This window comes from Rhizobium halophilum (genome assembly GCF_021648825.1).
Lineage (GTDB): Bacteria > Pseudomonadota > Alphaproteobacteria > Rhizobiales > Rhizobiaceae > Neorhizobium > Neorhizobium halophilum.
This window is the reverse complement of the sequence record NZ_JAKJHS010000004.1, coordinates 56,888-169,787: the sequence shown is the minus strand read 5'-3', so window position 1 is coordinate 169,787 and position 112,900 is coordinate 56,888. Positions and strand designations below refer to the sequence as shown.

The 112,900-nt window shown below is 61.2% G+C and carries 112 protein-coding genes, 2 tRNA genes, 1 other RNA gene and 1 pseudogene (2 of these 116 cut by a window edge); 62 read left to right on the top strand and 54 right to left on the bottom strand.

Going from position 1 to position 112,900, the window contains the following annotated elements:
* The 9 genes from LXM96_RS10295 to LXM96_RS10255 all read right to left on the bottom strand — a co-directional run.
* Positions 1-444 carry the 5' portion of a type II secretion system F family protein gene (locus LXM96_RS10295; RefSeq protein WP_239998382.1) on the bottom strand. Its footprint begins 534 nt before the window's first position, so 444 of the gene's 978 nt are visible here — the first part of the coding sequence; the start codon lies at positions 442-444; its stop codon lies off the left edge, out of view.
* 10 nt (positions 445-454) lie between these two features.
* Positions 455-1,468, bottom strand: a complete 1,014-nt coding sequence (locus LXM96_RS10290) for a type II secretion system F family protein (protein WP_239998381.1) — start codon at positions 1,466-1,468, stop codon at positions 455-457.
* Between the two features lie 4 nt (positions 1,469-1,472).
* Positions 1,473-2,969 (bottom strand): CpaF family protein, encoded by a 1,497-nt coding sequence (locus tag LXM96_RS10285; RefSeq protein ID WP_239998380.1) that lies wholly within the window; start codon positions 2,967-2,969, stop codon positions 1,473-1,475.
* A gap of 51 nt (positions 2,970-3,020) precedes the next feature.
* Entirely contained in the window at positions 3,021-4,274 is a 1,254-nt protein-coding gene (locus LXM96_RS10280) for a CtpF protein (RefSeq protein ID WP_394801937.1), read from the bottom strand.
* 67 nt (positions 4,275-4,341) lie between these two features.
* Complete coding sequence (locus tag LXM96_RS10275; protein WP_239998378.1) at positions 4,342-5,025, bottom strand: CpaD family pilus assembly protein; 684 nt, start codon at positions 5,023-5,025, stop codon at positions 4,342-4,344.
* A 71-nt stretch (positions 5,026-5,096) separates the two neighbouring features.
* Positions 5,097-6,590, bottom strand: a complete 1,494-nt coding sequence (locus LXM96_RS10270) for a type II and III secretion system protein family protein (protein ID WP_394801930.1) — start codon at positions 6,588-6,590, stop codon at positions 5,097-5,099.
* Between the two features lie 13 nt (positions 6,591-6,603).
* A complete protein-coding gene (gene cpaB, locus LXM96_RS10265; RefSeq protein ID WP_239998376.1) occupies positions 6,604-7,407 on the bottom strand; it encodes a Flp pilus assembly protein CpaB in 804 nt (267 codons plus the stop codon).
* Between the two features lie 110 nt (positions 7,408-7,517).
* Positions 7,518-8,036 (bottom strand): A24 family peptidase, encoded by a 519-nt coding sequence (locus LXM96_RS10260; RefSeq protein WP_239998375.1) that lies wholly within the window; start codon positions 8,034-8,036, stop codon positions 7,518-7,520.
* Positions 8,037-8,127: 91 nt separating this feature from the next.
* Positions 8,128-8,322, bottom strand: a complete 195-nt coding sequence (locus tag LXM96_RS10255; protein WP_239998374.1) for a Flp family type IVb pilin — start codon at positions 8,320-8,322, stop codon at positions 8,128-8,130.
* A 384-nt stretch (positions 8,323-8,706) separates the two neighbouring features.
* Between LXM96_RS10255 and LXM96_RS10250 the strand changes: the two genes are divergently transcribed.
* From LXM96_RS10250 to upp, 6 genes are all read left to right on the top strand, one after another.
* Positions 8,707-9,069, top strand: a complete 363-nt coding sequence (locus LXM96_RS10250; protein ID WP_239998572.1) for a pilus assembly protein N-terminal domain-containing protein — start codon at positions 8,707-8,709, stop codon at positions 9,067-9,069.
* A gap of 98 nt (positions 9,070-9,167) precedes the next feature.
* A complete protein-coding gene (locus LXM96_RS10245; RefSeq protein ID WP_239998373.1) occupies positions 9,168-9,767 on the top strand; it encodes a TadE/TadG family type IV pilus assembly protein in 600 nt (199 codons plus the stop codon).
* Positions 9,764-10,354, top strand: a complete 591-nt coding sequence (locus tag LXM96_RS10240; RefSeq protein WP_239998372.1) for a TadE/TadG family type IV pilus assembly protein — start codon at positions 9,764-9,766, stop codon at positions 10,352-10,354. Before LXM96_RS10245 ends, LXM96_RS10240 begins: the two co-directional genes overlap by 4 nt.
* A 100-nt stretch (positions 10,355-10,454) precedes the next feature.
* A complete protein-coding gene (locus LXM96_RS10235) occupies positions 10,455-11,675 on the top strand; it encodes a phosphopentomutase (RefSeq protein WP_239998371.1) in 1,221 nt (406 codons plus the stop codon).
* Positions 11,672-12,682 carry an adenosine deaminase gene (locus LXM96_RS10230; protein ID WP_239998370.1) on the top strand — a complete coding sequence of 337 codons (1,011 nt, stop codon included), beginning with the start codon at positions 11,672-11,674 and terminating at the stop codon, positions 12,680-12,682. Before LXM96_RS10235 ends, LXM96_RS10230 begins: the two co-directional genes overlap by 4 nt.
* Before the next feature lie 67 nt (positions 12,683-12,749).
* Entirely contained in the window at positions 12,750-13,379 is a 630-nt protein-coding gene (gene upp / locus LXM96_RS10225) for a uracil phosphoribosyltransferase (protein WP_239998369.1), read from the top strand.
* Between the two features lie 18 nt (positions 13,380-13,397).
* On the opposite strand, the gene deoA is transcribed toward upp, so the two are convergent.
* The 10 genes from deoA to LXM96_RS10175 form a co-directional block, all read right to left on the bottom strand.
* Positions 13,398-14,714, bottom strand: a complete 1,317-nt coding sequence (gene deoA / locus LXM96_RS10220) for a thymidine phosphorylase (protein ID WP_239998571.1) — start codon at positions 14,712-14,714, stop codon at positions 13,398-13,400.
* The gene (gene deoC / locus LXM96_RS10215; RefSeq protein ID WP_239998368.1) at positions 14,714-15,484 is read right to left on the bottom strand and encodes a deoxyribose-phosphate aldolase; all 771 of its coding nucleotides are present in this window, start codon (positions 15,482-15,484) and stop codon (positions 14,714-14,716) included. Before deoC ends, deoA begins: the two co-directional genes overlap by 1 nt.
* A gap of 117 nt (positions 15,485-15,601) precedes the next feature.
* Positions 15,602-16,399, bottom strand: coding sequence for a purine-nucleoside phosphorylase (locus LXM96_RS10210; RefSeq protein ID WP_239998367.1), 798 nt, complete (start codon positions 16,397-16,399; stop codon positions 15,602-15,604).
* Entirely contained in the window at positions 16,396-16,788 is a 393-nt protein-coding gene (locus LXM96_RS10205) for a cytidine deaminase (RefSeq protein WP_239998366.1), read from the bottom strand. Before LXM96_RS10205 ends, LXM96_RS10210 begins: the two co-directional genes overlap by 4 nt.
* A 3-nt stretch (positions 16,789-16,791) precedes the next feature.
* Positions 16,792-17,763: an ABC transporter permease gene (locus tag LXM96_RS10200; protein ID WP_239998365.1), complete on the bottom strand. Its 972-nt coding sequence runs from the start codon at positions 17,761-17,763 to the stop codon at positions 16,792-16,794.
* 10 nt (positions 17,764-17,773) lie between these two features.
* Entirely contained in the window at positions 17,774-18,877 is a 1,104-nt protein-coding gene (locus tag LXM96_RS10195; RefSeq protein WP_239998364.1) for an ABC transporter permease, read from the bottom strand.
* A 7-nt stretch (positions 18,878-18,884) separates the two neighbouring features.
* The gene (locus tag LXM96_RS10190; RefSeq protein ID WP_239998363.1) at positions 18,885-20,408 is read right to left on the bottom strand and encodes an ABC transporter ATP-binding protein; all 1,524 of its coding nucleotides are present in this window, start codon (positions 20,406-20,408) and stop codon (positions 18,885-18,887) included.
* A gap of 71 nt (positions 20,409-20,479) precedes the next feature.
* The gene (locus tag LXM96_RS10185; RefSeq protein WP_239998570.1) at positions 20,480-21,472 is read right to left on the bottom strand and encodes a BMP family lipoprotein; all 993 of its coding nucleotides are present in this window, start codon (positions 21,470-21,472) and stop codon (positions 20,480-20,482) included.
* Positions 21,473-21,713: 241 nt separating this feature from the next.
* Positions 21,714-22,364, bottom strand: coding sequence for a peptide-methionine (S)-S-oxide reductase MsrA (gene msrA, locus LXM96_RS10180; RefSeq protein WP_239998362.1), 651 nt, complete (start codon positions 22,362-22,364; stop codon positions 21,714-21,716).
* A gap of 60 nt (positions 22,365-22,424) precedes the next feature.
* Positions 22,425-22,745 (bottom strand): hypothetical protein, encoded by a 321-nt coding sequence (locus LXM96_RS10175; protein WP_239998361.1) that lies wholly within the window; start codon positions 22,743-22,745, stop codon positions 22,425-22,427.
* Positions 22,746-22,956: 211 nt separating this feature from the next.
* Between LXM96_RS10175 and LXM96_RS10170 the strand changes: the two genes are divergently transcribed.
* From LXM96_RS10170 to LXM96_RS10160, 3 genes are all read left to right on the top strand, one after another.
* Positions 22,957-23,046 (top strand) — tRNA-Ser (locus LXM96_RS10170).
* 100 nt (positions 23,047-23,146) lie between these two features.
* A complete protein-coding gene (locus LXM96_RS10165) occupies positions 23,147-23,314 on the top strand; it encodes a hypothetical protein (RefSeq protein ID WP_239998360.1) in 168 nt (55 codons plus the stop codon).
* A 148-nt stretch (positions 23,315-23,462) separates the two neighbouring features.
* Positions 23,463-23,849 carry a DUF1236 domain-containing protein gene (locus LXM96_RS10160; RefSeq protein ID WP_239998569.1) on the top strand — a complete coding sequence of 129 codons (387 nt, stop codon included), beginning with the start codon at positions 23,463-23,465 and terminating at the stop codon, positions 23,847-23,849.
* Between the two features lie 60 nt (positions 23,850-23,909).
* Here LXM96_RS10160 and pncB read toward each other — a convergent pair whose 3' ends face one another.
* The 7 genes from pncB to LXM96_RS10125 form a co-directional block, all read right to left on the bottom strand.
* Entirely contained in the window at positions 23,910-25,214 is a 1,305-nt protein-coding gene (pncB, locus tag LXM96_RS10155) for a nicotinate phosphoribosyltransferase (protein WP_239998359.1), read from the bottom strand.
* Positions 25,215-25,347: 133 nt separating this feature from the next.
* Entirely contained in the window at positions 25,348-25,674 is a 327-nt protein-coding gene (locus LXM96_RS10150) for a hypothetical protein (RefSeq protein ID WP_239998358.1), read from the bottom strand.
* A gap of 74 nt (positions 25,675-25,748) precedes the next feature.
* Positions 25,749-26,702 carry a 2-hydroxyacid dehydrogenase gene (locus LXM96_RS10145; protein ID WP_239998357.1) on the bottom strand — a complete coding sequence of 318 codons (954 nt, stop codon included), beginning with the start codon at positions 26,700-26,702 and terminating at the stop codon, positions 25,749-25,751.
* A gap of 14 nt (positions 26,703-26,716) precedes the next feature.
* Positions 26,717-28,345, bottom strand: coding sequence for an ABC transporter ATP-binding protein (locus LXM96_RS10140; RefSeq protein ID WP_239998356.1), 1,629 nt, complete (start codon positions 28,343-28,345; stop codon positions 26,717-26,719).
* Between the two features lie 4 nt (positions 28,346-28,349).
* The gene (locus LXM96_RS10135) at positions 28,350-29,495 is read right to left on the bottom strand and encodes an ABC transporter permease (protein ID WP_239998355.1); all 1,146 of its coding nucleotides are present in this window, start codon (positions 29,493-29,495) and stop codon (positions 28,350-28,352) included.
* Entirely contained in the window at positions 29,495-30,574 is a 1,080-nt protein-coding gene (locus tag LXM96_RS10130; protein WP_239998354.1) for a microcin C ABC transporter permease YejB, read from the bottom strand. Before LXM96_RS10130 ends, LXM96_RS10135 begins: the two co-directional genes overlap by 1 nt.
* Positions 30,575-30,698: 124 nt before the next feature.
* Positions 30,699-32,537: an extracellular solute-binding protein gene (locus LXM96_RS10125; protein ID WP_239998353.1), complete on the bottom strand. Its 1,839-nt coding sequence runs from the start codon at positions 32,535-32,537 to the stop codon at positions 30,699-30,701.
* Between the two features lie 194 nt (positions 32,538-32,731).
* Here LXM96_RS10125 and mepA point away from each other — a divergent pair, with 194 nt between their 5' ends.
* From mepA to LXM96_RS10095, 6 genes are all read left to right on the top strand, one after another.
* Positions 32,732-33,754 carry a penicillin-insensitive murein endopeptidase gene (gene mepA / locus LXM96_RS10120; RefSeq protein WP_394801929.1) on the top strand — a complete coding sequence of 341 codons (1,023 nt, stop codon included), beginning with the start codon at positions 32,732-32,734 and terminating at the stop codon, positions 33,752-33,754.
* 81 nt (positions 33,755-33,835) lie between these two features.
* Complete coding sequence (locus LXM96_RS10115) at positions 33,836-34,207, top strand: methylglyoxal synthase (RefSeq protein WP_262913596.1); 372 nt, start codon at positions 33,836-33,838, stop codon at positions 34,205-34,207.
* 24 nt (positions 34,208-34,231) lie between these two features.
* Positions 34,232-35,254 (top strand): glucokinase, encoded by a 1,023-nt coding sequence (locus LXM96_RS10110; RefSeq protein ID WP_239998352.1) that lies wholly within the window; start codon positions 34,232-34,234, stop codon positions 35,252-35,254.
* Between the two features lie 113 nt (positions 35,255-35,367).
* Entirely contained in the window at positions 35,368-37,152 is a 1,785-nt protein-coding gene (locus tag LXM96_RS10105) for an ABC transporter ATP-binding protein (RefSeq protein ID WP_239998351.1), read from the top strand.
* A 15-nt stretch (positions 37,153-37,167) separates the two neighbouring features.
* The gene (gene dapB, locus LXM96_RS10100; protein ID WP_239998350.1) at positions 37,168-37,989 is read left to right on the top strand and encodes a 4-hydroxy-tetrahydrodipicolinate reductase; all 822 of its coding nucleotides are present in this window, start codon (positions 37,168-37,170) and stop codon (positions 37,987-37,989) included.
* 19 nt (positions 37,990-38,008) lie between these two features.
* Positions 38,009-38,644, top strand: coding sequence for a 2,3-bisphosphoglycerate-dependent phosphoglycerate mutase (locus LXM96_RS10095; RefSeq protein WP_239998349.1), 636 nt, complete (start codon positions 38,009-38,011; stop codon positions 38,642-38,644).
* A 25-nt stretch (positions 38,645-38,669) separates the two neighbouring features.
* Here the strand turns inward: LXM96_RS10095 and phnF are convergent, their stop codons facing one another.
* On the bottom strand, positions 38,670-39,407 hold the full coding sequence (gene phnF / locus LXM96_RS10090; RefSeq protein ID WP_239998348.1) for a phosphonate metabolism transcriptional regulator PhnF: 738 nt from the start codon (positions 39,405-39,407) through the stop codon (positions 38,670-38,672).
* An 82-nt stretch (positions 39,408-39,489) separates the two neighbouring features.
* On the opposite strand from phnF, the gene phnG reads away from it, so the two are divergent.
* From phnG to phnN, 10 genes are all read left to right on the top strand, one after another.
* Positions 39,490-39,960: a phosphonate C-P lyase system protein PhnG gene (gene phnG, locus LXM96_RS10085; protein ID WP_239998347.1), complete on the top strand. Its 471-nt coding sequence runs from the start codon at positions 39,490-39,492 to the stop codon at positions 39,958-39,960.
* Positions 39,960-40,556 carry a phosphonate C-P lyase system protein PhnH gene (phnH, locus tag LXM96_RS10080; RefSeq protein WP_239998346.1) on the top strand — a complete coding sequence of 199 codons (597 nt, stop codon included), beginning with the start codon at positions 39,960-39,962 and terminating at the stop codon, positions 40,554-40,556. Before phnG ends, phnH begins: the two co-directional genes overlap by 1 nt.
* An 11-nt stretch (positions 40,557-40,567) precedes the next feature.
* Entirely contained in the window at positions 40,568-41,680 is a 1,113-nt protein-coding gene (locus LXM96_RS10075) for a carbon-phosphorus lyase complex subunit PhnI (RefSeq protein WP_239998345.1), read from the top strand.
* Between the two features lie 134 nt (positions 41,681-41,814).
* On the top strand, positions 41,815-42,714 hold the full coding sequence (locus tag LXM96_RS10070; RefSeq protein ID WP_239998344.1) for an alpha-D-ribose 1-methylphosphonate 5-phosphate C-P-lyase PhnJ: 900 nt from the start codon (positions 41,815-41,817) through the stop codon (positions 42,712-42,714).
* The gene (gene phnK, locus LXM96_RS10065; protein ID WP_239998343.1) at positions 42,711-43,487 is read left to right on the top strand and encodes a phosphonate C-P lyase system protein PhnK; all 777 of its coding nucleotides are present in this window, start codon (positions 42,711-42,713) and stop codon (positions 43,485-43,487) included. The genes LXM96_RS10070 and phnK overlap by 4 nt, the downstream gene beginning before the upstream one ends.
* Before the next feature lie 10 nt (positions 43,488-43,497).
* Positions 43,498-44,205: a phosphonate C-P lyase system protein PhnL gene (gene phnL, locus LXM96_RS10060; protein WP_239998342.1), complete on the top strand. Its 708-nt coding sequence runs from the start codon at positions 43,498-43,500 to the stop codon at positions 44,203-44,205.
* Positions 44,202-44,819, top strand: a complete 618-nt coding sequence (locus tag LXM96_RS10055) for a DapH/DapD/GlmU-related protein (protein WP_239998341.1) — start codon at positions 44,202-44,204, stop codon at positions 44,817-44,819. Before phnL ends, LXM96_RS10055 begins: the two co-directional genes overlap by 4 nt.
* Before the next feature lie 140 nt (positions 44,820-44,959).
* On the top strand, positions 44,960-45,673 hold the full coding sequence (locus LXM96_RS10050; protein WP_239998340.1) for a DUF1045 domain-containing protein: 714 nt from the start codon (positions 44,960-44,962) through the stop codon (positions 45,671-45,673).
* Positions 45,670-46,809: an alpha-D-ribose 1-methylphosphonate 5-triphosphate diphosphatase gene (locus LXM96_RS10045; RefSeq protein WP_239998339.1), complete on the top strand. Its 1,140-nt coding sequence runs from the start codon at positions 45,670-45,672 to the stop codon at positions 46,807-46,809. The genes LXM96_RS10050 and LXM96_RS10045 overlap by 4 nt, the downstream gene beginning before the upstream one ends.
* Positions 46,809-47,414, top strand: coding sequence for a phosphonate metabolism protein/1,5-bisphosphokinase (PRPP-forming) PhnN (gene phnN / locus LXM96_RS10040; protein WP_262913595.1), 606 nt, complete (start codon positions 46,809-46,811; stop codon positions 47,412-47,414). The genes LXM96_RS10045 and phnN overlap by 1 nt, the downstream gene beginning before the upstream one ends.
* Here the strand turns inward: phnN and polA are convergent.
* A complete protein-coding gene (gene polA, locus LXM96_RS10035) occupies positions 47,411-50,377 on the bottom strand; it encodes a DNA polymerase I (RefSeq protein ID WP_239998337.1) in 2,967 nt (988 codons plus the stop codon). The genes phnN and polA overlap by 4 nt on opposite strands.
* A 381-nt stretch (positions 50,378-50,758) precedes the next feature.
* On the opposite strand from polA, the gene LXM96_RS10030 reads away from it, so the two are divergent.
* Both LXM96_RS10030 and LXM96_RS10025 read left to right on the top strand, forming a co-directional pair.
* Positions 50,759-51,190: a MarR family winged helix-turn-helix transcriptional regulator gene (locus LXM96_RS10030; RefSeq protein WP_239998336.1), complete on the top strand. Its 432-nt coding sequence runs from the start codon at positions 50,759-50,761 to the stop codon at positions 51,188-51,190.
* Positions 51,191-51,294: 104 nt separating this feature from the next.
* Positions 51,295-52,683, top strand: coding sequence for a dipeptidase (locus LXM96_RS10025; protein ID WP_239998335.1), 1,389 nt, complete (start codon positions 51,295-51,297; stop codon positions 52,681-52,683).
* Between the two features lie 373 nt (positions 52,684-53,056).
* On the opposite strand, the gene LXM96_RS10020 is transcribed toward LXM96_RS10025, so the two are convergent.
* The 4 genes from LXM96_RS10020 to LXM96_RS10005 all read right to left on the bottom strand — a co-directional run bounded on the left by LXM96_RS10020 (position 53,057) and on the right by LXM96_RS10005 (position 54,703).
* On the bottom strand, positions 53,057-53,266 hold the full coding sequence (locus LXM96_RS10020; protein ID WP_239998334.1) for a cold-shock protein: 210 nt from the start codon (positions 53,264-53,266) through the stop codon (positions 53,057-53,059).
* A 428-nt stretch (positions 53,267-53,694) separates the two neighbouring features.
* Positions 53,695-54,006 carry a hypothetical protein gene (locus tag LXM96_RS10015; protein ID WP_239998333.1) on the bottom strand — a complete coding sequence of 104 codons (312 nt, stop codon included), beginning with the start codon at positions 54,004-54,006 and terminating at the stop codon, positions 53,695-53,697.
* 76 nt (positions 54,007-54,082) lie between these two features.
* Positions 54,083-54,301 carry a hypothetical protein gene (locus LXM96_RS10010; protein ID WP_239998332.1) on the bottom strand — a complete coding sequence of 73 codons (219 nt, stop codon included), beginning with the start codon at positions 54,299-54,301 and terminating at the stop codon, positions 54,083-54,085.
* Between the two features lie 204 nt (positions 54,302-54,505).
* Positions 54,506-54,703 carry a hypothetical protein gene (locus LXM96_RS10005; RefSeq protein ID WP_239998331.1) on the bottom strand — a complete coding sequence of 66 codons (198 nt, stop codon included), beginning with the start codon at positions 54,701-54,703 and terminating at the stop codon, positions 54,506-54,508.
* A gap of 179 nt (positions 54,704-54,882) precedes the next feature.
* Here LXM96_RS10005 and LXM96_RS10000 point away from each other — a divergent pair, with 179 nt between their 5' ends.
* The 4 genes from LXM96_RS10000 to dnaJ all read left to right on the top strand — a co-directional run bounded on the left by LXM96_RS10000 (position 54,883) and on the right by dnaJ (position 60,926).
* Positions 54,883-55,137, top strand: a complete 255-nt coding sequence (locus LXM96_RS10000; protein ID WP_239998330.1) for a glycine zipper domain-containing protein — start codon at positions 54,883-54,885, stop codon at positions 55,135-55,137.
* 140 nt (positions 55,138-55,277) lie between these two features.
* Positions 55,278-57,587, top strand: coding sequence for a transglycosylase domain-containing protein (locus tag LXM96_RS09995; protein WP_239998329.1), 2,310 nt, complete (start codon positions 55,278-55,280; stop codon positions 57,585-57,587).
* A 204-nt stretch (positions 57,588-57,791) separates the two neighbouring features.
* Positions 57,792-59,702, top strand: a complete 1,911-nt coding sequence (gene dnaK, locus LXM96_RS09990) for a molecular chaperone DnaK (RefSeq protein WP_239998328.1) — start codon at positions 57,792-57,794, stop codon at positions 59,700-59,702.
* A 93-nt stretch (positions 59,703-59,795) separates the two neighbouring features.
* Positions 59,796-60,926: a molecular chaperone DnaJ gene (gene dnaJ / locus LXM96_RS09985; RefSeq protein WP_239998327.1), complete on the top strand. Its 1,131-nt coding sequence runs from the start codon at positions 59,796-59,798 to the stop codon at positions 60,924-60,926.
* Between the two features lie 96 nt (positions 60,927-61,022).
* On the opposite strand, the gene LXM96_RS09980 is transcribed toward dnaJ, so the two are convergent.
* The 3 genes from LXM96_RS09980 to LXM96_RS09970 form a co-directional block, all read right to left on the bottom strand.
* Positions 61,023-61,607 (bottom strand): LysE family translocator, encoded by a 585-nt coding sequence (locus tag LXM96_RS09980; RefSeq protein WP_239998326.1) that lies wholly within the window; start codon positions 61,605-61,607, stop codon positions 61,023-61,025.
* Positions 61,608-61,699: 92 nt separating this feature from the next.
* Complete coding sequence (locus LXM96_RS09975) at positions 61,700-61,909, bottom strand: SlyX family protein (RefSeq protein WP_239998325.1); 210 nt, start codon at positions 61,907-61,909, stop codon at positions 61,700-61,702.
* Between the two features lie 30 nt (positions 61,910-61,939).
* Positions 61,940-62,224 carry a hypothetical protein gene (locus LXM96_RS09970; RefSeq protein WP_239998324.1) on the bottom strand — a complete coding sequence of 95 codons (285 nt, stop codon included), beginning with the start codon at positions 62,222-62,224 and terminating at the stop codon, positions 61,940-61,942.
* Positions 62,225-62,406: 182 nt separating this feature from the next.
* Between LXM96_RS09970 and recF the strand changes: the two genes are divergently transcribed.
* The 3 genes from recF to LXM96_RS09955 are packed head-to-tail and all read left to right on the top strand — an operon-like array spanning position 62,407 to position 64,849.
* A complete protein-coding gene (gene recF / locus LXM96_RS09965) occupies positions 62,407-63,528 on the top strand; it encodes a DNA replication/repair protein RecF (protein WP_239998323.1) in 1,122 nt (373 codons plus the stop codon).
* A gap of 41 nt (positions 63,529-63,569) precedes the next feature.
* The gene (gene moeB, locus LXM96_RS09960) at positions 63,570-64,337 is read left to right on the top strand and encodes a molybdopterin-synthase adenylyltransferase MoeB (protein ID WP_239998322.1); all 768 of its coding nucleotides are present in this window, start codon (positions 63,570-63,572) and stop codon (positions 64,335-64,337) included.
* Positions 64,337-64,849 (top strand): GNAT family N-acetyltransferase, encoded by a 513-nt coding sequence (locus LXM96_RS09955; protein WP_239998321.1) that lies wholly within the window; start codon positions 64,337-64,339, stop codon positions 64,847-64,849. Before moeB ends, LXM96_RS09955 begins: the two co-directional genes overlap by 1 nt.
* Here the strand turns inward: LXM96_RS09955 and LXM96_RS09950 are convergent.
* Complete coding sequence (locus tag LXM96_RS09950; protein ID WP_239998320.1) at positions 64,846-65,850, bottom strand: 2-hydroxyacid dehydrogenase; 1,005 nt, start codon at positions 65,848-65,850, stop codon at positions 64,846-64,848. The two genes, LXM96_RS09955 and LXM96_RS09950, sit on opposite strands and share 4 nt — an antisense overlap.
* Before the next feature lie 177 nt (positions 65,851-66,027).
* On the opposite strand from LXM96_RS09950, the gene LXM96_RS09945 reads away from it, so the two are divergent.
* Positions 66,028-66,570 (top strand): SH3 domain-containing protein, encoded by a 543-nt coding sequence (locus LXM96_RS09945; RefSeq protein WP_239998319.1) that lies wholly within the window; start codon positions 66,028-66,030, stop codon positions 66,568-66,570.
* Between the two features lie 6 nt (positions 66,571-66,576).
* Here LXM96_RS09945 and LXM96_RS09940 read toward each other — a convergent pair whose 3' ends face one another.
* Positions 66,577-67,569, bottom strand: a complete 993-nt coding sequence (locus LXM96_RS09940) for an adenosine kinase (RefSeq protein WP_239998318.1) — start codon at positions 67,567-67,569, stop codon at positions 66,577-66,579.
* A 174-nt stretch (positions 67,570-67,743) separates the two neighbouring features.
* Between LXM96_RS09940 and LXM96_RS09935 the strand changes: the two genes are divergently transcribed.
* Positions 67,744-68,688: an AEC family transporter gene (locus tag LXM96_RS09935; protein WP_239998317.1), complete on the top strand. Its 945-nt coding sequence runs from the start codon at positions 67,744-67,746 to the stop codon at positions 68,686-68,688.
* 82 nt (positions 68,689-68,770) lie between these two features.
* Here the strand turns inward: LXM96_RS09935 and LXM96_RS09930 are convergent, their stop codons facing one another.
* Positions 68,771-69,634 carry a c-type cytochrome gene (locus tag LXM96_RS09930; protein ID WP_239998316.1) on the bottom strand — a complete coding sequence of 288 codons (864 nt, stop codon included), beginning with the start codon at positions 69,632-69,634 and terminating at the stop codon, positions 68,771-68,773.
* Between the two features lie 149 nt (positions 69,635-69,783).
* Between LXM96_RS09930 and LXM96_RS09925 the strand changes: the two genes are divergently transcribed.
* Positions 69,784-70,539, top strand: coding sequence for a 3-deoxy-manno-octulosonate cytidylyltransferase (locus LXM96_RS09925; protein WP_239998315.1), 756 nt, complete (start codon positions 69,784-69,786; stop codon positions 70,537-70,539).
* Positions 70,540-70,550: 11 nt separating this feature from the next.
* Positions 70,551-71,405, top strand: coding sequence for a prephenate dehydratase (locus LXM96_RS09920; protein ID WP_239998314.1), 855 nt, complete (start codon positions 70,551-70,553; stop codon positions 71,403-71,405).
* 29 nt (positions 71,406-71,434) lie between these two features.
* On the opposite strand, the gene nudC is transcribed toward LXM96_RS09920, so the two are convergent.
* Together nudC and LXM96_RS09910 are read right to left on the bottom strand one after the other, a co-directional pair.
* A complete protein-coding gene (gene nudC, locus LXM96_RS09915; RefSeq protein ID WP_239998313.1) occupies positions 71,435-72,394 on the bottom strand; it encodes an NAD(+) diphosphatase in 960 nt (319 codons plus the stop codon).
* A 1-nt stretch (position 72,395) separates the two neighbouring features.
* On the bottom strand, positions 72,396-72,818 hold the full coding sequence (locus tag LXM96_RS09910) for an HIT family protein (RefSeq protein WP_239998312.1): 423 nt from the start codon (positions 72,816-72,818) through the stop codon (positions 72,396-72,398).
* Between the two features lie 70 nt (positions 72,819-72,888).
* Between LXM96_RS09910 and ffs the strand changes: the two genes are divergently transcribed.
* The 3 genes from ffs (at position 72,889) to LXM96_RS09895 (ending at position 75,263) form a co-directional block, all read left to right on the top strand.
* Positions 72,889-72,985: signal recognition particle sRNA small type (gene ffs, locus LXM96_RS09905), an RNA gene on the top strand.
* 70 nt (positions 72,986-73,055) lie between these two features.
* The gene (locus tag LXM96_RS09900) at positions 73,056-74,924 is read left to right on the top strand and encodes a DNA polymerase III subunit gamma/tau (RefSeq protein ID WP_239998311.1); all 1,869 of its coding nucleotides are present in this window, start codon (positions 73,056-73,058) and stop codon (positions 74,922-74,924) included.
* 15 nt (positions 74,925-74,939) lie between these two features.
* A complete protein-coding gene (locus tag LXM96_RS09895; protein WP_239998566.1) occupies positions 74,940-75,263 on the top strand; it encodes a YbaB/EbfC family nucleoid-associated protein in 324 nt (107 codons plus the stop codon).
* 2 nt (positions 75,264-75,265) lie between these two features.
* Here LXM96_RS09895 and LXM96_RS09890 read toward each other — a convergent pair whose 3' ends face one another.
* Positions 75,266-75,880 carry an MOSC domain-containing protein gene (locus tag LXM96_RS09890; protein WP_239998310.1) on the bottom strand — a complete coding sequence of 205 codons (615 nt, stop codon included), beginning with the start codon at positions 75,878-75,880 and terminating at the stop codon, positions 75,266-75,268.
* A gap of 56 nt (positions 75,881-75,936) precedes the next feature.
* Here LXM96_RS09890 and recR point away from each other — a divergent pair, with 56 nt between their 5' ends.
* Positions 75,937-76,542 carry a recombination mediator RecR gene (gene recR, locus LXM96_RS09885; RefSeq protein WP_239998309.1) on the top strand — a complete coding sequence of 202 codons (606 nt, stop codon included), beginning with the start codon at positions 75,937-75,939 and terminating at the stop codon, positions 76,540-76,542.
* A gap of 66 nt (positions 76,543-76,608) precedes the next feature.
* Positions 76,609-77,790: a lytic murein transglycosylase gene (locus tag LXM96_RS09880; protein ID WP_394801936.1), complete on the top strand. Its 1,182-nt coding sequence runs from the start codon at positions 76,609-76,611 to the stop codon at positions 77,788-77,790.
* A 4-nt stretch (positions 77,791-77,794) separates the two neighbouring features.
* Here LXM96_RS09880 and LXM96_RS09875 read toward each other — a convergent pair whose 3' ends face one another.
* Positions 77,795-79,423, bottom strand: a complete 1,629-nt coding sequence (locus LXM96_RS09875) for an MFS transporter (protein ID WP_317208210.1) — start codon at positions 79,421-79,423, stop codon at positions 77,795-77,797.
* 227 nt (positions 79,424-79,650) lie between these two features.
* Between LXM96_RS09875 and rimP the strand changes: the two genes are divergently transcribed.
* The 12 genes and pseudogenes from rimP (at position 79,651) to LXM96_RS09815 (ending at position 93,930) form a co-directional block, all read left to right on the top strand.
* Complete coding sequence (gene rimP / locus LXM96_RS09870; RefSeq protein WP_239998307.1) at positions 79,651-80,244, top strand: ribosome maturation factor RimP; 594 nt, start codon at positions 79,651-79,653, stop codon at positions 80,242-80,244.
* 55 nt (positions 80,245-80,299) lie between these two features.
* Positions 80,300-81,910 (top strand): transcription termination factor NusA, encoded by a 1,611-nt coding sequence (nusA, locus tag LXM96_RS09865; RefSeq protein WP_239998306.1) that lies wholly within the window; start codon positions 80,300-80,302, stop codon positions 81,908-81,910.
* On the top strand, positions 81,907-82,590 hold the full coding sequence (locus LXM96_RS09860) for an RNA-binding protein (RefSeq protein ID WP_239998305.1): 684 nt from the start codon (positions 81,907-81,909) through the stop codon (positions 82,588-82,590). The genes nusA and LXM96_RS09860 overlap by 4 nt, the downstream gene beginning before the upstream one ends.
* Positions 82,591-82,690: 100 nt before the next feature.
* Positions 82,691-85,357, top strand: coding sequence for a translation initiation factor IF-2 (infB, locus tag LXM96_RS09855; protein WP_239998304.1), 2,667 nt, complete (start codon positions 82,691-82,693; stop codon positions 85,355-85,357).
* Between the two features lie 77 nt (positions 85,358-85,434).
* Positions 85,435-86,196 carry a 2-dehydro-3-deoxy-D-gluconate 5-dehydrogenase KduD gene (kduD, locus tag LXM96_RS09850; protein WP_239998303.1) on the top strand — a complete coding sequence of 254 codons (762 nt, stop codon included), beginning with the start codon at positions 85,435-85,437 and terminating at the stop codon, positions 86,194-86,196.
* A 174-nt stretch (positions 86,197-86,370) separates the two neighbouring features.
* Positions 86,371-87,519 (top strand): tonB-system energizer ExbB, encoded by a 1,149-nt coding sequence (gene exbB, locus LXM96_RS09845; protein WP_394801928.1) that lies wholly within the window; start codon positions 86,371-86,373, stop codon positions 87,517-87,519.
* Between the two features lie 3 nt (positions 87,520-87,522).
* The gene (gene exbD / locus LXM96_RS09840; protein ID WP_239998302.1) at positions 87,523-88,011 is read left to right on the top strand and encodes a TonB system transport protein ExbD; all 489 of its coding nucleotides are present in this window, start codon (positions 87,523-87,525) and stop codon (positions 88,009-88,011) included.
* Entirely contained in the window at positions 88,008-88,934 is a 927-nt protein-coding gene (locus tag LXM96_RS09835; protein WP_239998301.1) for an energy transducer TonB family protein, read from the top strand. The genes exbD and LXM96_RS09835 overlap by 4 nt, the downstream gene beginning before the upstream one ends.
* Before the next feature lie 65 nt (positions 88,935-88,999).
* Positions 89,000-89,987 (top strand): annotated as a pseudogene (locus LXM96_RS09830) (Ldh family oxidoreductase).
* A gap of 329 nt (positions 89,988-90,316) precedes the next feature.
* Complete coding sequence (locus LXM96_RS09825; RefSeq protein ID WP_239998563.1) at positions 90,317-90,943, top strand: ribonuclease D; 627 nt, start codon at positions 90,317-90,319, stop codon at positions 90,941-90,943.
* Between the two features lie 87 nt (positions 90,944-91,030).
* Positions 91,031-92,053 (top strand): hypothetical protein, encoded by a 1,023-nt coding sequence (locus LXM96_RS09820; RefSeq protein WP_239998300.1) that lies wholly within the window; start codon positions 91,031-91,033, stop codon positions 92,051-92,053.
* A gap of 236 nt (positions 92,054-92,289) precedes the next feature.
* Complete coding sequence (locus LXM96_RS09815) at positions 92,290-93,930, top strand: hypothetical protein (protein WP_239998299.1); 1,641 nt, start codon at positions 92,290-92,292, stop codon at positions 93,928-93,930.
* Between the two features lie 71 nt (positions 93,931-94,001).
* On the opposite strand, the gene rpsA is transcribed toward LXM96_RS09815, so the two are convergent.
* The 3 genes from rpsA to aroA all read right to left on the bottom strand — a co-directional run bounded on the left by rpsA (position 94,002) and on the right by aroA (position 97,859).
* The gene (gene rpsA / locus LXM96_RS09810) at positions 94,002-95,708 is read right to left on the bottom strand and encodes a 30S ribosomal protein S1 (RefSeq protein WP_239998298.1); all 1,707 of its coding nucleotides are present in this window, start codon (positions 95,706-95,708) and stop codon (positions 94,002-94,004) included.
* Between the two features lie 148 nt (positions 95,709-95,856).
* Positions 95,857-96,492 carry a (d)CMP kinase gene (cmk, locus tag LXM96_RS09805; RefSeq protein ID WP_239998297.1) on the bottom strand — a complete coding sequence of 212 codons (636 nt, stop codon included), beginning with the start codon at positions 96,490-96,492 and terminating at the stop codon, positions 95,857-95,859.
* Positions 96,492-97,859 (bottom strand): 3-phosphoshikimate 1-carboxyvinyltransferase, encoded by a 1,368-nt coding sequence (gene aroA, locus LXM96_RS09800; RefSeq protein WP_239998296.1) that lies wholly within the window; start codon positions 97,857-97,859, stop codon positions 96,492-96,494. Before aroA ends, cmk begins: the two co-directional genes overlap by 1 nt.
* Before the next feature lie 220 nt (positions 97,860-98,079).
* Here aroA and LXM96_RS09795 point away from each other — a divergent pair, with 220 nt between their 5' ends.
* The 3 genes from LXM96_RS09795 (at position 98,080) to LXM96_RS09785 (ending at position 100,067) form a co-directional block, all read left to right on the top strand.
* Positions 98,080-98,463, top strand: coding sequence for a TIGR02300 family protein (locus LXM96_RS09795; protein ID WP_239998562.1), 384 nt, complete (start codon positions 98,080-98,082; stop codon positions 98,461-98,463).
* A gap of 150 nt (positions 98,464-98,613) precedes the next feature.
* Positions 98,614-98,689, top strand: a tRNA-Ala gene (locus LXM96_RS09790).
* 118 nt (positions 98,690-98,807) lie between these two features.
* The gene (locus LXM96_RS09785) at positions 98,808-100,067 is read left to right on the top strand and encodes an alpha/beta hydrolase (RefSeq protein ID WP_239998295.1); all 1,260 of its coding nucleotides are present in this window, start codon (positions 98,808-98,810) and stop codon (positions 100,065-100,067) included.
* Positions 100,068-100,071: 4 nt separating this feature from the next.
* Here LXM96_RS09785 and LXM96_RS09780 read toward each other — a convergent pair whose 3' ends face one another.
* The 6 genes from LXM96_RS09780 to LXM96_RS09755 form a co-directional block, all read right to left on the bottom strand.
* On the bottom strand, positions 100,072-101,076 hold the full coding sequence (locus LXM96_RS09780; protein WP_239998294.1) for an ABC transporter ATP-binding protein: 1,005 nt from the start codon (positions 101,074-101,076) through the stop codon (positions 100,072-100,074).
* Positions 101,077-101,087: 11 nt separating this feature from the next.
* Positions 101,088-102,152 (bottom strand): Gfo/Idh/MocA family protein, encoded by a 1,065-nt coding sequence (locus LXM96_RS09775; protein ID WP_317208209.1) that lies wholly within the window; start codon positions 102,150-102,152, stop codon positions 101,088-101,090.
* The gene (locus LXM96_RS09770) at positions 102,149-102,988 is read right to left on the bottom strand and encodes a carbohydrate ABC transporter permease (protein ID WP_239998293.1); all 840 of its coding nucleotides are present in this window, start codon (positions 102,986-102,988) and stop codon (positions 102,149-102,151) included. The genes LXM96_RS09775 and LXM96_RS09770 overlap by 4 nt, the downstream gene beginning before the upstream one ends.
* A gap of 12 nt (positions 102,989-103,000) precedes the next feature.
* Positions 103,001-103,951, bottom strand: coding sequence for a carbohydrate ABC transporter permease (locus LXM96_RS09765; protein ID WP_239998292.1), 951 nt, complete (start codon positions 103,949-103,951; stop codon positions 103,001-103,003).
* Between the two features lie 197 nt (positions 103,952-104,148).
* On the bottom strand, positions 104,149-105,405 hold the full coding sequence (locus tag LXM96_RS09760; RefSeq protein WP_239998291.1) for an ABC transporter substrate-binding protein: 1,257 nt from the start codon (positions 105,403-105,405) through the stop codon (positions 104,149-104,151).
* Between the two features lie 25 nt (positions 105,406-105,430).
* Positions 105,431-106,351 carry an N-acetylmuramic acid 6-phosphate etherase gene (locus LXM96_RS09755; RefSeq protein ID WP_239998290.1) on the bottom strand — a complete coding sequence of 307 codons (921 nt, stop codon included), beginning with the start codon at positions 106,349-106,351 and terminating at the stop codon, positions 105,431-105,433.
* Positions 106,352-106,559: 208 nt separating this feature from the next.
* Here LXM96_RS09755 and LXM96_RS09750 point away from each other — a divergent pair, with 208 nt between their 5' ends.
* The 4 genes from LXM96_RS09750 to nagA are packed head-to-tail and all read left to right on the top strand — an operon-like array spanning position 106,560 to position 110,386.
* Positions 106,560-107,447, top strand: a complete 888-nt coding sequence (locus tag LXM96_RS09750; RefSeq protein ID WP_239998289.1) for an N-acetylglucosamine kinase — start codon at positions 106,560-106,562, stop codon at positions 107,445-107,447.
* The gene (locus LXM96_RS09745; RefSeq protein ID WP_239998288.1) at positions 107,444-108,205 is read left to right on the top strand and encodes a GntR family transcriptional regulator; all 762 of its coding nucleotides are present in this window, start codon (positions 107,444-107,446) and stop codon (positions 108,203-108,205) included. The genes LXM96_RS09750 and LXM96_RS09745 overlap by 4 nt, the downstream gene beginning before the upstream one ends.
* Positions 108,206-108,209: 4 nt before the next feature.
* On the top strand, positions 108,210-109,232 hold the full coding sequence (locus LXM96_RS09740) for an SIS domain-containing protein (protein WP_239998287.1): 1,023 nt from the start codon (positions 108,210-108,212) through the stop codon (positions 109,230-109,232).
* The gene (gene nagA, locus LXM96_RS09735) at positions 109,229-110,386 is read left to right on the top strand and encodes an N-acetylglucosamine-6-phosphate deacetylase (RefSeq protein ID WP_394801927.1); all 1,158 of its coding nucleotides are present in this window, start codon (positions 109,229-109,231) and stop codon (positions 110,384-110,386) included. Before LXM96_RS09740 ends, nagA begins: the two co-directional genes overlap by 4 nt.
* Here the strand turns inward: nagA and LXM96_RS09730 are convergent.
* The 3 genes from LXM96_RS09730 to LXM96_RS09720 all read right to left on the bottom strand — a co-directional run.
* Complete coding sequence (locus LXM96_RS09730) at positions 110,383-111,768, bottom strand: sensor histidine kinase (protein WP_239998286.1); 1,386 nt, start codon at positions 111,766-111,768, stop codon at positions 110,383-110,385. The genes nagA and LXM96_RS09730 overlap by 4 nt on opposite strands.
* Positions 111,765-112,442, bottom strand: a complete 678-nt coding sequence (locus tag LXM96_RS09725; protein ID WP_239998285.1) for a response regulator transcription factor — start codon at positions 112,440-112,442, stop codon at positions 111,765-111,767. Before LXM96_RS09725 ends, LXM96_RS09730 begins: the two co-directional genes overlap by 4 nt.
* Positions 112,443-112,504: 62 nt before the next feature.
* Positions 112,505-112,900, bottom strand: partial view of a DUF1993 domain-containing protein gene (locus tag LXM96_RS09720; RefSeq protein WP_317208208.1) — the 3' portion only. It continues 195 nt past the right edge of the window; only the last 396 of its 591 coding nucleotides appear in the window; the start codon falls outside the window, past its right edge; its stop codon occupies positions 112,505-112,507.

Genomic DNA, 112,900 nt, shown 5'->3' with positions numbered 1-112,900 from the left:
GCGGATCGCAAAAGGGCGTTCAGCAAGGTTGCCAAGAACAAAAATCCAGATGATGGCGAGCGTGAGAAAAAGGAAGGGAAGCAGGAAACGCGCAACAAGGAACATGTTGAGCGCATTCTGGGACCTCAGGCCGGCAGCACGCAAGCGGTTGACCGTGTTGTCGTCCACCAGCGCCTGACGAAGATTAAAGCGCTCAACAATGTTGCGAACCGACTGGTTGTTCTGCGTGCGGAGCATAGTCTTGGAGGCTTCAGCATTCATCCGCGCGCGTTCGCGGGCGCGGATCTGATCGCGCTCGGTTGAAACCGCTTTCATACGCTTGTCCAAGTCCCCCCGCTCAAGGAAAGGCGTCGCAAGAGAATAGCAGGTCGCGAACACGGCTATGGCGACGGCGATTGCGAAGAGCAGCGCCGGATCCGTCAGGGAAGTTGCAACATCGCTCATCGCCGCCTCACTAGATGTCGAAGTTGATCATGTTACGCATGACGAAGATGCCGATCGACATCCACACGCCTGAGAAGAGCATGATCATGTGGCCGCGCGGGTCAGTGAACAGTATCGTCATGTACTCAGGCGACGTGAGATAGACGAGCAGTGCGACAATGAACGGTAGAGCGCCGATGATGACTGCGGAGGCCTTCGCCTCCATCGAGAGCGCCTGTACCTTGGCCTTCATCTTTTTACGTTCGCGCAGCACTTTCGCCAGATTTCCAAGTGCTTCCGAGAGATTACCGCCGGCCTGGCCCTGGATGGTGATGACGATCGAAAAGAAGTTCACCTCTGGCAAAGGCATCGTTTGCATCATTCGGACACAGGCTTCTGGGACGCTGAGACCAACCTGCTGGGACTCGATGACGCGTTTGAATTCCGTCTTCACAGGCTCCTGACCATCTGATGCGATCAGCCGCATGGCATCATTGAGCGGAAGACCGGAGCGGATTGAGCGCACCATGACATCGAGTGCGTTGGGGAACTCGTTCAGGAACTGCTTCTGCCGGCGCTTGACCAGAAAACGGATGATCCAACGAGGCAGACCGAAGGCTGATGCAAACCCCGCCCCAACCGCGGCAAGCAGGGGCACGTCTGCAAGCAGAGCAATAAGAAGAGAGAAAAGGCCAAAGGCACCACTCAGCATGTAGAAGCGACCCAGTGTCAGGGGCAGGCCGGTCTGCGCGAGGCGCGACTTCAAGCTGCCGTCGCCCATTTTGCGGGAGCGTTCCTGCTGCTTCTTTTCCAGATCCTTAAGCGAATCCTGCACTGACTTACGGCGCTTTGAGAGCTCCTGGACCCGGTCCCTTGCAGCCTTCACCTTGCTCAGATCCGATTCCGCCGACTTAACCCGGCTTATGCGCGCGCTGGTCTTCTTGTGAGTTTCGATCTGCGAGAACAGCAGCGCGTAACAGACCGCGGCAGCAGACACCGCAGCCAAGGCGACGATCAGCACCAGGTTGAGATCGAAGCCAAACATCGCGCTAATCCGCTCCCTGATCCATGGCATCCAATGCGGCGGCCAGTCGGCGTTCTTCATTATAGTAGCGGGCACGATCCCAGAAATTCGGCTTCGCGATGCCGGTCGACATGTGGCGGCCGATCAACCTGCCGTTGGCGTCCTCCCCTTCGATGTCGTAGCGCATCAGATCCTGCGTAACGATCACGTCACCTTCCATGCCGATCACCTCGGTAACGTGCGTGATCCGACGGGAGCCATCGCGCAAACGCGCTGCCTGGATGATTACATCCACCGAGCCGGAGATGATTTCACGAACGGTCTTGGCCGGTAGGCCGAAGCCACCCATGGCGATCATCGATTCCATTCGGCTGAGGCATTCGCGGGGGGTGTTGGCGTGGATCGTGCCCATCGAGCCGTCGTGACCGGTATTCATCGCCTGGAGAAGGTCGAAAACTTCCGGGCCGCGCACTTCGCCGACGATGATCCGCTCGGGTCGCATACGCAAGCAGTTCTTGACGAGGTCGCGCATGGTGATCTCGCCCTCGCCTTCGATGTTCGGTGGGCGTGTCTCAAGGCGAACAACGTGCGGCTGTTGCAGCTGCAGTTCAGCCGTATCCTCACACGTAATGACACGCTCGTCTTCATCGATATAGCGCGTCAAGCAGTTCAAGAGCGTGGTCTTACCCGATCCCGTGCCACCGGAAATGACGACGTTGCAGCGAACGCGTCCGATAATCTGCAGAAGCGTTGCACCTTCGGCGCTGATCGAGCCGAACTTGACCAGTTGTTCGAGGGTGAGCTTGTCCTTCTTGAACTTTCGAATGGTAAGTGCCGGGCCATCGATGGCCAGCGGAGGCGCGATGACGTTCACACGCGAGCCATCGGGCAGGCGGGCATCGCAGATCGGAGAGGATTCGTCGACACGTCGGCCAACTTGGCTGACGATGCGCTGGCAAATGGACAGCAGCTGTGCGTTGTCGCGAAAGCGGATTTCGGACTCGATGGTCTTACCGGCCACTTCGATGAAGGTTTGACCGGAGCCATTGACCATGATGTCGGCGATATCATCACGCGCCAGCAACGGTTCCAAGGGGCCATAGCCAAGGACGTCGTTGCAAATGTCCTCGAGCAGTTCCTCCTGCTCAGAGATGGACATCGCGAAGTTCTTGATGGTGATGATATCGTTGACGATATCACGTATTTCTTCCCGCGCACTTTCACCGTCCAGCTTCGCCAGTTGTGAAAGGTCAATGGTATCGATAAGCGCGGAGAAAACCTGACTTTTCGTATCGTAGTAGTGCTCGGTACGGACTGGCTTCTTGCGTGCGGCAGCCGTGGGGGCGATGGGAGGAGGAGCTACCTGCTGACGCGTCCCACTGCGGTCCTGGTTTGGCTCTGCGAAGACTTCTGGACCACCGGGCTTTGCTGGTGACAACGACGGCGCAGCCGGCGGGGCCGCGACTGCGCTGATGCCACCCGTGCTCTTCCCGAAACCATCGCTGCCGCGCTTTCCAAACATGCACTTTATCCCGTCTTCATACTGCCGCAGGACCTCAAGACCGTTCGGCCACTACTTCCGGCCGAGTAGGCCCAGCATTTTGCCGAGGCCGCCTTTCTTTGCCTTCTTTGCTGCAGAACGACCCGTCACGATGTGGCAGATCTGCGAGAAGGTCTCCGCCGCCGGAGACTTCGCATCGATCTCCGTGATCATCCGGCCGCTATTGGCCGCATTGCCGAACAGCGCTGCGTCGAACGGCAGGATGGCGATCGGCTCCACCTCCAGCGGCTCAAAAAAGTCGTTCGGCGCAATCTCAGGTCGCTTTGGCATCCCAACCTGGTTGAGGATCAGGTGCGGGGCGTGATCGTTCGGACGCAACTTCTTCAGCGCGTCCAGCATGTTCTTCGTGTTGCGCAGGTTGGCGAGGTCGGGAACGGCGCAAATCACCACTTCGTCCGCAGCCGCCAGAACCGAGCGCGTCCATTCCGACCACACATGAGGCAGGTCAAGCACGGCGACCGGCGCACTGCGTTGCAAGATCTCCACGATCGGCTGGAAAGCCATTCCTTCGTAGTCATAGGCCCGATCGAGCAGGGACGGCGCTGCCAGCATGGAAAGGTGCTCGGAGCACTTGGTCAGCAACCGGTCGAGGAACACCTCGTCAAGCCGATCAGGCGCAAAAACAGCTTCCGCGATCCCTTGTGCCGGATCCTGATCGAAATCGATGTTCGCCGTACCAAAGGGGAGGTCCAAGTCGGCCAGGATCGTCTCTGTGGAAAAGAGGGTGGAGATGCCGAAAGCGCAGTTGTGAGCGATGGTGGAGGAACCTACGCCTCCCTTCGCCCCGACAAAGGCGATCGATTTGCCAACAGGTTCCGCCTCGGGATCAACGAAAATTGCGGCGATCGAGGATAGAATTTCGACCATCTGCACCGGGCCTACCAAATATTCGGAGATGCCGTTGCGGATCAGTTCGCGATAGAGCGCGATGTCGTTGTAGCGCCCGACGACGATCACGCGGGTAGATGGATCGCACACGTCGGCAAGCGGTGCCAGTTCAGCAAGGAGGCCGGAAGGCTGTACGTCAGTCTCTAGGATGATCAGGTTCGGGGTCGGGCTTCCGGAGAACATGCTGGCGGCGGCCTCGGTGCCGCCATTGGTGACCCGCATGTTTACCTTCGCCATGCGACGATCCCGCCCCATCTGCTCCATCGTGCGCAGCATCTGCTCGCTCTCGCAGAAGGCATGAATGGAGATCCGAGGCAGGGGGCGCAGACCGGTCAGATCGACCGGATGCGCCTCATCCGGAACCTGTGGGTCCGGCATGTTCGACGTGCTGAGGCTGTAGTTCACGGCACTCATAGCGGCCACCCTCGGGCTCGTTCTAAGGTGATCATCGGAAATCTCGCAGTTCTGTATAGCTTTCGCGGTAGCGCTCCATCGCCTGCCCGCGCTGCTCCGCATCTGCCGGTGTCATTCGGCGCGGCCCGAGAAGATCATTCGGGTCGGCGATCTGTGCCGCCAGGTTGCGTTGGCTGGCGCAACCAAAGTTGTGATAGTTTTTGTTCTCTATGGTATTCAGCGTGAGATCCGCCGGCCATTCTCCGCACGGGCCGACCTGAGCCGTTATGGCGACGTAGGCGAGGCGGATCGGCGCGGCCGAGCCGTAGCCTGCCGCTGCATACCCGGTGTGCAGAATCCGTTTCTTCGGCACACCCATGCGCACCAGGAGGTGACGAACGTCACTTGCTGCGGCTGCTGCTGCACCCGAATTGATGGCGCCCTGCGGCGTCATGACCCTGATGATGCCTTTGGACGATCGCGTGTAGTTGGCGGCAAAGCCAGCAATGACCTCGCTCTGGCCACGCGTCAAACCATCATCGCCCGCCGCGATCGGGATATCGATGGTCTTCTCCTCCTCGCCGACAACGATCGGGTGGCGCGTGCGGTAATCGTCAGGCAAAGCGCCGGTTGTCATGCCGTCGCGATTTGCGCAACTGCCAAGCAGGGTGGAGATCCCGAAGAAGATTGCAGCGGCGCCGGAGATGCGGCGAACACGACCGATCCTTCCGGACATTGGGGTTCCCGCTGTCTGCCGTCCTTCCCGCAACTCCGTTGCGGTATGTGAAGTGTTCCGATCAACGCGCGTCATTTGTAGATGAATCCGACATTGCCTTCGTAAGGAAGGGCAGGAGGGGGTGCGTCCTTGCGTCCATAGATGCGGTTCACGTGGCCGAGAAAGACGCTGGCGACATCGCTTGCGGGGTTGAAGTTATCGTCTGGACGCGACAGGTCATTGCGGGCGACCGGGCGGACGAGATAGGGCGTGGCGATGATCACCAGTTCGGTTTCGGTCCGCTCCAGCGTTTTCGCACGAAAGAGGGCGCCAACGAGCGGCAGCTTGGAAGCGCCAGGCGTGCCGCTGGTTCCCTGCTGCACATCGTCACGAATCAGGCCGGCCAGCGCAATGGATCCGCCGGATGGGAGTTCAACGACCGTCTCTGCGTCACGCCTGCGGAATTCTACTCCGACGCCGTTGGCAACCGGCTCGGAGACTTTCGTCTGGATGCGAAGGCTGATGCGGCCCGACGACAGCACGGTAGGGGTAAAGCCGAGCGAGATGCCGTAGTCATAGGAGGTGATACGCGTGTCACCGTCTGAGTCTGTTGTCGAATAGAGACGCTGTCCACCCGAGTTGAATGTAGCAGATTGACCGGAGATCGCCGTCAATGTCGGCTCGGCCAGTGTGCGTATGGCCTTCGCCTGTTCCAGGGCGCTAAGTGCGGTCTCGATGCCGAGTCGACCTACTGTACCAGCGATGCTGCCAGTAAGCCCATTGGTCCCGCCGGCGCCTATTTCCAGCACATCCAGACCGGAGCTCGTCCCTGAGGGCAAGCGCGTGAAGGTGTTGTCAAAGCCGAGCTGCTTTAGCACCTCGCGGCGAATCTCGGCCACGGTGACTTTCAAGGTGACCTGGTCCTCGCCCTCGATCGTCAGCAGATTGACCACCTGAGATTTCTGGCGACCTTCGGCGTAGAGCGCGACGGCACCGTCGCCGCTGCTGTCGCTGGTGGCGACTTCGGTGCGGGTCGTGGCCTCACCCCCGGTGAGAAAGATATTGGCGAGCTTGGTTGCCTGGGTCGCATCCTGAGGCGTTCTTACAGTGCCGCTCAGGACAATATTGTCGGAGATGATCTCAACCTTGATGTTTGAGTCCGGCAGGAATCGGCGCAGGTTGGCTTCGAGGCCCGAAATGTCACGCTCGATCTCGAGATCGAGGCTGACAATCTCCTCGCCATTGCGGCCAAAGATGAAAATGTTCGTTTGTCCTACGGTCTTGCCGAAGAGGTAGATGCGCCGTGACGTCCGCGTGACGGCGTCGGCCATCGTCGGATCGGCGACGAGAATATCATGCGCGTCGGCAGGCAGATCGACCACAAGAGCCTTGTTAAGCCCCAGCTTAAGCCGCTTGCGGACCCCCTTTCCCGCATCGGCAATACGCACAATCGCATTTTCCTGGGCCTCGGCCTGCCGGACCGGTGAGTGACCTCCGATCACAGCGAAGGGCTCACCGGCAAAGGTGAGGCAGAATGCCAGGCTCACCCTCGCGCCACTCTTCATTAAACGTTTCATCTGACCCACGTCCTGGCTCCGTTCACTGCGTGTTCGTCTGTACCTGGGAGTTCACGATCGAACCCGACTTGATCACTTGGATCTCGCCCTTGCCGCCGCCGCTCAACAGATAGTCGGCGGCAACCGTATCGGCCTCCTGCGCATCGGCGACCGAACGCAAGGCCAGCGTCAGTCGATCTGCCATCTGCTGTGCAACCGCGATGACCTTTGTCTGCTCCGGCGTCAGTTCCAGCGTCGCGGTCGTACCGACGACGGTCTTGGCTCCGTCCGGGCTCTCCTGGATCTGCTGGTCGATCGCGAGCACGCGGACGTTGGAAAGGACGTCTTCCGTCAGGAAGCGACCTTCTTCGTTGCGGCGAACCATGATGACATCCACGCGGTCGTTCGGCAGCACAAAGCCGCCGGCGCCCGTGGCAACCGAAATCGCGGTGGCTACGGCACGTTTGCCGGCAGGCAAGAGGGAGGACATGATGCGATTGGACGAATCGGCGATTTTTTCGCCACGGATCGGTTCCCCCTGGAAGATCGGCAACCGAACGACCATCCCATTCAACTCGGAGATCGCCTGCGGCCGTGCCTGCTCCGTGATGAAGCCTTCCACCAGCCCGTTCTGAGGCCAGGGAAGCCAGCGCAGGGTTTCCTCATTCAACCTGCTGCCCACGGCAAGGTTGCCCGCTGATACCAGCACGTTGACGGACGGCTGGTGCTCGATGATCGTTTCGGTGATCTGCGGCGCACTCGTTCCCGAAAGCCGCATGGCGAGCACACCGGCGAGACCGGCTGCGACGACGGCCACGGCGAGGATGATGATACGAGCGGGTTTCATGACCGGTCCTTGAGGGATTCACGTGGCCCAAGGATGATCGGCAATAGTGTAATTAAGGTTAATGGATCGGGAGCGGATTTGGTGAACGAAAGGTTACCAAGTCACCGGAGCTACTTCAGCAGATTCAACGCAGCGATCGCGATCGGTGCTTCCCAAAATGTCAGGATGCCTGCGATCCCTATGGCGACACCATAAGGCACTTTCCTTGTCGTGAGGATCTGGGCAGGAACAACCGCTTCGATCGTGGCGAAGCGGCTGGACTGGCTGCGAAGCAGCATGACGAGAAGCGTGATCACCCCGCCCCAGAAGGCGGTCGTGACGATAAACGCTGCCAGAGCAGAACTGAAGCCGAACCAGACGGCTGAGGCGGCAAGCAGTTTGACGTCGCCGCCGCCCATGATGTTGAGGGCAAAGAAGCCGAAGCAAACCGCGAGGACGATCGCCCCCGCGGCCACGCTCATGCTGATCTCCGCCCACGGAAGACCCGAGACGGGCGCCAGAACCGCAAAGGATGCCAAGAGGAACACCGAAATGCGGTTCGGGATGGTCATTGTAAAGAGATCGCTCACAGCCGCGATGAAGAGGCAGACGGGAACGATAATCAAAAGTGTAGCGCCTATGGCAGACATCAAGCTAATCCTGTTCTAGACATCAGCTGCTGCCGAGTGACGGTCAGGCGTTTCCTAACGGACGCTCGTCGTCGCCGGTACTACCCTCAGCTCACTTATAACCGTCGGATTGGGTTTTCGCAGTGTTCATCTTGGTGCTGATCGAGTTGAACGTGGTATTCAAAGTGTTCCCCAGGGTCGACGCACCAGCGATAAGGGCAACGGAGATGAGGGCGGCGATCAGGCCGTACTCGATCGCAGTCGCACCGGACTCATCCTTGATAAAGCGGGCAAAAAATTTCGACATGCAATTTCTCCTGCAGCACAGTGGGTTGGTCAGCATTCCCGACAACTTCCTGTTGTTCGGATGGCAAGACCTTACCCGCCTTCGATTGCAATCGGCTTAAGGAAGATCGTTAATCAAGGGTAAGCGACTCCTCGATATGTAACGCCCGGCCGCCGAGGCGTGCATCGATTTTGCAAAAGCGAGTGCTAATACTCACGGGAAAGAAACATGTTGGCAAAGCATGCGGTCGCGCCTGCCTAAATACAAGTGCCGGATTCTACGGCTTTCCGCTTAATCGTTGATTCACCATTACAGGCCATTCTGGCGGCAGCATCGCTCGTAGTCGAAAGCCCTGACATGATCAAAAACTGGTTCATTGGTCTTACGCTGGTCCCCAGCCTTATCATGGGTGGCGGGGCCTGGGCTCAGGAGCAGGAGACGGAGACGGATCTTCTGCGCGTCTTCATGAATCATGCGCGCGTTCTGCGCTTGGATCGGCCGGTCAGCAAGGTCATCGTCGGCAACTCCAATGTCGCCGATGCCACCGTTGCGGATCCCACCACAATCGTCCTTACCGGTCGCTCCTTCGGCACGACCAATCTCGTGCTTCTCGACAGCGATGGAAATGCAATCGCAGACGAGCGTGTCCTCGTATCGATCGACGAAGGTAACACCGTGCGCGTCTTTCGTCAGACCAATCGCCTGATCCTGTCCTGCACGCCGAACTGCGAGCAGCACGTTGACTTCACGGCCAGCGCGGCTCCGTAAGCTGGCCGCTTTGATCGAATCGCGCCCGTTGAGGCAACGGAATGTCAACGAACTCGCTCTAGGATCCCCAGACCTCGTATAGCGTCTGGATTCGGTTGATGACCAAGCTTCACCACATATCCGGCAAACCGCCCGCTTCAAGCTTGCGGCAGACATCGCCGCTGAAGCGACTGTTGCGATCTCGCGACGGAGCTGCTGCAATCGAGTTCGCGCTGCTGGCAATTCCTTACTTCCTTATCGTGTTCGCCATTATCGAGACGTTCATCGCCTTCACTGGCGAGCAACTCGTTGCGAATGCGGTTGACACGATGGCACGCAGGTTGCGCACAGGACAGATCACTGCCGAAAACACGACAGAGGCAAAGTTCCGCAGTGAATTCTGCGACGAAATCTCCATCCTCATCCAGTGTGGCGAGGATAACAAGCTGATCCTCGATCTTCGCAGCTTTTCGAACTTCGCGGACATTCCCAAGACCGTCCCGCGGGAAAGCGGAGAGCAATTTGGCGACCTCACCGCCACCGACGTCTACGAGCCGGGCGGCGCCGGCACGATCAATATGCTGCGCGCTTACTACCGCTGGGAGATCGTGACCGATCTCGTGCGGCCTTATATCTCAACGATCCGGCCCTCCGACGGATCCCGCAGCGAGTTCCTGATCGTCGCAACGGCGGCATACAAGAACGAGAATTACAAATGAGGACGGGCAGTGTGAGCCAGCGCTCCAAAGACCTGATGCTTAGCATCCGGCAACTCTGCTGCGATCGCAGCGGAGCAGGCGCGGTCGAGTTTGCCCTCATCGCGCCGCTTCTTCTGATGATCTATCTGACCGTGTTCGAACTTACGATCGGGCTCAGCATCTCGAAGCGCGTTGCGCGAGCTTCCGGAACAATCGCCGACCTCGTGACGCAACAAGAAGTTCCGGTCACCAAGTCTTTTCTGGCCAACATGCCCAACGTCGCAGCGAGCATTTTCGTGCCCTACGGCGTGCCCACGACCCACATCAAGGTTACGGGGATCGAGATGGAAGGGTCGACGCCTAAGGTAAGATGGTCCTGGGATGAAAAAGGCGCAACGCCTCACGCTGCCGGTACCACGCTAGAGATTCCCGAAAACATGAAGGTCTCGGGCGCTTTCATCGTCCACGCCGAAGTGTCTGTTCCGCACCAACTGCTGATGTTCATGCCGGGATTGATCCCGAGCGAGATGCGCAACATTACGATCAGCCGCGACTACTACTACCGGGCACGCACTGGCAAGGTGATTGCCTGCGAGGATTGCCAATAGCGGGCGCGGCGATCCTTTGCATCCGCTGTCACCGGGCTATATGTAGCTTCCTGAAAGGCTGCCGCAACTGCCGCCTTCTTCCAGTGAATTTGGGTGAGTGATGGCAAGAGCCTTCCTGTTTGTTCTCGACTCCTTCGGTGTCGGCGGTGCTCGCGATGCTGACGCCTATGGCGACCTTGGATCGAATACTCTCGGCCACATCGCGGAGTTTTGTGCCTCGGGCGCTGCGGATCGGACTGGTCTGAGACATGGGCCGCTGACGCTGCCGAACATGTCACGACTTGGCCTGCTGGACATCGCCAGGCTGGCGAGCGGCGAGGATCCAGCGGGCATGCCGCGGCCGGAACGGATCTTCGGGCTGCATGGGGCGGCGAACGAGGTCTCTCGCGGCAAGGACACGCCGTCAGGCCATTGGGAGATCGCCGGCACGCCCGTCACCTTCGACTGGGGCTATTTCCCGTCCGAGGGCGATGCCTTTTCCCCGGAACTGGTGGAGGCGATATGTGCAGAAGGCGACGTTCCCGGGATTCTTGGAAACTGTCACGCCTCTGGAACCGAGATCATCGCGCGGCTGGGCCAAGAACACATCCGGACAGGTAAGCCAATCTGCTATACCTCCAGCGATTCCGTTCTCCAGATCGCTGCGCACGAAGTGCATTTTGGTCTCGAGCGGCTGATGGCACTGAGCCAGACCGTCCGACGTCTGGTCGATCCGCTCAACATAGGACGCGTCATCGCCCGCCCTTTCGTCGGCGAAAGATTCGAAAGCTTCGAGCGTACGGGCAACCGCCGCGATTTCTCCGTGCCGCCTCCCGAGCCCACCCTGCTGGACCGCGCAGTTGATGCTGGACGCACCGTCCATGCGATCGGCAAGATCGGCGATATCTTTGCCCATCAAGGCGTTTCCCGTGTGGTCAAGGCCAACGGAAACGCGGCCCTGATGGCAGCGACGCTGGAGGCGGTGGACACAGGGGCCGATGGCGACCTGGTGTTTACGAACTTCGTCGACTTCGACCAGCTGTACGGCCACCGGCGCGACGTTGCAGGCTATGCCGCCGCGCTGGAAGCGTTCGACCGTCAGCTCCCGGAAGTGCACCGGCGGCTGCGGCCGGGCGATCTCGTCGTCCTGACGGCCGACCATGGCTGCGATCCTACCTGGCGGGGCACCGACCACACGCGTGAAAGAGTGCCTATCATGGCTTTCGGGCCAGGTATCCGCTCGCGCGACATCGGGCTTCGGCCCACCTATGCAGACATCGGTGAATCGGTGGCGGCTCATCTGGGCCTGCCGGCCGGCTCCCATGGATGGAGTTTCCTTTGATCGACCACTTCCTGAAGGCAGAAATCCACTGTCATATCGAAGGCGCTGCACCGCCGGCGCTCGCCGCCAGTCAGGCGGAGAAATACGGGATCGACCCTTCGACCTTTCTGAAGGACGGCAGCTATCTCTGGTCGGACTTTTCCGAGTTTCTGGTCAGCTATGACCGTGTGGCAGCACTGTTCAAGACCGACGAAGATTATGCGCTTCTAACCGAGACCTATCTGGCCGAGCTTGCAAACGTCAACACGATCTACAGCGAGATCATCGTTTCGCCCGATCACGGCAACCGCATCGGGCTTGGTGCGGACTCCTATCTCGCGGGGATTTCTGAAGGGATTCGGCGCGCCAAAGAAAAGAGCGGCATCGACGCCCGCATCATCGTCACCGGCGAACGTCATTTCGGCCCCGATAGCGTCATTGCCGCAGCGGAATACGCCGCACGGAGCGACAACCCACTGATCACAGGTTTCAACATGGCCGGAGAAGAACGAATGGGGCGCGTGGCCGATTATGCGCGTGCTTTTGACATTGCCCGCGAAGCTGGTCTGGGACTGACAATCCATGCCGGTGAAGTCTGCGGCGCCCTCAGCGTCGCCGATGCACTCGATCTCGTGCGCCCGTCGCGGATCGGGCATGGCGTGCGGGCGATCGAGGATGCGGATCTTGTTGCGCGCCTCGTGGACCTCGGTACCGTGCTGGAGGTCTGCCCGGGCTCAAATATCGCGCTGAAGGTCTATCCTGATTTCGATCGGCATCCGCTGGGGCAACTGAAGGAGGCAGGCGTTCGGGTATGCCTCAACTCGGACGATCCGCCCTTCTTCCACACCTCGCTTGAGCGTGAATATGAGATTGCCTCGCAGCGGATGGGGTTTGCCGACGCGGAGATCAACGCAATGACACGGACGGCGCTGGAAGCGGCCTTCGTCGATGAAGATACCCGGACGCGCCTGCTGCAGCGATTCGATGCGGAGACCGCGCAGCCACAGGACGCTGTAAAGCGCGGTTGAGGGGTTGCGGTTTTTCGCCAACCGATCAAGAAGAGAAAACATCAACAAACAGGGGAAGGCAGGCTCGATGGACGGCGTCACAGTCATCGATCATCCGCTCGTGCAGCACAAGCTCACGATCATGCGCAAGAAGGAAACCTCGACGGCAGGCTTCAGGCGTCTCCTACGTGAGATCTCGACCCTGCTCTGCTACGAGGTGACCCGCGACCTCGAGATGACGATGGAAACCATCGAGACGCCGCTGCAGGAGATCCAGTCACCGGTACTCGAAGGCAAGAAGCTGGTCTTCGCTTCGATCCTGCGGGCCGGTAATGGGCTTCTTGAAGGTATGCTCGAATTGGTCCCCTCGGCGCGTGTCTCCCATATCGGCGTCTACCGCGACCACGATACGCTGCAGGCGGTGGAATATTTCTTCAAGGCTCCCGACGATATTGCAGAGCGATTGATCATCGTCGTCGACCCGATGCTTGCCACGGGGAACTCTGCGATTGCAGCGATCGACAAGCTGAAGGAGCGTGGGGCGCACAACATCCGTTTCCTCTGCCTGCTGGCCGCACCGGAGGGCATCAAGAGCTTCCGCAAGCACCATCCGGATGTGCGCGTCTACACCGCCTCCATCGACAGCCACCTGAACGAGAACGGCTATATCGTGCCAGGCCTCGGCGATGCGGGAGACCGCATGTATGGGACCAAATAGCGTCTCGTGCCGCCGGTCTCAGCCGATCCGCTTGAGGACAACCGGCTGGGGCGCCGGCGGCCCATCGTCAATCGTAAAGCAGCGGCTGACGTTCTTGGCCATTGCCTCGCCCTGAGCGTGATTGGCAGCATGCACGAAGGCGATCGGCTCGCCTCTCGATACCTTGGTACCCAGCGGCAGTATGCGGTCGATACCAACCGCGTGATCGATGGCATCCGTCGGGCGTTTGCGACCACCGCCAAGTTCCACCACGGCCAGACCTAGGTCCCGCGTGGCGCAGCCTGACAGCCAGCCGTCGGTCTCGGCCGTCACTGGGACGACAACCGATGCCTTGCGCAGATGACGATCAGGATTTTCTGCGAGATCGGGCGGGCCACCAAGCAACGAGACCATGCGAGAAAAATGCTCCTTTGCCTTGCCGCTGTCCAAGGCAGCCTGAGCACGCGCTGAAGCGTCCTGCCGATCTGCCACCACGCTCGCCTGAACCAGCATCTCTGCCGCGAGAGCCATGACCACATCATGCAGGCGCGTGTCGTTCTTTCCGCCGGACAGAAAATCGAGGCAGTTGCGGATCTCCAGCGCATTGCCGGCAGCATCCGCCAGAGGCTGGTTCATGTCCGTCAGAAGGGCGGTGGTGCGCGTTCCGGCACCATTTGCCACCTCCACCAGCGAATGCGCCAGAGCCTCCGCCTCCTCCATGCTCCCCATAAAGGCACCGTTGCCGACCTTGACGTCCAGGACCAAGGTCTCAAGCCCAGCGGCGAGTTTCTTGGACAGGATGGAGGCCGTGATCAGAGGCACCGATTCCACCGTCGCCGTGACGTCACGGATCGCATAAAGCCGCCGGTCCGCCGGCGCTAGGTCGGCCGTCTGACCGATGATGGCGCAGCCGGCCTCCGCCACCACACGGTGCAGCAGGTCTACGTCCGGCATGACGTTGTAGCCGGGAATCGACTGCAGCTTGTCGAGGGTCCCGCCGGTGTGTCCCAAGCCGCGTCCAGAGATCATCGGGACGGCGAGCCCGCAGGCGGCGACGATCGGGGCCAGCATCAGGGAGACGTTGTCGCCGACGCCACCGGTGGAGTGCTTATCGGCGACCGGCCGCCGGAGGTCGGGCCAATGCATGACCTCACCACTGTCGCGCATGGTAAGCGTCAGGGCAACCGTCTCGTCTCGCGTCATGCCGCGGAAGAAGATCGCCATGGCGAGTGCTGCAGCCTGGCCTTCGGTGATCCCGTTGTCCGTCAGGCCCTGGATGAACCCCGTGATCTCCTCGCGAGACAGCTCAAGGCCATCGCGTTTGCGCCTGATGATCTCCTGCGGGATCATGACGATCAGTATCCTGTTGCCGCCCGCTGCGACGGCTGGCCGCTCAGTACAGCAAGGATATCATCAAGAAGGCTCGATGCGCCGAAGCGGAATGTCGGCGGCATGACCCAATTGGGACCCATGATGGTTTCCGCCAGACGCAGATAAAGATCGGCATCGGCAACCGTTCCGATCCCGCCCGCCGGCTTGAAGCCGACAGCTTTTCTGGAAGCACGGATGACGCGCAGCATGATGTCGGCAGCTTCCAGCGTGGCATTGACGGCCACCTTGCCCGTCGACGTCTTGATGAAGTCGGCACCGGCATCAATTGCGAGTTCGGATGCCCGACGGATGTGCGCGCTATCTCTGAGTTCGCCTGTCTCGATGATGACCTTTAGGCAGGCGTGGGGGCAGGCGTGCCGCACCGCCTCGACCATCTGCGTCACCACAGCCTCGTCACCGTCGAGGAAGGCCCTGTAGGGAATGACAAGATCGATTTCGTCCGCACCATCGGCGATCGCACCGCGCGTTTCCTCAACCACCTCCGCCACCTCCATGTTGCCGGAAGGGAAATTGACGACGGTTGCGATCCGGATCGAGCTGCCGGCCCCAAGGATCTTGCGCGCGTGGGCGACGAAGCGCGGCCAGATGCAGATGGCAGCTGCCGCGCCATAGGGGGTGGTTGACCGTCGGCAGAGAAGCTCAATGGCTTCATTGTCGCAGTCATCTTTCAGGTTCGTGAGGTCGAGCAGCGATAGCGCAAGGCTTGCCGCCTCCCGCGGAGTATTGATCTCCATGGTGGATACCTCCTCGTTTCGGTTTCTCATCATCCGTACTGAAAGGACCTGACGCAAGCTCAAGCCCGGCTAGAACCCTGCTGCCGCAGCCTTTGCCCGTCAACATAACTGATTCTGCTAGGCTTTTTCTGACAGCATTTCCTGAAGAATGACCGCCAGGCGCTTTCCGCCGACAGGCGCCATGTCCTTTGTTTCCTCGTGGCTGAGCTCGCCGCCCGTCATTCCGGCTGCATAATTGGTGATGACGGAGGCTGCCGCGACCCGCAGTCCAAAGTATCTCGCGAGGATCACTTCGGGGACGGTGGACATGCCGACGGCGTCTGCCCCCAAAGTCCGTGCCATGCGAATCTCGGCCGGCGTCTCGAAGCTTGGGCCAGAAAACCACATGTAGACGCCGGAGAAGAGCGGAATAGCACTGCGGATCGCGGCATTGCGCATGTCCAGCGACAGCCCCGCATCATAAGCGTTCGTCATGCCGACGAAGCGGCCGTCGCCTTCCTCGCCGATCAGCGGGTTCATGCCGGAGTAGTTGATATGGTCGGTGATCTGCATCACCGATCCGGGCGGCATGTCTTCACGAACGGAGCCGGCCGCATTGGTGAGGATCAGCGACTGGACGCCTAACCCTTTCAGCACCTCGATCGGGAAGCGCATCGCCCGCGCGTCGCCCTTCTCGTAGTAATGCGCACGGCCGGACAACATGATCACGGGTTCTCGGCCGAGGTGTCCTGCCACCAGTTCACCCGCATGCCCGGTGACGCCGCTTGTGGGGAAACCCGGGAGGTCGCGGTAGGAGATCCGGATGGGATCGCTCACGTTCTCGACCAATGTTCCTAGGCCGGAGCCGAGGATCACCGCGCAGCGCGGCATGAGGCCATTCAGGCGCTCGACGAGGAGATCGGCAACGTCCTTCATCCGATGACATCCGTATCGAAGGCGTAGGGAAGGAGGTCACCCATTGTGAGGGTTTTCTGAACGCCCTGATCGTCGCACAGATAGATGCGCGTGCCGGCGGAGGCGAACTCGGCGATCTTCTGCCGGCATCCGCCGCAGGGGGTGCAGAGCGGCAGCTTCTCGGCGATTACGGCGAGCTCGGCGATCTTGCGGCCGCCGCCCATAATCATGGCGCTGATCGCGCTCGGTTCCGCGCACCAGCCCTGCGGAAACGAGATGTTCTCGATATTGGCACCGACATAGACCTGCCCGTCATCGGCACGAATTGCGGCGCCGACCGGGAACTTGGAATAGGGCGAATAGGATTTGTCCATCGCCGAGCGCGCTGCTTCGAAGAGGTCGTGGGACATCGCTCAACGCTCCTTTACATAGGGGACGCCGCCGGCCTTGGGCGCGCGGGCGACGCCGATGAAACCGGCCAAGAGGACGCAGGTCAGGATATAGGGCAGCGCCTGGAAAATCTGCACCGGCACTTCGCCGATCAGTGGCACCGACTTGCCCTGCATGAAGTTGGCGATCGCATCAAGGAAGCCGAAAAGAAGGCAGGCGAACATTACCGGTACGGGCCGCCACTTTGCAAAGATGAGAGCCGCAAGCGCGATATATCCCTTGCCGGCCGACATGTTGTTGATGAAGGCCGCAGACTGCGCGATCGCGAGATAGGTTCCGGAAAAACCGCAAAGGAAGCCGGCGACGATGACGGCGCGATAGCGCATCCAGGTAACCGAGATGCCTGCCGTATCGACGGCACCCGGGTTTTCCCCGACCGCCCTCAGCCTCAGGCCGAAGCGGGTACGAAACAGCACCCACCACGCAAGCGGCACGGCAAGGAAGGCCATGTAGGTGAGGATATTGTTGCCGGAGATGACATTGGCGTAGAGCGGCCCGATGATCGGCACGTCGCGCATGGCATCGGCGCCCGGAAGGATAATGGGGGAGAACCGCCCCTCCCCCGACACTTGCGGGGTCCGTCCGCCCTGTCCGAACCAAGCCTGGCCGAGGACGACTGTTAGCCCTATGGCAACAAAGTTCAGAGCTACACCGGAGACGATCTGGTTGCCCCGGTTGGTGATGGACGCAAATCCGTGGACCAGCGAGAAGAGGATGGAAATGGCAATGCCAGCAAGGAGGCCAAGCCAGGCCGATCCTGTGAGATAGGCGGCGACGGCGGATGCGAAGGCGGCTGCCAGCATCTTGCCTTCCAGGCCAATGTCGAAAATGCCGGCCCGCTCCGAAAACAAGCCGGCAAGGGCGGTGAACAGCAGCGGGATAGACAGACGGACGGTCGAGCCGAGGATGCTGACGAGGATGTCGAAGTTTTCCATCTGTCTCTCCTCAGCCTTTCGCGAACTGCTGATAGATCCGAACGACAGCAGGCCGCAGCATATATTCCAGTGCGCCTGCAAACAGGATGACGAGCCCTTGGATGACGACGATCATGTCGCGGGTGATCGTCGGCATCTCGAACGAAAGATCGGCGCCGCCCTGGTAGAGGATCCCGAAGAGAAGGGCCGCCAGGATGATGCCGACGGGGTGACTGCGGCCCATCAGCGAGACGGCGATGCCGACGAAGCCTGCCCCGGCAACGAATTCCACCTGCAGGCGAGCCGCCGCACCATTGACCGCATTCAGCGCCATCATTCCAGCCAGGCCACCGGAGATCAGCATTGCGATGATGACAGTACGGGCATAGGGCACGCCGGCATAGATGGCCGCCGACGGGCTGATGCCGAGCGTGCGCATCTCGTAGCCAAACTTGGTGCGCCAGATCAGCAGCCAGACGAGGTAGCACATCACCAGCGCGATCAGGAACGAGACGTTGAAGGGCGCCGGACCGAGCTTCAGTCCGAAGAGTGCCATCAGCCAGTCGAGCTTCGGCAATTGGCCACCCTCGAGGAAGGTGCGCGTTTCCGGCGCCATCTTGCCCGGCACGATGAAGACGTTGACCAGGAGGTAGACCATCAGCGCGGCGCCGATGAAGTTGAACATGATGGTGGTGATGACGATGTGGCTGCCGCGCTTGGCCTGCAGCCAGGCGGGAATGAAAGCCCACGCCGCACCGAAGATAGCAGCGCCAGCGATCGCAAACGGCATGGTTACGTACCAAGGGACGTAGTGATCCAGCGCCAGGGCGGCGAGCGCTGCACCGAGCCCGCCCACATAGGCCTGACCTTCTGAACCGATGTTGAACAATCCGGCGTGGAAGGCGACCGCCACGGACAGGCCCGTGAAGATGAAACTCGTGGTGTAGAAGAGGGTGAAGCCGATTGCGTCGCCGCGGCCAAGCGATCCCTGGATCAGGAACTTCAGCGCCTCGAACGGACTTTCTCCGATCCACCAGACGACGAGGCCAGAGAAGAAGAAGGCGAGAAGCAGATTCAGCAGCGGGATCAGGCCATAGCTGATCCAGTTGGGCAGAGGCACGGATGCAGTTGTCATGAAAGCCTCACGCCGCGATGCCGGCCATCATCAGGCCGAGGGTCTGTTCGCCAGCTTCGCTGGTCTTCTCGCCGACGATCTTGCCGGCAAACATCACCAGGATGCGATCGGAAAGGGAGCGGATCTCGTCGAGCTCCACAGAAACGAGAAGCACCGCCTTGCCCGCGTCACGCGTCTCGATGATGCGGCGGTGGATGAATTCGATCGCGCCCACGTCAACGCCCCGAGTAGGCTGGCCTACGATCAGAAGCTTGGGATCGCGCTCAATTTCGCGCGCGACAACGATTTTCTGCTGGTTTCCGCCGGAAAAGTTTGCCGTCTTCAACCTCGGGTTCGGCGGGCGAATATCGTACTTGGCGATTTTGTCCTCGGCGTCCTTACGGATGGCCTCGAGATCAAGGAAGGCGCCGCTGCCGTACCTCTGATCGCGGTGATAGCCGAGGATGGAATTCTCATACTCCTCGAACTTGAGTACGAGACCCATGTGGTGGCGATCTTCCGGGATGTGAGCAAGCCCGAGTTCGCGACGACGCGCGGCATCGAGCTCCGCCACCGGCTGCCCATCAATGAGGATCTTGCCGGAGGAGGGTTTGCGGATGCCGGCGATCGCCTCAAGCAGCTCGGACTGGCCGTTCCCGGCGACCCCGGCGATGCCGACGATCTCGCCCGCACGAACATCGAAGGAGACATTGTCGACCATTTTGACGCCGCGGCCGTCCTTGACGGTGAGGTTCTTTACCGACAGCAGCACCGGACCTGGCTTCGCCTCGCCCTTCTCCACATGCAGAAGCACGCGCCGGCCGACCATCAGCTCGGCGAGTTCCTCGACCGTGGTCTCAGCCGTTGCTCGCGTTGCGACCATTTCGCCCCGCCGCATCACGGAGACTGCGTCGGTGATCGCCATGATCTCGCGCAGCTTGTGGGTTATCAGGAGGATCGTCTTGCCCTGATCGCGAAGCACGCGCAGGACGTTGAAGAGATGATCGGCCTCCGCCGGTGTCAGCACGCCCGTCGGCTCGTCCAAGATCAGAATGTCTGCACCACGATAAAGCGCCTTCAGGATTTCGACGCGCTGTTGCGCCCCGACCGGCAGATCTTCAACGATCGCGTCTAGGTCAACCTCCAGTCCATAGTCCTTCTGCAGGCGTTCGAGTTCGCCGCGTGCGCGGGCCGCATCACGCCCGAGCAAGGCGCCACCCTCGACGCCCAGCACCACGTTTTCCAGTACGGTGAAGTTTTCCACCAGCATGAAGTGCTGGTGGACCATTCCGATCCCGTTGGAGATGGCGGCCTGGCTGTCACGGATGACGATGGGCTTGCCGTTGATCCGGATCTGACCCTGGTCGGCCTGGTAGAAGCCGTAGATGATCGACATCAGGGTCGATTTTCCAGCGCCGTTCTCGCCGATGATCCCGTGAATGGAGCCCTTGGCGATCGTGAGGTTGATGTTCTTGTTGGCGTGCACCGGCCCGAACTTCTTGTCGATCCCGACAAGCTCGATCGCCGGCGCTGGTGAAGGGTCGAGGCTCAATCGTCCGCCTTTCAGATTCGGGCATGAAGAGGGCGCATGCGGATCTCAAACCGCATGCGCCCTCCGTGTTCTTAGTTCGGGCAGGAATTGTCCGACATGTAGTCGTGGACCTTGACGGTGCCGGCGATGATGTCAGCCTTTGCCTTCTCGGCAGCGGCCTGCATCTCCGGCGTGATCAGTTCCTTGTTGTTCTCGTCGACCGCGTAGGTCACGCCATCCTGCTCGACACCGAGCGACTGGACGCCGGCGGTGAAGGCGTCGCCCTGGGTGTCCTTGAAGGCGTTGTAGACGGCAAGATCGACGCGCTTGACCATCGAGGTCAGCACATCGCCGGGATGGAGGTGGTTCTGGTTGGAATCCACACCGATGCCGAGCTTGTCGTTGTCAGCCGCCGTCTGCAGAACGCCGAGGCCGCTTGCCCCCGCTGCCGCGTAGATGACGTCGGCGCCCTGGTCGATCTGGTTCTTGGTCAATTCGCCGGCACGAACCGGATCGTTCCAGGCCGCACCCGTGGTGCCGACCATGTTCTGGAAGACCTCCGCATCCGGATTTGCGGCCTTGACGCCCTGGACGTAGCCGCAACCGAACTTGCGGATCAATGGAATGTCCATCCCGCCGACGAAGCCGACCTTGCCGGTCTCGGACGCCATGCCCGCGAGCAGGCCAACGAGATAGGAGCCTTCTTCTTCCTTATAGACGACCGAACGGACGTTCGGGAGATCGACCACGGCGTCGACGATGACGAACTTGGTGTCAGGGAACTCGGCCGCAACCTTTTCCATGGCCGAAGTCCAGGCGAAGGAGACGGCAACGACCGGGTTATAGCCTCGGCTTGCGAAGTTGCGGATTGCCTGCTCGCCCTGCGTGTCGCTGGTCGGCTCGAAATCCCGGTACTCGACCCCCGTTTCTTCCTTGAACTTTTCGGCGCCGCCATAGGCTGCCTCGTTAAAGGACTTGTCGAACTTGCCGCCGGTCCCATAGACCAGCGCCGGCTTGATCTCAGCTGCGAGCGCGGTTGCCGACATTGCGGCCATGGCCATGAGGGTCAAAAGGGTTTTCTTCATCATGCAGCCCTGTTTTTTTGTGTTGATAGCTGGGTCTTCCCGCATCTTCGCAACAGCGCGTGCCTGCGGCGACCGATCCTCCCCGTAAGAGACCGGCTTCCGGCACTTTTGCATGTGCAGGCGAAAAATTCACCCGATTTTTTGCTCTTGGTAAATATCCGAAGCTTGCGGTCGAGCCTGCACAAAAAAATGCCGCGGATCGATGAAATCCGCGGCATGAAGACGTGCGCTTGCCTTGAATCTACCCGGCGGGGCAGCTGACGCCGGTGCCCTTCAGGCCACAATAGCCGCCGGGGTTCTTCGCCAGATACTGCTGATGGTAATCCTCGGCATAATAGAAGACGTCGATCGGCGCGATTTCGGTGGTGATCTTGCTCTTGTGACCGGCAGCCTGCAGAGCGTCCTGGAACGCCTCAAGCGCCTCGCGCGCCTCCACCGCCTGCTCCTCCCTGGTGGTGTAGATTGCGGAGCGGTAGGTGGTGCCGATATCATTGCCCTGGCGCATACCCTGAGTCGGGTCATGCTCCTCAAAGAAGATCCTCAGCAGCTCGCGGTACGAAACCACCGCCGGATCGAAGACCACCTTCACGATCTCCGCGTGGCCGGTCAGCCCCGTCGTGGTTTCCTGATAGGTCGGGTTGGGTGTGATCCCGCCAGCATAACCGACTGCGGTCACATAGACCCCCGGGATCTTCCAGAACAGCCGCTCGGCACCCCAGAAGCACCCCATCCCAAGATAAGCGACCTGAAGCCCTTCGGGATAAGGTCCCTTCAACGCCCGGCCGTTGACGAAGTGCATTTCCGATGTCGGGATCGGATCCGGTCTGCCCGGCAGTGCCGTCTCCGACGTCGGCATGGCGGTCTTCTTGTTGAACATGTCGATGACAAACATCGCAAACCTCCTGGCGTGGGTGGAATGTCAGGCTTTGGCGAGTGGCGCCGCGCCTCCGGATCAGGCCGAGAACCGCCCGGCGAAACGGGGGCGGCGATAGCCCATCATCCAGAACAGCAAGGACAGCGCGAGAAACACGGCGAAGGCTGGCTGCGCCAAGAGCGGCGCCACCGCCCAACCCCAAACATCAGGATGGATATAGTGACCCACCGCCTCCTCCGCCAGGGCGAGGCTGACCACGTCAAGGTTCTGCCAGTGATTCCCGAGCGACGTCATGACGACGGAAGAGGATGAGACCGATTCGATCGAATCGAGCGTGCCAGCCATGATCGCCAGCAGCAGGCAAAGCAGACTGAGGAAGTGAAGGAAAGTGCGGATCAAGGGCGCAGGCTCCGGGGTCTTGGCGAACGAAAACAAGGGGCGCCCGCCGTTCTTCAGCGATACCGCGTGGCGCAAACTTGCGCAACGAATGCAGCATCTCACAGGATCAGGCAATTTTGCGAGAGATTCCGGTTGATCCGGAGGAGAACCTCGTTATATATCGCGCCCGACCGCTGCTTTGCAGCTTGTGCAGGCAGCCCTTACTCTTCAAGGACAGGTGGCCGAGTGGTTGAAGGCGCACGCCTGGAACGCGTGTATACGTGAAAGCGTATCGAGGGTTCGAATCCCTCTCTGTCCGCCATTCCCTCCCCCTCTGATTCCGAGATCGAGATGGCGGCGATAGGTCCGCACAAGCCTGAACTGCGATTTCTCCGCTGCCGGATGTACGGTATAGGAGGAAGATGACCTTGTCTCACGAACGCGATAACTCAGAGTTGATCTCCGAACAGACGCTTGCGCTTTTCCTGGAAGACAACAGCATGGATCAGCTGACGGACATCCTTGTCGATTCGCTTGAGGAAACGCTGAGCCTTTTGCGTGACGAATACTGCTTCGAAACCGTCCATTGAAACAGGTCGTCTTCGACGACCGTTCCTGATGCTCCCCCAATCTAACGCGGTATAACCAACCGTTACAGGACCGGCGGAACCAGAGTTCAACGAATGTGTTCTTCTGCGCGGAAGGGCACAGATAAGGAGAACTCTAATGAAAAACGTCATGCTAGCTTCTTGCGTTGTCGCCGTAGCTTCCTTCGCCTCGGGCGCTTTCGCTCAGGAAGGGACTGCAAGCGGCGCAGCCGGCGGTGCAGTAACCGGTGCCATCATTGGTGGACCTGTCGGTGCAGCAGTCGGCGGTATTGCAGGCGCAGCTCTCGGTACGGCGATCGATCCGCCGCCGCAGGAAGTTGTGACCTTTGTTCAGGAACAGCCGGCTCCAGCAACACCCGTCGTCATCGAGCGACAGATCGAGGTTGGGCAGCCACTGCCTGAAACCGTAGTACTGACACCGGTTCCCGAACACACCAGCTATTCCTATGCCGTGGTGAACGAGCAGCGGGTGATCGTGGATCCTGAGACCCGGACGGTCGTCCAGGTCATTCAGTAACCCACCACGTCAGATCATACTCAGGTCAGAGGCTCTGCTCACGCGGAACCTCTGGCCGCTTCACACTAGCACCGCCTGCTCCACGCGATCCTGAGCGCCGAAGAAACGCAGATATCGCTCCACCTCCGCAGGATCCCCCGTTGCCTTGCGCGGATTGTCGGAGAGCTTTACGGCGGGCCGTCCGTTGGCATGGCTGACCTTGCACACCAGCGAGATGGGCTTCAAACTTTCCACGTGCTGTGGCGCGCAACGGGCAAAATCATTGGTGAGATTCGTTCCCCAGCCGAAGCTCATTCGGACGCGACCCTCGAAATGCCGATACGTATCGATGATGGCATCCACGTCCAGGCCGTCGGAAAAGATCAGGAGCTTCCCCCGAGGATCCCGGTTCATCCGCCGCCACCACTCAATGATCCTTTCGCCGCCTTCGACGGGAGGAGCGCTGTCGGGGCGGAAGCCGGTCCAATCCGCGACCCACTCAGGTGCATCTCGAAGAAAAGCGCTGGTGCCAAAAGCGTCGGGGAGAACGATCAAGAGGTTTCCCCCATAGAGCGTGTTCCAGTCCTTGAGCACCTTGTAGGGAGCAGCGCGCAGTTGTTCGTCCGTTTCCGCCAAGGCCGCCACAACCATCGGTAGTTCATGCGCGTTTGTCCCGACGGCCTCCAGATCGGAATCCATGGCTAACAAGACATTGCTGGTGCCGGTGAACGCGGGACCAATCCCCTCCTTCAGGGCCTCCACGCACCAACGCTGCCACAGGAAGCTATGACGCCGGCGAGTTCCGAAGTCTGAGATGCGGAGGCCTGGGAGCGTGCGCAGACGCTCAACCTTCTCCCACATCTTGGCCTTTGCGCGTGCATAGAGAACATCGAGCGTGAACTGGCCCATATGACGCATGGCGGCGCGTGAGCGGAGTTCGTTGATGATCGCGAGCGCCGGAATTTCCCACATGGTGGTTTCCATCCAGCGTCCGTGAAAATGCAGCTCATATTGGCCATCACGCCGCGACAATTCATACTCGGGCAGCTGGTAGGTCGCAAGCCAGTTCAGAAATTCGGGCTCGAAGATCTGCTTACGCCCATAAAATGTGTTACCCGCCAGCCAGATCATCTCCTTCTTGCTCAAGTGGAGGGTCCGAGCGTGATCGAGCTGTTCACGCAGTTCGTGCTCATCGATCTCGTCGGCCAGGAGAACGGTCTTTGTTCTGTTGATCAAAGAGAAGGTCGCGTCCACCTGCGGGTAGAGCTTCCAGATCATCTGAAGCATCAGCAGCTTATAAAAATCCGTATCGATCAGGCTGCGGATAATGGGATCCAGCTTCCAAGCATGATTGTAGACCCGACTTGCGATGTCCGTCTTGGTCATACTGCCCGCCCTGGCCTCGCGGGAGACCTTACCTGTATGTTTTTTCTACAGAGGCAGCCGAACCGCCTCTGTAGAAAGACTAGGAAATTTCGGCAAGCAAGTCCACAGCTGCAGTTGCGTCACGCTTCCGCGACTAGTTTGCCGGCGCACTGGTCGAGGGGGCTGGGGCGGGGGCATCGGCAGGATTAGCAGAGGGCTGCGCTTCCTGTGTCCCGGGTGTTGTGTCACCCGCCGGCGGTGTAGCGGTCTGTTCTGCCGGCGGCTCTGTGGCCTGGCCCCAGATCTCCGCAACGCCCCAGGCGATCGCAAGAAGGATCAAGGCGGCTATGAGCACTTTCAGAACAGGAAATCCAGCCCGACCCTGCCTGGCTTCAGTGGCGCTCATCGGCGCTTCCGGGCCCGCCGGGCCCGGGTGACCTGGAGCCGGGCGGGGCTTGTTGAAATCTGATCGGTTATTCATGTTTTCGCTCCTCTAGGCGGCCGAACCGCCCTTGTTGCAAAGGAACGACCGTGCTGCGAAGAGGTTCCGGCTTCTTAATATCCGCTCGTCCGGTCAACCACATGCTCAAGCGGCTGCCCTTGCTCGAATCGGCTGATCTGAGAGCGCACATGGCGAAACAGGGCACGGGCATCGGACGCGGACGCGGCGTGTGGTGTGATGAGCACGTTCTCCAACGACCAAAACCTACTCTCCGGCGGAAGCGGCTCGGTCCCGAATACGTCCAGCGAAGCGCCGCGGAGGGTTCCTTCCTCAAGGGACGCAAGCAAATCCGCTTCGTTCTGGCTCCCGCCACGCCCAGCGTTGATGAAGATGGGGCCGCCGAGGGCGCCATCCCTGCGCAGCCGCGCTAACAGGCTTCTGTCAAAGATGCCCCGGGTATCCGGCGTCAGGGGTAGCAATCCTACCAGGAGGTCCGTGCGAGAAAGGAACGTCCCAAGCTCATGGCCCGCAAAGGTCTCGATTTCCTCGAGCTCCTTCTTCGTTCGGGACCACCCAAGGACGTTAAAGCCCATCATCTTCAACTTTACAGCCGAATCACGACCGAGCACGCCGAGGCCCATGATGCCGACCGTGACGTCCTTCGCCTCCGGCTGCGAGAGTTCGCGCCAGAGATGATCACGCTGTTGTGCAAGATATGCCGGCACCTGGCGCAGATGGCTCAGGCACTGCAGCACGACCCACTCGCTCATCCGAGTCGTGAGGCTCTCATCGACAAATCGGACGATCGGAATCTCCGGCAGATCCGGCATCGCAAGTAGGTGATCCACCCCGGCGCCCCCGGAAAACAGCACCTTCAGGTTGGGCGCCCGATCAAAAAGATCGGGGTCCGGTTTCCAGGCTACGAGGTAGTCGGCACGGGAGAGATCCTGGGACTTGTCTGACGCCTGCAAGACCTGGCGGCCAGGGAACGCTCCTTGGAGCGCCGACTCGATCTCCCGTCGATCGAACTTCAGATCGACGACAAGGGCACCTGGAGAAGAAGGCATGACAGTCCTTTTGCTTACTGGCTGACGGCTGCCGTGTCGACGGCCTCGAGGTTGAAGGCAGCCGCCATCAGCGCCTTTGTGTAGTCCTTTTCCGGTGCCTGGAAGATCCGCTCCGCCGGCCCCTGCTCGACCACCTTGCCGGCGCGCATAACGATCACGTGGTTGGCCAGAGCCTTTACCACCTTCAGATCGTGACTGATGAAGAGGTAGGCAAGGTCGTGCTTCTTCTGCAGATCGCGCAAAAGATCAACGACCTGCGCCTGCACCGTCATGTCAAGCGCCGACGTGGGCTCGTCGAGCATGACGAAACGCGGCTTCAGCACCATGGCGCGGGCAATGGCGATGCGCTGGCGCTGGCCGCCGGAGAACTCGTGCGGATAGCGCCAGCGTGTGTCCGGATCGAGCCCCACTTCGGTCAGCGCCCAGCGCACGCGCTCATCCCGCTCGTCGGCAGAAAGCGACGGTTCGTGCACCTTCAGCCCTTCGGCAATGATCTCCCCCACCGACATGCGTGGGCTGAGAGAACCAAAAGGATCCTGAAAGACGACCTGCAAACGGTCGCGCAGCGGGCGCATCTGCTTGAAGGAGAAGCTGTCGATGTCGTTTCCAATGAAGGCGATCCGCCCTTGCGAGGAGATCAGCCTCGCCAGCGCGAGACCAAGCGTGGTTTTTCCGGAACCGGACTCGCCGACCACGCCCAAGGTCTCGCCCGCCCTCAGCGACAGACTGACGCCGTCGACCGCCTTCACGTGATCGACGACCTTGCGGAGGAACCCCGCCTTGATCGGGAACCAGACCCGGATGTCTTCGCCTTCCATCACAACCGGCTTGGCAGGATCGGCAAGCGGCGGCTCGCCCCGCGGCTCGGACGCCAGCAGATGGCGGGTGTATGAGTGCTGCGGGTTGACGAAGACGCTTTCCACGTCGCCGCTCTCCACGATCTTGCCCTTCGTCATGACGCAGACGCGATCGGCGAACTTGCGCACGATGCCGAGATCGTGGGTGATGAAGAGCATGGACATGCCGTGCTCTCCCTTGAGCCGCCGCAGCAGTTCGAGGATCTGTGCCTGGACCGTGACATCAAGCGCGGTCGTCGGTTCGTCAGCAATCAGCAGCTTCGGCCGGTTGGCAAGCGCCATGGCGATCATGACGCGCTGCCGCTGCCCACCCGACAGTTGGTGCGGGTAGGCCTGCAAGCGCTTCTCCGGCTCCCGGATGCCTACCTGGTTCAAGAGTTCGAGAATGCGGCTGCGCGCTGCCTGCCCTGATATGCCCTGGTGAAGGTCGAGGATCTCGCCAATCTGCTTTTCGATGGTGTGAAGGGGATTGAGCGAAGTCATTGGCTCTTGGAAGATCATCGTGATCTCGTTGCCGCGCACCCGCCGCAGCGCCTGCTCCGGCGCCTTCAGCAGGTCCTGGCCGCCGAACAGGATTTCTCCGGACGGATGACTGGCCGATGGATAGGGCAGAAGCCTCAGGATGGAGTTGGCCGTTACCGACTTACCGGAGCCGGACTCACCCACCAGCGCCAGGACCTCACCGGACTTGATCTCGAACGATACGCGGTCGACGGCAAGGGACGTTGTCCCCCCTTGGTGGAAGGCGACGGAGAGATCACGAACGGAAAGAAGCGGTTCTGTCATGGCGTCACCCGAACGTCTTGCGAGGGTCGAAGGCATCGCGAACGGCTTCGCCAACGAAGATCAGCAGCGACAGCATGATGGACATTGTGAAGAACGCCGTCAGCCCCAGCCACGGTGCCTGCAGGTTGTTCTTGCCCTGGGCGATCATCTCGCCCAGCGACGGAGATCCGGGCGGCATCCCGAATCCGAGGAAGTCGAGGGAGGTCAAGGTCGCAATCGAGCCGGAAAGGATGAAGGGCAAGAAAGTCAGAGTAGCGACCATGGCATTCGGCAGCAGGTGACGGAACATGATCGTCCAGTTGCCAACGCCAAGCGCCCGCGCCGCATTCACATACTCGAAATTGCGGGCTCTGAGGAACTCAGCCCTGACGATGCCGACGAAGCCCACCCAGGAGAAGAGCAGCATGATGCCAAGCAGAACGAAGAAGCCTGGCGGCAGGATCGCGGCGATGATCAAGAGAATGTAGAGAACTGGCATCGAAGACCATATCTCGATGAAGCGCTGGAAGAGCAGGTCCGTCCAGCCGCCGAAATACCCTTGAACCGCGCCGGCGGTGACGCCGATCACGGCGGATGCGATGGTCAAGGCAAGTCCGAAGAGGACGGACACCCGGAAGCCGTAGATGATGCGGGCGGCGACATCGCGCGCCTGGTCGTCGGTTCCGAGCCAATTGAGATTGCCGAGAATGCAGCCGGGATCCTCCTGTCCGAGCGGATAGCCGGCACACCGCTGGTCGGGGTCCATCAGCCAGAAGGGGGCAGTCGGCGCAGAGTGCGGAATGTTGGAGTTTACCGTCAGGTAGGAATAGCGGATCGGCGGCCACACCATCCAGCCATTCGCCTCGATCTCGTTGGAGATGAAGGAAGACCGGTAGTCGGTGGTGGCGAGAAAACCGCCGAACTTCTCTTCCGGGTATTCCACCAGGACAGGAAACAGGATCTCCCCCTTGTAGGAGGCGACGATCGGCCGGTCATTGGCGAGGAACTCAGCGAAAAGGCTGAGCACAAACAGGACCATGAAGATCCAGAAGGACCAGTAGCCGCGCCTGTTTGCCTTGAAGTTTTGCAGCCGGCGGCGGTTGGTCGGCGACAGCCAGTGGCGCTTGGCGGGCAGGCTTTCAGCCGACATGGTCGAAGCGGGCGCGTTCATCAAACGTCCCTCCTCTCGAAGTCTATCCGTGGGTCGATCCAGGTGTAGATCAGGTCGGAGATCAGGCTGACGACGAGGCCCATCAGCGAGAAGATGTAGAGAGTTCCAAAGACGATGGGGTAGTCGCGATTGACGATGGCGAGATAGCCGAGGCGGCCCAGGCCATCGAGAGAGAAGATGTTCTCGATCAGAAGGGAGCCGGTAAAGAAGGCCGAGATGAAGGCGCTGGGAAAGCCGGCGATGACGATCAGCATGGCGTTTCGGAAGACATGGCCATAAAGCACGCGTCGCTCCGGCAGGCCCTTGGCCCGGGCGGTGGTGACATATTGCTTGCGGATCTCGTCGAGGAAGGAGTTCTTGGTCAGCAGCGTTGTCGTGGCGAAAGCGGACAGGGACAAAGCGATCAGCGGCAGCGTCAGGTGCCAGAAATAGTCAATGATCTTCTCCCACCAGGAGAGCTGGGAAAAGTTTTCCGACACCAGACCACGCAGCGGAAACCAATCCAGGAATGAGCCGCCGGCGAAGAGCACGATCAGCAGGATGCCGAACAGGAAGCTCGGCACCGCATAGCCGACGATGATCACGCCCGACGTCCACACATCGAAGGCCGAGCCATCCTTCACGGCCTTGCGAATACCGAGCGGAACGGAGATCAGATATGAGATGATCAGGATCCAGAAGCCGAGCGAAGCCGAAACAGGCAGCTTGTCGATGATCAGATCGATCACTGAGGCGTTGCGGAAGAAGCTTTCGCCAAAGTCGAAGCGGACATAGTCCCACATCATGTCGAGGAACCGAGTCAGTGGCGGCTTGTCGAAGCCGAACTGCTGCTCGAGCTTGGCGATGAACTCGGGATCCAGGCCCTGGGCACCTCGATATTGTCCGTCATCACCGCCGACCGGAGCCGTCAAATCGCTGCCGCCGGATAAACGGTCACCGGTATCCTGACCCTGAATCTGTGCGATGATCTGCTCGACCGGCCCCCCAGGCGCAAACTGAACAATCAGGAACGATATGCCCATAATCCCGATCAGCGTCGGGATCATCAGCAGCAATCGGCGGAGGATATAACTACCCATCAGACCCGATCACTCGTCGATTTTGCGTCACCGCCTGTATGTCTCAGAATCAAGCACATGTCCTTTTCATTGAGACGAATCACCTGACCATAAGGAACTGCTGGGCTTGTGCTGCGCAAGCATCTTAATTGCCCGCCTGTGGCGCAAACCAGGCGTCAGGAAAGCCCGTCCCATATTCTGGCAGTGGTTCCGGGTGAGCGATCCTGTTCCAGTACGCAATCTTCTCCTCTCCAGAATAGAACATCGGCACCACGAAATGATTGGCCAACAAAACCCTATCCAAGGCCTTTACAGCCGCAACCTGCTCCTCACGGGTAGCTGCGAACACGATCTTCCGGATCAGGGTGTCTACCGCCGGGTCGCTGATGCCCGCGTAGTTTCGCGATCCTTCACGGTTGACGGATTCTGTTCCCCAGTACTCCATCTGCTCGTTTCCGGGATTCATCGTTTGTGCCCACACCCCGTAGATCATGTCATAGTCGAAGCTGCGGACCCGATTGATGTATTGGGAGGTGTCAACGGAGCGAAGCCGCGCATCAATGCCGATCCTCTTGAGGCTCGCAACATAGGGCAGCACGGTCCGCTCCTGCGAGGCGCTGCTGAGCAGGATCTCGAAGCTCAAAGGCTCGCCGGTCTGCACATTGACCATTCGATTGCCTCTCAGCTCCCATCCCGCTTCTTTGAGCAAGCCGACAGCGGTTCTGAGGTTCTCCCGTATCTTGTCCGGCTCACCGCCCACCGGATTGGTGTAAGGCTTTGTGAAAACCTCTGGCGGAACCTGATCCTCAAGTTCCTTCAGAATCTCGAGCTCCCGCCCCTCCGGCAAACCTGAAGACGCGAGATCCGTCCCCCAGAAAAAGCTATCGACGCGCTTAAGCCCACCATGCGCCAGGTTTTTGTTGAGACTTTCGAAGTCATACGCATAGTTCAGCGCTTCCCGGACACGCGCATCCTTGAAGATCTCGCGGCGGATGTTTGGCACAAAGGCCTGCATGACCCCGGTCGCCTTGAAGGGGTTTGTCAAGGCTTCGCGGATCACGCGTCCTTCCTTGACAGCATCGAAGTCATAGCGGGTAGCCCAGCTGCTGGAGCTGTTTTCTCGCCGGTAGTCGATCGTCCCCGCACGGAAGGCCTCGAAAGCCACGTCGGAATCCGCAAAATAGGTATAGCTGATGGTGCCGAAATTATACTGGCCGAGATTGATAGGCAGGTCTTTGCCCCAATAGTCATCTCGCCGTTCGTAGGTGATCTTTCCTCCGGGCTGCACGGAGGCAACCTTGTAGGGTCCCGAGCCCAGCGGTGGCTTCAGGGTCGTTCTCGAAATGTCTCTTTCGTTTCCGTCTTCATCTTTTGCTTCCCACCAGTGCTTGGGGAAGATCGGAAAATCCCCGACGATAGATGGCAACTCCTTGTTGTTCTTCTCGTCGAATCGGAAGGTCACCTCGCGGTCACCGGTTTTCTCCACGCCAGATACATGCCTGTAGTACCCGGAATAGAAGGCGCTGTGTTGCTTCAGCTGCTCCATACTGAAGATCACGTCTTCCACTGTGACGGGGGCGCCATCTGCCCACTTGGCCTCAGCGCGCAGACGGAATGTTGCGGACGACATATCATCTGGGTAGGTCACCGCCTCCGCCAGGAGCCCGTAGGAGCCGAACACCTCGTCTTCCGACCGCTTGAGGAGCGTATCATAGATGTTGCCCAGCCCCGCGGCAGGCGCACCTCGATCAATGACAAGGTTGAGGTTGTCGAAGGTGCCTTCGCTTGCCAGCCGCAATTCGCCACCCTTCGGGGCATCTGTATCAACATAAGGAAGGTGCTTGAAATCTGCGGGCAGTTCAGGTTCGCCTATCACGGCAATCCCGTGACGCCATTGCGGTTGTTCGTCTGCCAAACCAGGCAAGGTGAGCAGCGCCGTCGCAAGGGTGATGATCGCACTTCTCGTCAGCCAGCTCAAACTCATCTGAGACCCCTTTTCTGTTCTTGTTGCCCGGAGCATAGGGCAAAGTCAGGCAAAATACAGACCAAGGCGCTCACAAGCGATTTATCATTGGCTTCACCGCCGGCCGATCTCCGTTTCACCAAAATCCGGTTTCACGGTAAAATCGATCAACGTGATTTGCGGGGACGACAGCAGGCATGCGCAGCACAAAAAGAATGAGTACCCAGATTCTGGCAGCAGGCTTGGGGATGACTGCATTCGCGGGAGGGGTCGCAGCGGAGACGAAGCCGGCCAAGGAGCTTTTTGGTGCGGCCAAGCGGCCGAGCCAAAGCGCCGCTGCGCCGATCGGATCGTATGCCAAGGGATGCATGGCGGGAGCTGTCGCTCTTGCGACGGATGGAGTGACGTGGCAGGCGATGCGGCTTTCGCGTAACCGTCGCTGGGGCCATCCGGAGCTGATCGCGCTACTGGAGCGCTTCTCAGTGGATGCGGCCGCTCTGGGCTGGGGATCTGGCATCCTGGTAGGAGACATCTCGCAGCCGCGGGGCGGCCCGATGCTCTTCGGCCATGCATCGCACCAGATCGGCCTTGACGCCGATGTCTGGTTCACGCCCAAGCCAGCCACGCCGCTTTCGCCGCAACAGCGCGAGGACATGCCCTTCACATCCATGCTCGACAAGAGCAAGTTCCTGACTGTCGATTCCAGGCGCTGGAGTGACACCCATGCGCGGGTCGTGATGCAGGCGGCGAGCTACCCGCAGGTGGAGCGGGTCTTCGTCAACCCGGCGATCAAGAAGAAGCTCTGCGACACCTGGCGCGGCGACCGCTCCAATCTCGGCAAGGTCCGGCCGATCTACGGGCATGACGAGCACTTCCATATCCGCCTCGGCTGCCCTGCAGGAGCGAGTAACTGCAAGCCGCAGGCGCGGGTGGGCGAAGGGGACGGCTGCGACAAGTCGCTCGCCTGGTGGTTCACCGACGAGCCGTGGGCAAAGCCGAAGAAGGATCCGAACGCAAAGCCGGTCAAGCCGCGCCAGGTGATGCTGTCCGATCTTCCGAAGGCTTGTGCTGCCGTGCTCGCCGCGCCTGCTGCCGCGTCTACCGAAGCAACTATGGCCGCCTATTCGTCACCGGCAGCCACGGCGCCCCCTGTCCAGAACATCGAGACGATCATCCAGGAAGCTTCTCAGCCTTTGCCTGAGCAGGGACCAATGCCACTTCAGAGGCCGTTTGACTAAGGCTGCGGGCGCTCCACTTTCCAACGGCATCACGCCGCTATAGAAGCGGCACATCGATTTCATAAGCCGCGGGACCTTGCCTTGACCCTTCCCTGCATCGCGCTCATCGCTCACGACGAGAAGAAGGACGACATGGTGGCCTTCGCGCGGCAGCATCAGCAGGCACTTTCAAAATTTCGGCTTGTCGCGACCGGCACCACCGGCGGACGTATCCAGGATGCCTGTCCCGGACTTCCTGTTACGCGCCTCAAGAGCGGGCCACTGGGCGGCGACCAGCAGATCGGGGCAATGATTGCCACGGGCGAAGTCGAGATGCTGATCTTTTTTATCGATCCGCTGACGTCCTTGCCGCATGATGTAGACGTCAAAGCCTTGACCCGACTTGCCACCGTTTACGATATTCCCATGGCGCTGAACCGCGCCACCGCCGAACGACTGATAGATTTCCAATAGAAGCACGAACCACTGCTGGAACTGATGCGTCACGCCGCTGAAAACCAACGCCTGCCCTTTCCCATTTTGCTCGGTGATATCGGCGGCACCAACGCCCGGTTCTCAATCCTGCTCCACGAGGGAGCCGAGCCCATCTCGTTCCCGAATGTCGCAACCGCAGACTTCCCGACCATCGATGAGGCGATCCGGGTTGACGTGCTGGAGAAAACGCCGGTCAAGCCGAAGTCGACCATTCTTGCTGTCGCTGGCCCCATCGAAGGAGATGAAATCGATCTCACCAATTGCGACTGGGTCGTCAGACCACAATCACTGATTGCCGATCTCGGATTCACCGACGTCCTTGTCCTGAATGACTTCGAGGCCCAGGCGCTGGCTGCAGCATGCTTGACGGAGGACTACCGGCAGGAGATCGGCAAGCCCGCTGAACCTATGATCGCTTCGCGCGTGGTGTTGGGCCCCGGTACCGGCCTGGGCGTCGCTGGCCTTGTCCACGCACGAGAGACCTGGTTTCCGGTGCCCGGCGAAGGCGGCCACGTGGACGTTGGCCCCCGGTCGAAACGCGATTTCGAGATCTTCCCATATCTGGAACCAATCGAGGGTCGGATTTCGGCAGAGCAACTGCTATGTGGTCGCGGCCTGGTGAACATCTATCGTGCGATCTGCGCTGCCGACGGCGTCGAAGCCACGCTTGCCCTGCCCTCCGACGTGACGGCTGGCTGGCAGTCGGGCAGGGATCTGCAGGCGGCAGAGACGATATCCCTTTTCGCTACCTATCTCGGACGGCTCGCGGGGGACCTTGCCCTGATCTTCATGGCGAAGGGCGGTGTCTTTCTCGCGGGCGGGATTTCCCAGAGGATCATCCCGGCCCTGAAAGCACCGGAGTTCCGCCAGGCGTTCGAGGACAAGGCTCCACACTCGGATCTGTTGCGCCAGATTCCGACATTCGTGGTGACGCACCCGCTTGCCGCACTTGCCGGGCTTGGTAGCTATGCCCGGACCCCATCCGCCTACGGCATATCCACCCACGGGCGCCATTGGACGCGTTGACGCTGGTCCAGCCGCGCGCTCCGCACTAGCCAAAGAGGCCAGCGCTCGTTATAGACCCGCTGCACGTGGAACCGCCCCCCCCTGAAGGGCCGGCTGGCAACGGGACATCCTTATTGGGCTCAGCGAGAGACAAGAAGCGACACTTGGACTCGGGCACTGTCACCAGTGTCCTGAAACGCGTTATCGCGGAGAATGGTCGCGATCATGTGCGCGGCTATGCCCTTGCAATTTTCTGCCTCGCCGTCGTGGCTCTTTCGACCGCCTTCACCGCCTGGATCATGGAAGCGGTCGTCAACGAGGCCTTCGCCAATCAGCGCGCGGATATTGTGTGGCTGATCTGCGGAGCGATCTTCATCGCCTTCGTCCTGCGTGGCCTGGCCACCTATGGGCAGTCGGTAACTCTGTCGAAGATCGGCAACAACATCGTCGCAGGGTACCAGCGCCGCCTCTACACCCACCTGATGACGCTTTCCGTAGGCTTCTTCAGTGAAGCTCGCTCTGCCCATCTTGCTGCCCAGATCAGCCAGAACGTGAACGGGGTTCGCGACGTTCTCAATCTGACGGTTACATCCACTGCGCGCGATTTCTTGACGCTTATCGCCCTCATTGGCGTGATGATCAGCAAGGATCCCGTGCTTACCCTGATCGTCTTCGTGGTCGCGCCGCCGCTCGTGCTTGCCCTGCGCTATGTTTCCCGGCGCCTTAGAAGTGCAACCCGAGAATCGATCGAGCTAAACAGCCATGTGCTGGGCGCCATGCAGGAGACGATCCAAGGTATCGCCATCGTCAAGGCCTTCACCATGGAAAGGGTGCTGGAGCAGAAGCTGGAGACACTTATCGGCCAGGCGGAGAAACGGGCAAACCGGATCGCGCGGTTGACCGAGCGTACTGCTCCGCTGACTGAAACCTTCGCCGGTCTCGCCATCTCCAGCGTCCTCGCTTATGCCGCGTTCCGCTCGATCTACGACGGCGTTCCCCCGGGCGCATTCTTCGCCTTCGTCACCGCTCTTCTTCTTGCCTATGATCCGGCACGCCGCTTGGCGAAACTACAGGTCCAGATGGAACGCGCCGTCGTCAATGCCCGCATGATCTACGATCTTCTCGACATGCAGCCATTGCAGCGGGACACGCAAGGCGCAAGGGATCTTGTCGTCACGCAAGCCCGGGTGGAGATGCAGGACGTTACCTTCGGCTATGCGAACCAAGAGCCGGTGATCAAAGGCGTCAGCATCGTGGCGGAGGGAGGCAAGACCACTGCCCTTGTCGGCCCTTCGGGGGCCGGAAAGTCAACCATCATCAACCTGATCCCTCGCTTCCACGACCCCTCGGCTGGACGCATCCTCATTGACGGCCAGGATATCAGCCGCGTCACCAAACTCTCCCTGCGCCGCTGCCTGGCTTATGTCTCCCAGCAACCCTATTTGTTCGAAGGTACGATCCGCGACAATATCCGTTATGGCAGGCCAGACGCTTCGGATGCGGAGGTCGAGGCAGCGGCAAAGCTCGCATATGCGCACGATTTCATTCTGTTGCAGCCCGCCGGCTATGACACGCCCGTCGGCGAAAACGGCGTAACGCTATCGGGGGGACAGAGGCAGCGCCTTTCTATCGCTCGCGCCCTGGTGCGCAATGCGCCGATCCTGCTTCTCGACGAAGCCACGTCTGCACTGGACAACGAGTCGGAAGCAGCAGTGCAGAAGGCACTTGAGTCGGCCATGAACGGTCGAACCGTGATCGTGATCGCCCACCGGCTCTCAACCGTTGTCAATGCGGACAAGATCGTTGTCATGCATGAGGGCCGCGTGGTTGAGGAAGGCTCCCATGATGAGCTTGCGCAGCGCAAGGACGGTCTTTACGCTCGCCTCAACAATCTCCAGGCACCGGAACCTTTGCAGTAACATGAAAGCAACCCCATGAGCGGCAGTCCTATGAAACTCGTTGTCGTTGGTGCTGCCGGTCGCATGGGTCAGACGTTGATCCGGGTGATCCGGGAAACCGAGGGCGTCCTGCTGCATGCTGCGATCGAGCGCGAAGGCTCGCTATTTCTTGGACGCGACGCGGGAGAACTCGCCGGCGCAGGCACGGCGGGTGTGGCGGTGACCCATGACCCGCTTCGCGCTTTCGTCGACGCGGACGGCGTTGTCGATTTCACCAGCCCGGCGTCCAGCATCAGCTTTGCCGGTCTTGCCGCGCAGGCCCGTATCGTTCACGTCATCGGCACGACCGGGTGTTCGCCAGACGATGAAGCCAAGTTTGAGGCAGCGGCGCGTCATGCCCGCATCATCAAGTCCGGCAACATGAGTTTGGGCGTCAATCTGCTTGGTGTTCTGACGGAGCAGGCCGCGGGCGCGCTGCCTGCGGAGAATTGGGATATCGAGGTGGTGGAGATGCACCACAAGCACAAGGTCGACGCACCCTCGGGCACGGCACTGCTTCTGGGCGAGGCTGCGGCCACCGGTCGGAATGTTCAGTTGGCTGCCAATGCCGTCAAGGTGCGAGACGGGCATACGGGGGCTCGCGAAGTTGGGACCATCGGCTTCGCAACGCTTCGAGGCGGCTCCGTCGTGGGCGACCACTCCGTGCTTTTTGCTGGCGAAGGTGAACTGGTCACCCTATCGCACAGCGCGCGCGACCGCTCGATCTTTGCTCGCGGTGCTGTTGCTGCCGCCCTTTGGGGGCGTGACAAGAAGCCGGGATTTTACGACATGCTCGACGTGCTCGGGCTGAAACACTGACATCCGGAGGAAATGATTTATGAGCGGTACTCTCGTCCTTGTCCGCCACGGCCAAAGCGAATGGAACCTGAAGAACCTGTTCACCGGCTGGCGCGACCCTGATCTGACTGAACTGGGAATCAAGGAAGCTGAGACCGGCGGGCAGGCGCTTGCCGACGCAGGTCTGAAGTTCGACATCGCCTTCACGTCGGTCTTGAAGCGGGCTCAGGACACGCTCCGGATCGTGCTGGACAAGGTGGAGCAACCCGAACTCGAAACTATTCGTGACGAAGCCCTCAACGAGCGCGACTATGGTGACCTTGCGGGTCTCAACAAGGACGACGCCCGCAAGAAATGGGGCGAGGAGCAGGTGCATATCTGGCGCCGCTCCTATGACGTGCCGCCTCCGGGTGGCGAGAGCCTGCGCGACACCGGAGCCCGGGTCTGGCCTTACTACATGACCGAGATCCTGCCCCGCGTCCTGCGGGGCGAGACGGTGCTGGTTGCTGCCCATGGGAACTCCTTGCGGGCCTTGGTCATGGTGCTCGACCGATTGAGCAAGGAAGAGATCCTGAAGCTCAACCTCGCGACCGGCGTGCCAATGGTCTACAAGCTCAACCCGGATTCGACCGTTGCCTCCAAGGAGGTTCTTGGCGACATGTCGGGCGCCCACTGATTTTCCCAAAACCGCATCGGCGGGTTCAGTTCTCAATGGTGAACTGTACCCGATCTGCAGGGAAGCGGCTAATGGCAAACTGGACCGGCTTGCCGCCGGGATCTGCATTGAGCGATCGCGTCACGAGCACAATGGCGCCGGCTGACAGTTTGAGGTCCTTCATGTCGGAAGCGTCGGCGTGAGTGGCAGTCACTTCGGTGGAAACCCGAGTGTAGTCTGACAACCCGAGCGATTTGAACGCTGCAGTGATGGACCCGCTGCGCTGGTACGCTTCGTCTATCCCTGCGAACCAGGGCACCGGAAACCACGCTGTCGCTCGCGACACCGGTCGGCCATCGGCTTTCCGCAAAGTCTCCAACCGGACAACATGGCTTCCCTCCGCCAACTCCAGCCGGCGCAATAGATCTTCCGATGCCAGCTCCTCACGAGACTGTAGCAGCAGTCCTTCCGTCTCACGCGCCTGTGCGCCCAAGCCTTCAATGAAACGGGTCCGGCGAGAGATCGGAAAATTGAGACGTTCCTTGCGCACGATCATCGTGCCGATCCCCTGTATCGGCCGAACGATGTCTTCCTGCGCGAGCGCAGCAAGAGCACTCCTGACAGTGTGGCGATTGACGCCGAAGCGTGCTGCAAGCGCCATCTCAGGGGGAACTCGCCCGGTGTCATCATATTCACCGTTCGCGATGGCTCCTCTTATGCGGTCAGCAATCTGACGCCAAAGGGCTACGCCGCTTTGTCTCTGAACCGATGAATCCGTCGCCATGTCACACTCTTGTTACGCAGGAGGCTTAGTTATACAGTTAATTGTACGGTTGTCTACAACAATAGACATTTAGAGAGATGCGATGACTGCTTCCCAACCCTCCTCCAGTGCAGAAGACGTCCCACGTCGGCGGACGGCTAAACTGCTTTCAAGTGCTCAATTGGGTGAACTGACATCCGCCTGGGAAAAACTACCCTACAAGCCGAAAGCCACTCCACTTCGCGGACCTGAGACCGGACTGGTCATGGTTCGCGGCCGTATCGGCGGCGGCGGCGCGCCTTTCAACCTCGGGGAGGCGACTGTCACCCGAGCAACGATCCTGCTTGAGTCTGGCACCGCGGGCCATTCGCATGCTCTCGGAACAGACAAATCGAAAGCCAAGCTTGCAGCCATCTTCGATGCGCTCTGGCAGGAGGAGGAGACGCGTTCGTTCGTGGAAGAGGAGATTCTCAAGCCAATCGAAAGGCGAGTTACTGCGGAGGATCGGCGGCAGGCGGAAGAGACGGCAGCAACGCGCGTGGACTTCTTCACCATGGTCCGGGGAGATGATTGATGAGCATGAATGCAAAGGCCTTGTCGGGTGGCTTCGCGCAACCCGTTTTCGACGCACAAGCCGTGTTCCGCCTGTTGATGGACGGGATGTCCCGTCCGGGCACCCATCAGACGGTCGGAACGGAAATCGGACAACCCTCCCCGCTCGGCGAGGCGGCCGGCGCCATCGCGCTTGCTCTGTGCGACGCCGACACGCCGGTGTGGCTACAATCATCGTTCGCTAAATCTGCCGTTGCCGACTGGATCGCGTTCCATACGGGTGCCGCCGCGACGCAGGACAAGAGCGAGGCCAAGTTTGCCTTCAAGCAGGCCGGGGCCGGTCTCTGCTCCTTCGATCTCTTTTCCCTGGGGACGCAGGAATATCCAGATCGCTCGACGACCATCATCATCGAGGTGGCCGCAATCGGCGAAGGGCGGTCGCTCGTCCTCTCTGGGCCGGGCATCAAGGACAGCGCAACGATCAAGGTCACCGGTCTGCCGGAATATTTCGAGGAAATCTGGAGAGGCAATCGCGCTCTGTTTCCACGCGGCGTCGACGTCATTCTGACCGCGGGCCGGACGCTGGTCTGCCTGCCCCGAACAACCACGATCGCCTGAGGAGAGCGCTGATGTATGTAGCCGTCAAGGGTGGCGAGGCCGCCATCAATGCTGCTCACCGCCTCCTCGCGGACCGTCGCCGCGGTGAGCGTTCGCTGCCTTCGGTGACAATAGATCAAATTGTCGAGCAGCTTGCTCTCGCGGTCGACCGGGTCATGGCGGAAGCGTCACTCTACGATCGAGCCCTCGCAGCGCTCGCGGTGCGGCAGTCCCGCGGTGACCTGATCGAGGCGATTTTTCTGTTGCGAGCCTACCGCACAACGCTGCCACGTTTCGGCACCTCGGTTCCAGTAGACACCGCCAGAATGGCCATCGAACGCCGGATCTCGGCGACCTATAAGGACTTGCCCGGCGGGCAGGTTCTGGGGCCTACATTCGACTATACCCACAGGCTCCTTGATCCCTCGCTTCTGCGCCAGGATGACGTGGAAGAGCCCGCGCGCAAGGAGCCGCTACCCGGCACCATGACACGCGTATCGGACATACTCGCCGGTGAGGGACTGATCGAGGAAGATGGAAGCCTCCCCGACGACCGGCCTGCCGGCGACCTTACGCGGGAGCCCATGGAATTCCCAATGGGACGCGATCTGCGGCTGCAGGCGCTTGCCCGGGGAGACGAAGGGTTTCTGCTTGCGCTTGGCTATTCCACCCAGCGCGGCTTTGGTCGCAATCATCCGTTCGTCGGCGAGATCCGCATCGGCGAGGTGGAGGTCGAGATGGAGGTACCGGAACTTGGCTTTGCGGTTTCACTCGGTCGCATTCAAGTGACGGAATGCCAGATGGTGAACCAGTTCAAGGGTTCAGCCAAGGCGCCACCGCAGTTCACCCGAGGCTATGGCCTCGTCTTTGGCCAGAGCGAACGCAAGGCAATGAGCATGTCGCTCGTGGACCGGGCTCTGAGAGCGGAGGAGTTAGGGGAGGATGTCACCGCGCCGGCGCAGGACGAGGAATTCGTCATTTCCCACGCCGACAACGTACAGGCAACGGGTTTCGTCGAACATCTCAAGTTGCCGCACTACGTGGATTTTCAGGCTGAACTCGCACTGGTGAGGAAGATGCGTTCCGATATCGAGGCTGCGAAAAGTGAGGTCGCTGGCGCAGAGGCCAATTCCGCCGAACAGTAACGCTCAGTCGCGGCCAGCTTCGCCATACCAATAAGCGCAGCAAACACCTGTCGCCGCAAAGACCGAAAAGAACATCGTGATCAGAAGGCCAGTATCCATGACACCTATCTCCATTTGTACGGGAGTAACACGCAATGTCTCTTGAGGTTCCATCCGACCAAGGTCTGGCGACCTACAACTTTGCCTATCTGGACGAACAGACGAAGCGGATGATCCGCCGCGCCATCCTTAAAGCAATTGCCATTCCGGGATACCAGGTACCGTTCGCCTCTCGCGAGATGCCCATGCCATACGGCTGGGGTACCGGCGGCGTTCAGGTCACTGCGTCCATCATCGGGCCTAAGGACGTCTTGAAGGTCATTGATCAGGGTGCAGACGACACGACCAATGCTGTCTCCATCCGCGCCTTCTTCCAGAAGGTCGCCAGTGTCGCCGTCACCACCCACACAAAGGATGCTACAGTCATCCAGACCCGCCACCGCATTCCAGAGCAGACGCTGTCGGAGGGCCAGGTGCTCGTCTACCAGGTGCCGATCCCCGAACCTCTGCGCTTTCTCGAGCCGCGCGAGACGGAGACGCGCAAGATGCATGCGCTGGAGGAATATGGCCTCATGCACGTGAAGCTCTACGAGGACATTGCCCATAACGGGCGCATTTCCAAGACCTACGCCTATCCCGTGAAGGTCGCAGGCCGTTACGTCATGGACCCGTCGCCGACACCCAAGTTCGATAACCCAAAAATGCACATGTCCGACGCCCTGCAGCTGTTTGGAGCGGGCCGTGAGAAACGGATCTATGCCATTCCTCCCCATACGGAAGTAGTCAGCCTCGATTTCGAAGACCATCCGTTTGAAATCCAGCGCTTCGACAAGCCTTGCGCTCTATGCGGTGCGGAGGACGTCTATCTGGACGAAGTCATCCTCGACGATCGCGGTGGCCGCATGTTCGTCTGCTCCGACACCGATCATTGCGAGGAACGGCGTGACCAGGGTCATGCCGGAGAACTTCTCGCGCGTCAGGAGGCTGCGGAATGAGTGAAGCACCGCTCCTGAAGGTCAATGCAGTCTCGAAATTCTATGGCCAGCGTATCGGCTGCAAGGAGGTCTCCTTCGATCTCTGGCCGGGCGAGGTGCTCGCGATTGTGGGTGAGTCCGGTTCAGGAAAGACGACGCTCCTGAACTGCATCTCGACGCGCTTGATGCCGACGACCGGCAGTGTCGAGTATTCGATGCGCGACGGCAGCGTCCGGGATCTTTACCACATGGGCGAGGCGGAGCGCCGCTTCCTGATGCGTACCGACTGGGGTTTCGTCCACCAGAACCCGGCGGATGGCTTGCGCATGACGGTTTCGGCCGGCGCCAATGTGGGCGAGCGGCTGATGGCGGTCGGAAACCGCCACTATGGCGATATCCGCACCACCGCCCTGGACTGGCTGACACGGGTAGAGATCGGTACGGACCGGATCGATGATGCGCCACGCGCCTTTTCCGGCGGCATGCGCCAGCGACTGCAGATCGCCCGCAACCTTGTGACGGGCCCTCGGCTCGTCTTCATGGATGAGCCGACCGGGGGCCTCGACGTTTCGGTGCAGGCCCGCCTTCTGGATCTCGTTCGCGGCCTCGTCAACGATCTGGGGCTAGCGGCCATTATCGTCACCCATGATCTTGCCGTCGCCCGACTGCTATCTCACCGGATGATGGTGATGAAGGAGGGCCATGTGATCGAACAGGGGTTGACCGACCGTGTGCTGGACGATCCGCGCGAGCCCTACACGCAGCTCCTCGTGTCGTCCATTCTGCAGGTCTAGGAGACAAGCCATGACCACTCCCCTCGTCGTCTCCGAAGTCTTCAAGAGCTTCACCATGCACCTGCGCGACGGCATTAAGCTGCCGGTCGTCAACGACGTGAACTTCTCCGTCGCCAGCGGCGAATGTGTCGTGCTCGGCGGACCCTCCGGGATCGGCAAGAGCTCGATCCTGAAAATGCTCTATGGCAATTATGCTGTTGATGCCGGGCAAATCCTGGTCGCTCACCGCGGCAAGACCGTCAACATCGCGGATGCAGATCCCCGAACGGTGCTGGATGTTCGCCGGCACACTCTGGGCTATGTCAGTCAGTTCCTGCGCACTGTCCCCCGTGTCTCGGCACTGGACGTCGTGGCCGAGCCTCTGCTCGCGCGTGGGGTCAACCCGGGAGAGGCGAGAGACACGGCATCTGCGCGGTTGTCTCAGTTGAACCTACCCAGGGAACTCTGGAGCTTGCCGCCCGCGACCTTTTCCGGCGGCGAACAGCAGCGGGTCAACATTGCGCGCGGCTTCATCACAGACCACAGCATTCTTCTGCTCGACGAGCCTACGGCCTCGCTTGACGCTCGCAACCGTCGCGTGGTGGTCGAGATGATCGCCGAGAAGAAGCAGAAGGGCGTCGCATTGCTCGGGATCTTCCATGACGAGGAGGTACGCGAAGCGGTGGCGGACCGGGTTCTCGATGTGATGCAGTTCTCGCCGCGGAAGGCTGCCGCATGAGCGTCAAGGTTGGGCTGGAGCCCTTCATCCATCCGAGCGCGAGCGTCAAGAACTCGATCCTGGGCCGCTATACAGAGATTTCCGAACGCTGCCGCATCGACGAGGCGGAGATCGGGGACTATTCCTACGTCATGCAGGATGGCTCGGTCTGGTGCGCCACAATCGGCAAGTTCGTGAACATTGCGGCCGCCGTCCGTATCAACGCGACCAATCATCCGACATGGCGGGCGACGCTTCACCATTTCACCTACCGCGCCGCGAACTATTGGGACGATGCGGAGGACGAGGAGGAATTCTTCAAGTGGCGCCGCGACCATCGGGTTACCATCGGCCATGATGTGTGGATTGGTCACGGAGCAACGATCCTGCCCGGCATCAGCGTGGGTACAGGTGCCGTCATCGGCGCGGGAGCGGTGGTGTCGAAGGATGTCGCTCCCTATACGATTGTCGGCGGCGTGCCGGCAAAGCTGATCCGCGAGCGATTCCCGAAGGAGATCGGCGAACGTATGGAGAAGCTCGCATGGTGGGACTGGGATCACCGGAAACTTCGTGCCGCACTTGATGATTTCCGTGCGCTGACGGCCGAGGAGTTTCTGTCGCGCCACGGTGGATGAGACAACAGAGGAGTTTGGTGAGCGAAGTGCCTCTTGCAGCCATCATCATTTTGTCATGCAAATCTCCTAGCGGGTGACCTCCTGTCCCCATCCGCTTGCCCCATTCTGTTCGGCATTATTTGCAAATTCTGGGTCTGATCGTGCGCTACGCCATCTATTTCTCCCCGGCTCCTGACAGCCTTCTGACACGAGACGCCAGCCGGTGGCTCGGCCGTGACGCGTTCACCGGCAACCTGCTCGGCTCGCCCGACACGCTTGCGATGCCGGTCGAGCAATGGCATGCACTCGTCGCGGAGCCCCGGCGCTACGGCTTCCATGCAACGCTCAAGGCGCCTTTCGAACTCCGCCAAGGCCGCACCGAGACGGAGTTGGTGGATGCTTTCGCAGCCTTCGCGGCCTCCGCCACGCCTTTCGAAGTTCCGCGTATGGTCATCGGGCAGCTCGGGCCATTCTTTGCGCTCGTTCCACACACGCTCCACCCGCCGCTGCAGACCTTCGCAGCCTCCGTGGTTGAGGCCTTCGAACCGTTCCGCGCGCCCCTGTCCGACGAAGACGTGGCGCGCCGCCGGCCCGAGCGCCTGACGGAGGAGCAGCGGGCCAATCTTGCAAGATGGGGGTATCCGTATGTCATGGAGGAGTTCCGTTTCCACATGACGCTGACGGGGCCGGTCGACGATAAGGTGGCTCCACAGGTCCATGACGAGATCCGCCGCCGCTTGTCGGATCATGAAGACGCGCCTCTGGCTGTGGATGGCCTGGCTCTCTTCATCGAAAGAAGCCGCGGCGAACCCTTCACCGTTCACCATTGGCAGCCGCTTGGCGTGCCGCAAGACAACAGAAAGCTCCTGCCATGAGTGCCGAAATCGTCTTATCGAACGCTCGCATCATCGTCGGCGACCAGATCCTGTCGGGTTCTCTCGTCGTTCGAAACGGGAAGATCGCAGATGTCTGCGAGGGCGCCAGCCGAGTGGGAGAAGATCTGGAGGGCGACTATCTTGTCCCCGGTCTGATCGAGCTGCACACCGACCATCTGGAGCAGCACTATTCGCCACGCCCCGGCGTGCGGTGGAATACCACTGCCGCCATCCAGGCGCATGATGCCCAGGTTGCCACGTCCGGGATCACGACGGTCTTCGACTGCCTGCGTATGGGAGCGGACGAGGATGGCGGATTTGAGAAAGGCGAGATGCGCGATCTTGCCGATGCGATCCAGGCGGCCCAGAAGGACGGGCGGCTCCGCTCCGAGCACCTCTTCCACCTGCGCTGTGAAGTGTCGTCCGACAACGTGCTGGAGCATTTCGCTGATTTCGAACAGGACCCTTATGTCCGCCTCGTCTCGCTGATGGACCACGCGCCCGGCCAGCGGCAGTTCCAGTCAATGGACCAGTATGTGCTCTACTACAAGGAGAAGCGCGGCCTGAGCGACGAGGCGTTTGCGCACTTCGTTGCACGCCGCCAGGCGGCCTCGGCCAAATACGCCGCCGTTCACCGCGACGAGCTCGCCCGCATCTGCGCGGAGCGCGGTATCACTGTCGCGAGCCACGACGACGCGACGCTGGACCATGTCGATGAGGCGATCAGCCACGGCGTAAGGCTCGCGGAGTTCCCCACCAGCTTTGATGCTGCGGAAGCCTCTCACAAGGCCGGAATGAGCGTGCTGATGGGCGCCCCGAACATCGTTCGCGGCAAGTCGCATTCCGGCAACATCGCTGCGCGTGAGCTTGCCGAACGAGGGGTGCTGGACGTGCTGTCGTCAGACTACGTGCCGCTAAGCCTCTTGCACGCGCCTTTCGTGCTCTCCGACGAAAGCCAAGGGATATCGCTGCCGCAGGCGATTGCCATGGTCACCTCAACCCCGGCCCGCACCGTCGGGCTGAATGACCGAGGCCGTATTGCACCGGGACTGCGTGCCGATCTGGTGCGCGTCCACCGTGAGCAGGGTGTGCCGGTCGCCCGAGCGACATGGCGCGAGGGTCGTCGGGTCGCCTGATGAACAAAACCGCCCAAAATGTGCCCATAGGCAAAGGGAGGCTGATTGTCGTGGTCGGCCCAAGCGGCGCAGGCAAAGACACTTTGATGTCCTATGCAGCGCGCCATCTCCAGGGGCGGGACGAGATCGTCTTCGTGCGCCGCGTCATAACCCGCCAGGGCGATGCCGGCGGAGAGGACCACGATGCCATCTCCCACGTGGATTTTCGTCAGCTGGCTCGAGCGGGGGGCTTTGCCGTTTCCTGGGAGGCACATGGCCTGTTCTACGGCATTCCCGCACAGACGCGGCATCAGGTCGACTGCGGCCATATCGTGGTGGCGAATGGCTCTCGAACGGCGCTGCCCCACTTCAGCGCAGCGTTTCCGGCGCTGACCGTGATCAACGTCACAGCCCGACCTGACGTGCTGGCATCCCGGCTGGAAGCCAGGGGCCGGGAAACGCGCGCGGAAATCCTTGATCGGCTGCAGCGCAGCACGCCGCAGCTTGTCGGGCCTTATGAGCTTGTAACCATCGACAATAGCGGGTCGATCGAAGACGCAGGCCAAGTCATGATCAATGCCCTGACGAAATATCTTCCGGATCTGCGGACTTCGTCGCCTCGCTAGTGCGCCTCGTCCCAGTTGGAAGCAGCCCGCGCGTCGACCTTCAGCGGAACCTTCATCGCGATCGCCGGCATGGCGGCTTGCTCCATCGTCGTGGTGATGACGGGCAGCGTTGCCTCGATCTCTCCCTCTTCGACCTCGAAGATCAGCTCGTCATGAACCTGGAGGAGCATGCGGGCAGATAGCTTCGCTGCTGCAAGCGCCGGCTCCATCTTCGCCATAGCGCGGCGGATGATGTCGGCCGCCGAACCCTGGATGGGGGCGTTGATCGCCGCACGCTCGTTGAAGGACCGGACTTGCGGGTTGGACGAGCGGATCTCCGGGTAGTGCGCCCGTCGACCAAAGATTGTTTTGACATAACCGTGCTCGCGGGCGAATTCTTTGGTGCTGTCCATGTAGTCGCGGATGCCGGGGAACCGCTCGAAATATTTCTTGATGTACTCACCCGCCTCAGACCGTTCGATGGACAGCTGGTTTGCCAGGCCAAAGGCAGAGATGCCATAGATGATGCCGAAGTTGATCGCCTTGGCCCGGCGGCGAATCTCGCTCGGCATCCCCTCAACCGGCACCCCGAACATTTCCGAAGCCGTCATGGCATGAATGTCGATCCCGTCGGCGAAGGCCTGGCGCAGTTGCGGGATGTCGGCGACATGGGCGAGCACCCGCAACTCAATCTGGCTGTAGTCGGCCGAGACGAGCTTGTGGCCGGGAGTCGAAATGAAGGCAGTGCGGATCTTGCGGCCTTCCGTTGTGCGGATCGGGATGTTCTGGAGATTCGGCTCGACCGATGAAAGCCGCCCGGTCGTGGTAGAGGCCAGCGAATACGACGTATGAACGCGCTTCGTCTGCGGGTGGATGTAGCCCGGAAGTGCATCCGTGTAGGTGGATTTCAGCTTGGTTAACTGCCGCCAATCGACGATCTTGCGCGGGAACTCGTGCCCGGCAGCGGCAAGGTCTTCTAGTACCTGTGCAGAGGTGGACCACTGGCCGGTCTTGGTCCTGGCGCCACCCGGCAGCCCCATCTTGCCGAAGAGGATGTCGCCGAGCTGCTTGGGAGAGCCGATCGTAAATTTCTCGCCGGCAATCTGGTAGATTTCGTCCTCGATCGCCGCAGCCTTCTGCGCGAGTTCTCCCGACAATCGCGACAGGATCTGGCGGTCGACCGTAATGCCGCGCTCTTCCATGCGCGCCAAGGTCGAGACCATAGGGCGCTCCAGCCGCTCATAGACGCGAGTCAATTGCTCGGCAGTCAGCTTGGGCTTCAACACCATTGCGAGCCGCAGAGTGAGATCCGCCTTTTCGGCAGCGTAGATCGTGGCACGATCGATCTCGACCATATCGAAGCTCACGCCGGACTTTCCGGTTCCCGCGACCTCCTTGAAGGAGGAGGGCATATGGCCAAGCCAGCGTTCAGAAAGCGAGTCCAGGCCGTGACCGCCTCTGCCCGCCTCCAGGACATAGGACATCAGCATCACGTCATCATAGGCCGTGATCTCGATCCCATAGCGCTTGAGGAGCAGATAGGCGTATTTCAGGTTATGCCCGACCTTGAGAACGGACGCATCCTCAAGCAGCGGCTTCAGCCGCTCCATGACTTCAGCCGGCGTGAGTTGATTGTCTGCTCGGCCGTTGCCAAGTAGGTCATTGCTACCAGTCTTGTGGCCGAAGGGAATATAGGCCGCTCTGACGTCCAGGCCCGACGGATTACGGGTGTTGTCGGCGAGCGCCAGGGAGATCCCGACGATGTCCGACAGCATCGGATCAATCGACGTTCCCTCGGCCTCAAAGGCAACCAGACCCGTTTCGCGGGCCGAACGGAGCCAGTCGTCGAGGTCCTCCAGATCGTCGATGGTCACATAACAGTTCTTGTCGATCTTCGCCGTCGCGAAGGCCTCCGCTCGCGCCTTGGCGAGTTCGGCCGGTGTCGTGGGACCATAGGCGTCTGCCGTACTGGCCTTGGCAGCGGCAGGCTTCGCCACCTCCCGCTCACCACTGCTGCCGGCATCGAGATCTGGTCCGCGCGCCGCCCCGCCCCATTCCACCTTCACATGCGCCGGTTCGATTGCGCTTGCATCGCAGTCGCAAGCTTCTGCAACACGGCGAGTCAAGGTTCCGAACTCCATCGCTTTCAGGAAAGAGATCAGCTTTGGTCCGTTCTGCGGCTCCAGCACGAGAGCATCCAACGGCATGTCGAGAGGTGCATCCGTCCGCAGCTCAACCAGCCGGCGCGACAGGCGGGCCAGCTCCGCATTGGCGACGATGTTCTCCCGGCGCTTTACCTGCTTGATCTCTTCGGCCCGGGCCAGCAAAGTATCCAGGTCACCGAACTCCTCCAGGAGCTGGGCTGCGGTTTTGGGTCCTATGCCTGGGATGCCGGGGACGTTGTCGACGGAATCGCCGACCATGGCCTGCAGGTCGATCATCTTCTCGGGTGGGACGCCCCACTTCTCGATCACCTCCGGAATACCGATCTGCTTGTCCTTCATGCTATCATACATGTGGACGTTCGGCGTCACGAGTTGCATCAGGTCCTTGTCAGAGGAGATGATGGTAACGTCGGCGCCAATCCGTTCGGCCTGTCGGGCATAGGTGGCAATGATGTCGTCCGCTTCGAACCGTTCGGTCTCGATGCACGGCAGGTTGAAGGCGCGCGTTGCTTCCCGGATCAATCCGAACTGGGGGATGAGATCTTCCGGCGGCTCCGAACGGTTGGCCTTGTAGGCGTTGTAGAGGTCCTTGCGGAACGTTCTGGCAGAATAGTCGAAAATCACCGCGAAATGGGTGGGCGTCACACCGACGGATGTGTCGCGCGCATCGGTCAGAAGCTTCCAGAGCATGTTACAGAAGCCAGAAACGGCTCCAATCGGGAGCCCATCCGACTTGCGGGTCAGCGGGGGAAGCGCGTGGAACGCGCGGAAGATGAAGCCGGAGCCGTCGACGAGGAAGAGATGATCGCCTTTTTTCATGTGTATGGCATAACTTGCGTCATCCCGCCCGTCCATGAAAACTTCTTTACTTGCCCGCTGCACACGGGGCCGGCGCTGCATCACCCGAACGTTACTGATTTGTAATTCATGCTTCTCTTGAAAAGGTCAGGATCGCTACGCATCTCAGTCGTACCGGCGTTGATCACGCCGCAGTCTGGAAGCTGGCTCGTCCCCCGCCGCTCCAGACCGGACAAAGGCCTCATCCCCCTCTCCGGGCCTTTGTCCCACTCTTGAACCGCCATGGCCGATCCCCCTCCCGGCCGTGGCGGTTTTCGCTTTTGTAGAGGAAATTCCACAGGCTTGGCGAAAGCGTAAGGCGCTATACATCGCAGACATTCCTCTGCGACAGGCATCAGGTCCATGGCATTCGACCGCTCGCGTTGCGCAACTTATCTCGCCGGGCAACTGGCCAAGGGCTTTAGCCGTTCCCTTCGGGAACGTGCGGCCATCTTGGGTTTCTCACCAGGACAATTTCCCGTTCTTCTCGAACTCTGGCAAGAGGACGGACTGACCCAGAAACAGCTCCTTGATCGACTCGAGGTGGAACAGGCAACGCTCGCCAATACGCTCATGCGCATGGAGCGCCACGGCCTGATAGAGCGCCAACCCCACCCCCAGGATCGCCGCGCGCAGATTATCCGTCTGACGGAAGAAGGTCGGGAGCTGGAACGGCAGGCGATCGAGGCAGCTGCCGAAGCCGATGCGGCGCTCTTCGATGGCTTTCGCCAATTCGAGCGGGAGCTGATGATCGAGTACATGCGCATGGCGATCGACAACGCCCGCAAGCTGTAGAGCCGCCTTTGGCAGTCCGCCACCCTGCCTGTCCCCGTCTTACAGTTTCCAATCAGCCTTGAAAGCCTCTAAGGTCGCGCCGCTATCGCAGACAGGAACTCGTTATGACCGAACTTTCTCCCGTGCTTCAGCGCGCTGATCAGAACATCCAGAAGAGCCTGGAGCGGCTTTTCCAGCTCGTGCGCATAAAGTCCATCTCGACCGATCCGACTTGCAAGGACGATTGCCGGCAGGCCGCAGAATGGCTCGTGACAACCTTATCCGAAATCGGCTTTGACGCCTCCGTGCGTGACACGCCCGGGCATCCGATGGTGGTTGCACATCATGAAGGAGCGACGCCAGACGCGCCACATGTCTTGTTTTACGGGCATTATGATGTTCAGCCCGTCGATCCGATCGAGCTTTGGGAGAATGATCCCTTCTCACCGGCACTTAAGGACCTTGGCGACGGACGCAAAGTCATTACCGGCCGAGGCACCTCCGATGACAAGGGTCAGTTGATGACCTTTGTCGAGGCGTGCCGCGCCTACAAAGAGGTGCATGGAACGCTCCCGCTACGAGTAACCATCCTTTTTGAAGGTGAGGAGGAGTCGGGCTCACCTTCACTCAAACCGTTCTTGAAAGAGAATGCGGATGAGCTGAGGGCAAGCTGCGCCTTGGTCTGTGACACCAGCATGTGGGATACAGATACGCCAGCGATCGCCGCAGCGCTGCGGGGACTGGTAGGCGAGGAAGTCATCATCACCGCTGCTGACCGCGACCTGCACTCCGGGTTGTTCGGGGGAGCTGCCGCAAATCCTATCCACATCCTTGCCGAGATCCTGGCGGGTCTGCGCGACGAAACGGGTCGCATTACCCTTCCAGGGTTTTACGACGGCGTCGAAGAAACTCCCGAAAACATCAAGGCCAGCTGGGACCAGCTTGGCCGGAACGCCGAGAACTTCCTTGGTGAGGTCGGTCTCTCCGTAGCGGCCGGCGAGAAGGGACGGTCCGTACTGGAGCTGATATGGGCGCGCCCAACCTGTGAAGTGAACGGAATATGGGGAGGCTATACGGGAGAAGGATTCAAGACCGTGATCGCCGCCAAAGCCTCTGCGAAGGTCTCTTTCCGACTGGTCGGGCAGCAGGATCCCGCCAAAGTTCGCGAGAGTTTCCGTGCCTACGTTCAGGCCAAGATTCCGGATGACTGTTCCGTGGAGTTCAAGGAGCACGGCGGTTCACCGGCTATCCAGCTTTCCTATGACTCGCCTGTTCTCTCGAAAGCCAAGAATGCACTTTCCGAGGAGTGGACGAAGCCTGCTGTCGTCGTCGGCATGGGTGGGTCGATCCCGATCGTCGGAGATTTCCAGACCCTGCTCGGAATGGATTCGCTTCTAGTTGGCTTTGGGCTGGTCGATGACCGGATTCACTCGCCAAACGAGAAATACGAGCTGAAGTCCTTTCACCAGGGGATCCGCTCTTGGGCGCGCATTATCGCCGCCCTGGCAAATTGAACCGAACACGCCGGTAGCATAGGGCCAGAAAAACAAAAAGGTCGGGCGAAACCCGACCTTTTCTCGTCTCAATTTTTTATCAGGTGCCAGTACATCCGTGGTCACACAGAAATAGAGACAGGCATTTCCGGCGCGTCCGCTTCAGGCTCGAAGCCAACAGCGGCTCAGGCGATCATCATCGCCGCAACTGGTTAACACTTCGTAAAAGACGAACATGCACACCGTCGCTGCAATGGCGCGGTCTCCCGCATTTGCTCACTGCACCGGAAATGCCGCTGATCATGAGATGGGAAAGCACTCTTTGATTTGCAAGTCCTAAAATACAAAAAGGCCGGACGAGACCGGCCTTTCTCGAGACGTTGCGGATGCGAGCTTAGGAAGCCGACAGCTGATCCGCAGCGACCTTACCCGAGCGACGATCCGTTACGAGCTCGTAGGACAACTTCTGGCCGTCGTTCAGCGAGCTCATGCCTGCACGTTCAACGGCGGAGATGTGAACAAAAACGTCGGCAGAGCCGTCGTCCGGCTGGATGAAGCCGTAGCCCTTGGTGGCGTTGAACCATTTTACAGTACCGGTAGCCATATCGATGCCTTTCTCTTGCAAATATCGGCGATGTTCCGGCGGGCCGGAACGGGTGGTCTCGTATTTGAAGGAAAGTAGTCGAGAGCACCGAGGTGCTTAGAGCAGTCTTATCAACAAATAGCGATGCACGGGAGATAGAAGCGAGGCCCTTGCGTGTCAAGAATGGCAGGCGCGGGATCTTCCTCACTCCCAAAAACAGAAAACCCGGCGCGGGAGGAGGAGCGCCGGGTTCTCAAAGCTGACCAGCAACCGGGAGGAGGAGGTGTTGCTAGTCCCATCGAAAGATGCTGGGAGGAGGAGTGCATCTGTCGATGTTTTGATCATACATGAAGCATGCGCGAAAAACAGGCGCAATTTTGCAGCGCAGCATTGCAGCTTTCGCATACCTCGGAACTTTCCCGCGAATCGACCCCGGGGCTCTGGTCAACTCAGTAGTAACGCCGGTACCAGGTACTGCGGTTTTCGAGCGATTGCGCTCCCAGAAGATAGCCAGCGACGAAACCGATCCCACCTACCAACATGAAGAGCGTTGTGGCTTTGGCAGGGTGCTCGCGGATTGCGCCAGCGACGGACGCAGCCTCTTCCTGAACATGTGCCGCTACACTGCTGGTTCGTTCCGCAAGCCGCTCACGCAGCGCGGCCAACTCGGCGCGCAGACTAGCTATCTCGTTTCCGACCGCTTCAACTTGCGCCTGCTCCGAATTGCCCGAGGGTTTAACGCTTGCTACATTCTCAGCCATACCTTGTCTCCACAACGACGTAAGACCAGTCAACCAACGGCAATGAGTTTAAGTTCCGCGCCAGCCGCCCGGCATGTCACGTTTGCCGGCTTTCGGCCAGAATATGAGCCAGGGACTCGAGCTTCTCTTTTTCACTGAGCCCCTTTTGCATCGAATGGACAAGAATCAGGGCCAAGGCCTCCCCATCAGGACTTGCCTTGTTGATGTTGTGTTCAATGCACGCTTGGTCGAACACCTGCTGCAGGACGTTGAGCTGGTCCGGCCTGACCGGATTGCGAACCATCTGTGTAGGCACACCAACCTCCCCTGCTGCCGTAGCTCAGCCCGGTAGGGGATCCAAGCCCAACCGATTACCGCTTCTAAAATTGGCTTTATGAAGGCCAACTTGTGTAGAACTTGCGTATGCTGGGCGTTCCGCCCTGGTGCAACAGGGAATGGCTCGGATCCCTTGATTGTAGATAAGGCAGCCTAAACTACGTCCTTAATGGTTTTCAGATCGTTAAGCCGCTCCGGCGGGGTCACCAATCGGCAGCAATGCCGGGTTGAGATTTGGATCCTGCGGGTTTTTCGTATCGCCTGGGTCTTGGACAGGGGTCAGAGGCGGCTTGCCCTGTGTCCGATCAGGAACCCCCGGCGTAGACGTCGGCCCCCGAGGAGTCTCCGGTGCCGGGTTCGGGAGAGGATCTTTGTTGGGCATGACTTGGCTCCTTCGTTACGTCAAACAAAAACGGGAGGCGAGGTGCATTGTTCCGGTGGCACCTTACCTTCGCGAGAAGGTGCGGGCTGAGGATCCCCAATCTGGTAAGTTTTTCGCGCCGATCTTGAAACAACGTCGTGCCTCGTCGGTTGACGCTATTGTAAACGAAGGAGAGAACGATGAAGAAGATCCTCGCAATTGGCTTCATGAGCGTGTCGCTTGCTGCCTGCACGGCCACTGAACGCGGCGCCGGCATTGGCGCGGTAGGCGGAGCAGTGGTTGGCGGCGCCGTGTCCGGCGACGTGCGTGGGGCCGCAGTCGGCGCCGCCGTGGGCGGTGTAGGCGGCGCACTCATCGGCAGTGTGCAGGACCAGCCAGGTCGTTGCTACTATCGTGACCGCTACGGTAATCGATACATCGACGAATGCCGTTGATACGGCTATCTGATCGGATCGATCTTGTCGGTCGGTCCGATCAGCTTTCCTTAATACCCCCTTAAATCGCCGCATTTAGAGTTCAGCGAAAGCATGAACCGCTGGCGTCTGCCGGCCAGACAAGGGGCTACCGACAGGGTATGGCAGCCAAAGGCAAGTCGCGGCAAAGGATTGAGCCGTCGTTTGATGACGATGATCATCGTGGGGACGACCTGCGGCTAGCATCCGATGATCGAATCTCGGGTGTGCGTCCCAAAGGCAAAACCCCCACTAGAAGACCCAAAGCAACTGCGTCCCCGGCACGCCGGTCGAACACCATACGTGGCAATTCTCCGGGTACGTGGGCGCCGCTTCGCGCCCTCGTCTACTGGGGCGTGGTGCTCGGCATCTGGGCTGGCATCGGTGTAGGGGGGCTTGTCCTTTACTACGGCGCTCAGATGCCCGCTGCCGGCTCCTGGTCGATCCCCGACCGCCCGCCCAACATCAAGATCATATCCACTGATGGTTCGGTGATCGCCAACCGCGGCGCCACCGGCGGCGAAGCTCTCTCGCTTGAGGAGATGTCACCTTTTATTCCGCAGGCGGTAATGGCAATCGAGGATCGGCGCTTCTACGCCCATTTCGGCGTTGATCCGCTCGGCCTCGCCCGCGCCTTCGTCAACAATATGACCGGACGCCCCATTCAGGGCGGTTCCACCATTACGCAACAGTTGGCAAAGAACCTGTTCTTGTCCCCTGAGCGTACCTTCGAGCGCAAGATACAGGAAGTGCTTCTCGCCTTATGGCTGGAACACAAGTTCGACAAGGACCAGATCCTTGCGATGTACCTTAACCGCGTCTTCTTCGGCTCCAATGCCTATGGGGTTGAGGCCGCCTCCAGGCGCTATTTCAACAAGTCGGCGCGCGACGTGAACCTGGGCGAAGCCGCGCTCCTCGCAGGTCTTCTGAAGGCGCCGTCACGGCTTTCCCCCGCTCGCGATCCGGTGGCTGCCGAGGAACGTGCCCAGGTGGTCCTCGGCGCAATGCAGGAGGAAGGCTACATCACGGAGGAAGACATCAAGTCGGCGATGTCGCAGCCGCCGACAAAGGCCCGTAGCTACTGGTCCGGCGCTGAACATTATGCCGCAGACATGGTGATGGACGAGGTGAAGCGGCTGCTCGGGGACGTCAAGCAGGACGTGGTGGTTGAGACCACCATAGACCTTTCGCTGGAGGAGAAGGCGGAGAAGGTACTGACGACCATTTTAGACGAAGAAGGCACCAAACTGAATGCCAATCAGGCCGCCCTGGTGTCGATGGATGCGACGGGGGCAATACGTGCGCTTGTTGGCGGCAAGGACTACGCCCAGAGCCAGTTCAACCGCGCGGTCACAGCCAAGCGCCAGCCCGGTTCCGCCTTCAAGCCCTTCGTCTATGCCGCCGCACTGGAAGCGGGAATACGTCCAGACTCGATCCGCAACGACGCGCCGGTCAGGATCGGCAAATGGACTCCTGAGAATTACGACCAGAAGTACCGAGGCCAAGTCACCGTCTCCTCTGCCCTTTCCCACTCCCTCAACACGATTGCCGCACAACTGGTGATGGAGGTTGGTCCGCAGGAAGTCGTCAGCCTGGCGCATAGGATGGGGATCGAGCAGGAGTTGCAACCCAACGCCTCGATCGCCCTCGGCACCTCTGAAGTGCCGTTGATCGAGCTGACGGCGGCTTATGCGCCTTTCATGAACGGGGGCTACAAGGCCACACCTCATATCGTGCGCCGCGTCCTCGACACCGACGGCAACGTGCTGCACGAGGCAAGCTACGAGAACCCGCCGCGTGTCTTGAGCGAGACCATAGCGGCAACAATGAACAGCATGTTGACCCGGGTCCTCCAGGAAGGAACGGGAAAAGCCGCCCGCCTGAAGGACTGGCAGGCTGCCGGCAAGACAGGGACCACGCAGTCTTTCCGCGATGCGTTGTTCGTCGGCTATACCAGTGTAATGACGACCGGTGTTTGGTTCGGCAACGACGACGGCAGCTCAATGAAGAAGGTCACGGGCGGCGGCCTTCCGGCCAAAGCTTGGCAAGACTATATGACGTCGGCGCTCGCTGGATATTCACCGACGCCCTTGTTTGGCAGCCACACCGGCTTCCAACTGCCGGCCGCTGCCGAACCAGAGCGGGAACCGACAACGATCGGAGATATCATCTCTGGGGTTCTCCCCGACCGCTCGCGACAGGAGGAGTATCCTGAACCGCCGGATGATATCTATACGGACGACCTTTCGCAGGATGATCTCCCGGTCCGAGACTATCGAGAGTATCGAGGTCCCTACGATAATTATGGGGGTGCGCCTGTGCCTCCGGCCGACATAGGGGGCGGACCGTTGCCGCCAGGTGATCTTGGCTCTAGCGCCTCCACTCGGGAGCCAAAACAGACGACGCTCTACGACTTGATCATGGGCCAGTAGCAGCCCGCAGCAGCCTATTCACATTCCCGTGTTTTTTTGCTGGCTTCAGCAGGTTGTCGCGCCTTGCAGTCGAAAAATCCCCTCCTTATATACGCGGCATGACGCAGCGCATGCTGCCGGAATACACAAGACCATCCCATTCGAGGAACTGTCAGCGGAATGCCTGAGCGGGGTTCCGACGGTTCGCTTAAAGGAGAGAGAAAAATGGCAAAAGTAATCGGCATCGACCTCGGCACGACGAATTCCTGCGTCGCCATCATGGACGGCAAGGACGCGAAGGTCATCGAGAACGCCGAAGGCGCTCGCACGACCCCTTCCATGGTCGCCTTCACCGAAGATGGTGAACGTCTTGTCGGCCAGCCGGCAAAGCGCCAGGCCGTGACCAATCCCACGAATACTCTTTTTGCCGTCAAGCGCCTGATCGGTCGCCGCTACGAAGATCCCACCGTTGAAAAGGACAAGGGTCTCGTTCCGTTCGAGATCTCCAAGGGCGACAATGGCGATGCCTGGGTCAAGGCACAGGGCAAGGGTTATTCGCCTGCACAGATTTCTGCGATGATCCTTCAGAAGATGAAGGAAACTGCAGAATCCTATCTCGGCGAAAAGGTCGAGAAGGCGGTCATCACCGTTCCTGCCTACTTCAACGACGCCCAGCGCCAGGCAACCAAGGATGCCGGTAAGATTGCTGGCCTTGAAGTTCTCCGCATTATCAACGAGCCGACGGCTGCCGCACTCGCCTACGGCCTCGACAAGAAGGACGGCAAGACGATCGCCGTCTACGACCTCGGCGGTGGCACCTTCGATATCTCCGTCCTCGAAATCGGGGATGGCGTCTTCGAAGTGAAGTCGACCAACGGCGACACCTTCCTCGGTGGCGAAGACTTCGACATGCGCCTCGTCGAATACCTGGCCGGTGAATTCAAGAAGGACCAGGGCATCGACCTGAAGAACGACAAGCTTGCCCTGCAGCGCCTCAAGGAAGCTGCCGAAAAAGCCAAGATCGAGCTCTCGTCCTCGCAGCAGACGGAAATCAACCTGCCGTTCATCACGGCGGACGCTTCCGGCCCGAAGCACCTGACGATGAAGCTGACCCGTGCGAAGTTCGAAAGCCTGGTCGACGATCTCGTTCAGCGCACCGTTGCTCCGTGCAAGGCAGCACTCAAGGATGCAGGCGTCACTGCTGGCGAAATCGACGAAGTCGTTCTGGTGGGCGGCATGAGCCGCATGCCAAAGGTTCAGGAAGTCGTGAAGCAGTTGTTCGGCAAGGAGCCGCACAAGGGCGTTAACCCGGATGAAGTTGTCGCCATGGGCGCTGCCATCCAGGCCGGCGTTCTGCAGGGCGACGTCAAGGACGTCCTTCTGCTCGACGTGACCCCGCTGTCGCTCGGCATCGAAACGCTCGGTGGCGTCTTCACCCGTCTGATCGACCGCAACACGACGATCCCGACGAAGAAGAGCCAAACCTTCTCCACTGCCGAAGACAACCAGTCGGCCGTGACGATCCGCGTTTCGCAGGGCGAGCGTGAAATGGCTGCGGACAACAAGCTGCTCGGCCAGTTCGACCTCGTCGGCCTGCCGCCGGCACCACGCGGCGTGCCGCAGATCGAAGTGACCTTCGACATCGACGCCAACGGTATCGTACAGGTCTCGGCCAAGGACAAGGGCACCGGCAAGGAGCAGCAGATCCGCATTCAGGCTTCTGGCGGTCTGTCTGACGCCGACATCGAGAAGATGGTCAAGGATGCCGAGGCGCACGCCGAGGAAGACAAGAAGCGTCGTGCCGGCGTCGAGGCGAAGAATCAGGCAGAGAGCCTGGTCCATTCGACCGAGAAGTCGCTCCAGGAATACGGCGACAAGGTCTCCGAGTCCGACCGCAAGTCGATCGAGGATGCCATCGCTTCGTTGAAGGCGGCCGTCGAAGCCTCCGAACCGGATGCAGACGACATCCAGGCCAAGACCCAGACGCTCATGGAGGTTTCCATGAAGCTGGGCCAGGCGATCTACGAAGCGCAACAGGCTGAAGGCTCCGACGGTTCCGAGGGCGGTAAGAGCGACGACGATGGCGTCGTGGATGCTGACTACGAGGAAATCAAGGACGACAAGAAGTCGGCCTAAGGGATCGCCTCCTTGGCGAGCCTTTCGAGATAGTCGACTAGAAAATCCGGCTGCCATCGTGCAGCCGGAATCCTTTCGGGAGCCGTTACCTCCATGGCAAAAGCTGATTTTTACGAAACCTTGGGTGTCGGCCGGTCCGCTGACGAGAAGGAACTGAAGAGCGCCTTCCGCAAGCTCGCGATGAAGTATCATCCCGACAAGAATCCGGGCGATGCAGAGGCCGAGAAGAAGTTCAAGGAACTCAACGAGGCCTATGAGACGTTGAAGGATCCGCAAAAGCGGGCCGCCTATGATCGCTTCGGCCACGCAGCCTTCGAAGCCGGCGGAATGGGCGCCGGCGGTGGGTTTGGCGCAGCAGGCGCTGGCGGGTTCTCGGATATTTTCGAAGACATATTCGGCGAAATGATGGGTGGTGGGCGTGCCCGGCGGTCTTCGAGTGGCCGTGAACGGGGCGCAGACCTCCGCTACAACATGGAGATCACTCTCGAGGAAGCCTACGCAGGCAAGACGGCCCAGATCCGGGTCCCAACCTCGATCACTTGCGATGTCTGCTCCGGTTCGGGTGCCAAGCCCGGAACACAGCCGAAGACCTGCGGCACCTGCCACGGCTCCGGCCGGGTGCGGGCAAGCCAGGGCTTCTTTTCCGTAGAGCGGACCTGTCCGACCTGTCACGGTCGTGGCCAGACGATTACCGATCCCTGCACGAAGTGCCACGGGCAAGGGCGCATTTCCGAGGAGCGCTCCCTCTCCGTTAATATCCCCGCAGGCATCGAGGACGGTACGCGGATCCGACTGCAGGGCGAAGGCGAGGCTGGCATGCGCGGCGGGCCTACTGGAGATCTCTACATCTTCCTATCGGTCAAACCACACCAGTTCTTCCAGCGCGACGGCGCCGATTTGTTCTGTACCGTACCGATATCCATGACGACCGCGGCACTGGGCGGCACCTTCGACGTCGGGACGCTCGATGGAACCAAGTCGCGGGTGACGGTGCCCGAAGGGACACAGCCAGGAAAGCAGTTCCGCCTCAAGGGCAAGGGAATGCCGGTGCTGCGCTCGTCGCAGACGGGTGATCTCTACATCCAGATCCAGATTGAGACGCCGCAGAAGCTGACAAAGCGCCAACGGGAACTGCTTCAGGAGTTTGAGGAGATATCGTCAAAAGAGAACAATCCGGAGTCCACTGGCTTCTTTGCCCGTATGAAGGAATTCTTCGAAGGATAACGGGTGCGATCTCCGCGAACAGACAGGCTGCTTCATCAGCCATTTTCAAAAAGAGCAGCGACCACTCCGCTGCTCTTTCTTTTTCGGCCCGGGCGATCAGCCCATCGCGTGGACGGATGGTCCGGCAAGCAGCACAGCAAAACCAAGAAGTCCGGCTGCCGCACATTTCCGCATGGCGGGAGGCGTGATGAGTTTTCCGCTTCCGTTAGCAACAAGGGAACCGACTGCCAGCCATAGGTTTGCCGCCAGCACCACCAAAAGAGAAAAGCCCAGAAGCCACGGAAGCACTTCATGAGCAGAACCCTGCGGCAAGAGGACCAAGGCGATGATCGGCGCCTTGGGATTGAGCAGAGTCGTCATGAAGATGGTTCGAGCGCCGATAGTCTCTTCTGGTGCCTTGGCGGAGTGGGAAGAGCGCCAGAGCCGCCAACTGAGGAAAAGGACCCAAGCGGCAGCCAAGCCTTTCATCCATAGCGATGCCTGCGGATACGCCAGAAAGACCGGTGCAGCCACCATGCCGGTTGGGATGATGATCGCGAGATAGCCACCGAGTTCGGCGGCGATCAGACCTGCGGAGCCGCGCCAGCCGCTGGAGTAGCCTGCCAGCATCATCAACGTGTTTGTCGGCCCGGGGGTGAGAAGCAGAAGCAGAACAGCCCCTACGAAATGGAAAAAATGCATTGCGCCGCAACTTCTGGTGAAAAGCTCCGACCGGCTTCTAGCACGCGATGTCCGAAGGCAGATTGATGTCTATCAAGCGGGTGGCGCTCAGATCAGTAATGCGGTGGCTTGGTGATCGGGGGCGCATCCAACGAGCTTTCTTCCAACGTCAAGAAGCGCTCCGTCAGCCGGTCCAGCTTCGCCCGCGTCTGCTCGACCAGCTTCCACTGCTCTGCGATCTGGTCGGAAAGTTCCTCGATCACCTTGGCCTGATAGGCAGCAAGCTCCTCGAGGTGAATGATCCGTTCGTCGAACTCTGGCACCGTAGATCCTTGATCCGTCTTAAGACGCGGTCAGTGATGCTTCTTGCGGGTGTACGGCATCAGCATGATCGCAGAGGCAGTTACCGCACCGCCGAAGGTGAGCGCAAGCGGGAAAGCGATCATCCCGAAGGACAGAAGGGGGATCTTTGAACGCAGTATATGGGTGCCAAGCCCGTAGAGGTTGAACCAGAACAGAACTGCTGAGATGAAGACGCCAAGTCCCATTCCGAAGGCAGCATTTACCCCCAGAAACCACAGCATCTCACGGTGGTCCCGCTGTGCTTCTTCCGGTGTCATATCGTCATCCAACAGCATGAGGAGCCTCCTGACAGACACAGCGCCCGTTCCAGTTTGTCGCAGCGATGTCGCGCTTGTAACTCGGAAGATCATCGAGAGTTCCTGAACGCCGCGATACCGGAGTGAATTGATCTCGAAAGGAGTCGCTTGCCATCCGTCGGGATACCCCGTAGCTCCAACCAACGAACGAACGCAAGGCCATGGCTCAGAAGACCTTTCTCTCGCAGTTGAAACTTAACGACTTCCGCAATTATGCGGAGGCAGCCTTGTCGCTTGACGAGCGCCATGTCGTGCTCACGGGAGAAAACGGGGCTGGCAAAACCAACCTCATGGAGGCCGTCTCCTTCCTTTCCCCCGGTCGTGGTCTTCGCCGTGCAGTTCTTGCCGATGTTACTCGCGTGGGCGCCGAAGGCGGGTTCTCCGTTTTCGCCAAAGTGGAAGGAATGGACGGTGAGGTCGCCTTGGGAACGGGCATCGACGGTGAAGGCGAAGTTTCAACCCGGCGCCTGCGCATCAACGGCACGCCCGCGAAGTCTACCGAGGAACTGACCGACCATCTGAGCGTGCTGTGGCTGACGCCTGCCATGGACGGGCTGTTTACCGGCCCATCGGCGGATCGACGGCGCTTCCTCGACAGGCTGGTCCTTTCAATCGATCCCGGCCACGGACGGCGCGCGAGCGACTTCGAGCGTGCCATGCGAAGTCGCAACCGCCTTCTGTCTGAAGGACGGTTCGATCCGGATTGGCTTTCCGCCATCGAAGCACAGATGGCAGGTCTTGGCGTTGCGATGGCTTCCGCTCGGCAGGAGATGCTAGGCCTCTTGCGCACACTATCGGCAACCTCGGAGCAGACGCCGTTTCCCTCCCCTGTCCTTGCGCTGGACGGCTACCTCGATGAGGTGGCGGACCAGCCGGCAGCAGATCTCGAGGACCTTTATCTGAACATGCTGCGCGAAAACCGGAGCCGCGATGCTGCTGCAGGACGCACGCTGGACGGGCCACACCGAAGCGACCTTCTGGTTCGCCACCGGGAGAAAGACATGGATGCAGGACGCTGTTCCACCGGGGAGCAGAAAGCCCTATTGATCGGGCTGGTGCTCGCGCATGCGCGACTGACGGCTACGATGACCGGCTTCGCCCCAATTCTTCTTCTGGACGAAATTGCCGCGCATCTTGACGAGGGACGCCGCGCCGCGCTGTTTAACCTGATCCACGAGCTCGGCGGTCAATCGTTCATGACCGGCACCGACAATTCCATGTTCGCAGCGCTTGGCGACCGGGCGCAGTTCTTCACCGTTGGGGGCGGCAGCATCCGCAATTAAACTCGCTTTTCTGCGGCTGGAACGGCTGGTAGTGTTGAAGAATGGAGCTCACGTCAGAGGAAGTCGAACGCTATCGCCGCCACATCATGCTTCCCGAAATCGGAGGTTTCGGTCAGCAGCGCCTCAAGAACGCCCGCGTGCTGGTGGTCGGTGTAGGCGGGCTCGGCTCTCCGGTTCTACAATACCTTGCAGCCGCTGGCGTCGGGACCATCGGCATGATCGATGACGACGTTGTCTCGCTGTCGAACCTGCAACGCCAGGTCATCCACGACACTGGCGCCGTGGGGGCCGCCAAGACCGCCAGCGCAAGAGCGTCCATCACCCGGCTTAACCCCACTGTTCGGGTGCTGGAATACGAAGAGCGTTTCTCCCCCGCCTGGGCCAGTTCGCACCTCCAGCTCTTCGATCTCCTTCTCGACGGATCTGACAATTTCGATACGCGTTATGACGCCGCTGATTCAGCGGAGAAGGCTGGGATTCCCCTGGTGACGGGGGCGGTGGGACGTTTCGACGGCTCTCTCACCGTGTTGATGCCTTACACGGCCTCCGCTGATGGCGTGGCAAATCCGGGCTATCGCGACTTGTTTCCCGAGCGGCCGCCGCAGGGACTGATCCCGTCTTGCGCCGAAGCCGGCATCATTGGCGCACTTACTGGAGTGATCGGCACCCTTATGGCCATGGAAGCAATAAAGCTCATCACGGGCACAGGTGAGCCTCTGGTAGGGCGCCTCCTGCTTTATGATGCCCTTACGGCCAAATTCGATACGATCCGCTATAAGCGACGCACCGCAGAAACGGCGAGCGTGTAGTGCACATCTGTCGAATCGACCGCGACTTTGACCGTTGGGATGAGCTTCTCGCTCTCATCAAGGCTTCGTTCGGCTACATGGACGGCATCATTGACCCGCCTTCCTCCGCAACGTGGCTTACCCGGCTTTCCCTGGAGGAAAAGGTAAGGAGCGAGATCTGCACGATAGCGCTGGATCGGGACAGGCTCACAGGCTGCGTCTTCTGCAGGCTCGAGCCGTTTCACTCTCTCTACATCGGCAAGCTAGCCGTCCTGCCTGAGGCGCAAGGCAAAGGCATCGGTCGTCGATTGATGGAAGCACTCGAAGCCATGGCGCTCGATCTCGGCTGCCAAAGCCTCAGACTTGAGACGCGCATCGAACTTGCGGCAAATCACGCCACCTTCGGGCGTTGGGGCTTCATCCAGACGGCGGAAAAGTCTCACCCCGGCTATGACCGTACGACGTTCATCGAGATGGTGAAGAAGCTTGGGCCACAGGCGTCCAAAGCCGCAGAGCCGACCGAAGCTCGCTAAAGCCTGCCAGGCAAGACGCGGTTCGGCGGACGATGGCCATCAAAGAAGGTGCGAATATTGATGATGACCTTGTCACCCATGTCGATCCGTCCTTCAATGGTCGCCGAACCCATGTGGGGCAAGAGAACCACGCGACCTTGGTCCGCCAGCTTGACCAGCTTCGGGTTGATCGCTGGCTCGTTCTGGTAGACGTCCAGACCCGCCCCGGCGATCTTACCATCACGCAGCAACTGGATCATTGCCGCCTCGTCAATGATGTCGCCGCGCGCGGTATTAACAATAATTGCCGATGGCTGCATCAGCGCCAGGCGACGCGCAGAAAGAAGGTGGAAGGTCGCCGGCGTGGAGGGGCAGTTGACCGAAACGACATCCACGCGCGCCAGCATCTGATCGAGACTGTCCCAGTAGGTGGCCTCGAGTTCCTCTTCCGTCGAGGTCTGCACGCGCTTGCGGTTGTGATAGTGTATGGAGAGCCCAAAGGCCTTGGCGCGACGGGCGACCGCTGTGCCGATCCTGCCCATCCCAACAATGCCGATCCGCTTTCCCCAGATCCGACGGCCGAGCATCCATGTCGGCGACCATCCAGCCCAGTCGCCCGGCTGATCCGTCAGGATTCGCGCACCCTCCGTCAATCGCCGGGACACCGCGAGGATCAGCGCCATCGTCATGTCGGCGGTGTCTTCGGTGAGTACATTGGGTGTGTTGGTGACTGTTATGCCCTTCTTTGCCGCCGCCTCGATATCAATGTGATCCGTTCCGTTGGAAAAGCTCGCGATCAGCTTGAGATTGTCGCCGGCCTCGGCGATCAAGGCCTCGTCGATCCGATCCGTAACGGTCGGAACAAGCACGTCTGCCGCCTTCATGGCCGCGGCCAGTTCAATGCGATCGCGGGGGCGGTCATCGATATTGAGCTCCGCGTCGAAAAGCTCGCGCATGCGAGTCTCCACGGCTTCCGGCAGCTTGCGCGTGATATAGACCTTGGGTTTCATCCTGGCTGTCATGGCGGCGTATTCAGAGGTCCTTAACCAAGTCGCGCGATAATCAGCGCATTCAGGGCGTTTCTACCAGACCCGTCAGCGAAGACAAACAAAACCTCTCCGGAGGCGCTTGTCTCGGCTGCGCCCTCACGCGATCCAATGACCGGTGAAACCGGTTCGATATAGTTTGGAACGGCAAGCATGCGTAGCGTCATCCTCCCAATCTTAGCCGCCGTGACCATCGCTCTGAGCGTCTCGACCACTTATCCTTCCATATCACTCGCCCAAGGCGCGGGAAAAGGGGCGAGCGGCCTCCCGCTTCCACGGTTCGTCAGTCTCAAATCGAAGCGCGTAAACATCCGCATCGGGCCAAGCACAGATTATCCCGTCGCGTGGATGTACCTGAAATCCGGCACGCCGATGGAGATCATCCAGGAGTACGATAACTGGCGTCGAGTGCGTGACGCGGACGGCACGGAAGGCTGGGTCAACCAAGCCCTCCTCTCGGGGGAACGAACCGCCGTTGCCGCGCCGTGGATGCGCGGCAAGGACGGCGAAGTCTTCGTCAACATGCGGCGCGACCCTCAGAGTACATCGGCGATCGTCGCAAAGCTCCAGCCGGGCGTCGTCATTACGATGAACGAATGCAACGGCGACTGGTGCCATGCCATGGTCGAGGGCGCCGAAGGCTGGGTCAGCCAAGCCGAGATCTGGGGTGCCTATCCTGGCGAGGCTTTCAAATAGGCCGCCTTAAAGCAACCCTTCCCGAACCGCCGCAGCATTGAGCGACTCCATGGGTCGAGGCCCGATCTGCTGAATGACGATGGCCGCAGCAAGGCAGCCGAGCTTACCGCAGTCGGCGAGTGAACGGCCGTGCGTGTAGCCATAAAGGAAACCGGCAGCGAAAAGGTCACCGGCACCGGTGGTGTCGACCACATCCGGGACGGAATAGGCATCGATCTTCACGCGCTCGTTGCCACGCAGGAGGATGGCGCCCTCTTCACTCAGGGTGACTGCCGCCAGCTTGCAGTCCTTGGCAATGCTCGTCAGCGCCAGTTCGAAGTCTTCCGTTTCGTAGAGCGACAGTGCCTCCTGCTTGTTGGCGAACACGATGTCCACCGTTCCCGACCGCATCAGATCTAGAAATTCCGCCCGATATCTACCGACACAGAAAGGATCGGAGAGCGTCATGGAGACTTCACGCCCATGCTCATGCGCAATGCGGGCGCAGTCGAGGATCGCCTCCTTCGCCCGCGGCGGATCCCAAAGATAGCCTTCGAAGTAGGTTACAGCCGAATCAGCGACCACCTGGGGCTCTACATCTTCCGGACCCAGTTCGACGCAGGCGCCGAGATAGGTGTTCATCGAACGCTCGCCGTCCGGAGTGACGAAAATCATGGAGCGCGCGGTCGGCGGATTTGATCCCTGAGGTTTGGTTACGTAGTGGACGCCCTGCGCCCGGATGTCGTGCTGAAAGATCACCCCAAGTTGGTCCTCGGCAACCTTGCCGAAATAGGCAGCCTTGCCACCCAGGCCGGCGATCCCCGCCGCCGTGTTGCCGGCGGACCCCCCGGAAGCTTCCACGGCGGGCCCCATTTTCGTATACAGCAATTCCGCCCGATCGGCATCGATCAGGTTCATAGCCCCCTTGATGATCTCGTTGTCGCTGAGAAAGCTGTCTTCGCAGCGTGCAATGATATCGACGATCGCATTTCCGACCGTGAGGACGTCGAATTTTGCCATGCAGCCAAGCCCCTGTGGTTGCCGAAGTGACGGTTTGGCGTCTTCTCGCACATGCGAGGCAAAAACCCTAGAGGCAAACGGGACGCCGACGCCTCTCATTGTTCGCTTGGCGTTTGTCGACGCCACCCGCTTCGTTTAAACCGGGTGGGCATACCTCCCTCGAAAGCTCCTTCCTTGTCTGCCACACTCATCAATGTCGCTCCTGTCTTCCTGCTCATCCTGATCGGATGGGTTGTTGCCCGCACCGGTATCCTCAGCGAGGCCACCGGTGATGCCCTCGGCGAATTCGTGTTCAAGATCGCCGTCCCGATGCTGATCTTCCACACGCTCGCCGACGCGCACTTCGAAGGCGTTTCGCCCTTCCGCCTGTGGTGCGCTTATTTTGCCGGCGTCGCCGTCACCTGGACCGCAGGCCACCTCATCGCGAAGCATGTCTTCGGGCGCGACGACAAGATCGGCGTAATTGCCGGCATGTCGGCTGCCTTCGCCAACAATGTCTTTATCGGCCTTCCTCTGGTGGGACGCTCGGTCGGTGCGGACGGCCTGGTAGCGCTCTCCATCCTGCTGGCGATCCACCTGCCCCTGATGATGATCGTCGGCACCATTCTTATGGAGCGCGCTGCCGTGGTCGTCGACGGCGGGCAGGCGCGCGGCCTGAAGGCCATCATCCGCCAAGTCGGCTCCAATCTCATCCGCAACCCGCTGGTGATCGCGCTCGGCGCCGGCCTCGCATTTAACCTTTCCGGCGTGACGCTGACGCCCGTCGTCAACACCGTCGTTACCCAGCTCTCCAGTGCGGCGGGGCCTGCGGCGCTCATCTCGATCGGGATGGCGCTGACGAAGTATCCTGTCCGCGGCAATATTGGGCTCACCGGTGCAATCGCGGCGCTGAAACTCGTCCTGCTTCCGGCAGCCGTCTATGCCATGAGCAGGCTCCTCGGGCTCAGCCCCTCCTGGACCGCAGCGATGGTGCTTACCTCGTCGGTCCCGACGGGCATCAATGCATGGCTGATTGCCCACCGCTTCCGCTCGGGCCAGAATATCGCCGCATCGACGATCACCGTAACGACCGCCTTCGGTATCATCTCCGTCAGCTTCTGGGCCTGGCTCCTCGGCTGATCGAAGAGCTTCAAGGCACAAACAAAGAAAAGCCCGACCGCGAGGCCGGGCTTCTCTCATTTCATCCTGTTGAGCAACCCAATCAGTTGTTGGGTGCAGGCTGCTCGCCGGTCGTGCCGGGCTGTTCCGGAGGCGCGACCTGGTCGGCTGTCGGCTCTGCGTTTTGAACGGCAGGAGCCGCCTGATTGCCGGTTGCGGCCGGGTTCTGAGTTGCCGGCTGCGTGCCGATGCCTTCGGCTGCAGGAGCCGTTTCAGCAGCAGGAGCCTGGCCCTCAGCAGCGGGAGCAGCACCTTCAGCAGCAGGAGCCGTACCTTCAGCGGCAGGGGCAGCGCCCACGGCAGCCGGTGCAGCACCTTCAGTGGCAGGAGCAGCCCCATCGGCGGGAGCGGCGGCAGCTTCCGGTTCCGGCAGCGGAGCGGGGCTGTCCGAGAGCGAACGCAGATAGGCGATGACGTTTGCGCGTTCGTCGTCCCTCTTGAGACCCGCAAAGCCCATGGCCGTGCCCGGGACGTGCTGCTTCGGCGCCAGCAGGAAGCCGTTCAGGTGGTCATAGTCCCATACGACCGACCCGCCTTCGGAGAAGTCCTGCATCGCGGCCGAGTAGCTAAAACCTTCGTGGGCTGCCACGGGGCGGTTCACGATATCCCAGAGTCCCGGCCCAACCTTGTTGGCGCCGCCCTGCTCGGCCGTATGACAGCTAGCACATTTCCTGAAGGACGACTCACCGGCCGCCGCGTCGGCGCTGGCAAGGAGCGTCGCGATCGGAACGGCAGCCTCTTCTTCGGCTGCGCCAGCTTCTGCACCCGTTTCCGCAGCGACGATGGCAAAGCCTTCCTGTTCAGGTGCTGCCGCATGCCAAATGCCTTCTGAAGCAATCGACACCGTCATCATGACGAAAACGGTGGCAAGAAACGCTCCTACCGCCATGTTCACGTACGAGTTCATTTGCAAACGCTCCTTTGCAACCGCCGGCTACAGGCGGGCCATCTTGAAATCGCGCGGAACCTATGTCTTTTGCATTGGTGTTGCAACACGATTATACCGCGGCCCGTGAGACTTTTTGACACTGATCAACCCGCTTTTGAAGGTATTTCATGACCGAGTACGACCATGACCGGACGCTGGTGCTCATTCCGGCGCGAATGGCGTCGATGCGCTTGCCTGGCAAGCCGCTGGCCGATATCGCTGGGCTGCCGATGATCGTGCAGGTCGCGAGGCGCGCTCAAGAAGCGAATGTCGGTCGGATCATCGTTGCCGTGGACCATCAGGATACCTACGACGCAGTCACGTCGGCGGGTTTCGAGGTTGTGATGACCCGGCAGGATCACCAGTCCGGCTCGGACCGGATTTTCGAGGCTATCCAGAAAGCTGATCCTGAGGGCAAGGTCGAGGTGGTCGTTAATGTGCAGGGAGATCTGCCCACTATCGAACCCAATGCGGTCCGGGCAGCCCTTCGACCGCTCGACAATCCTGACGTCGATATCGCGACGCTGACTGTCGAGATCTCCGACGAGCACGAGAAGACAAACCCGAACGTCGTGAAGGTCATCGGCTCACCGCTTTCGGACACGCGCCTGCGGGCGCTGTATTTCACCCGTGCCACCGCACCCCACGGCGAGGGTCCCCTTTATCATCACATCGGCCTTTATGCCTATCGCCGTTCCGCCCTCGAGCGTTTCGTCAAGCTCGGCCCCTCCGTTTTAGAACAGCGTGAATCGCTGGAACAACTGCGGGCGCTCGAAGCCGGCATGAGGATCGATGTGGAGATCGTTGACTCGGTTCCGCTCGGTGTCGATACTCCCGCCGATCTCGAAAAGGCTCGCGCGATCCTCGCCGGCCGCCCCTCCTGAGGCACTTCTCCATGATCCAGACGACCAACAAGATCGCCTTCCAGGGCGACTTCGGCGCCAATTCCGATATGGCGTGCCGCGACATGTTCCCCACTATGGAGCCCCTGCCCTGCCCCACCTTTGAAGACGCCTTCGTGGCGCTTGAGAGTAGCGAAGCGGACCTGGCTATGATCCCGATCGAGAACACGATCGCCGGGCGCGTGGCCGACATTCATTACCTGCTGCCGGAATCGCGCCTGCACATCGTGGGCGAATATTTCATGCCGATCCGCTTCCAGCTGATGGCGCTGCCCGGCGTGACACGCGAGGAGATCCGCACCGTCCACAGCCACATTCATGCGCTCGGCCAATGCCGGAAGATCATTCGCTCCAACGGCTGGAAGGCTGTTGTCGCCGGCGACACTGCCGGTGCGGCCAAGCTTGTTTCTGAAAAGGGCGACCGCTCGATGGCCGCTCTCGCGCCTCGTCTGGCGGCCGAGCTTTACGGCCTTCAGATTCTGGCGGAAAACGTCGAGGACACCGAGAACAACGTCACTCGTTTCGTTGTGCTGTCGCGTGACGAAGCCTGGGCGAAACGGCATGACGAGGCGGAAATCATCGTCACCACCTTCGTCTTCAATGTGCGCAACATTCCAGCAGCCCTCTACAAGGCGATGGGCGGGTTTGCCACCAACGGCATCAACATGACGAAGCTGGAAAGCTACCAGCTCGGCGGCAAGTTCATTGCCACGCAGTTCTACGCCGATATCGAGGGCCATCCGGACGACCCGGCTGTTCGCCGGGCGCTGGAAGAGCTGCGCTTCTTTTCGGAGAAGGTACGCATCCTCGGCGTCTACAAGGGCCACCCGATGCGCGGGACCCTCTAAAGGGCCGCACTTTACCGCGGCCAGTCGATTTACCGCGGCCAGTCGATCCAGTCGCGGATGAGCCGGTGGGCAATAGCACCGACGGGCGGAGCAAACAGCCCAACCCCCGGCTGACCATTGAGGATCTGCGCCACTTCGGCACGGGAGAACCAGCGGCAGTCGGCGATTTCCTGCTCATCGATATTGATCTCGGTGGACTGTGCCTCGGCAAAGCATCCGATCATTAGCGAATGGGGCATCGGCCAGGGCTGGGAGGCGTGGTAGCGGATGCGTCCGGTGCGAATACCGGCCTCCTCGAAGGTTTCGCGCCGCACCGCATGCTCGATCGTCTCCCCCGGCTCCACGAAACCGGCAAGGCAGGAGTACATTCCTTCCTGGAAATGGTGGCTGCGGCCCAGCAGGCATCGATCCTGCTCTTCGTCGATCGTGAGCATGATCACCACCGGATCGGTGCGGGGAAAGGTCATGTGCTCGCAGGCCGTGCAGACGCGGCGGTATCCACCGATCCGGCTTTCGGTGCGGCCACCGCACTTGCCGCAGAAGCGGTTGGTCGCGTTCCAGTGGATAAGGGCTGCACCTTGCGCCGCCTCGCCTAGACGTTCCTCGTCCAGCAGTCCGTCCCGATAAAGAGCACGCGGCTCAGTCGGCTTGAAGGTCGCCGCGAGATCCTCGGCAGCGACGCCCACGGGTACGGCGATGCGAGGCTCGCCGTTTTCGCGATAACCCAGCAGCACCGCATTATCAAAATCCGGCTCGAGCTCCGGTAGTTCGTAAGCTGCGAAGAGCGGATCAAGGACCTGCCCGTCGTGCTTTAGGATCAGACGATTCCCGGTGAACGCGAGGATATGCGTTCCCTCCACCTTGAGCGCCCGCTCGAGGCAGTCCTCGTCCCGATATTCGGACTGGCGATCCAGCGTGTTTCCGGAAAAGGCCGTGAGGCTACTGGGTTCAGGATGAGGGGCATCACTATCGAAAAGGGATCTTGTCATTTCAGAGGGCTTCGATCAGCTTCTTGAGGAAATCCTGCTTGGCGTCGTTGTCGTACGGCTCGGCGCTCCCGTAGCCCCAGATGGGGCAAGGCCAATTAGGATCGTCCTCCGTGCGGGCAACAATGTGCACGTGCAATTGCCGCACGATGTTCCCCAGCGCTGCGACATTGATCTTCCGCGTTCCGGTCGCCGTCTTCAACGCGGCTGCGACGGCGTTGGTCTCGAAGGTCAGCAGCGTCTGGTCGAGCGGCGTCAGTTCAAAGATCTCGCTCACGCCCGCGCGCTGCGGCACGAGCATCAACCAGGGCCAGCGGCTGTCCTTCATCAGACGAAGCTGGCAGAGCCCCAGAACTGTCACCAGTTCGGAATCCCGTTCAAGCCTCTCGTCCAGCGCGAATTGCATCAGGTGCGGTTCCTCTCTCATCTTCGAAGCCTAGCAGTTTTTTACAGGCTTCGCTTGCATTTGCGAGCGTAATTGCCGATATGTCCCCTCGGGAGGTTGGTGGTGGACGAGCCACTCGCCAACCGGGTCAGGTCCGGAAGGAAGCAGCCCTAACGAGCCCGGCACGGGTCGCCGTGCCAGCCTCCCACCCTCTACCATCTTGGTCAGCTTCCGGTCCGGTCAAGAGGCTGGAACGGCCCGCGCAGGCTGGCAGGAACGATGAACGACACCCGGCCCACGTCCACGACATTTCCGCCGCCCGGCAGCGGCTATCGCGTGCTGGCGCGCAAGTACCGGCCGAAGGACTTCTCCGACCTGATGGTCGGCCAGGAGCCGATGGTGCGGACGCTGACGAATGCGTTCGAGACCGGTCGCATTGCGCAAGCCTACATGCTGACCGGCGTTCGCGGGGTCGGCAAGACGACCACAGCCCGCATTCTTGCCCGCGCGCTCAACTACAAGACCGACGACATCGACCGCCCGACGATTGATCTTCGCACTCCCGGCGAGCACTGCCAGGCGATCATGGAAGGCCGCCATGTGGACGTCATCGAGATGGATGCCGCATCCCATACCGGTATCGACGACATCCGCGAGATCATCGAGCAGGTGCGTTACCGTCCGGTTTCGGCGCGCTACAAGGTCTACATCATCGACGAAGTCCACATGCTCTCGACGCAGGCCTTCAACGGTCTCCTGAAGACGCTGGAAGAGCCGCCGGAGCATGTGAAGTTCATCTTCGCGACGACGGAAATCCGCAAGGTGCCGATCACGGTTCTGTCGCGCTGCCAGCGTTTCGACCTGCGCCGCATCAGCGCTGCCGATCTCGTTGGGCTCTTCTCGACTATCGCTGAGAAGGAAGGCATCTGGGCAGAGCCGGAAGCGCTTTCGATGATCGCCCGTGCCGCCGAAGGTTCTGCGCGAGACGGCCTGTCACTGCTCGACCAGGCAATTGCGCATGGCGGCGGACGCGTCGAGGCCGAGACGGTCCGAGGCATGCTGGGGCTAGCCGACCGAGCGCGTATTGTTGATCTCTTCGAGCATGTGGTTCGCGGTGATGTCACGGCGGCCCTTAGCGAGTTCGAGGCGCAGTACCAGGCCGGCGCAAACCCGGTGGTCGTCCTGACAGATCTGGCGGACTTCACCCATCTCGTCACCCGCTTCAAGTATATCTCAGAGGCGGCGCAGGATCCCTCGCTGAGTGAAGTCGAGCGATTGCGCGGCCAGGAGTTTGCCAACACCATTGCGGTCAGCACGCTGTCACGGATCTGGCAGATGCTACTGAAGGGTATTCCCGAGGCAGAAAACTCCTCCCGCCCCGCCGGCGCCACCGAGATGGTGCTGATCCGGGTGACGCATGCGGCACACCTTCCCGCACCGGAAGACGCGGCGCGGCGTCTGAGCGATTTCAGCAACGGCGATGGCCGTGGCCCCGCTCCTGCGAGCAATGGCGGCGGCACGGAACAAGTCGCCTCGCCACCTCCACTCAATGCCTTTGCCTCGCCCATGACACCGGCCTCGCGTGGGCCTGCAGGTCCAACGGCCATGCTGAAGGCAGTTCCCACGTCAGAGCCGACAGAATCGCCAGTCGGCCGCATCGAGGAGCAGCCGGTCGAGAAGCCGGCGCCGATGGTGCCAGTCAATTCCGTCCAGGACATCGTTGACCTGTGCGCCAAGAACCGCGACGCCAAGCTGAAGGCGCTGGTGCGCAACTTCGTGCGTCTGGTGAAGATCGATCCGGGCCGGCTCGAAATTCGCATGACGGATGGCGGACCGGGTACGCTGCCGGGCGAGCTCGGCGTCAAGCTCAAGGAATGGACCGGCGTCCACTGGATCGTCAGCCTCAGTAAGGAAGAGGGTGCGCCGACGCTGGTGGAAGCTGACAACACCGCTCGCGAGGCGCGTCTCACCGATGCTCGTGCCGATCCGGATGTTGCCGCGATCCTTGCACAGTTCCCGGGAGCTCGAATTACGGATGTGCGCATTCGCGCAGCCGAAGAAGAAGCGGACGAGGCTGAGATCCCAGCCCCTGCCGCTGCTGAATCCGCCGAGGGAGACATCCTGCCCGGCGACGACATCGAACTATAAGAGAAGGACAAGATGATGCGCGACATCATGGGCATGATGGGCAAGGTCAAGGAAATGCAAGCCAAGATGGAGAAGGTGCAGGCCGACATCGCCGCACTGGAAGTCGAAGGCAAGTCCGGCGGCGGCTTGGTTACCGTAAGGCTCAGCGGCAAGGGCGAGATGCTCGGCCTCAAGATCGATCCGTCACTCTTCAAGGAAGATGACGTTGAAATCCTGGAAGATCTAATCGTTGCCGCTCATCAGGATGCCAAGGGCAAGGCGGAAGCGGCGGCTGCCGAGATGACTCAGGATCTGACGGCCGGCCTGCCGATCCCGCCCGGCATGAAGCTTCCGTTCTAGACCTAGGATGCAAGGATCTTGGCGCGCAGCCGCGCGGCGAGAGGTGCCGCCAGAAACCGTTGCTTCTGCTCCTCGGGGAGCCGTCGTCCATAGGCTCCAAACAGCTCCGCAATGCCGACGCGGTCACCGGCATGGAGCTCACTGTTGACAGCCTCGCCTGCCGCGATCATGCCGCCGGCAATCACGCGGCAATAGATGCCAGGACGGCCGGCGGCTGTATAGCGCTTGACGAAGCGTGGGTCGCACATGTGCGCCGCAAAGGTGGCGCAGGGGATGCGAGGCGCCGTTGCCTCCAGCACGACGTCTTTGAGCACAAACCGATCGCCCACAGCGACGTCACGATTGTCCAGCCCCTCTAGCACAAGATTTTCGCCAAAGCTGCCGGGCGACAGAGGCCGCCCAAGCTCCCGCATCCACCAGTCCAGAGTTACCGATCCTTCCAGCAGGATCGCCTGATCCGGACCGCCATGATGCTTGCGGTTGCATACGGCATCGCCGACCAGTCCCGCGGCATCCACCATCACCGGCGCGTGCCGTGCGCTCTTTTTGATACCTGTCTTGTAGCTCTTGCCAGCGAGGACTTCGGCCCGGCCGAGACAGATGGCGGCAAGTTTCATTCGATGCGACCCTTCTGACGATTCCGTTCCCGCGAGATATCAGTTAAAAGCGCCCGATGGCAAAACGCGTTACCGGTCCCGAAATCGAGAAACTCATCCAGCTGCTGGCCAAGGTGCCGGGCCTCGGCCCCCGCTCCGCTCGGCGCGCTGCCCTGCACCTGATCAAGAAGAAGGAGCAGCTGCTCGGGCCGCTGGGCGCTGCAATGGGCGAGGCCTATGACAAGGTCAAGGTCTGCTCCCGTTGCGGCAATGTCGATACCGTCGACCCCTGTACCGTCTGCAGAGATGATCGCCGCGACCAGTCGGTCATCATCGTGGTGGAAGACGTATCCGACCTCTGGGCGCTGGAGCGGGCGGGTGCAATGAATACCGCCTACCATGTTCTCGGCGGCACACTCTCGCCGCTGGACGGCGTTGGGCCGGACGACCTCAATATCCGCGCCCTGATCGATCGTGTGAACGAGGGCGGCATCCGCGAGATCATCATTGCCGTGAACGCCACCGTCGAGGGCCAGACGACCGCACATTACATTACCGACCAGCTCGCCGGACTGGACGTCAAGATCACGCGACTGGCGCACGGCGTGCCGGTTGGCGGCGAATTGGATTATCTCGACGAAGGGACGCTGACGGCTGCCCTTCGTGCCCGAACAGCGATCTGAGGAGGCCTTATGAGGATTGTGACCCGAACCCTCGCGCTCCTCCTGATGTTGCTTCCGCTTCCGGCAATGGCAGCGTCCAAGGCGGAAGTTGAAAGGCAGTTCCAGCAGTGGATTTCTGGCGATCTCACGCCCGAGGCGCAACGAAACGGGATCTCGGAGCAGACCCTGCGAAACGCTTTCCAGGGCCTGTCGCTGAACTGGGATCTTCCGGACCTCGTGCCTCCGGGCAGCGCGCCGCCGAAGCAGCAGGATCAAAGCCAGGCGGAGTTCTCATCCCCCGGCGCCTATTTCTCGGAAAAGCGTCTGCAGGGGCTTGCCGCCACCGGGCGCAGCCTTGCCGATCAATATGCGGACACGCTGAGGAGGATCGAAGCGACTTATGGCGTTCCGGGCCGGATCATCGTCGCGATCTGGGGCCGTGAATCCGGCTTCGGTCGCGCAAAGCTGCCACATTCCGCCATCGAGGTGCTTGCCACCAAGGCCTTCATGTCGACGCGGAGGGACATGTTCCGTTCCGAGCTGATTGCAGCACTCCACATGATCGAGGGCGGCGATATCTCCGCCTCGCGGATGATGGGCTCATGGGCCGGTGCGCTTGGCCAGCCGCAGTTCATGCCCTCCAGCTACCTGAAGTACGCCGTTGATTTCGACGGCGACGGGCGCCGCGACATCTGGAATTCCGTGCCGGATTCGCTGGCTTCCATTGCCAATTATCTTGCCCAGGAAGGCTGGCAACGCGGCCGCGACTGGGGCTACGAGGTGAGCATCCCAACCTCTGTCACCTGCGCACAGGAAGGTCCGGATCTTGCCAGGCCCATCTCATCCTGGGCCAATCTCGGCATCCAGCGCATCTCCGGTCGCCCGTTTCCCGCTGAGGAACTACAGGCGTCAGGCATGATGCTGGTTCCGGCCGGGCGGCATGGGCCAGAATTCATCGTTACGCCGAACTTCTACGTGATCAAGGAATACAACAACTCCGACCTCTATGCGCTCTTCATCGGCAACCTCGCGGATCGCATCGCCTATGGCAGCGGCGCGTTTCAGGCGAATTGGGGCAATGTCGGAAAGATGCTGCGCTCCGATGTGCTCGCGATGCAGAAGACGCTGGTCGCCAAGGGCTATGACGTCGGCAAGGTGGATGGGCTCGCCGGCTATAAGACCCGCCGCTCACTTGGCGACTGGCAGGCGAAGAACGGGCTGCAGCCGACCTGCTATCCCGAGCATTCTCTCAAGGCAAGATTGAAGTAATTCCTCAATGAGGATCGATGTGCGGCTGGTGGAAGACATCGTCGCGCATCGCCGGAATCGTCTGCCGCTCGATCATGCGGTGGACACGGACCTGGTCGCCCCGGTGCAGCGCCAGAATCCTGTCCGTCGTCTCCGCATCCGCCTGCGTGCGGCGCTGGTTGTGGCGGACGTACTCGACCCATGTCGGAACGTGGTAGGTTTCCGTCCAGATCTCCGGGTTCTGCAAATCGCGCATCAGGCCCCAGTTGCGGGCACCGTCGCGGATACGGATGCGGCGCCGCTCCGACATCAGTGACAGGAACTCCTCCAGATCCTCGTCGCCGATCTCGTAATCGATCTGGATGACGATTGGACCGCTGCGTGGCTGGATTTCGAGCCCGAGTGCCGGCTCGACGAAGCGGTTCAGGGGGTCGAGGTTAAGGGACTGGAAGTCCGGCATGGGCAGACGCAGACCCACCGCGGCTCCGCCCAGCACCAGCAGGCTCGCAGCGACCAGGGCGCTAGAGGGCGTTGCTGCCTCCGCCCAAGAGCCCCAGAGCCAGCTCCCCGCGGCAATGCCCCCGAAGGCAGCCGTCTGGTAGAGCGAGAGTGCACGACCGACCACCCAGCGCGGGGTCGAGAGCTGCACCACCGTGTTGAGCAGCGAGAGCGTCACCACCCAGCAAATGCCGGCCAGCACCAGGGCCAGGAAGGTCGTCACGGTGTTCGTGCTGAGGCCGATGATCGCCGCGCTCAGCGCAAAGCCGACGAAGGTGACGCGAACGATCTGCTCACTCTTCAGCCACTCGCGGATGCGGGCATTGAGGAAAGCTCCGACGATACCTCCCACCCCGAACGCACCGAACATGATGCCATAGGTGAGCGGCCCGCCTTGAAGGATGTCGCGGACCACGATCGGAAGAAGCGCTAAAACTGATCCCGCGGAAACGCCAAAGATGAAGGCGCGAAGGATGACCTTCTCGAGGTTAGGTGACATGGCGACGTAGCGCAGGCCTGAAGAAATGGCGCCACCCAGCCTCTCGCGCGGAAGCGGGTTCTTCGGCAGGTTCGGCCTCCACCGGAAGAGCACGAAGATCAAGGCAAAATAACTGACCGCATTTATTGCGAAGGCCGCAGCTGCCCCCGCCGCTGCCACGATGACGCCGCCGATGGCCGGCCCGAGGCTGCGGGTGATGTTAAAGCCGGCGCTATTCAAGGAAACCGCGGCAGGAAGATCCGTTCTTGGTATGACGTCTCCGACCGAGGCTTGCCAGGATGGATTGTGGAGGGCGGTTCCTGACCCTATCACGAACGTAAAAGCCAGCAGCATCCAGGGCGTCAGCCAATCCAACCACGCAAAGATGGCAAGCAGAAGCGACGCGGTGAGCATCAGGAACTGGGCGGTCAGCATGACCTTGCGCCTGTCGAAGCTGTCTGCCAGCGCCCCGGAAATGACTGAAAACATCATGATCGGCAGGGCCGTCGACGCCTGTACCAGCGCAATCAAGTTCTCAGAGCTCGTCAACGACGTCATCATCCAGGCCGCGCCCACAGCCTGGATGAGGCCACCGAGGTTGGAGGCCATGCTCGCCAGCCACATGTTGCGGTAGGTCTGGTGGCGTAGTGGCGCGAACGTCGATTGCGGATCTGCCACGCGAATTCCCACTCGGCTGCGGATGATCGCAAGATTATAGAGCGTCTGTCTGCAGAGGCCAGTGCACGACCCCCTTCACCCGACTCTTGCAATCGGCGGGCTGAGCGCGTATATGCACCTCATATTCTTGATCGTTTGATGAAGAGTGGGGCCTGACCGGGACCCGCTCTTTTTTGTTAGGCGATCGACACAGGCAGGCCTTACTGAGGCCAACTTTGGAAAGACCTATGTCGCAGATCGAACACGAGCAGCGCATCATTGTTGAGACAGGCCTTGATCTTCGGGTTGCCGAGATCATCGAGCCTGTGATCGCGTCCATGGATTTCCGTCTCGTGCGCGTGCGGCTGATGAACCAGAACGGGCTGACGTTGCAGATCATGGCCGAGCGCACCGACGGGAGCATGGATGTCGAAGGCTGTGAAGCGATCTCCACGGCTATTTCACCTGTTCTCGATGTGGAAGATCCGATCGATAAGGCGTATCATCTTGAGGTATCCTCCCCGGGCATCGATCGGCCGATGGTGCGCAAGTCAGATTTTGTGCGTTGGCAGGGGCATCTTTTGAAGTGCGAGACCTCGATCATGATCGACAACCGCAAGCGGTTCCGCGGCAAGATCGTCGAGACGAATGACGAGAGCTTCACGATCGAGCGCGACCAGGTAGCCTATGGCGAGGCACCAAGTGTAACGATCCCGTTCTCGGCGCTCGCTGAAGCCAAACTGATCCTGACGGACGATTTGATCCGTGACGCCTTGCGCGCCGACAAGCTGGCTAAAACCCAGGCCGCCAATCAAAACGCCGAAAACGGCGAAGACGAATAGCTACGAATACCGGCATAACGGCCGGAAACCTTTCGACTGACGGAGACGAACGACCATGGCAGTGAGTGCAAATCGGCTTGAGCTTCTGCAAATTGCAGACGCAGTGGCACGTGAGAAGGTCATCGACCGTGAGATCGTGCTGGCTGCGATGGCTGACGCCATCCAGAAAGCCGCCCGCTCCCGTTACGGCTCGGAAACGAATGTTCGCGCCGACATCAACTCAAAGACCGGCGAGATTCGGCTTCAGCGTCTTCTCGAGGTGGTCGAACAGGCCGAGGATTACGGGACACAGATCCCGCTCGAACTTGCTCGCGATCGTAATCCCGATGCCAAGATTGGCGACTTCATCGCCGATCCTCTGCCGCCGATGGACTTCGGCCGTATCGCCGCACAGTCGGCGAAGCAGGTCATCGTTCAGAAGGTTCGCGAAGCGGAACGCGATCGCCAGTTCGACGAGTTCAAGGACCGCGTGGGCGAAATCGTCAACGGCACCGTCAAGCGCGTGGAATATGGCAACGTGATCGTCGACCTTGGCCGCGGCGAAGGCATCATCCGCCGCGACGAGATGATCCCGCGCGAAGCCATGCGCTATGGCGACCGCGTGCGGGCCTATGTCTATGATGTCCGCCGCGAACAGCGCGGACCGCAGATCTTCCTGTCGCGTACCCACCCGCAGTTCATGGTGAAGTTGTTCACCATGGAGGTACCGGAAATCTACGATGGCATCATCGAGATCCGTTCTGTTGCCCGTGACCCGGGTTCCCGTGCAAAGATCGCTGTCATTTCAAACGACTCCTCGATCGACCCGGTGGGCGCATGCGTCGGTATGCGCGGCTCCCGCGTTCAGGCGGTCGTGGGCGAGTTGCAGGGCGAGAAGATTGACATCATCCCGTGGTCCAATGACCCGGCGTCCTTCATCGTCAATGCGCTGCAGCCTGCGGAAGTGGCGAAGGTTGTCCTCGACGAGGATGCCGAGCGTATCGAAGTTGTTGTTCCGGACGAGCAGCTGTCGCTGGCCATCGGCCGGCGGGGACAGAATGTTCGCCTGGCGTCGCAACTGACAGGCTGGGACATTGACATCCTGACGGAGCAGGAGGAGTCGGGCCGACGTCAGAAGGAATTCAACGAGCGCACCAACCTCTTCATGGAAGCGCTCGATGTCGACGAGATGGTTGGACAGGTTCTTGCGTCCGAGGGCTTCGCCGCGGTCGAGGAACTCGCCTACGTTGAGCTTGATGAAATCTCATCCATCGAAGGATTCGACGAGGATACGGCGCAGGAAATTCAAACTCGTGCACGCGAGTATCTTGAGAAGATCGAGGAAGAGATGGACGCCAAGCGCAAGGAGCTCGGCGTACAGGACGAGCTGCGCCAGATCGATGGCCTGAATGGCCAGATGCTGGTGGCGCTTGGCGAAGACGGCATCAAGACGGTGGAAGATTTTGCCGGTTGCGCCGCTGACGATCTTGTCGGCTGGAGTGAACGCAAGGATGGCGAAACGAAGAAGTTCGAGGGCCTCTTATCGAAGTTTGATGTATCGCGCGCGGAAGCGGAGAACATCATCGTTCAGGCTCGCCTCATGGCCGGGTGGATCACAGAGGAAGATCTCGCTGCCGAACAGCAGGTTGATCAGGACGAGGAGGCGGAAGCCGTCGTCGAAGAATGACAGCCGACCTGCCGGAGCAGGAGCCGGACGATGACGGGGAGCTCCCTGTGAACGACCGTACCTGCATCGTGACACGCGAAGCGGAGGCGCCAGAAGGGCTGATCCGCTTCGTTGCCGGACCCGACGGGCGCGTCGTGCCGGACCTGAAGCGACAGCTTCCAGGCCGCGGCTGCTGGGTCAAGATGGACCGGGCTCTGGTAGATCGCGCCGTGCAGAGAAAGCTTTTTGCTCGCGCGCTGAGGCGGGAGGTCACGGCAGACGCCGAGCTTGGAGAGCTCGTGGACCGGCTGCTGGTGGTTGATCTCGTGGGAATGATGAACATGGCCCGCAAGGCTGGGCAATTCATCACCGGTGCAATGAAGGTGGATGCTGCCGTTCGCTCCGGCGCTGCCCAGGCCGTATTCCACGCGGCCGATGCAGCAAGCGATGGCGTCCGCAAGATCGATCAGGCTCGAAAAGCCTGGACGCTCGGCACGAACGCCGAGGAGAACATCCCGTCCTTTTCGTTCTTCACGAGCGTGGAAATGGACGAACTGTTAGGCCAGAATGCCTTTATTCATGCCGCGGCGCTTGCCGGACAGGCGGGTGAAGGTGTAGTGAAGCGCGCAACCATGCTCGAAAAGTACCGCGGCGTCGGTCAGTCTGGAGCAGCGGGCGATGCGCGTCCGCGAAATCCATGACGCGGCCACCGGCACAAGCCGGCCGCCGTACCGAGAGACATGCATTGATAGACGAGGTCTGATGTCGCCATCTGTCCTCGTTTGAAGGAACAGGAACGGAATGACCGACAACAACGACGACAAGACACTTGGGGTTAAGAAGACCCTCACCCTGAAGCCTTCGGGAGTGAGCCAGGGCACTGTGCGCCAGGATATGGGCCGTGGCCGCACCAAGGCGGTCGTGGTCGAGACCCGCAAGCGCCGCCCTATCCGCCCTGAAGACGACAAGCCTGCATTTGCGGCTCCGGCGCCGCGTGCCGCTGAGCCTGCCGCCCCTGCCCCACGGCCGCAACAGCCGAGCGCCCCGACCACCCGCGTTCATCAACCGACGCAAGCACATCGTCCTGCAGCGCCAGCTCCACAACAGCGGCAGCCAGAGCGGCCGCGCGGCGCCGTGCTGCACGACCTGTCGGCCAGCGAGATGGATGCCCGCCGCCGCGCATTGCTCGAAGCACAGGCCCGTGAAGTCGTCGAAGCCAAACAGCGTGCCGAAGATGAGGCGCGCCGCAAGGTGGAGGACGAACGCCGCAAGGCAGAGGAAGCCGAAGAGGCTGCCCGCCGTGCTGCGGAGCCTGCACCCGTTGAAGTGCCCGTCGAGGAAGCGCAAGCGCCGGCTGCGACGCCTGCGCCAGAACGTGCTGCTGATGCGCGTCCCGGCGTTTCGCGAACACAGCCTGCCGCACCGGCACAGCCGGTCATCGGTCGTGGACGCAAGACCAACAGCGAGGAGGACGATGACCGCGGTCCGCCACGCGGAGCCCCGGCGCGAGGCCGAGTGGCAGCCCCGGCGCCGGCCAAGGCGCCTGCGCGTCCCAAAACCGAAGATGAACGCCGCCGCGGCAAGCTAACCGTCACCACCGTCAGCACTGACGAGGATGGCGGCAACGCGCGTGGCCGCTCGATGGCTGCCATGCGCCGCCGGCAGGAGAAGTTCCGCCGCAGCCAGATGCAGGAACCGCGTGAAAAGGTCATGCGCGAAGTCATCCTGCCGGAGACCATCACCATTCAGGAACTGTCGCAGCGCATGTCAGAACGCGCGGTCGACGTCATCAAGTTCCTGATGAAGGAAGGTCAGATGATGAAGCCCGGCGACGTCATTGATGCCGACCTTGCGGAACTCATCGCCGTCGAATTCGGGCACACGGTCAAGCGGGTGTCGGAGTCTGACGTCGAGGAAGGCATCTTCGACGTGCAGGACAGCGCAGAGGAACTGGTCCCACGTCCCCCGGTCGTCACCATCATGGGTCACGTCGACCACGGCAAGACCTCGCTGCTCGATGCCATCCGTCAGGCCAACGTCGTGTCCGGTGAAGCCGGTGGCATCACCCAGCATATCGGTGCCTATCAGGTCGAACAGAACGGCCAGAAGATCACCTTCATCGACACCCCCGGCCACGCTGCCTTCACGGCCATGCGTGCTCGTGGCGCGCAGGCAACGGATATCGCGATCCTGGTGGTCGCGGCCGATGACAGCGTGATGCCGCAGACGATCGAGTCCATCAACCACGCCAAGGCGGCTGGGGTCCCGATCATTGTAGCAATCAACAAGATCGACAAGCACGAAGCCAATCCGGACAAGGTCCGCCAGCAGCTTCTGCAGCACGAAGTCTTCGTGGAATCGCTGGGCGGCGAAGTGCTCGACGTGGAAGTGTCCGCCAAGAACAAGACCAATCTCGACAAGCTGCTCGAGGCCGTCCTGCTCCAGGCCGAAATTCTCGACCTCAAGGCCGACCCGACCCGGACCGCCGAAGGCACGGTGATCGAAGCTCAGCTCGATCGCGGCCGCGGTGCGGTTGCAACTGTTCTCGTGCAAAAGGGTACGCTGAAGCCGGGCCAGATCATTGTCGCCGGCGATCAGTGGGGCCGCGTCCGCGCGCTCGTCACCGACAAGGGTGAGCATGTCAAGGAAGCCGGCCCGGCAATGCCGGTCGAGGTCCTCGGCCTTTCCAGCACTCCGGCCGCCGGCGATCGCTTTGCGGTGGTCGAAAGCGAAAGCCGCGCACGCGAAATTTCCGAATACCGCCAGCGGCTTGCCCGCGACAAGGCGGCGGCTCGCCAATCTGGCCAGCGCGGCTCTCTCGAGCAGATGATGAGCAAGCTGCAGAACACCGGCTATAAGGAATTCCCGCTGCTCATCAAGGGCGATGTGCAGGGTTCCGTGGAAGCGATCATCGGTGCTCTGGACAAGCTTGGAACCGACGAGGTTCGGGCCCGCGTCGTTCATTCCGGTGCCGGCGCGATCACCGAGTCGGACATCTCCCTGGCGGAATCGTCTGAGGCGGCGATCATCGGCTTCAACGTTCGTGCCAATGCACAGGCACGCACGGCGGCCGAACGGGCTGGTATCGAGATCCGCTACTACAACATCATCTATGATCTGGTGGATGACGTGAAGGCAGCGATGTCGGGCCTCCTTTCGCCGGAACGTCGCGAGACCTTTCTCGGCAACGCCGAGATTCTTGAGGTGTTCAACATCACCAAGACCGGCAAGGTTGCGGGCTGCCGCGTCACGGAGGGCAAGGTGGAGCGTGGTGCGGGCGTGCGCCTGCTACGCGACAACGTCGTTATCCACGAAGGCAAGCTCAAGACGCTCAAGCGCTTCAAGGACGAAGTTGCCGAAGTGCCGGTGGGCCAGGAATGCGGCATGGCCTTCGAGAACTACGAAGACATCCGGGCCGGCGACGTCATCGAGTGCTTCCGCGTGGAGCACATTACCCGCACGCTCTAAGCGACGGGCGAACCAATGGAAGCCGCTGGGAAGAGATTTCCGGCGGCTTTTTCTTGTCACACGTGGAGGAGCGAGACGTGACCATTTCCTTTGACCTTAGCGGAAAGACTGCGATTGTGACCGGTGCCAATACCGGCCTCGGGCAGGCCATCGCCGTCGCGCTTGCCGGCGCTGGCGCCGATGTTGCTCTCGTGGGGCGTTCATCGATGGAGGAAACCGAAACCGCGATTTCGGCCCAAGGCCGCGGCAAGTGCCTTACCATCCAGGCCGATCTTTCCACGGTCGCGCCGGTGCAGGGCGTGATCGATCAGACAGTGGCCTGGGCGGGCCGTGCGGATATTCTCGTCAACAATGCCGGGATCATTCGTCGCGCTGATGCCGTCGACTTTACCGAGGCCGATTGGGACGCGGTGATGGACGTCAACTTGAAGACCGTCTTCTTCCTGTCGCAAGCCTTTGCCCGCCAGCTCCTGGGAAAAAGTCAGCCAGGCAAGATCATCAACATTGCCTCGCTGCTCTCGTTTCAGGGCGGAATCCGCATTCCGTCCTATACCGCTTCCAAAAGCGGACTTGCCGGCCTCACCCGCCTGCTCGCCTGCGAATGGGCCGGCAAGGGCATCAACGTCAACGCCATCGCCCCCGGCTATTTCGAAACCAATAACACGGAGGCGCTGCGTAACGATCCGGACCGGAATTCCTCCATCCTCGGCCGCATCCCGGCAGGCCATTGGGGGCGTCCGGAGGAATTGGGCGGCGCCGCAGTCTTCCTGGCCTCGGCTGCATCCGACTATGTCCATGGCATCGTCCTGCCAGTCGACGGAGGCTGGCTCGCGCGCTAGCATCGACGCCGTGACAGACAGAGAAATCTGGTCTGCAGGTTCAAGATTTATTGTTGCCATTTCCAGTCATGTTTATTATCGAGGGGCTCGTGAGAGGCCGGCGCGCTGCCGGCTGTCGTGGAAGCTTGAACCGCAGGCGCGGGCGCAAGCTCCAGCATACGGAGTGCCTCAACCATGCCGTCCACCGCTGCCAGCATCCATTACTCGCGCACCTGCGCCCATCTCGGTTTAGCAGCCATATTGATCGGCCTGCTTACGGCGATACCAAACATGGTGCAGGCGCAGGAGCCACTGCCGGCACAGCAGAGCGCTCCTCCCGCCGAGACCGTTGCACCGACCGTACCGCCGGCGCCCGGCGCTGCGCCGCAGGCGGCGACGCCCGCTGGGACCGCTCCTGACACCGAAACACCTGCGACGGATACCGCACCGCCGGCTGCTTCTCCTCCCTTGAACTCAGTTGCACCTGAAGGCACTATACGCGCGGAAGACGCAGCCCCGTCCACAGCGCCGTCCACGGATAGTTCCCCGGCTGTCGATGAACCCGCCGCTGACGTTCCGGCCATGCTGCAGAATCTCCTGCCCGCCGGCGAGCGAGCAGACATCCCCCACGACCTGTCGCCTTGGGGTATGTTCATGGCCGCCGACTGGGTGGTCAAGGGCGTAATGCTCGGCCTCGCCTTTGCTTCACTGGTCACCTGGACGGTTTGGCTCGCCAAGACGCTGGAGCTGGCTGGTGCTCGGGCCCGTGCAGGCCGTACCCTGAAGATCATCCGCAACTCGGCGACACTTGCGGAAGCCGTGGGGGAAACCGGACAACGCGGAGGACCTGCTGCCCTAATGTTGCGTTCGGCTGCCGAGGAAGTGCGCCTTTCGGAAGCTGCCCTTGACCATGCCGACAATGCCGGTGTGAAGGAGCGCGTTTCCTCCGCCCTTGGACGGATCGAATCAGCTGCGGGTCGTCGGATGTCACGCGGTACCGGCGCTCTTGCGACGATCGGCTCGACTGCTCCGTTTGTCGGCCTGTTCGGCACCGTCTGGGGCATCATGAACGCCTTTATCGGCATTTCGGAAGCTCAGACGACCAATCTTGCCGTCGTCGCGCCCGGTATTGCCGAGGCCCTGCTTGCGACGGCCATCGGCCTCGTCGCCGCCATTCCCGCCGTGGTGATCTACAACGTCTTCGCCCGCTCAATCACCGGCTACCGGCAGCTGCTTGCCGATGCGGCTGCTGGCGTGGAGCGCCTCGTCAGCAGAGACCTCGATTTCCGCAAGGTGCCGCCTGGCGGCCGGAAGGCGCCCGTATCGCTTGTAGCGGGAGAATGATCGATGGCTGGCGGCATCCGCGAAAACCCCGGTGGCGAACTTTCGGAGAACCACGAAATCAACGTCACGCCGTTTATTGACGTGATGCTGGTGCTGCTGATTATCTTTATGGTGGCGGCGCCGCTCGCGACGGTTGACGTCAATGTCGACCTGCCCGCCTCATCCGCGCAGCCGGCGCAGCGTCCCGACGAGCCGCTATACCTGACGGTTAAGGAAGACCTCAGCCTTAACCTCGGCAATGATCCCGTTCAGCGTGAGCAGTTGGCCGCGGTTTTGGAACGCGTGACCGACGGCAACAAGGACACGCGCATTTTTCTGCGCGCGGACAAGGCGATTGAATACGGGCGATTCATGGAGGTCATGAACCTGCTGCGCGACGCCGGCTACTTGAAGATCGCTTTGGTGGGACTTGAGAGCTCACCAAGTGCTGCTCCGCCTGCGCAAGGGGAAGGGCCTGGGGCAGCGATGTCCGCTAACGAGGCCGATCCATGAGATCGGTTATGCCATCCAGCCGCGCCGGCCGGATTGGTGAGCTGGCGCTTTGGTCGGCCGCCGGCATGGTGGTCATCACGGTGCATCTCGCGGCGGCAGCTATGCTGCTACGGCAGGAGCAGGTTCCACCAGCCGACAACGGTCCACCGGCCGCCATCATGATCGAACTCGCGGCCGAACCCGAGGCTGTCAACACCGAGGAGGACCAGGTCTCGATCGAGGAGGTCGACTCCGAACAGGTTGAGAGCAATCAGACCGAGCCTGTCGAGGACCCGCCGCCGGAGCCGATGCCAGAACCCGTGGAACCACCTCCACCAGAGGAGGTGGTCGAGCCCGAACCGCTACCAGAGCCAGAACCAGAGCCGGTCGAGAAGCCTGCGCCTGAGACAACGGAGACGATTCCGGAGGCTCAGCCAGAGCCCCAGCCATCAGAAGAGACTGACCCACTGGAGCAGCAGATGATCGCTGCCCTTGAGAATGTGGAGGTGCCGCTTCCTGTGTCGCGTCCGCCCCCGCCGCGGGAACCGAAGAAGCAGCCGCCTCAGCAGGTTCGAAAGCAGCCACAGGCTGCAAAGGCTTCGCAGCAGGCCAAGGTTCAGGCAAAGCAATCGGAACGGACGGCTGCCAGCCATACCAACGCCGGCTCTTCGAGATCCTCTGTATCGCCTGCAAAGTGGAAGTCGAGGGTTCAGGCGAAGATCGCGCGCAACGCCCGTCGATGCCCCGGAAACGACAAGGGGACTGCGGCGGTACGCTTCAGCTTCGACGGCAACGGTAATATCACCAATGTCTCCTTATCACGCTCATCGGGCAGTTCTGCGATCGATAGCTATATTGTAGCAGCCGTACGTCGTGCCTCGCCAATCCCTGCGCCACCCGACGGAGTTCCAAACTACCTGAATCAGGGACTAAGGTGCGAATGAGCTTGGGGGTGGACCGCCAGCGGGGTGGTAACTAGTAACGCTCACATCCTACTGGACCCCTGTCGATGCTTAGACCTCTCCACGACCTCGAAGCGCTGGTGCGCGAGGTATTCGAGGCGAACGGTGCTTGCGCCCTCGCGGCTGCCTCGGTCGCTCACGCCCTTGTCCAGGCAGAAGCCGCAGGCCAGTACGGACACGGATTGCGCCGTCGCTCCCTATGTAGGCCAGTTGCGCACCGGGAAGGTGAAGGGACGGGCAGTGCCGGTCCTGGCGATGCCGCGACCGGCGGTCGCCGAGGTCGATGCGGCTCACGGCTTTGCCTATCCTGCTATCGACATGGCTGTTTCTGCGTTGCCGCAGATGGCCAGCACACACGGCATCGCCGTTGCTCTCGTCAAGCGCTCCCACCACGCCGGCGTTGCCGGACTGGCGGTCGAGCGTCTGGCTGACACGGGCCTCATGGCGCTCATGGTCGCCAATGCTCCCGCCTCCATGGCGGCGTGGGGCGGACGCAAACGCATTTTCGGCACCAATCCGATCGCCTTCGCCGCTCCCATGGCCGGCGGCGATCCGCTGGTCATAGATCTCGCCCTTTCGACAGTCGCGGCCGGCAAGATCGTCGCGGCCCAGCAGCGGGGAGAAGCGATACCGGAGGGGTGGGCTCTCGACTCCGAGGGAAACACCACCACCGATCCGACAGCCGCCCTGACGGGAGTTCTCTCCCCTTCAGGCGGCGCCAAGGGAGCGGCCCTCGCGCTCATGGTGGAAGTATTGGCTGCAGGACTGACCGGTGCGAACTTTTCCTATGAAGCCTCCTCCTTCTTCGACGCGAAAGGTTCTCCTCCGGGTGTCGGTCAGGTGATCATCGCGATCTCTCCGGGATCCGGCAACGCGGCTCAACGGGTCGCCGAGCTTGCGGACGTGATGACCCACGAAGAAGGCGTAAGACTTCCGGGGCGGCGCGGGCAAACGAGTCGAAAGCTTGCCTTGGAGAAAGGTCTTGAGATCGACGACAAGGTGATGAAGGAGATTGACCGACTGCGCGTACTCTGATCCGTCGTGGCATGACGGCCGATACCCAGGTTCCGAAAAGGAAAAAGCCCGACGCGGGAGGAGGTGCGTCGGGCTTTAAACTTGATCGGCAATTGGGAGGAGGAGGAGGTTGCCGATCCGTATCTGGCGACGCTGGGAGGAGGAGTGCGTCGCTTCGATGTCCAAACATATAGGAGGGCGGGGATGCCTTGCCAAGAGCTTTGTTGCAACGCAGCAATGCATCACGTGCACAGCTTCCTCTATGTCCTCCCGCTGGTAGCGCACCGGCACCCGGTGCTTGCCGCAGCCCTGCCGATGTGCCATTGCCTCCGCTACGAACAGAGAGGCCGATCATGACCAGTATTCGCTACCACGAAGGTGACATCTCCGACGCCGACGCCGAACGCTACACTGGTGATATCGCAATCGATACGGAAACGCTGGGGCTCGTTCCGCGACGCGACCGGCTTTGCGTGGTACAGCTGTCGCCGGGCGATGGTACGGCGGACGTGATCCGCATTGCTGCCGGGCAGAAAGAAGCACCCAATCTGGTTGCACTGCTGGCGGATCCATCACGTCGCAAGATCTTCCATTATGGCCGCTTCGATATAGCTGTCCTGTTTCATACCTTCGGCGTTACCACCACCCCCGTCTTCTGCACCAAGATCGCGTCTCGCCTCACCAGAACCTATACCGATCGTCACGGACTGAAGGACAACCTCAAGGAGCTGCTCGACGTGGATGTGTCGAAGGCTCAGCAGCAGTCGGATTGGGCCGCTGAGAAGCTGTCGCCGGCGCAGCTCGAATATGCTGCCTCCGATGTCTTGCATCTGCACGCCCTCGTCGACAAGCTGACGCTGCGTCTCAACCGCGACGGTCGTACCGAACTTGCCAATGCCTGCTTCCAGTTTCTTCCGACCCGCGCAAAGCTCGACCTGCTTGGCTGGGAAGAGACGGACATATTTGCGCATAGCTGACCACGAGTGCGAACTCGCACCATTCTCGGTTAACCCACGGTTTACCCTGTGCATCTAGGCTGGCGCCAAACGTCTGGGGCGCAAGCCATGCTATCACCGACACAGGCAGCCTCCGGGCTCGCAGCGACCACTCTCATGCAGTCGACCCTCGACAGCTTGGAAGAGCGACGCAGGCAGGACGAGGAGAAGGCGTCCGGCAGCAAGAAGGATCCGGTCGTCGAGGCGCGTATCAGCGCCAGTACCGAATCCCGGCGTGCCCAGGGCAAGATTGCCGAAGCGCTGTTCGGCATCAACAACATCGACCCGAACGAGCTGAAGATGAAGCTGACCGAACGGTTGGCGGCAAGGCTCGGGATCGATCTTGAAGAAGAGAGATCAAGCTACGCGCTCGGCAAGGCGATCGAAGACGCGGTGAAGGAGCTCGATTCCGATCAGATTGCGAAGCTTCAAAAGGATCTGGGGCTAGCCGACGCCGGGGTAACGCTCGCGACCGTTATTGCGGCGATCAAGAACCCCTATGGCGACGACAATGCGCGCCTCATGGAAGGGATGACCAAGGTCGCCAATGGCGGCAAGGCCACATTCGACGTCCAACGCGTTCTGCAACGTCTGGAGGACGTGGCCGATCCGAAGACGCTTGAGGAACTGAAGCTCGGGCCGCAGGGATATGACCCGACGCGGGTTGAGGACGCGCAAACGCGTGCGGAGCGGCAGGAGGATATTCAGGCTCTCGAGGCTTCGGAGAAGCTCGAGGATATCCAGGAGATGCAGGACGCGGTGGAGCTTCGCAACGATCGCGCGGCAACACCCCGAGCGCCAGATGGTGAGGTTGCCGATGCCACGGAGACAGATATGGTTCTGCTTCTTGGGGCAACCGTCGAACAGGCCAAGTCTTCTGAGCATGCCGATAATCCCCCGCCTGCGGAAAGCGCCGCCTCACCAGAAAACGGTGTCGCCTTGGGGGGTCTGGAAGAGCCGAACGAAGTCAATGCGGAAGCCATGGAAGAACTTGCCGAAGACGTGTCGAGCCAAACCGGCCCAGATGTTTTGCCCATATCGGTAGATGACATGGGTCTCTACGAGCTCTTGAAGAAGAAGCTGGCTGCTTAGCACCTCGCGCCGAAGTGGGGTTTGTGCCTATCAGCGCAACTTTCGCTGTTTTCCGCCGCCGTGGCCGGAACTGGCAGCGCCCGCCCGTTAGCAGATTGTTAACGAGTCCGCTGCAATTCTAACAGTCAGTCGGCATTTGTGACGCCATGAGGCGTCGCGGCCGCAGCGCCGAACGCTGCGAAGCGCGGACCGCTGTAGCCGATCTGTCTTGCCAACGCGATGACATGGAGCAGGTCATGCTGCCGCCCATCAGTGCTGCTTTGAGCGCCTCGGTTGACTACCAGACTGCCGGCCGCCCCATCCAGCGCTCTCCGGTCAGTGCCGCCTCCGGACAACCGACCGCGGCCATGCCCATGCCCGCCAATCTTCTGAACGGCGGGCGAATCGACGTGCTATCCTTGTTCAGCCAGTTGAACATCGCGCAGGGTCTCTCCGTATTTGCCGAGACCGTCGGAAGCTATCTGAAAATCAGCCGGCGCGAGGGCGAAAGCCTCACTGACTACGCGCACCGTCTGGCGGAAGCCGTTAAGTCGCTCAGCGCGTCGCAGCGGACGATGCTCGAACAGACCCTGGCACAGCTTGCTCGCGGCATGACGCTTCGCACGCTGACCGAGGTCCTCAGCAACCTTCTCGGCCCTGAGGCGGCACGTGTGAGTGCCTATCTGGAGGCGGAGCAACTGACGGAGCGCGACCCGGTCGCCCGCGCAGTGGTCAGTTCCTACCGCTCGAATGGCGGCGCAGACATCGCCTCTGCGTCTGCTGCGATCCGTGCCTCGGTGGTCGCAACAGACGTGCCATCAAGGCAAGCGGCTCCCGTTCCCGCTTTGCACGTCGACGAGGTCGCCAGCACCGGCCCGGCGGGAGCCCCTGCCAGGGCAGCCAGTTCAGGAGCACCAGCAACAGCTTCCCTCCCCTCGTCATCAAAATTCACCGGCGCCGGAGCGACGGCCGGCAGGATGGAGGCTAGGAGCGGCGACGGTCTTCGGACCCAAGCCGAAGCGGAGATCGGCGTCCGTAGTGCCTCCTTGGTGAAGCAGACTGAGGGTGCTGGTACCAACCGCACCAGCCTATACCCTGCGACGAGTACCGCAACCTCAAACCGTGGCGCGGGGTCCGCCGGTACAAGCGATCCCCTCCCCCTGCAGAAAGGTCCTGTCCCCGGACGAGTTACGGCAAGCGAACCCACCTCTGCACCTGCTCCCGGTGCAGGGTCGCCCGTCATCTATGATGGACCGGCACTGGCGCGCCTGGCTCAACGAGCGGTGGGAGACACGAAGAACAAGTTCCTGCAGGAGGTTCTTTACCACACCGCCGGCGCACCCAGTCCTCTGCCCGCGGAGGCTGCCACGTCAGCCCGCGAGACCAGCACTCAGGTTTTGGCCGACCTCGCGGCGCCAAAACCGGGACAGGACGCGGCATCCCAAATTCTGCGGCCGGAAATCGCCGAGGCGAGCAACCGGCCGGCCAAGGCTGTCATGGCAGGCACGCCGGAGGTGGATGAAACACCACTTCCAGCCCCGGGCGGGGCGGCAAAGGCTGCGGCAAGCCCGCTGCTTGCATACGCCACGCCCGATCCGACAGCCTTCGTGCTGGCTGCGCCAATGATGGCGCGTGAGGGATTTGCGCAGGCCTTTGTCGCTTACCCGCAGGTACCGCCACCGCCGCCGGAAGAGGAACGCGACGTGGAGCGTGTGACGGCTATCGACGAAGATGGTGGAGGCCGATCCTCGCAGCAGGATGCCCAGGATGAGCGTGAGGGCGAAGAAGGCGAAAGCGCCGCGGATGATGAAAGCCCGGACGAGGCGGTGCAGGAACTCAACGCTGAAGCTCCGGATCACGCAGAGGATCTCTACTGGCGCATGGCCGATCTCAGCTGAACCGAACGTCAAACGCAAAAAGGCCGCCGGACCTGTCAGTCCGGCGGCCTTTGATCGTTGGGAACCGGTGATTACTCGTTGTTGCCGCGGTTCTTCAGAGCCGCGCCCAGGATGTCGCCGAGCGATGCGCCAGAGTCGGACGAACCGAACTGAGCAACCGCTTCCTTCTCTTCTGCGATCTCGAGAGCCTTGATCGACAGCATGACCTTGCGGTCCTTCTTGGAGAAGTTGGTGACACGAGCGTCAAACACCTGGCCAACCGAGAAACGCTCCGGACGCTGATCGTCGCGATCGCGTGCCAGGTCGTTGCGGCGGATGAAGGAGGTGATGTCGTCGTGGTTGACGAGCTTCACTTCCAGACCACCATCGTTGACGGCGATGACTTCGCACGAAACGACAGCGTTCTTCCGCAGTTCGCCGGAAGCTGCAGCGTCGCCGACAGAGTCCTTACCGAGCTGCTTGATGCCGAGCGAAATGCGTTCCTTCTCGACGTCCACATCGAGAACGACGGCCTTGACCATGTCGCCCTTGTTGTATTCCTCGATGACCTGTTCGCCCGGACGGTTCCAGTCGAGGTCGGAGAGGTGGACCATGCCGTCGACGTCGCCTTCGAGGCCGATGAACAGGCCGAACTCGGTCTTGTTCTTGACTTCGCCTTCGACTTCAGTGCCGGCCGGATGGCTGAACGCAAATGCCTGCCACGGGTTCTCGAGGGTCTGCTTAAGACCGAGCGAGATACGGCGCTTGGACGGATCGACTTCGAGAACGACAACGTCGACATCCTGCGTCGTGGATAGGATCTTGCCGGGGTGTACGTTCTTCTTGGTCCAGGACATTTCGGAGATGTGGATCAGGCCTTCGATGCCCGGCTCCAGTTCAACGAATGCACCGTAGTCGGTGATGTTCGTGACGGTACCGGAGATCTTCTTGCCGATCGGGTACTTAGCCGCGATGCCATCCCACGGATCCGACTCGAGCTGCTTCATGCCGAGCGAGATGCGGTGGGTTTCCTGGTTGATGCGGATGATCTGAACCTTGACCGACTGGCCGATGTTCAGGATTTCCGACGGATGGTTGACGCGACGCCATGCCATGTCGGTAACGTGCAGCAGGCCGTCGATGCCGCCGAGATCAACGAACGCACCGTAATCGGTGATGTTCTTGACGACGCCGTCAACAACCTGGCCTTCTTCGAGGTTCTGAACGATCTCCGAACGCTGCTCGGCACGGGATTCTTCGAGAACCGTACGACGCGAAACAACGATGTTGCCGCGGCGCTTGTCCATCTTGAGGATTTCGAAGGGCTGCGGGTTGTGCATCAGCGGGGTAACGTCGCGGATCGGACGAATGTCGACCTGCGAACGCGGAAGGAAGGCAACAGCGCCATCCAGATCGACGGTGAAGCCACCCTTGACCTGGTTGAAGATGACGCCTTCAACGCGCTCACCGGCTTCAAACTTGACTTCGAGCTTGACCCAGCTTTCCTCGCGGCGAGCCTTTTCGCGCGACAGAACAGCTTCGCCGAGCGCGTTTTCAATGCGCTCGACATAGACTTCGACTTCGTCGCCGACCTTCAGCGAACCGTCCTTGCCCTTGACGCCGAATTCCTTCAGCGCGATGCGACCTTCGACCTTAAGGCCGACGTCGACAACCGCCATGTCCTTTTCGATCGCCGTGACCAAGCCTTTGGTCACATAGCCTTCGGCCAGATCGGTCTGTGCGAAGGATTCATCGAGGAGGGCTGCAAAGTCCTCCCGCGTGGGGTTAGATACTGCCATGGAATCTCCTGAAGTGCCCGGCTAGGACACATATGCGCCGGTGGTTCGTGTTGAACACGCTCGTAGTCAGTCCGCCTCGTCATGGAGGCAATCCGGCGCAAGGACTGATCTGCGAGCTAGTCTGACGTGCCGGCTTGCCGGCTGATCGTCAAATTTCCTTCAAAGCAGCGTCGATAAGGCTCTTCGCGGCCTGAAACGCGGCTTCTATACTCATTTCCGACGTATCTAGCAAGTGTGCATCGTCTGCCGGCTTCAGCGGACTGTCAGCCCGACCGATGTCCCGCTCGTCTCGCTTCTTCACATCGGCAAAGATGGCGTCAAGATCCGCCTCGCCGCCAGCAGCGACAATCTCGTCGAAGCGACGCTTTGCCCGCACCTCGGGTGAGGCCGTCACGTAGAGTTTCACGGGGGACGAGGGACAAACCACCGTCCCGATATCCCGACCATCGAGCACCACGCCCGGCTCGCGCCGTGAGAACGCCTGTTGCGCCTCCACCAGCGCACGGCGCACGGACGGCATTACCGCGATTTTGGATGCCGCCTCGCCGATTTCATGGCGCGCCAGGACGGACCGGTCGAGGCCTCCGAGATCCACCTCGCGCGCCACCTTTTCCGCCACCTGCTCGTCGTCGAGCGGCAGGCCGGCATCGAGAAGCGCCTTGGCAGTTGCACGATAAGTGAGGCCGGTATCGAGATGCTGGAAGCCGTAAGTCTGCGCGATCCGGCGCGACAGCGTGCCCTTGCCCGCTGCGGCCGGTCCATCGATGGCGATGACGAATCCCATCAGGCCGCCCGGCTTTCGACCGGCTCGATGCGGGCGCCAAGCCCGGTCATCAGGTCCATGAACTCCGGGAAACTGGTGGCGATGATGCCGGCGTCGTCGACCGTCACCGCGTGCTCGGAGACCAGACCCATCACTAGGAAGCTCATGGCGATGCGGTGATCAAGGTGGGTGACCACGGCCGCACCGGAGGCATTGCCATAGCCCTTGCCGCTCGGACGGCCGCGGACCACAAGCGTGTCCTCACCCTCGTCGCAGTCGACGCCGTTCAGCTTCAGCCCGTCGGCAACCGCGGACAGGCGATCGGATTCCTTGACCCGCAGCTCCTCCAGTCCGAGCATGGTGGTGGTTCCCTCGGCAAAGGCAGCCGCCACGGCAAGCACGGGGTATTCGTCGATCATCGACGGAGCTCGATCCGCCGGCACAGTCACGCCCTTCAGCTGCGAATAGCGCACGCGCAGATCCGCCACATCCTCGCCGCCCGCCAGCCGCGGGTTCATAACCTCGATATCGCCACCCATCTCCTGCAGCGTCAGGATGAGGCCGGTGCGGGTCGGGTTCATCAGCACGTTCTCGATAGTCACGTCGGAGCCTTCAACCAGCAGCGCTGCCACCAGCGGGAAGGCGGTGGACGACGGGTCGCCCGGAACATCGATTACCTGGCCGGTCAGCTTGCCGCGGCCTTCCAGCCGGATGGTGCGCACGCCCTCGGCATCCGTTTCCACCGTAAGATTTGCGCCAAAGCCCTGCAGCATCTTTTCCGTATGGTCGCGCGTCATCACCGGCTCGATCACCGTCGTGATGCCAGGTGTGTTGAGGCCCGCAAGCAGGACCGCCGACTTTACTTGGGCGGAGGCCATCGGCACGCGGTAGGTGATCGGGTTCGGTGTCGAGGGTCCACGCAGCGTGACCGGCAGGCGATCGCCTTCGGCCGCCTTCACCTGGACGCCCATCTCGCGCAGCGGATTGAGAACCCGGGCCATCGGCCGCTTGGTCAGCGACGCATCGCCTATGAAGGTGGAATCGAAGTCGTAGACGCCGACGAGACCCATGGTGAGGCGGCAGCCGGTGCCGGCATTGCCGAAATCGAGCGGCGTTTCCGGCGCCAGCAGCGCACCATTGCCGGTGCCCTGGATGATCCACTCGTTGCCGATCTTCTCGATCCTAGCGCCCATGGCGCGCATTGCCTTGCCGGTGTTGATGACGTCCTCGCCCTCCAGCAGGCCGGTGATGCGGGTTTCGCCGGAAGCAAGGCCGCCGAACATGAAGGAGCGGTGCGAGATCGACTTGTCGCCCGGAATGCGGACGGTGCCCTTCAGGTCGGCGGATTTCTGCGAGCGGGCCGGCTTCAACGCGACGCCATGCGACATGGTCTGTCCTTCTTTGATAGTCCTTGGGTTTTGCGCGCGTCGTTAGCACAAAGGAGAAAGCCGGTCATCCGGCTAATTTGCGTCTCCCCGTCCCCTTCCAAGTTTACCTTTGACAGAAAAGAGCACAGGCCTTATGGGGACCGGCTTAGTTTTCTCACCCGTTGACAACCGCTCCGGCGGCAAAGCCGACCTGATCGGCCAGACTCACGAGGCTTTCACAGTGGCAAAAGCGGAACTCGGAACCAAACGTACCGACCCGGATACCGGCAAGAAGTTCTACGATCTTAATCGCGACCCCGTCGTTTCTCCCTATACCGGCAAGTCCTGGCCGCTCTCCTTCTTCGAGGAGAACACGGCCCAGATGAAGATGGAACAGGCCGAGGAAGAGGAAATCCAGGAAGTCGATACCGAGAACACGGAGGTCGAGCTGACGACGACCGACGACAACGACGACTCCAGCGGCGATGATCTGCCGGATATGGGCGATGACGACGTCGAGATCGAAGGCGACGACGACGACACCTTCCTGGAAGCCGACGAAGACGACGACAACGACGACATGACCGGCATCATCGGCGTGACCGGCGACGACGACGAAGTCTGATCCACGAGCGATCGCCCGGCGAACTACAAATTTCGCCGGGCCACGCATTTGCGGCTTGCACTCTCCAAAAACCGGAAGTAAGAAGCCGCCACTCCGGGCGACGCGCCCGCGAGTTACCCAGGACCGGACATCACGCCGGACCACCCTGATGGGGCTATAGCTCAGCTGGGAGAGCGCTTGCATGGCATGCAAGAGGTCAGCGGTTCGATCCCGCTTAGCTCCACCAAATCTTCCCATCTCACATCAGGTTGCTCTCTTAATGAAAGTCCTCGCCCGTCGGGACTTTGGCGCCCGCCACCTCCCCCGCCATTGACATACGCCCCCATTCCCGCTGAATGGGCCACATGATCACCGGCGCCGCTCATCCTTCACGTCGCCTGCGGGCAGCGTGTCTCCCCCTCCTTCTCGCCTTCAGCCTTTCCGGCTGTGCGGGGCGGCCGGAAGGGGTGCTGATCCCGACGGCCTCGGCGGCAGCGCCGGGCGAAGAGGTCGACATCTTCGTCGCGACGACGCGGCAGCCGTCGGAGGATGCGGGTATCCTGTTTTCCGGCGAGCGCGGCCAGGATCTCGAAGCCACCGCCATCACCGTCTCCATTCCGCCCGATGCCAACCGGAAGATCGGCGAGGTGCAGTGGCCGAAGCGCCTGCCGGCGGATCCCGCCAAGGATTTTGCGACCGTGCGGGTCGAGCCGGTCCAGACGGAGAAGGGCGCCAACCGCTGGCTTTCGCAGCATCTGCCGCCGACCAAGCGGGTGCTCGTCTTCGTCCACGGCTTCAACAATCGCTACGAGGAGGCCGTCTACCGCTTCGCGCAGATTGTCCATGATTCCAATGCCGAAGCCGCACCCGTGCTCTTCACCTGGCCGTCACGCGCTTCGATCTTCGACTACAATTACGACAAGGAAAGCGCCAATTATTCCCGCGACGGGCTGGAGCGCGTGCTGGACCAGATCGCCGACGATCCGCAGGTCGCCGATGTCGTGGTGCTTGCCCATTCCATGGGATCGTGGCTGACGGTGGAGGCGCTTCGCCAGATGGCGATCCGCGAGGGCCGCGTCGAGCCGAAGATCCGCAACGTCATCCTTGCCTCGCCCGATCTCGACGTCGACGTGTTCGGCCAGCAGCTCGAGACGATCGGCAAGGACGGGCCGCATTTCACCCTCTTCGTTTCGCGCGACGACCGGGCGCTGCAGCTGTCACGGCGCATTTCCGGCAGCGTCGATCGGCTGGGGCAGATCGACCCCACGGTCGAGCCCTACCGGTCGAAATTCGAGAAAGCGGGGATATCGGTCATCGACCTGACCGCGCTTGAAAGCGGCGACGCGTTGAACCACGGCAAGTTCGCGCAGAGCCCGCAGGTCGTGCAACTGATCGGCTCGCGCCTCTTGGCCGGGCAAGAGATCAACACCGGCGGCGTCGCTCTCGGCGACCGGCTCGGGGCAATTGCACTGGGTACCGCCCAGACGGTTGGCGGGGTGGCAAGTGCCACGGTGAGCGCGCCGATCGCCGTCTTTGATCCTGAGACGCGGCGGACCTATAGCGAACAGATCAACCGGGTTGGCCGCTCGATCGAAAACACCATCGTCTCAACTGTCGCTCAGTAGGCCATCAGGCCCGGATTGCTCGACCTTCGGCATCGAAGCGATGCATGCTGGCGGCATCCGGCGTGGCAAAGACGACATCGTCAGTTGCATACGGATGTTCGCCGAAGAGGCGCACCGTCAGCAGCCCGGTCACTTCCGTTTCCAGATAGACGATGGTGTCGGCACCCAGATGCTCGACATGCTCCACCCGGCCCTTCCAGGTGCCGGCTTCGCGCGACAGGGTAATATGCTCGGGCCGGATGCCGATCGTCTCTGCGCCCTGCTCGTTGAGGCGCCCGGCCTCGATGAAGTTCATCTGCGGTGAGCCGATGAAACCGGCGACGAAAAGGTTGGCCGGGCGGTTGTAAAGCTCCATCGGCGAGCCGATCTGCTCGATGGCGCCCGCATTCAGCACGACGATCTTGTCGGCCAATGTCATCGCCTCGACCTGATCGTGGGTGACATAGATCATCGTGGCCTTGAGGCGTCGATGGAGGGCCGCAATCTCCAGCCGCGTCTGAACGCGAAGTGCCGCGTCGAGGTTGGACAGCGGCTCGTCGAACAGGAAGAGTTTTGGTTCGCGCACAATGGCGCGGCCGATCGCGACGCGCTGGCGCTGGCCACCGGAAAGCTCCGCCGGCCGGCGCGCGAGATAGGGATCAAGCGACAGCATGGTCGAGGCTTTCGCCACCCGCTCCTCGATCACCGCTTTCCCCTCGCCCGCCTGCTTCAGCCCCAGCCCCATATTGTCCTTCACCGTCAGGTGCGGGTAAAGCGCGTAGGACTGGAAGACCATGGCAATGCCGCGTTTGGCCGGCGGCGTGTTGACCACTTCCGCCCCATCGATACGCACGCTTCCCGAGGTGGCATCCTCCAGGCCGGCAATCACGCGCAGCAGCGTCGATTTTCCGCAGCCGGAGGGTCCGACGAAGATGACGAACTCCCCGTCCTTCACCTCCAGGTCTATGCCCTTCAGCACCTCGTGCGTGCCGAAGGATTTGCGGATCGAAGAAAGTTGCAGCGAACCCAAGGCGTTCTTCCTTATAGAATGACCGGCGCGCCGGTGCGCACGCTCTGGTCGGCCGCCAGGCAGATGCGCAGCGACTGCACGGCGTCGTTCATGTGGCGATCAAGATCGATGTCCTCGCGAATGGCCTTGAGTACATAAGCCTGCTCCATGTCGCAGAGATCCTGGTGCCCCGGCTCGCCGGCCATGGCCAGATCCTCGTCGGGACGCAAGAACTTCCCATCCGGACCCGTTTCGGCAGCATGCACCCGGATCAGCGAGGTCTTCGTGTGCGTGTCGATGTCGTCGGATTTCGCGTTCGGATCCATGACGATTGAGACGGATCCCTTCGGCGACATCACATCTTTCACGAAGAAGGCGGTTTCCGAAATCATCGGCCCCCAGCCGGCCTCGTACCAGCCGACCGAGCCGTCCTCGAACATCACCTGCAGGTGGCCGTAATTGTACATGTCGGGCGCCACCTCGTCGGAAAGACGCAGGCCCATGCCGCGCACCTGCACCGGCTTGGCGTCGGTGATCTGGCACATGACGTCGACATAGTGGACGCCGCAATCGACGATCGGCGAGGTCGTCTGCATCAGCGCCTTGTGAGTTTCCCAGGTCGGGCCCGAGGACTGCTGATTGAGGTTCATGCGGAAGACGTAAGGCGGCCCGAGCTTGCGCGCCTCCTCGATCAGCCGCATCCAGGACGGGTGATGGCGCAGAATGTAGCCGATGACGAGCTTGCGGTCGGCCGCCTTTGCCGCCGCGACCACGCGCTCTGCATCCGCCACCGTGGTTGCCAGAGGCTTTTCCACGAAGACATGGCATCCGGCCTCGAAGGCCATGACGGCATAATCGGCATGGCTGTCGGAATAGGTGCAGATGGAGCAGAGGTCCGGCTTCAGTTCCGCGAGCGCCTCGGGGAAGGTCGGATGGATCGCGTAGCCGCGCAGTTCCTCCGGCAACGTCACCTCCGAACGGTTGACGAAACCGACAATCTCGAAGCCCGAATTGTTGTGGTAAGCCAGCGCGTGGCTACGGCCCATATTGCCGAGGCCGGCGACGAGGACGCGGATGGGCTTGGTTTCAGAACTCACTTCACGGCTCCCGAGGTAATGCCGCGGATCAGCTGCCGCGAGAAGATGACGTAGAGGACCAGCACCGGCAGGATTGCCAGCGACAGGGCCGAGAGAACGGCGTTCCAGTTGGTGACGTACTGGCCGATGAACATCTGGGCGCCGAGCGTGATGGTCTTGGTCGCCTCGCCGGGGGCGAGGATCAGCGGGAACCACAGGTCGTTCCAGATGGGGATCATGGTGAAGACGGCGACCGTCGCCATGGCAGGGCGCACCAGCGGCAGCACGAGGCGGAAGAAGATCGCGTATTCCGACAGCCCGTCGATGCGCCCGGCGCTCTTCAGGTCGTCGGAAACGGTGCGCATGAATTCCGACAGGATGAAGATCGCCAGCGGCAGGCCCTGCGCCGTGTAGACGAGGATCAGTGAAGTCAGCGTGTTGACCAGCCCCGTTGCCACCATGCCTTGCAGGATAGCCACGGTGCCCAGGCGGATCGGGATCATGATGCCGAGCGCCAGATAGAGCCCCATCATCGTATTGCCGCGGAAGCGGTATTCGGAAAGGGCGAAGGCCGCCATGGCGCCGAAGAGCAGCACGAGCGCGATGGAGACCACCGTCACGATCAGGCTGTTCTGGAAATAGCCGAAGAAATCACCCTGGCTCAGCACCGTTTCGTAGCCGATCAGGCTGAACGTCTTCGGAGTCGGCAGGGCCATCGGCTCGCGGAAGATGGCATTGCGGCTCTTCAGGGAGTTCACCAGCGTCAGGAAGACCGGGAAGAGCGCGATCAGCGTGTAGGTAATCAGTGCCAGATGGACGAGGCCGGTGCGAAGGAAGGAGGAGCGTGCTTTCGACATGGCCTGCTCCTTCTAGAACTGGTAGCGGCGGATGCGCCGCTGGATGACGAAGAGATAAAGCGACACGCCGGCCAGGATGATCAGGAACATTACGGTCGCGATCGTCGCGCCCATCGGCGGGTTGCCCATCTGGTTCTGGAAGCCGAAGAAGGTGCGGTAAAGCAGGGTGCCGAGGATGTCAGTGGAGCCGTCCGGCCCGCCCAGCGCGCCCTGAACGGTATAGATCAGGTCGAAGGCGTTGAAGTTGCCGACGAAGGTCAAGACCGAGATGATGCCGATCGAGGGCAGGATCAGCGGCAGCTTGATCTTCCAGAACTGGCTCCAGCCGGTGATGCCGTCGATCTCCGCCGCTTCCAGCACTTCGTCCGGGATGTTGAGAAGAGCGGCATAGATCAGCATCATCGGGATGCCGACATACTGCCAGACGGAGATCAGTGAGACGGTGATCAGCGCGCTTTCCGGCTTGCCTAGCCAGGGGCCGAAGAAGGATTTCAACCCCACGAGGTCCATCAGGTTGGGCGCGATGCCCCAGATCGGCGAGAGGATGAGCTTCCAGATGAAGCCGACGATGACGAAGGACAGCAGTGTCGGAACGAAGATCGCTGAGCGGTAGAAGGCCGCGACGCGCAGGCCCGGCAGCGACAGCATGGCAGCAAGCGCAATACCAATCGGGTTCTGCACCGCCATGTGGATGAGAAAGAAGATCGTGTTGTTGGAAAAAGCGTTCCAGAAGTCGGCCGCAAGCCGCGGATCGCCAAAGAGCTGTGCGAAATTGGCGAGGCCGACGAATGCGAGCTCGCCGCCAACTACGTTGAAGAGCGACAGGCGCAGCGTCTCGATCAGCGGCAGGATCATTACCGCGGTATAGACAACGAAGGCCGGCGCCAGGAAGACCGCGATATGCCAGCGGACTGGCCGCTTCGGCGTCGCTGTCTCCGTCTCGATGATATCAGACTGGCTCATAATGCGGTCCCGGAACGGCGGCGTCGGTCGAACTCGTTGAAATGCCCCTCATCCGGCTACCGCCATTCTCTCCCGTCTCGTCGGGGAAGCGGATGCCGCGCCGTTGCCGGCGATCTCGATGGAGGATGCGGGCGAGTCCCTCTCCCCGAGATGGGGAGAGGGTCAGGGTGATGGCAGTCAGAGACTTAACGCGCCTCTTACTGCTTTGGCTTGTACCAGCTGTCGAGGCCCTTCTGGGTCTCTTCGCCAGCCTGCTCCGGCGTCATCGTGCCGTTGATGACGTTGGCGGAGGTGCGCCACATTTCGAGGTCGAGGTTTGGATCGCCGCGACCAACGATTGCCGCGCTTGGGCGGATCGTCGTTTCGCAGTTTTCACGCCAGGAAACGAATTCCTGGGCGAGCTCGTCTTCCATCTTCACCGGCGTGGAGTTGAGGCTGAAGAAGCCCGGTGCGGAGTTCGCATAGAGTTCGGCGAATTCCGGCGACGCAACCCAGGACAGGAAGGTTTTGGCGGCTTCCTTGTTGTCGCTGTCGGCATTGAGGCCAATGCCGATATCGTTGTGGTCGGAGATGTAGCACTTGTCGCCCTCAGCCTTTACCGGCGGCGGGAATGCGCCCATCTCAAAATCGGCCTGGCTCTTGAACGGCGCAATTTCCCAGGACCCTGCCGGATAGATCGCGGCGCGGCCGAGCGTGAAGAGGTTCTGGCTGTCCGGATAGGTCTGCGCCTCAAAGCCGTCGCCGAGATAGTCCTTCCACTTGGCGAGCGTCGCATAGGGCGCGACCCACTGCGAATCGGTCAGCTTTTGCGTGCCGGCGATCAGCGCCTTGCGGCCTTCCTCGCCCTTCCAGTAGTTCGGGCCGATGTTGTAGTAGCCCATGGTCGCGGCTTCCCACTGGTCCTTGGTGCCCATGGCCATCGGGATGTAGTTGCCGCCTTCCTTGATCTTCTCGAGAACCGCGAAGAATTCTTCCTCGGTCTTCGGCACCTCGACGCCGACTTCCTCGAAGGCCGCCTTGTTGTAGATGAAGCCGTGGATGACGGAGGCCACGGGCACGCAGAAGGTGGTCTGGCCGTCATCCGTCGTCCATGCGGACTTGGCAACGTCGGAGAAGTTCTCCATGCCTTCTAGATCGTTCAGCGGCGCCAGCTGGCCCTTCTCGAACATGGCGAGCGAGAGGTCGAACGGACGGCAGGTAATCAGGTCGCCTGCAGTGCCGGCCTCTAGCTTGGCATTGACGGCGGAGTTATATTCCGTCGGCGCCATCGGCGCGAAGGTCACCTTGATGTCGGGATGCTTCGCCTCGAAGGCCGGGATGATCTTCTCCTGCCAGATCGGCAGGTCGTCGTTACGCCAGCTCTCGATGGTGAGCTGTGTCTCCTGCGCCATCGCCATGCCAGCCGGAGCCAGCACGGTCGTGGCAAAGAGCATGCCTTTCAGAATGCGGGTCATGTCGTTCTCCCTCTTGTTCGCGCGCTCAGGCGCGTTTGTGGAACCCTGTTGAACTTTCCTGCTCCAGCTCGGCCAAAGCCGGCCGAAGCGCATCGCCCGACCGGGCGAGCAAATCCCGCGCTGAAGCGGCGTCAGCCGCACCACGCGCCAAAAGCACGGCAACCTTTACCGAACCGCTTGCCTTTTCCAGATGTTGGCTCGCCTCATCCATACCGACGCCGGCAATTTCAGACACCATGCGTGCGGCACGGATGCGCAGCTTTTCGTTGTCCGGGTAGAGGTTGACCATATGCCCGTCATGCACATGGCCAAGCTTCACGCCGACCAGCGTCGACAGCATGTTGAAGGCGACTTTCTGGGCCGTGCCCGCTCCCATGCGGGTAGATCCTGCAATGACTTCTGGCGGCGTCTGGAGAAGAACCGAGACATCGGCAGAGGCGAAAAGCCTCGCCCCCGGATTGTTGGCTAATGCCACGACCTTCGCCGCGCGCTGCCGCGCCTCTTCCGCGACGGCAACGACATAGGGCGTCGAACCGCTGGCCGAGACGCAGAGGACGCAGTCTTCTGCCGTGATGGTCGCCGCGTCTCGCCTTGCCTGCTCCACGTCGTCTTCCGGCGAACCGGCGAGATCGGAAAGGCTCGCGATGCCGCCGGCAAGCAGGATTGTGATCTGCGTCTTGGCGATGCCATAGGTGCCGGGAAGCTCGAGCGCGTCTGCCATCGCCATCAACCCGGAACTGCCAGCGCCGACATAAACAAGCTTGCCGCCGGAGCGGAGGGCCTGAGAGGCGAGGCTTGCAGCGTCGTCGATAGCGGGGATTGCGGCGTCGACGGCTTTCGAAGCAGCCTGCTGGCCTTGAGCGAGAAGTGCTAGGATCTCATGCGAAGGCCGGGCGTCGAGCCCTTCGGCATCTCCGTGTCTGGCTTCGGTGGCAGTTCTGCTCATCCGCTTCTCCCTCTCGGACAAAATGATGCCAAAAAAATACCAATTGTCCAGCGGCAAAATTAGCGATTGCCTTTCCATCCTTTTTCGAAGCGCTTTCGCGCCAAAATAACTAAGGTGTTACCAGTGGTTAAGCTTCGAGGGAAAGCACTAACGCGCAGCCCACTTGGTAAATGGTATTTTTTTGGTATTATCTGACGCGGAGGCACGGATGGCGGCTTACTTTTTAGGAATTGATGGTGGGGGCACGAGCTGCCGAGCGGCGGTTGCCGATGCGCAAGGCCGCATCCTTGGCCGCGGCCGCAGCGGCGCCTCCAACATCCTGACCGATCCCGACACAGCACTCCAGCATATCGAAGAAGCGGCACGGCTGGCTCTCGCCGACGCCGCTCTCGCCAATGTGGGGCCGCAAGATTGCGTCGCGCTCCTTGGGCTTGCGGGCAACAATGTCGGCGACGCAGTCTCCTATGTCATGGAGCGCCTCCCCTTCCAGCAGGCGCAGATTGTCTCCGACGGACTGATCGCGCTTCAGGGTGCCGTGGGAGACGCTGACGGCGCCATCGCGATCGTCGGCACCGGCACCATCTTCATCGCTCGCCACCGGGGAGAGCTGCATTATCTCGGCGGCTGGGGGTTCCAGATCGGCGATCTGGGTGGCGGTGCGCGCATCGGTCATGCGGCTCTGCAGGAAAGCCTTCTCGCCCACGACGGCATCCGGCCCTTGAGCGCGCTGACGACCTCGATCCTCAATGAGTTCGGCAATGATCCCCGCAGGATCGTCGATTTTGCCCGCGCGGCCCATCCGGGCGACTTCGGCCGCTATGCGCCACGCGTGGTCCAGGGTGCCGCGGATGGAGATCCGACCGCGCTTCGACTGATGCGCGATGCAGCGGCACAGGTGGACGACGCCTTGGACGCCATCGGCCGGATCACCGAGAACAGCGGCAGGCTCTGCCTTCTCGGCGGTCTGGCGCAGGTCTACCCCTCTTATCTGGCGGAACGGCATCGCATCCGTTTGTCCGAGCCACTGGCCGACGCGCTGACCGGCGCCGTCGCCCTGGCGGTGCAGACGTTCCAGATGACGGAGACGGTGCGATGAGCGAGGGGCTTGCATCCATCCTGCCGCTGGAAGGCCTTCAGTCGCCGAGCGGCGGGCCGCTCTACCTGAAGCTCCGGCAAACGCTTGAGGATGCCATCCATTCCGGTCGACTTGGCCATGGTGCCGCTCTCCCTGCCGAACGGGATCTTGCCGAATACGCGAATGTCAGCCGGGTCACGGTACGCAAGGCGGTCGACGACCTGGTGCGGGACGGGCTGCTGACCCGCCGGCAGGGATCCGGCACCTTCGTCGTCAAGCCGGTTTCGCGCGTCCAGCAGCCGCTCTCCCAGCTCACCTCCTTCACGGAGGACATGACGCGCCGGGGACTTGCTACCCGTTCCGAATGGCTTGAGCGCGGCCTGTTCCACCCATCACCGGAAGAGATGATGATGCTGGGGCTCGCCGCCGGCACAATGGTCGCTCGCATTGGCCGACTGCGCATAGCAAACGATCTACCGCTGGCTATCGAGCGGGCGAGCCTTTCGGCGGAACTCCTCCCGGACCCGGACGCCGTCACCACCTCGCTTTACGCCGCACTGCAGAAGAAGAGTGGGCGCCCGGTGCGCGCGATCCAGCGCATCTCCGCCTGCAACGTCAAGGAGCCAGATGCCGGGCTGTTGGCCGTTCCGGTTGGCGCTGCAGGGCTTTCCATCGAGCGCATTTCATACCTCGCCTCAGGCCGCGTCGTAGAGTTCACCCGGTCGCTCTATCGCGGTGACGCCTATGACTTCGTCGCCGAACTCACCTTGGGAGACTAAAGCCTTGCAGACCCATATGCGCCAAGAGATCAACGAGATACCGGAGGCGGTTGCGCGTCTTCTGGAGCGCTCGTCCGCAGATTTGGCCGCCGCTGGTCGGGCCCTGCGCGAGCGCGATCCAGCCTTCCTGGTCACGATCGCCCGCGGCTCTTCCGACCATGCTGCAACCTTCATCAAGTATGCAATCGAGCTCACCACCGGCCGACCGGTCGCCTCGCTCGGCCCCTCGCTCGCATCGATCTACCACGCTCCGATGAAGCTCCACGGCGGTGCTGCGATTGCCATCTCGCAATCGGGCAAGAGCCCCGACATTGTTGCCATGGCGAAATCCGCCACCGATGCAGGCGCCCTCAGCATCGCGCTGACGAATACGCCGCAGTCGCCGATCGCAGATGCCTGCGCCCATGCCATCGACATCCAGGCGGGGCCCGAACTCGCCGTTGCCGCCACCAAGTCCTACGTCAACTCGATTGTGGCCGGACTGGCCGTGCTGGCGGAATGGACAGACGACCAAGGCCTGCGCGAGGCGCTTCGGGCGCTGCCTTCCTTCTGCGAAAAGGCCGTGGCTCTGGAGTGGAGCGACCTTGCAGGCCAGCTGGGTGACGCGGATTCTCTCTTCATGCTCGGACGGGGTCCCGCGCTTGCGATCGCCAGCGAAGCGGCGCTGAAGTTCAAGGAAACCTCCAATATGCATGCCGAGGCCTATTCTTCGGCCGAGGTGCTTCACGGCCCGGTAGCGCTTGTCGACTATCGCTTTCCGATCGTCGCCTTCGCCGCGCGCGATGCGGCGGAAGGCTCGGTTGTCGAGATCGTTGAAGGCCTCGTCGACAAGGGTGCACTCGCCTTTGCGACATCGACAAATGCACGAAAGGCTACCGCGCTTCCCTTCATCGCCACCGGCCACCCGCTGACCGACGCGCTTTGCCTCATCCTGCCATTCTACGGCTTCGTCGAGGCTTGGTCGCGGGCACGCGGCTTCAACCCGGATGCTCCGGCAGCCCTGAAAAAGGTGACGGAGACACGATGACCCTGACCGCGATCACCGGCGCACGCATCTTCGACGGCGAGACCTGGCACGACGACGCAGTCCTTCTCCTCGACGGCGCCCGGGTGCAGGCGATCGTGCCAGTACGGGAGATGCCGTCGAACGCGACGGTCGTCGAGGCGGAGGGTGGCATCCTCGTGCCGGGCTTCATCGACCTGCAGGTCAACGGCGGCGGCGGCGTGATGCTGAACGACGAGCCGACGGTGGAGGGCCTGCGAACGATCTGCCAGGCCCATGCCCGCTTCGGCACCACGGCTCTCCTTCCGACACTGATCACCAACACGCCCGACATCACGCGGTCCGTCATCGCAGCCGGCAAGGACGCGGTCCGTCAGAAGCTGCCCGGTTTTGCCGGACTGCATCTTGAAGGTCCGCACCTTTCGCTCGCCCGCAAGGGAGCGCACGACCCGTCGCTGATCCGCCCGATGGAGGAGAGCGACCTCGAGCTTCTGTTGGAGTGCCGTGACCTCTTCCCCGCCATGATGATCACTGTCGCGCCGGAGAACGTGACCGAGGAGCAGGTGTCGCAGCTTGCTGCCGCCGGCTTCATCGTCAGCATCGGCCACACGGATTCGACATTTGAGACGGTGGAGCGCTACGCCCGGGCCGGCGCGCGCACCGTCACCCATCTCTTCAATGCCATGAGCCCGCTCGGCCACCGGGAACCCGGCGTCGTCGGAGCGGCACTGCACAGCGGCAATCTCCATGCGGGCCTGATTGCCGACGGCGTGCATGTGCATCCGGCAGCGATGCAGATTGCCCTTCGCACAAAGCAGGGTCCGGGCCGCATCTTCATCGTCACCGATGCCATGTCACCAATCGGCACGGATCTCGCGAGCTTCACCCTGAACGGTCGCGAGATCCTGCGCCGCGACGGTCGGCTGACATTGGCGGACGGGACGCTTGCCGGCGCCGACATCGACATGCTCGCCTCGGTCCGGTTCCTGCACCAGAGGTTGGAGCTGCCGCTTGAGGAGACCCTGCGTATGGTTTCGCTCCATCCGGCCGAGGCCGCCGGACTGGTGGACAGGAAGGGCCGTCTCAAACCAGGCTTCGACGGCGATTTCGTTCTGCTGAGCGATGCGCTGGAGATGAAGAGCACCTGGATCGGCGGCAAGGTCGTTCACCAAGCCTAGCCTGCCCGGTCGAAGACCAGCCGCACCATCAGCCCCTTGCCTGCAGCGCCATCGAGCAGGTGGAGGTGCGCGCCGTGAAGGCGTGCGATCTCCTCCACGATCGGCAAGCCCAGCCCCGACCCCATGTCGTCGCTGCGGCCTCCCCGCTCGAAACGTTGCAAGGCCGCATCCCGCATCTCAGGCGGGATGCCCGGCCCATTGTCCTCCACCTCAAGGATCACCTGCCTGTGTTCCGGGCGCGTCCGAACCGTCACTTCAGCGCCGCGGCCGGCATAAAGCAGGCTGTTGTTGATCAGGTTCTTCAGAAGCTCGCTGATCAGCAGCGGTTCACCGAGGATTAGGAGCCCGTCTTCCCCCTCGAAGCCGAGATCGATGCCAGCGTCTCCCGCGAGCGGCACGCGCTCGGCCGTCAGCGTCTGTGCAAGCGCCGACAGATCCATCGCCTGCAGGGAGGCGGAGCGCGCGGCAGCATCGATGCGTGCCATCAGCAGCAGCTGGCCGAGGATACGCTCGCCGTCGGCGACTGCGGCATCGGCCCGACCAACTGCCTTTGCCGCAGCGTCGGGGTCGTCGCTGCGCGAGGCAATCGCCAGCTGCGTGCGGATGATGGCAAGCGGCGTTCGCAGCTGATGGCTGGCGTTGCCGGTGAAGTGTCGCAATGCTTCCAGTGCTGACTCGAGCCGCACCATGAAGGAGTTCACGGTATCCACCAGCCCCTGCACTTCCGTCGGCACCCTTTCGCCGATGGGGCTCAGATCGTTGGGGCTGCGCTCCGCGATCGCTTCGCTGAAGCGGTAAAGCGGGCGCAGGGACACCGTAACGGCGATCCAGACAATTAACGCGGCGCCGATGATCATGAACAGCAGGCGGAGCGCCGAACGAAACAGGATCGTCTGCATCAACTGCTGGCGGGCGATCGTCGTTTCCGCCACGGTGACCAGAAACGGAACAGAGTTGATGCCGGTGGAGGCCGAACGCGCCAGAGCGGCGATGCGGATTGGTTCGCCGCGGAACGTGGCATCCGCAAACGCCGTCTCTTGTCCTTCGCTGCGCGGGATCGACGGCAGTGTTTGGTACCCGGTGATAAAGGTGCCGGGCGGACCGTCGACGCGATAGAAGACCCGGTCCTGCGCCGCAGAGGTCAGCATCTCCAGGGCGACATAGGGAATATCGACTTCAAGCTCGCCGTTCTCCGAGACAATCACGCGTTCGGCAATCGCCAGTGCCGATCCCATCAGGACGCGGTCGGACACCTCATTTGCGGTCTTCACCGCTTCCCGCCAGGTGTCGGTGAGCGCAATCACGCCGATCACCGCGGTGGCGAGGAGCAGCCAGGCGAGCAGCCGCCGACGCAGGGAATAGGGAGGCAAGGCAGGCGTCATTGCGTGGCACTGATGCTTTCGAGGTAATAGCCGATGCCACGCGCCGTCTTGACCGTTAGCCCATGCAGGCTGAGCCTGCGGCGAAGCCGGCTGACATATTGCTCGATGGCATTCGCCGACAGGTCCTCGTCATAGCCCGTCAGCGATTGCACGATGGCATCCTTGGAAACCACCTTGCCGGCACGCAGGAACAGCAGTTCCAGCAGGGCCACCTCGCGAGCCGGAATGTCGAGCGGTACGCCGTCGCTGCTGAAGGTGCGCGACGTCAGGTCGAAGGTTACCCCGCCGTGCTGGATAACGGAGGTGCGCAAGCCCGCCTGGCGCCGCAGCAGGACGCGGATGCGCGCTTCGAACTCGGCAATGTCGAAGGGCTTGATCATGTAGTCGTCGGCGCCGAGATCGAGTCCTCGGACCCGCTCCTCCGGCGTGCCACGGGCCGTCAGGATCATCACGGCCGCCCGGTTGTGGCGGGCGCGCATGGCGCGCAGCACTTCAAGCCCGTCCATCTCCGGGAGGTTGAGGTCGAGGATCACCAGGTCGAAGGCTTCTGCTGCGGCGACGGCCTCGGCCGACGCGCCGTCGGACACGGTGTCCACTGCATAGCCGCTGCCGCGCAGGATCGTCGACAGACCCTCCGCCAGCGCCTGGTTGTCTTCCACTAGTAATATGCGCACGATCGCTCCCGGTTGGCTGCAGCTTAGCCGGGCGCGACGGCTCTGTCACGACATCTGACGGGTCAGGATCTGCGCCCGAGATAGTCCATCTTGCCGACCGGCACGCCCTTGTGACGCAGCAGTGCGTAGGCCGTCGTCACGTGGAAGAAGAAGTTCGGAATGGCGAATTGCAGCAGGTAGTCGCGGCCGGTGAAGGTGGTCGCGCTGTCGCGCGTCTTCAGCACCACTTCCGCTCCCTCCTTGCCGTCCATCGCATCCGACGGCAGCGCGCGAAGAAGAGCGACCGTTTTCTCGATGCGCGCATGGAGATCGTCGAACGTCTCCTCGTTGTCTTCCATCGGCACGTTATCGATCCCGCCGAGCCGCACCGCCACGAACTTCGCCGTGTCGCTTACCCGCTGGATCTGCGCCGTCAGCGGCGCCATGTCGGAGATGAGGCGTGCCTGCAGCAGTTCGGA

What these genes read in the sequence shown, in the direction of transcription:
- LXM96_RS10245 (WP_239998373.1), top strand. Translation starts at nt 9,168, where the DNA reads ATGACCAAGCTTCACCACATATCCGGCAAACCGCCCGCTTCAAGCTTG.
- infB (WP_239998304.1), top strand. Translation starts at nt 82,691, where the DNA reads ATGACCGACAACAACGACGACAAGACACTTGGGGTTAAGAAGACCCTC.
- LXM96_RS10240 (WP_239998372.1), top strand. Translation starts at nt 9,764, where the DNA reads ATGAGGACGGGCAGTGTGAGCCAGCGCTCCAAAGACCTGATGCTTAGC.
- LXM96_RS09895 (WP_239998566.1), top strand. Translation starts at nt 74,940, where the DNA reads ATGCGCGACATCATGGGCATGATGGGCAAGGTCAAGGAAATGCAAGCC.
- LXM96_RS09785 (WP_239998295.1), top strand. Translation starts at nt 98,808, where the DNA reads ATGATCACCGGCGCCGCTCATCCTTCACGTCGCCTGCGGGCAGCGTGT.
- LXM96_RS09925 (WP_239998315.1), top strand. Translation starts at nt 69,784, where the DNA reads ATGACCGAGTACGACCATGACCGGACGCTGGTGCTCATTCCGGCGCGA.
- mepA (WP_394801929.1), top strand. Translation starts at nt 32,732, where the DNA reads ATGAGTACCCAGATTCTGGCAGCAGGCTTGGGGATGACTGCATTCGCG.
- LXM96_RS10125 (WP_239998353.1), bottom strand. Translation starts at nt 32,537, where the DNA reads ATGAGTTTGAGCTGGCTGACGAGAAGTGCGATCATCACCCTTGCGACG.
- LXM96_RS09750 (WP_239998289.1), top strand. Translation starts at nt 106,560, where the DNA reads ATGGCGGCTTACTTTTTAGGAATTGATGGTGGGGGCACGAGCTGCCGA.
- LXM96_RS10195 (WP_239998364.1), bottom strand. Translation starts at nt 18,877, where the DNA reads ATGACAACTGCATCCGTGCCTCTGCCCAACTGGATCAGCTATGGCCTG.
- LXM96_RS09745 (WP_239998288.1), top strand. Translation starts at nt 107,444, where the DNA reads ATGAGCGAGGGGCTTGCATCCATCCTGCCGCTGGAAGGCCTTCAGTCG.
- LXM96_RS09815 (WP_239998299.1), top strand. Translation starts at nt 92,290, where the DNA reads ATGCTGCCGCCCATCAGTGCTGCTTTGAGCGCCTCGGTTGACTACCAG.
- LXM96_RS09930 (WP_239998316.1), bottom strand. Translation starts at nt 69,634, where the DNA reads ATGAACTCGTACGTGAACATGGCGGTAGGAGCGTTTCTTGCCACCGTT.
- LXM96_RS10070 (WP_239998344.1), top strand. Translation starts at nt 41,815, where the DNA reads ATGTCTCTTGAGGTTCCATCCGACCAAGGTCTGGCGACCTACAACTTT.
- polA (WP_239998337.1), bottom strand. Translation starts at nt 50,377, where the DNA reads ATGAAAAAAGGCGATCATCTCTTCCTCGTCGACGGCTCCGGCTTCATC.
- LXM96_RS10045 (WP_239998339.1), top strand. Translation starts at nt 45,670, where the DNA reads ATGAGTGCCGAAATCGTCTTATCGAACGCTCGCATCATCGTCGGCGAC.
- LXM96_RS09755 (WP_239998290.1), bottom strand. Translation starts at nt 106,351, where the DNA reads ATGAGCAGAACTGCCACCGAAGCCAGACACGGAGATGCCGAAGGGCTC.
- phnG (WP_239998347.1), top strand. Translation starts at nt 39,490, where the DNA reads ATGACTGCTTCCCAACCCTCCTCCAGTGCAGAAGACGTCCCACGTCGG.
- LXM96_RS10000 (WP_239998330.1), top strand. Translation starts at nt 54,883, where the DNA reads ATGAAGAAGATCCTCGCAATTGGCTTCATGAGCGTGTCGCTTGCTGCC.
- LXM96_RS09920 (WP_239998314.1), top strand. Translation starts at nt 70,551, where the DNA reads ATGATCCAGACGACCAACAAGATCGCCTTCCAGGGCGACTTCGGCGCC.
- LXM96_RS10200 (WP_239998365.1), bottom strand. Translation starts at nt 17,763, where the DNA reads ATGGAAAACTTCGACATCCTCGTCAGCATCCTCGGCTCGACCGTCCGT.
- nagA (WP_394801927.1), top strand. Translation starts at nt 109,229, where the DNA reads ATGACCCTGACCGCGATCACCGGCGCACGCATCTTCGACGGCGAGACC.
- LXM96_RS10145 (WP_239998357.1), bottom strand. Translation starts at nt 26,702, where the DNA reads ATGCCTTCTTCTCCAGGTGCCCTTGTCGTCGATCTGAAGTTCGATCGA.
- LXM96_RS10030 (WP_239998336.1), top strand. Translation starts at nt 50,759, where the DNA reads ATGGCATTCGACCGCTCGCGTTGCGCAACTTATCTCGCCGGGCAACTG.
- LXM96_RS09835 (WP_239998301.1), top strand. Translation starts at nt 88,008, where the DNA reads ATGAGATCGGTTATGCCATCCAGCCGCGCCGGCCGGATTGGTGAGCTG.
- LXM96_RS10275 (WP_239998378.1), bottom strand. Translation starts at nt 5,025, where the DNA reads ATGTCCGGAAGGATCGGTCGTGTTCGCCGCATCTCCGGCGCCGCTGCA.
- LXM96_RS09730 (WP_239998286.1), bottom strand. Translation starts at nt 111,768, where the DNA reads ATGACGCCTGCCTTGCCTCCCTATTCCCTGCGTCGGCGGCTGCTCGCC.
- LXM96_RS10020 (WP_239998334.1), bottom strand. Translation starts at nt 53,266, where the DNA reads ATGGCTACCGGTACTGTAAAATGGTTCAACGCCACCAAGGGCTACGGC.
- LXM96_RS09880 (WP_394801936.1), top strand. Translation starts at nt 76,609, where the DNA reads ATGGCAGCGTCCAAGGCGGAAGTTGAAAGGCAGTTCCAGCAGTGGATT.
- phnH (WP_239998346.1), top strand. Translation starts at nt 39,960, where the DNA reads ATGAGCATGAATGCAAAGGCCTTGTCGGGTGGCTTCGCGCAACCCGTT.
- LXM96_RS10015 (WP_239998333.1), bottom strand. Translation starts at nt 54,006, where the DNA reads ATGGCTGAGAATGTAGCAAGCGTTAAACCCTCGGGCAATTCGGAGCAG.
- LXM96_RS10095 (WP_239998349.1), top strand. Translation starts at nt 38,009, where the DNA reads ATGAGCGGTACTCTCGTCCTTGTCCGCCACGGCCAAAGCGAATGGAAC.
- msrA (WP_239998362.1), bottom strand. Translation starts at nt 22,364, where the DNA reads ATGTTTGTCATCGACATGTTCAACAAGAAGACCGCCATGCCGACGTCG.
- LXM96_RS09765 (WP_239998292.1), bottom strand. Translation starts at nt 103,951, where the DNA reads ATGAGCCAGTCTGATATCATCGAGACGGAGACAGCGACGCCGAAGCGG.
- dnaK (WP_239998328.1), top strand. Translation starts at nt 57,792, where the DNA reads ATGGCAAAAGTAATCGGCATCGACCTCGGCACGACGAATTCCTGCGTC.
- LXM96_RS10260 (WP_239998375.1), bottom strand. Translation starts at nt 8,036, where the DNA reads ATGTCTGCCATAGGCGCTACACTTTTGATTATCGTTCCCGTCTGCCTC.
- nusA (WP_239998306.1), top strand. Translation starts at nt 80,300, where the DNA reads ATGGCAGTGAGTGCAAATCGGCTTGAGCTTCTGCAAATTGCAGACGCA.
- LXM96_RS10075 (WP_239998345.1), top strand. Translation starts at nt 40,568, where the DNA reads ATGTATGTAGCCGTCAAGGGTGGCGAGGCCGCCATCAATGCTGCTCAC.
- LXM96_RS10165 (WP_239998360.1), top strand. Translation starts at nt 23,147, where the DNA reads ATGACCTTGTCTCACGAACGCGATAACTCAGAGTTGATCTCCGAACAG.
- cpaB (WP_239998376.1), bottom strand. Translation starts at nt 7,407, where the DNA reads ATGAAACCCGCTCGTATCATCATCCTCGCCGTGGCCGTCGTCGCAGCC.
- LXM96_RS09970 (WP_239998324.1), bottom strand. Translation starts at nt 62,224, where the DNA reads ATGCTGTTGGATGACGATATGACACCGGAAGAAGCACAGCGGGACCAC.
- deoC (WP_239998368.1), bottom strand. Translation starts at nt 15,484, where the DNA reads ATGGAGATCAATACTCCGCGGGAGGCGGCAAGCCTTGCGCTATCGCTG.
- LXM96_RS09910 (WP_239998312.1), bottom strand. Translation starts at nt 72,818, where the DNA reads ATGAGAGAGGAACCGCACCTGATGCAATTCGCGCTGGACGAGAGGCTT.
- LXM96_RS10235 (WP_239998371.1), top strand. Translation starts at nt 10,455, where the DNA reads ATGGCAAGAGCCTTCCTGTTTGTTCTCGACTCCTTCGGTGTCGGCGGT.
- LXM96_RS09940 (WP_239998318.1), bottom strand. Translation starts at nt 67,569, where the DNA reads ATGGCAAAATTCGACGTCCTCACGGTCGGAAATGCGATCGTCGATATC.
- aroA (WP_239998296.1), bottom strand. Translation starts at nt 97,859, where the DNA reads ATGTCGCATGGCGTCGCGTTGAAGCCGGCCCGCTCGCAGAAATCCGCC.
- LXM96_RS10255 (WP_239998374.1), bottom strand. Translation starts at nt 8,322, where the DNA reads ATGTCGAAATTTTTTGCCCGCTTTATCAAGGATGAGTCCGGTGCGACT.
- LXM96_RS09945 (WP_239998319.1), top strand. Translation starts at nt 66,028, where the DNA reads ATGCGTAGCGTCATCCTCCCAATCTTAGCCGCCGTGACCATCGCTCTG.
- phnL (WP_239998342.1), top strand. Translation starts at nt 43,498, where the DNA reads ATGACCACTCCCCTCGTCGTCTCCGAAGTCTTCAAGAGCTTCACCATG.
- LXM96_RS10135 (WP_239998355.1), bottom strand. Translation starts at nt 29,495, where the DNA reads ATGAACGCGCCCGCTTCGACCATGTCGGCTGAAAGCCTGCCCGCCAAG.
- phnF (WP_239998348.1), bottom strand. Translation starts at nt 39,407, where the DNA reads ATGGCGACGGATTCATCGGTTCAGAGACAAAGCGGCGTAGCCCTTTGG.
- nudC (WP_239998313.1), bottom strand. Translation starts at nt 72,394, where the DNA reads ATGACAAGATCCCTTTTCGATAGTGATGCCCCTCATCCTGAACCCAGT.
- rimP (WP_239998307.1), top strand. Translation starts at nt 79,651, where the DNA reads ATGTCGCAGATCGAACACGAGCAGCGCATCATTGTTGAGACAGGCCTT.
- recF (WP_239998323.1), top strand. Translation starts at nt 62,407, where the DNA reads ATGGCTCAGAAGACCTTTCTCTCGCAGTTGAAACTTAACGACTTCCGC.
- LXM96_RS10150 (WP_239998358.1), bottom strand. Translation starts at nt 25,674, where the DNA reads ATGAATAACCGATCAGATTTCAACAAGCCCCGCCCGGCTCCAGGTCAC.
- LXM96_RS10005 (WP_239998331.1), bottom strand. Translation starts at nt 54,703, where the DNA reads ATGCCCAACAAAGATCCTCTCCCGAACCCGGCACCGGAGACTCCTCGG.
- LXM96_RS09770 (WP_239998293.1), bottom strand. Translation starts at nt 102,988, where the DNA reads ATGTCGAAAGCACGCTCCTCCTTCCTTCGCACCGGCCTCGTCCATCTG.
- LXM96_RS09980 (WP_239998326.1), bottom strand. Translation starts at nt 61,607, where the DNA reads ATGCATTTTTTCCATTTCGTAGGGGCTGTTCTGCTTCTGCTTCTCACC.
- exbB (WP_394801928.1), top strand. Translation starts at nt 86,371, where the DNA reads ATGCCGTCCACCGCTGCCAGCATCCATTACTCGCGCACCTGCGCCCAT.
- LXM96_RS10290 (WP_239998381.1), bottom strand. Translation starts at nt 1,468, where the DNA reads ATGTTTGGCTTCGATCTCAACCTGGTGCTGATCGTCGCCTTGGCTGCG.
- LXM96_RS10205 (WP_239998366.1), bottom strand. Translation starts at nt 16,788, where the DNA reads ATGTCCCACGACCTCTTCGAAGCAGCGCGCTCGGCGATGGACAAATCC.
- dnaJ (WP_239998327.1), top strand. Translation starts at nt 59,796, where the DNA reads ATGGCAAAAGCTGATTTTTACGAAACCTTGGGTGTCGGCCGGTCCGCT.
- LXM96_RS10185 (WP_239998570.1), bottom strand. Translation starts at nt 21,472, where the DNA reads ATGAAGAAAACCCTTTTGACCCTCATGGCCATGGCCGCAATGTCGGCA.
- LXM96_RS10055 (WP_239998341.1), top strand. Translation starts at nt 44,202, where the DNA reads ATGAGCGTCAAGGTTGGGCTGGAGCCCTTCATCCATCCGAGCGCGAGC.
- rpsA (WP_239998298.1), bottom strand. Translation starts at nt 95,708, where the DNA reads ATGGCAGTATCTAACCCCACGCGGGAGGACTTTGCAGCCCTCCTCGAT.
- pncB (WP_239998359.1), bottom strand. Translation starts at nt 25,214, where the DNA reads ATGACCAAGACGGACATCGCAAGTCGGGTCTACAATCATGCTTGGAAG.
- LXM96_RS10130 (WP_239998354.1), bottom strand. Translation starts at nt 30,574, where the DNA reads ATGGGTAGTTATATCCTCCGCCGATTGCTGCTGATGATCCCGACGCTG.
- phnK (WP_239998343.1), top strand. Translation starts at nt 42,711, where the DNA reads ATGAGTGAAGCACCGCTCCTGAAGGTCAATGCAGTCTCGAAATTCTAT.
- LXM96_RS09890 (WP_239998310.1), bottom strand. Translation starts at nt 75,880, where the DNA reads ATGAAACTTGCCGCCATCTGTCTCGGCCGGGCCGAAGTCCTCGCTGGC.
- LXM96_RS10210 (WP_239998367.1), bottom strand. Translation starts at nt 16,399, where the DNA reads ATGAAGGACGTTGCCGATCTCCTCGTCGAGCGCCTGAATGGCCTCATG.
- recR (WP_239998309.1), top strand. Translation starts at nt 75,937, where the DNA reads ATGGCAAAACGCGTTACCGGTCCCGAAATCGAGAAACTCATCCAGCTG.
- LXM96_RS10025 (WP_239998335.1), top strand. Translation starts at nt 51,295, where the DNA reads ATGACCGAACTTTCTCCCGTGCTTCAGCGCGCTGATCAGAACATCCAG.
- moeB (WP_239998322.1), top strand. Translation starts at nt 63,570, where the DNA reads ATGGAGCTCACGTCAGAGGAAGTCGAACGCTATCGCCGCCACATCATG.
- LXM96_RS10280 (WP_394801937.1), bottom strand. Translation starts at nt 4,274, where the DNA reads ATGCCGGACCCACAGGTTCCGGATGAGGCGCATCCGGTCGATCTGACC.
- phnN (WP_262913595.1), top strand. Translation starts at nt 46,809, where the DNA reads ATGAACAAAACCGCCCAAAATGTGCCCATAGGCAAAGGGAGGCTGATT.
- cmk (WP_239998297.1), bottom strand. Translation starts at nt 96,492, where the DNA reads ATGGGATTCGTCATCGCCATCGATGGACCGGCCGCAGCGGGCAAGGGC.
- dapB (WP_239998350.1), top strand. Translation starts at nt 37,168, where the DNA reads ATGAGCGGCAGTCCTATGAAACTCGTTGTCGTTGGTGCTGCCGGTCGC.
- LXM96_RS10160 (WP_239998569.1), top strand. Translation starts at nt 23,463, where the DNA reads ATGCTAGCTTCTTGCGTTGTCGCCGTAGCTTCCTTCGCCTCGGGCGCT.
- exbD (WP_239998302.1), top strand. Translation starts at nt 87,523, where the DNA reads ATGGCTGGCGGCATCCGCGAAAACCCCGGTGGCGAACTTTCGGAGAAC.
- LXM96_RS09760 (WP_239998291.1), bottom strand. Translation starts at nt 105,405, where the DNA reads ATGACCCGCATTCTGAAAGGCATGCTCTTTGCCACGACCGTGCTGGCT.
- LXM96_RS10250 (WP_239998572.1), top strand. Translation starts at nt 8,707, where the DNA reads ATGGGTGGCGGGGCCTGGGCTCAGGAGCAGGAGACGGAGACGGATCTT.
- LXM96_RS10110 (WP_239998352.1), top strand. Translation starts at nt 34,232, where the DNA reads ATGCGTCACGCCGCTGAAAACCAACGCCTGCCCTTTCCCATTTTGCTC.
- LXM96_RS09995 (WP_239998329.1), top strand. Translation starts at nt 55,278, where the DNA reads ATGGCAGCCAAAGGCAAGTCGCGGCAAAGGATTGAGCCGTCGTTTGAT.
- LXM96_RS10140 (WP_239998356.1), bottom strand. Translation starts at nt 28,345, where the DNA reads ATGACAGAACCGCTTCTTTCCGTTCGTGATCTCTCCGTCGCCTTCCAC.
- LXM96_RS09950 (WP_239998320.1), bottom strand. Translation starts at nt 65,850, where the DNA reads ATGACAGCCAGGATGAAACCCAAGGTCTATATCACGCGCAAGCTGCCG.
- LXM96_RS09820 (WP_239998300.1), top strand. Translation starts at nt 91,031, where the DNA reads ATGCTATCACCGACACAGGCAGCCTCCGGGCTCGCAGCGACCACTCTC.
- LXM96_RS09900 (WP_239998311.1), top strand. Translation starts at nt 73,056, where the DNA reads ATGAACGACACCCGGCCCACGTCCACGACATTTCCGCCGCCCGGCAGC.
- LXM96_RS09860 (WP_239998305.1), top strand. Translation starts at nt 81,907, where the DNA reads ATGACAGCCGACCTGCCGGAGCAGGAGCCGGACGATGACGGGGAGCTC.
- upp (WP_239998369.1), top strand. Translation starts at nt 12,750, where the DNA reads ATGGACGGCGTCACAGTCATCGATCATCCGCTCGTGCAGCACAAGCTC.
- LXM96_RS10285 (WP_239998380.1), bottom strand. Translation starts at nt 2,969, where the DNA reads ATGTTTGGAAAGCGCGGCAGCGATGGTTTCGGGAAGAGCACGGGTGGC.